The sequence below is a fragment of the Metaplanococcus flavidus genome (genome assembly GCF_042675885.1).
GTDB lineage: Bacteria > Bacillota > Bacilli > Bacillales_A > Planococcaceae > Planococcus > Planococcus flavidus.
Window position 1 is genome coordinate 1 of the sequence record NZ_JBHTKI010000002.1, and the last position, 115,343, is coordinate 115,343.

The following is a 115,343-nucleotide window of genomic DNA, read 5'->3' on the forward strand; positions in this document are numbered from 1 at the left end:
TGTTGTTGTGGTGACTACCATTATACAGGATTTGGGGAGGTGCTCTATTTTCATGCCGTTACACACCTAGAGCCGCAAGGTCTCGGAATTATGAAATTTACTCAAGTAAGTTGAATTAATTAATTGGCATAAATATAAACGCTTCGGCGCTTTGGACAAAGCTCCCGAAATAAGCCGAGAAGTGCACTCGTCTTATTTCTCCGCTCAGTCCTGAGGCGCGCCGGCGCTGAGAGAAGTCGCTAAAGATATGGAGCAAAACAGCGAAGAGTTGACCGAAGCCTGCGAGGGTAACTCTTTGCGACGAAGCAGTGCAGCGATGCAGGAGCACGGAGGTTTGAGTTAGTTCAGCGCGAGCCCCCAGGCAAGCAAGCTGTTTTGCGGAATATCGAGTCCTCCAGATTATTAGTTCGACTAAAATAAAGAATATTGAAAGGATGGGAAATATGATTAAAAAAAAATTTCCGATTGCAACAGGATTCCTATTGTCCTCTATTCTTATATTGGGTGCCTGCGGCGATGATGATCAGGTCACCAAACCGATTACGGAAGATGCCACCGAAACCAGTGACGGTACAGAAGGTGCCAATCCTGAAGGTGGTCTCGCCGAGGAAAATGTCGGCGGCGAAGTCTTTGGTTTCACAGATTTCGAACTGAATGTCGATTATGCTGACCAGGATGATGCATTAGAAATCTCCTATGAAGAAGACCGCGACTTGGTAAGGGCCGAATATGAAAACAAGTTGACCGATGAAAACCTTGAAGGCAATGAAGCCTTTGATAAAATCGAACAGTCGCTGGCTGAACTCGAGTTGACTGCAGATATGCCGGATGAGGAAGTCATCAGTAAAGTTACGGAAGTATTCAGCATCGAACCGGATTATGAGTCCATCGAGATTGAAGTGACCTATCCGGAGGGAACCGACAAAGATTATGAGGCTTCAGGAAATTGATCATCCAATTCGCCATCCGCTGCTGGATGGCTTTTTTATTTGAATTTTAATTGAGGTTTTTTCCAATACGCTACTGTATGCACCGGTTTAAAACCTGATTTCTGATAGACAGCCAAAGCATCATTTTCTGTTTCCACTTCCAGGACAACCCTTTTTTTCCCCTGCAGTGCAGCATAGTATCGGCACCATAACAGAAAAGCCTTACCGTAGCCCTGTCCCTGGTCAGCCGGATTTACGGCAAACGCAGTAATCCAAAGCTCTTTTCCCCCTTCATCCGCCAGCGCGGCGCTTGCCACCAGCTCCCCGTTTCGCTTCATCAGAAAAACGGCCCTGTCGCTGCTTTCTATATTATAATGGATAACCGGAATGATCTCCTCATCGAAAGCCGAAGACATAAGGCTTTCAAGCGCCTCCAGTTCCCCGTTATATGGAACAATAAGGGTTTCCTTCGGCAATGAAAAATCTTCCAGCGGTTCCGCTTCAAGCTCTATTTCCTTAAAATCCGGCTGATAGCCCAGACTCTCCATAAAACTTTTGGCGCTTTCTTCTTCAATAAAGGCTGCGACACCATTTACAGCCTGCCGCTGCTCAAAACCGTAATCCACACCACCAGCCAATGCTGAGCCGATAGTCAACCTCCTGAAACCGGGATGCACGAAAACAGACCATTCATAGGAATCCAGCCCGATGAGGTCCAGTGCCGCGGCAAAACCGAGCAGTTCATTTTCTTCCGTATATGCGAGCACGGCAAAACCTTTGGCGTCGAATTGGTCCCAACTGGAAGAGAATAAAGGCTTGCTGTAATCCTTATCGCCGAATTGCAAGAGTTCCTTCATATCCTGTATCGTGTCAGAATCCAGTGGAAACGACGCAATTGAAAGAGATATATCCATCTTTGCACCACCTGTCCTTTTTTTTATTTATCGTATCATACCCACAAAGGGAGTTGCCTGCTAATCAAAAAATTCCGAAGGATAATTGCCCATCCTTCGGAACCTCTGCTACAGTTTCGCGTCTGCCAGCATCGTGGCATATAAACCTTCTTTTTCCAATAGTTCCTGCTGCGTTCCGGATTCCACCAGTTTCCCCATTTCCATTACAAAAACCAGATCAGCCTGGCGCACTGTATTCAACCTGTGTGCGATGACGAAACTTGTTCTTCCGGCCATCAGCCGTTCGAGCGCTTCCTGAATTTTTAATTCGGTTACGGTATCGATGCTGCTGGTCGCTTCGTCAAGCAGCAGGATGACCGGGTCCGCAATCAACGCACGTGCAATTGACAGCAATTGTTTCTGCCCCTGGGAAATCATGGAGCCATCACCTTCAATTACCGTGTCATAGCCATTCGGCAACTTTTGGATAAAGTCATGTGCATTGGCTTTTTTCGCAGCTTCAATGACGTCTTCCTGCGTTGCATCGAGTTTGCCGTAGCGGATATTATCATATACCGAAGTTTCGAAAAGGAATGGATCCTGCAAAACAAAAGCGATCTGCTTGCGAAGCGTTTCCCGCGGCATCGAGGATATCGGGGTTCCATCAATCCGGATTTCGCCTTCATTGGCATCGTAGAATCTGGCCAGCAATTGCATGATTGTTGTCTTGCCTGCTCCCGTTGCACCAACTAACGCAGCGGTCTGCCCGATGCCTACGGAAAAGCTCAGGTCGCGGATGGTCCATTCCTCTTCAGCACCTTCATATTTAAAGGAAACATTTTCAAACTCAACTTCCCCGAAGAATTCCTTGTCAGCATTTTTCACAAGGTCATCTTTTTCTTCCGTTTCATCCATAATCGCAAAGACCCGCTCCGCTCCGGCGATAGCCGACAGGACTGTATTGAATTGATTGGCCAAATCGTTTAACGGCCGCGTGAATTGGCGGGAATACTCCGTAAAGATGACGATGACGCCGATCGAAACCGATCCGTTGAGTGCCAGTATACCCCCGACACCTGCGACAATGGCAAAACTGCCGTTATTCAGGAAGTTCATCACTTTCGGAATAAAACCTGCATATGTCCACGCCCAGAAACCGGCGCGGCGAAGTCGTTCACTTTTTACAAGAAATTCATCCATAACCCGTGGTTCCTGTGAGAATGCTTTGACAATCTTTTGACCCGAAATGGTTTCTTCAATCATGCCGTTCAAATCACCAACGGCCCTTTGCTGTTCTTTGTACAAACGCCCCGTCCGTTTTGTAATCCAACGAACCGACACATACATCAACGGAATGATGAAAAACGTCAGAAGGGTCAGCAACGGACTCAGGAGGAACATGACCACCGCTGTTCCTGTGAGCGTCAGTATACTCGAGAACACCTGGATGAATGAAGTGTTCAGCGTTGCCGAGACATTCTCCACATCATTTGTCATACGGCTCATCAATTCGCCGTGTTGACGCTTGTCGAAAAATGACACAGGAAGGTTCTGAAAGTGCTTGAACAACCCCGTGCGCATCCGGTAAATAACCTGCTGTGCGATTCCCACCATCCAGTAATTCTGCAAGTAAAGGGAAACGGAATGGCCGATATAAATCAGTACCAGCCACACGATGATGATTCCCATTCCCCCGAATTGTTCGGGAATGATGTATTGATCGATCAGCACTCTTCCGATCAGGTAGGGCCCGAGAAGAGCCAGGGCCGAACTGACGAACACGAGAGAGAGCACGACAATCAAAAGAAATCGTTGTTCATCCACCAGTTTCCAGATACGATGCAGCGTGGATTTCCAGTTTTGCGCACGTTCCGTTTTTTTGTCGGGATCTTTTTTCAGATCTTCTTTTTTGATGATCGGTTCATACCCGAAAGGGCGGCGAATGGCATCAAACATATTCGTCCACCTCCTCTTCCTGTTGCGACAACGCAATCTTTCTGTACAATTCGGAGCTCTCAAGAAGTTCTGCATGGGTGCCGTATGCCGAAATCTCCCCTTCTTCGAGCAGAAGGATATGGTCGGCCCGCATTGCTGTACGGATCTTTTGTGTAACAACTAACATCGTTGCTTGTTCCTGTTCCATTTCCTGCCACAGGGCAGCTTCCGTTTTCACATCCAACGCACTTGTGCTGTCATCCAAAATCAGAATCGAGGGTTTTCGGACGAGTGCCCGAGCGATGGAAAGCCGCTGCTTTTGCCCGCCCGACAAGTTGACCCCTTTTTGGCCGACACGCGTCAAATAGCCTTTCGGGAATCTCACTACTGTATCGTGAATCTGCGCTTTTATGGCTGCGTCGGAAAGTTCGTCCTGTTGCGCATGTTCTTTGCCCCAGGAGAGGTTATCTGTAATTGTTCCCGTAAATAACAGGGACTGCTGCGGCACTACACCGATTGTTTTGCGTAAAGCGCTCAGAGACCACTTTCTCACATCTCTTCCGTGAATCATCACTTTGCCGTCCGTAACATCATAAAATCTCGGGATCAATTGGAGCATTGAAGATTTGCCGGAACCTGTCGCTCCCATGATTGCCAGTTTTTCATCAGGCTTGATATGGAACGACAAATTTTTCAATACCGGGACAGAAGTCCCCGGATAAGTGAATGATACATTTTCAAAAACGACATCTCCCTGGCGCAAAACTTCCGCGTCCCCTTTGCCATCTTTTTCGCGAACATCTTCAGCAAGAAGAATTTCTTCTATCCTTTCAGATGACGCTTTCGAACGGGCAAAAGCCATTATGATGAATGAAAACATCGAGAATGCTCCGGTCATTCGCATGGCGTAATTGACAATCGCCACCAGCTCTCCAATTTGTGCATCCCCGCTTTGAATTTCAAACGCGCCGAACCACAAAACTGCCAGCAAAGATAAGTTCATGCCGAACAGCAGAATCGGCAGGATGATTTCCATGATCCTAAACGCTTTGACCGTGTCATTTTTCAGTGAGCCTGCTACTTCAGAAAAACGATTGGCTTCATACTTGCCGCGCAAATAAGCTTTGATCAAACGCACTGCCTGCAGATTTTCCTGCACCATCCGATTGACGCGATCAAGCCGCTGCTGCACAAAACTGAAATAGACGACGCCTTTTTTCACCATTATATAGAGGAAAGCCAATAGCACCGGAAAAACGATGACCAAATAAATCGCGAGTTTGGGATTGACCACAAATGCCATGATCATGCTCCCGATCACCAGTAAAGGCGCACGCAGCATTATGCGTAAACTCATGAACAGTATTTGCTGCACAAGCGTGACATCACTTGTCAATCTTGTGATCAGACCTGAAGCCGGGAATTTATTGAACATTGCCAGTGAAAATGACTGGATTTTCCCGTATACCGATTTCCGAAGATCAAATGAGAAGCTTTGGGATACGTGGGCGGCAAAATAGGAGTTGGCTACACCTGAAGCGAAAGCGACAATTGACAGACCCATCAGCAGCATACCGAGCTGGATGATTACATCTCTGTCCCCCGCCACAATTCCATCATCGATGATGCCTGCTATCACCAGAGGCTGGATCAATTCCACAAACAATTCCAGCAACATAAGGAATAATGCAATAGCGATATAAAATGTATATGGTTTAGCGTAGGAAAATACTGTCTTCAAAGAAATTGCCTCCTGAACATTTCGAAACTCGAATCATTATGTTGACTATTATTACACAATATTTTGTTAACGGGTAGTAATTTTATTTAATCTTCAAAACTGCTGTATATATATAATTCAATAATATATATTTCGTTTATCGCAATTCATAATTTATTTAGTTGCAATTTAGATTAGTCAGTATTAGAATACATCATTTCCTATTTTTTCATACAAGACGAATGTATGATAAATAAGTTGAACTAAAGCAATAGAATTTTATTTACCGATTCAATGCTAAGAGATATCTCCAGAGATATGGAGCAAAACAGCGAAGACGCCCAGGGGACCAAGCGAAGTGCTGAGATCCACTCGGACGAAGTGAAACGAGACCGAGTTAGCTCAGCGCGAGCCAAGAGTTGGCCGAAGGTAGTTCGGCCGAGTCTTTGCGACGAAGCTAGCGCAGCGATGCAGGAGCACGGGTTTTGGCAAGCGTAGCTGTTTTGCGGAATATCGGTTATTAAAAATCATTAGTTCAACTTATATTATTGACATTAAATGCATTTATTTTCTAAAATAAAACATGAATGTTTTGAAAAGGATGACGATATTCCATTTCTCCCCTATAATGAGAATAGACTTTGGAAAAGGAGCGTTATGGAATGAGTGAATTACAAGAATTGCTGGCTGATAATCTCGTTTTCAACCATATCCCTTTTCCCATAATCATTATGAACGAAAACGGCCAAACCGTTTGGTGCAGCCGCCACGCAGAAAGAGTTTTTCAAATCGACTCGGAATCCATCACAGGACAGAAATGTTCTTACATGAATCCCGAAAAAGCTGCTCTATATAAGTGTTCATGGGAAAAGATAGTAAACAGCAAAGATCCGGTACGTCTTGAGGATGTTGAAGTGGAACTTGGTGATGGCACTTTGGCTTATACTACCGTTGTCACGAAGGTCTTCCGTTCAGAAAAGGAAAAGTTTATACTTACAATTTTTGAAATGGATGAAGCCCAGATGGCTGATTCACCTGCTCGGGAACTCGAAAGTTTGCGAAGCGGTCTGGATGATTCGTTCATGATGCTTTATTTTGATGAGGAATTTTTAATTACATATGCCAATCCCTTATTTTTGAAATTAAGCAGATGGACGCCGAAACGCATCCTCGGCAAACCTATTTGGCAAATGTTCGTTGACTCCGAAGAAACCCATCAGATTATCGAAGATATGATGGCGACTTTGAAAAACGGCGTAGTGTGGAATGGTGAAGCCAAGAAAGTGAAGAAGGACGGCGAATTTTATTGGGTTGATCTGACAGCAATTCCAATGGAACTTGCCGGCGTTGAAACTTATTACATATTTTTGGAGAAAGATATCACAGAAGCAAAAGAAACCCAGCATCACTTGGAAGAAATCGCTTTTATCGATTCTGTCACAGGTTTGGAAAATCGCCACCGCCTCGAGCAGGTGGTCAATGAGTACATCGAAGAACGAAAGCATTTCTCTTTCGTGTTTTTTGATATCGATCATTTTTATACCTTGCGCGATGTATCCAATATCGATACAGAAAAAGAATTGCTGATTGAATTTACGAAGAGGCTCCGTATGTACTTTTCTGATTCTCTGATAACCAGAACTGGCCTGCATGAGTTCGCCTTGGTCACTCCTTTGAGCCAATGGTTTATAGAAGGTTTCCTTTCTTACCTTCAACAGCACCCTATTTATATCCAGGGCACTGCGATTCCATTGACTGTGAGTGGAGCTGTAACGCGATATCCGGAAGACCAGCAAACATTCGTTCATCTGATGAAAGCTTCAAATGCCACAATCAAAAAGATAAAAGAGCGTGGTGGCAGTGCCATATCGGCATTGACAGCAGATGATCATGGACGCCTCAACCGGAAAGCCCTTATCGAACGCCGCCTGATTCACGCACTGGACAAGAAAAATCTCGAGGTGCTTTATCAGCCTCAGGTCAATCTGAAGACGGGTAATATTGAACGCGTCGAGGCGCTGGTCCGCTGGCAGGATACAGAAGCTGGCATTGTCACACCTGATGAACTTATACCGATTGCCGAAGAAAATGGCATGATCCATGAAATAGGAAAGTTTGTCATCGAAACCGTCTGCCGCCAGTTGAACGACTGGAATTCGCGTGACATTTCGATGAATGTCAGCATTAATTCCTCGATACGGGAATTCCGTGACAAAGATATGGCGAGGCTGTTCATGGAACATTTAACCATTAATGGCTGCGATGCCAATCGACTGACTGTGGAAATAACGGAGAAATTTGCTTTGGAAGCGGAAGCCGAGCATTCGATTGTCCGCCAGATGAAGCAACTGCATCAAAAAGGGATTTCTTTCTCGCTCGACGATTTTGGAACGGGTTATGCTTCATTCCGTTATATGTTGTTATTGCCGATTTCCAGCTTAAAAATTGATAAGGATATCATCCAGTCGATTACCCAGCAGGAAAAGATGCAAAAGCTGATCAACGGCATGATTCAATTCGGCAAGTCCCTGGATCTGCAGGTAGTTGCAGAAGGCGTTGAAACGAAAGAGCAATTTGAATTGCTTAGAGCTATGGATTGCGACAGCATCCAAGGATATATAACTGGCCGTCCGATGACAGCAGCAGAACTCGAATCCTGGATGAAACAAACTTCCATAAATCAATAAAAAAATCGGTGTGCCGCGGATTCAACTCCGTGACATACCGATTTTCTTTTGCATTCTTTTCGCCTGCTGCTTGAAAACCATTTGCATCAGAACTTCCGCAAATACAAGCCCCATTGCAATGGCACCTGATATCATCAGGGCATCAGCAGCGAAAGAGATGGCTTCCAAATAATTATTTTCGACAATATTGCGCATCGAATTATAGGCGCGGCTTCCCGGAACAAGAGGAATGATGCCAGCGATACTGAAAACGATCATAGGCATCTTAAACTTTTTGGCAAGAATATGGGCAACCAATGCAACCACAAATGCTCCCGCAAAAGTTGCCTGAACCGAATCATCGAAAGCGAGGAAATACATCCGGTAAATGAGCCAGCCGCTCATCCCTACCAATCCACAACTGACCAGTGTCCTGCGTGGAGTATTGAAAACGACGCCAAAAGCGCCTGCAGCCATAAAACTAAGTAAGGCTTCCAATGGCAAGTTCATCCAATTCCCCCTCTAAAATGAAAGTACAAGTGCAATTCCCGCACCGATTGCGAAAGCTGTCAGAAACGCTTCCGCCCCTTTGGACAAACCTGATACGAAATGTCCAGCCATAAGGTCTCTTACTGCATTCGTTATCAATAAGCCCGGCACTAGCGGCATGACAGATCCAATAATAATCGTGTCCAAATCCTGCCCCAACCCTGCATAAATTACAAGGGAGGCAAGTGACCCAATTACCAGCGCTCCTACGAATTCCGCAAAAAACTTAACTCTGGTTGTTTCCAGGAGTTTTTCTATTATATAAAAAGCAGTTCCTCCGATCAGGAATGCAAAAGGCAAATCTTCCCAGCCTCCGCCAAGCAAAATCAGAAAACAGCCACTTGCCACTGCGGCTGCCAACACCTGAATTTGTATCGGAAAAAAATAATCTGTCTGGTCAATAATCTGCATTTCTTCATATGCCTGCTGCAGCGTCAGCTCTCCGGCTACCATTCTTCTTGATACCGCATTCACTAAAGCCACTTTCTCCAAATCCGTGCGCCGACTGTTGATCCGGACAAATCTTGTTGCCAGCTCATTGCTCGGAGAAAACATTATGCCAGCCGGCGTTATAAAACAATGGGAATCCATCATTTTCTGGGAAACGGCCATGCGGATCATCGTGTCTTCGATTCGATATGTTTCTGCTCCGCTTTCCATCATAATTTTTCCGGCCAAAAGAAAGCAATCCAATGCCAATTCTCTTCTAGTTTCACCAGCCTGATTCACACAGATTCCCACCTTTCACTTTACACATGCCATTAATGATACAACACGTGAGTAAATAAAGAAAAGCGAAAGCGCCCGTTTAGCTCTGACGGGCATAAGGCAGACCAGCGAAGTGGCGTTCTTTGCCACGCAGCTTGGTTGACTTATGACCCGAAGAGCTGGGCCGCTGGAGTCTGGACAGAGAAAAGCGAAAGCGCCCGTTTGGCATTGCCATCTCTTCGGCTTGTTGAAAAAGAAACATTAAAACCGATATTCCGCAAAACAGCTCCGCTTGCCTGGGGGCTCGTGCTGAGCTAACTCGGTCTCATTTCACTTCGTCCGAGTGGATCTCAGCACTTCGCTTGGTCCCCTGGGCGTCTTCGCTGTTTTGCTCCATATCTCAAGTCACTTTCAACCAAGGAATACATGTTTAAGTATGTTGTAAGTGGAAAAGAGAACACTTCCATTCTGTAAACAGAACAGAATAAAGCAGCAGGCGATGAAAATAAATGTCTCGAGCGGGTGCAGAGACAGAAGCAAAAGTGGTTTGAGAATCTGATGAACTGGCAGTCATTGTCACTTAGCTGAACTGGCTTATGAACCGCAGAGCTGGGCGCTGGAGTCTGGACAGAGAAAAGCGAAAGCGCCCGTTTAGCCCCGACAAGCGCTGGAAGCCTTGCCGGTAATGGCGTTCTTTGCCATTGACGGAAAGGCTGAAGCGACTCGAGGGGCTGGGCGCTGGAGTCTGGACAAAAATTAAAACGCTCCGCCAAAGCGGAGCGTTCAAATTACATCAAAGTCTCTTCGTTAAGGTTTTAATACTACTTTTGTGCAGTCATCTGTGTGATCATTGAAAATTTGATAAGCAGTGCTTGCCTGTTCCATCGGCATGACATGTGAAATGATTTCACGTGGATCCAATTCTCCGCTGTTGATCATTTCAAATATTCTCGGCATCAGATGGACAACCGGCGCCTGCCCCATTTTCATCGTCACGTTGCGTTCGAAGATATTACCAAGCGGGAACATGTTATAAGTCAGGCCGTAAACACCGGTCAATTGGATGACACCGAATTTACTGACCGCATCTTTTGCTATATCGATGGCACTCAATGTTCCACCCTGCAATTTCAGTTTTTGCTGAACTGCCTCCGCGGGGGATTTCTTGCCATCCATGCCAACGCAGTCGATGACCACACGTGCCCCTCCTTTGGTAAGATCGTGGATAAATGCTCCGGTATTGTCGTGTTGGCTGAAGTCGACAATTTCCACATTATTTATTCTTTTTGCCATTTCCATGCGGTAAGGAAGTTCATCAACCGCAATTACGCGTGCCGCTCCTTTCAGCCACGCGAATTTCTGTGCCATCAAACCTACAGGTCCACATCCGAGAACAACTACTGTATCCCCTTCTTTTACCCCTGAATGCTCTACGCTCCAATAAGCCGTGGGCAGCACATCTGAGAGGAACAGGACCGATTCATCTTCCAACTCTGAGGATTCCGGAATGAGGAATGGCAAGAAATTTCCATATGGCACTCGTAAATATTCCGCCTGGCCACCCGGATAATTTCCGTAACGTTCCGTAAATCCGAAATAACCACCTGTGTCGAAATGTGGATTACTGTTGGAGTTGTCACATTGACTTTCCATATCATGTTCGCAAAAGAAACATTGACCACAGCTGACATTGAAAGGAATGACGACACGGTCTCCTTTTTTCACCTTCGTTACATCCGAACCTACTTCTTCGACAATTCCCATTGGTTCGTGTCCGATGACATAGCCTTTATGCGTCGGCAATGCACCTTGATAAATATGCAAGTCTGAACCGCAAATGGCAGTAGAAGTGATTTTCACAATAATGTCGTCCTTTTTCTGGATCTCCGGGTCTTTAACATTTTTAACTTGAATATCTTTCACACCTTGAAAAGTAACACCTTTCATGCATTATCCCTCCAGTGAATTTTCAGAATACTTTAGTTCTTCCCTTTTCTGTCAATTTAAAAACGTGCCAGGATAAATTTCCTGGCACGTTTTTATTGTCTTCAATATTCAATACTGTCGAGAATTTCAAATGTCTCCAAATCATAGCTCTTTATCTCACTGTTGGCTATGGTATACAAGGAGTCTCCGATATAAATGATGCGCTGGATGCTGCTGTGCCAATCCTCATATTGGCCGGAACTTTCCTTAACAAGGTTCGCTCTCTCTTCAATACCTTCCGGAGTAATGGAATAAATCATTGCCCCTTCTCCTTCAAACTCGATATATTCACCATTCGTTTCCTGGTAGAGAGCGACAGGGAAACCGAACAGATTTTTCTCCTGATGTGTAAACAATGCTTTGTGATCATATTGTAAAGCTGAACTCGTTCCTTGCCCTCCGATTACTTCAATATCTTTTTCAACCGGATTTTCAAAATCACTGACATCAAATAATGAAATCTTCATCCCGCCGGTAACAACCCGGGCTTCGCCTTCTTTTCCAGCCACCAGCTTTGTATCAGAACCGAAGCCGATAAGATGGTCTTCACCTAAAGGATGCAAATAATTTGAAAATCCTGGTATCTTCAATTCTCCCAGCACTTCCGGGGAAGAAGGGGTGGAGACATCGATAACAAACAGCGGATCTGTTTCCTTGAATGTCACCATATACGCTTTGTCTCCTAAAAAGCGGGCTGAATAGATTCTCTCGCCTTGGGCTAAATCTTCAACAGAACCCACTTGTTCCATCCCGCCGTCAAGGATGAACAGATGGTTTTTTGATGGGGCAGCCTCATCCCATGCAAACCCTTCAGTGGTGGCTATACGGAAATAGCCATTGTACTCATCCATTGAAAATTGGTTCAGCAAGGCCCCCTTCACTTCATTTGAAGCCATGTAATTAATGTCTGTCCCTTCCAAAGCAAATTTGAATATTTCCGTATTCGCCGATTGGGGAATCCATATATCCATGGAGACATTTTCATCCACTTCCCTGTCATCCATCGGCACATAAGCGGCTGCAGTCAGGTAAAGATTTTCCTTTGTCATATAAAGCTGTTCGCTGCCACCGAGAAACCCTTCTGTCGACAAGTCATTTTCTTCCGGGTTGCTCAGGTCGATTGCAGATACAATGCTGTAGCTGCCTTCCATCGTTCCCGGAAGAATGGATATTCGGTCATACGGCAAGGTTGAAAATTCTTTTCCATCATTCGAATCAAATGTTCTTGGCCGAAGTTCGATGTCATCACTTTCTTCCATCATCCAGATGTTCGGATACACATTCGTTACGTAATAAAGAATGTTTTCAGTGAGCCTTGCCCCATTCAAGTCTCCTTCCGTTCCAAGTTTCCGAAGAAATTGAGGGGATGCCGGATCACTGATGTCGTAAAAGAATACACTGGTCATTGATATATGTTGAGTTTCTTCCATACCGACTTTCGCTTCCATTGGCGCCATGCTGTACTGGCTGCCCATCACCACTAATGTATCTCCGGACAGGAACAGTTGCCGCGCATACATTTCAGGTTCAAGCAGTATTTCCGCTCCCTCTTTTAAGTCACCGGGATTTCTGGCGTCTGTAATGAGCACTCGCGAATCACTGATGGAATAAATATAGGAGCCGTCTGTTTTCACCATATCCGCTTCATCGACCCCCTCCACCTGATTATTGGTGGAAGAATGGTTGCCGCTTTCCCCGGATGAGGCAGTATCACTCGACGCGGATTCTTCACCCGACATACCATCACCTTCACCAAAAGCTCCGTAGCGTTCGTTGCTCTTCTGCAATTCAAGCAATTGCTTGAAATAGGATTTTAAATCTTCTTCGCTTGAAAGTGCAGTAATTTCTTCCTGAACGGTAAAAGGCACTCGGTTGTTAGTAAGGCTTTTTAACATTTTGCCTTTGATGGCCGAATTTTCCACATGCAGGATGTATTCTCCTGTGGATATTTCTGGAATTTCTAACGTTTTGCCATTTTCGAGCAATGTCATTTCAACATCCACCGGTTCTTCTTCCGCATCCGTCAGATAGATATACCCTTTTTCGATCGCATCCGGATGAAGCTCAGAAGAAAAATTGGCTTTCCATCCTTGCTCCGCTAACGCAATGGAAGACGCACTTATAGATACTTTATCAATCATAAAGGCAAAGCCGATTCCAATAGCTGCAATAATCGCGGCCGCAACCAGCCATAAACTTCTTTTCTTCATGAGTTGCCCACATCCTTTCTGCCTGCTTTTACTTATTAGACAGCCATGTTACAGGAAAGTTACAGAATTTATGTAATTTCTTTAATTAATTCCTGAAAGGAAATTGTATAGATTTCCGAATTTCCGTTTCCAGAAACGCTGCCCTGTGAGATATTTTCTGTGCCTCCGACACTGCCCCCATCGCTTTTAAGGATTTTTTCTAATACCTGTTTCATATCTCCCGGTGAGTTTTTGCTTTTCGCACAGACAAAGCGCAGATGCAATTCTTCCGGAACCATGAACAGCACGTAAAGAGCAGGACATTTTTGAGTCTTCAATTGCGCTAATTGCTGAACTTCCTTAACCGGTCGACCCTCGAAACTTTTAATAAGCATATTATTTTCCGGCTGCAGACTGTCCGCTTCCAACTCGAGCAATCGAGCACCAACTTTTTTGAGCTGTTTCTCTTTATCTTTCCTGTCAATCAACATGGCAGTGGCCGCTTCCGGCAATTGGGCTGCCGGCGCATTTAAACTTTTTGTCAATTGGTCCGTGACGGATTGAAGCAGATCAAAATGATTCAACGCCCGATTTCCGCACAGAAAATAGATCCGAGTAGCACCTTTCGCTTTTTCCATACGAATGATTTTGACCAAGCCAAGTTCCGCTGTATTTCGAAGGTGAGTGCCCCCGCAGGCATTGATGTCTATATCCGCTATTTTCACAAGCCGGATATCTCCTTCCACTGCCGGTTTTTTTCGCAACGGCAGCCCTGCAGCCTGCTCTTGCGTCACCCATTCCGTTTCAATCGGAATTTGCCGCTGGACGAAGAAGTTCACCTGCTCCTCCACTCTTTTTATCTGGTCGGGTTGAATACCCGGAACATCCAGGTCGATGGAAACCCGCTCCGTGCCCAGGTGAAAACTTTTTGTCGTCATACCAAATTCTTTTTCAAAAACCGCACTTAATAAATGCTGGCCGGTATGTTGCTGCATATGGTCGAAGCGCCGCTCCCAATCGACAACTGCCAAATATTCCGCTTCTTCCAGCGGCCGTGATGTATAATGGCGGATTTCACCGTCAACTGTTTGTACATCCAGGACTTCCGCCTCTCCAATAACACCCCTGTCTGCCGGCTGCCCGCCGCCTTCAGGGTAAAAACAGCTGCGGTCGAGGACAACATAGTTCCCTTTGTCATCTGCACCATGTTCAATTACATTGGCAGTGGCTTCTTTGACTGCAGTATCGTTGTAATAAATTTTTTCTGTCATCGCTTCAATCTCCTCGCCTATTTTACATTAGTATCATTCACCTTAGTTTACGGGTAAGCTCTCAGTGGAATTGTAGTTATAAGATAAAACTTAGGAGGTAGCACCGTGCCAAAATTTTCACATTCTATATTATTGTATAACGGACAGGCAGGAGCGTCCACGGCAGACTCCGTTATTGCAATGGCAGCGCCAGTTATAGCTGCTGTTTCAAAAAAACTGGAGCTCATTCAGACAAACAGCCCGGAAGAATTGATGGAGGTGTGCAGAAATTTACCTGCCGATATCGATGCATTATTTGTGGCAGGTGGGGATGGTACGATCCACGACGCTGTTCAGGCATTATCCGATGTGGATTCCCCTCCCGCACTGGGTATAATTCCGAGCGGCACATGCAACGACTTCGCTCGAACGCTTGAAATTCCAATGGACTTGACGCTGGCGGCCGAAGCTCTTGCCAAAGGCACAATAACAGATATCGATGCTGCCAGTATAAACGGCAATTTTTACCTTAACTTTGCCGGCATTGGAATCATTACGGATGCATCAACAAATATTGACCCCTTATTGAAGGAACGATATGGGAAATTGAGCTATTTTATGAGCGGACTCCAATCACTGCGGCAAATTCAACCCTTTCCGATTCATCTCACAGTCGATGGAGTTGAGCATGAAGAAAGTGGCGTGCTGGCACTCGTCATGAATGGAAAATCAATCGGAACCCACGCTTTCCCAATGGATTCCATTGATCCGACAGACGGTCTTCTCGATGTTTTTATCGTTCAGACTTCTTCAATTGCAGCTATTTTAGAATGGTTTTCGTTATCCAAACCGGATTCCCCTGTAGAAGAGATGGCCCACATCCGCCATTACCAGGGCAATCGCATCAGCATAGCGACCGATTCTCCGATGGATATCGACACGGACGGGGAGATTTATCTAAAAACGCCGGCAGATATAGAAGTCCTGCCGAAAAAACTGAAAATGTTCATTCCAAGTCCAGCTGAATTTAAAGATTAATGACACTAAGAAAAACGGTAGTCTGAACAGAAGAAAAAGCCTTGAAGTAACTGTCTTCAAGGCTTTCTTATTTAATCGTTTGCCTGAGCAAAGGAGTTTCATTCTTCAAATGGCCATTGGGGGAGCATTTTGTTCAAGCTCTTGTCTTCCCTCAGTCCCAATACATACTCCGCCTGCATGATGGTGTGGATTTCACGGGTTCCTTCATATATAACCGGCGCCTTTGAATTCCGCAAAAAACGGGCAACCGGATAGTCATCCGAATAACCGTACGCACCGTGGATTTGCACAGCATCGTCCGCCGCCTGGTTTGCAAAATCACATGCCTGCCATTTCGCCAGAGAAGTCTCCCGAGTATTTCGGATACCCTGATTTTTTAATTCGCCTGCACGATATACCAATAACCGGCTCATCTGATATCCCGCTTCCATCTTGGCGATCATTTGCTGCACCAACTGATGTTCCCCGATAAATTTTCCAAATGTTGAACGTGTATGGCAATAGCGGACACTTTCCTCAATACAGGCGCTCATTAATCCGCACGCACCCGCGGCAACTGTAAATCGGCCATTATCGAGTGACGCCATCGCAATTTTAAAGCCTTCGCCTTCTTCTCCCAGCCTGTTTCCGACAGGAATGCGGACATCTTCAAAAAACAATTCCCCGGTATTGCCCGCGCGGATGCCATATTTTCCTTTGATCGCTTTGGATGAAAATCCTTCACGGTCGCGTTCAACGATAAAAGCGCTGATGCCCTGATGTTTTTTCGATTTATCGGTATAGGCAAATACGATAAAATGATCAGCCGAATCGCACAGGGATATCCAGGTTTTTTGGCCGTTTAATATATACTCTTCGCCTTCCCGGACCGCAGTACTTGCAAGCGCGGCTACATCAGAACCCGCTCCCGGTTCGGTCAATCCGAATGCTCCGATTTTTTCTCCCTTGGCCTGCGGCAATAAAAACTTCTGTTTCTGTTCTTCCGTGCCCCATTGAAGAATAGTCATCGAATTTAATCCGGTATGAACGGACACCGCTGTCCGAAAGGTTGTATCCCCCCTTTCCAACTCTTCACAGACGATGGCAAGAGAATTATAATCCATACCGCTTCCGCCATATTTCTCCGGAATGCAGACCCCCATCAAACCAATTTCTGCCAGCCGCTTCCATATTACAGGATCAAAACTGCCTTTGTTGTCCCATTCAGCAATGTGGGGAATGATTTCATTGTCCACAAATTGCCTTACCGTTTTTCTTAATAGCGTTTGCTCTTCGGAAAAGCTGAAATTCATCACAGTAACCTCCTGATACGGGATTTTTACTTAATGGATTACGATGCGCTCCATGGTTTCTTGTATGTTGACTCCCCGCCTCGCCATTTCCCTGATATAGTCATCGCCCGGCACAATGAGCTCTGGCGGATAAGATCCCCTTTTGTCTATGACGCCATTTCCGATCATCTGTGCCACCACGGAAATGGTGAATGCCGTAGCCCTTGCCATTGCGGTCACTCCCGACTGCGGATCTTTTTTTGTTACCATATTATAGGAAATAACAATTTCCTCTCCACCTTTTGTGCCCGTAACATGAATCCTTAGAACAACTGCATCTACTTTATTTTCAAGTTCCGTAATGGGTGTCAAAACTTCCCGCAGCACATCACGTGTTTTGATATTCCGCCCTTCGATATTGACTGTTTTGTCACGATCCGTAAATCCGAGATCGACGAGCAGTTGAAATTTGTCTGCATGACCTTTGTATCTGAGCGTTTTATACTCTAAATTATCAATATCGCTGAATGTTTCCGTCAATGTCGAAGTGCCGCCGGATGTGTGGAAAGCCTCCAGTTCCCCAAACTCTTCAAACTGCACGTGCTCAATCTCCGACAAAGAAGGAACTTCGAGCAGTTTTCCGTTTCGAAGGACATGTGACGGATCGGTATAATGATCAAAAACACCATCCAATGAAAATACGTGATTGTATTGGAGAGGTGGTTCAGGATGGACAGGAATACCGCCGACCAGGATTTTAATGTCATTGACGCGGTCCAGCTTTCCAGCACCATGGCCAGTCAGAATATTGATCATTCCGGGGGCGACGCCAAGATCCGGAATCAGTGTCACTCCTTTTTTTTCGGCTTTTTCATGAAGATCCAGCACCGCATCCGTTGCGCCACCGATGTGCCCGCCAAGATCTACAGCGTGGACGCCGCAATCGACCGCTATTTCTGCAACTTTTACATTAAAGGTATAAAACAGCGCGTTAATTACCACATCAGCTTTTGATATGACGGATCTCAAAGATCGATCGTCGTTTGCATCGAGATAGACCACTTTCAGCTTTTCGCTATTCAATTCCCGTTTGAAAGTTTCTGCTTTATCGATATTTACATCTGCCAAATAGACATATTCCACCGCGTCGTTTTGAATAAGGTCAGCTGCCGCCTGCTTGCCCATCAATCCCGCACCCAATACTGCAAATTTCATATTCGCCGTCCCCTTCCTCTTTAAATTTCATTATCGATCTGGGCGCGCTGCAATTTACCGCTGAAATCAACGTAAACCGATTTCCATTCTGTAAAGACATCGAGCGCCGCTACTCCGGAATCCCGGTGACCGTTGCCGGTACCTTTGGTGCCGCCAAAAGGCAAATGTATCTCTGCTCCGGTCGTTCCGGCATTAATATAGACGATTCCCGTATCCAGGTCCCGCTGCGCTGCAAAAGCCCGGTTTACATCACGCGTGTAAATCGAGCTCGACAATCCATAAATCACCCCGTTATTCACTTCAATCGCCGCATCAAAACTGTCGACTTCGATAATGGAAATTACGGGACCAAAAATTTCTTCCTGTGCAATCCGCATGGAAGCTTCCACATCCGTAAACAATGTCGGTGCGTAATAGTTACCTTTATCGTAAATGCCGCCGGTCAGGATTTCACCGCCTGCAAGAAGTGAAGCGCCTTCCTCTTTCCCAATTTCGATGTAACCGTGTATTTTCTCAAGCGCTTTCTTATTGATGACCGGGCCGATTTTGATGGATTCGTCAATTCCGTCGCCAATCGTCAAACCACGCATTTTTTCCAGCAGCCTGTTCTGTAGTTCTTCTTTCACATCTTTATGGACTATGACGCGGCTGCAGGCAGTGCAGCGTTGGCCGGCGGTTCCGAAGGCGCTCCATAATATGCCTTCCACAGCCAAATCCAAATCCGCATCTTCCATAACAATCACGGCGTTTTTTCCGCCCATTTCAAGTGAAACTTTTTTAAGGTTGCGGCCGCCTGCCTCTGCCACTTTCCTGCCGGTTTCTGTGGAACCGGTAAATGAAATCACTTTGATATCAGGATGTTCAATCATTGCCGTTCCCACTTCCGAACCTGCACCGAACACGATATTGGCCACCCCTTCCGGCAGACCGGCTTCCTCAAATATGCGACCCATTTCATAAGCCATCATCGGCGTCTCGGTTGCCGGCTTCCAGATAAATGTGTTGCCTGCCACGATAGCGGGAAACGACTTCCAGGTAGCAATTGCCACAGGAAAATTCCACGGAGTAATCAAACCGACAACGCCAATAGGCGACCGGATGCTCATGGCAAATTTATCCGCCAGCTCCGAGGGGGTCGTCTCACCGAACAGCCGCCGCCCTTCGCCCGCCATATAAAAAGCCATGTCGATGCCTTCCTGTACTTCGCCCCGCCCTTCTTCTATCACTTTGCCCATCTCTTTTGTCAAAACTTGTGCCAGCTGTTCTTTTCTTTCTTTCATGATCCGTCCGATTTCATATAAATAGGAAGCACGTTTCGGCGCCGGAACTTTCGCCCATAATTTCTGTGCCGCTTTAGCTGCCGCCGCAGCTTCGTCCACGTCCCCGGTAGACGACATTTGAACTCTCGCCAATTCTTCTCCGGTCGCGGGATTTATAACAGCAGTGAACTTCGCGCCATCCGATTGTTGCCATTTACCATTCACAAAATTCGTTAATTTCATATCTCTTTCCTCCTTCGTATGTGCCGCCCTATTAAAGAAAGCGCTTTCACATCCATTATTTCACATCTCCATTTAAAATAACAGACAAATCAGAAAATAACATGTTTCTATCTTCATTCGTCCCTATATTTCTTTGTTCTTAATAAACAAGAAATCCCCGTGCTGAAAGTAGCAATTTATTGAAGAAAGTTTAAAAGGTATTGACACTTACGGAACGTCATAGTCTAATCAAATGGAAGAGGTGATAAATTATGTACAAAGTACAGGAAGTAGCAACAATAGCAGGAGTCAGTGTCCGCACACTCCATCATTACGACAGCATCGGTTTGATGAAACCCTCGAATATAGGATCCAACCGGTACCGTTATTATAATGACGATGATTTGAAACTGCTCCAGCACATCTTATTTTTGAAGGAAGTCGGTTTTTCGCTCAAAAAGATCCAGGAATTGGTGGCGGAAGGCTTTGATGCCACATTTGCTCTGACTCAACACACAGCATTATTGCGCAAGAAAAAAGAACGCATTGAGAAATTGATCGAGAATGCTGAGCAGACTCAGCTGGAATATGCAGGCGTCAGGGAATTGTCAAATGAGGAACGCTTTGCTGCGTTCAGCATCAAGAAAAAAGACGACAATATTAAAATGTATTTGGACGCTCCAGTACAAGAGACTGCCGACAGCCCGGAAAATGTCACTGAAGAATTTATTGAAGAAGAAGAAATTCTTGAAGAAGTGAACTTCACAGAACCGGAACCTGTTGTTGAAGAGGAAGAGGTTGACAACTCGAACACTTCAACTGCCACGGCAACCGAAAAACCGGAGAAAGAAGAAGAGGACCTGGAGGAAATTAATCGGGAAGGAGACCGGATTTACAACGCCGTGTCCAGTCTGATGCATCTTCCACCGGAATCACCGGAAGTCCAAATCGAAATGAAAGCTTATTATAATTTGCTGGATCGCTTTTATAATTGCTCACCGAAGATGTTCCGCGGACTTGGGGATCTTTACGCCAATGATAGCCGATTCGCCAGAAACATTGACCGCCATGGAGCTGGCTTAGCCAAATATTTACGTGAAGCGATGTACATATTCGCTGACGGTCTTGCAGATGCTTGAACTCGTCGGCCCATGCGTGAATTGCGGGAAGGACATCTTTTGCCGTGACGGCTTTCTCGAAGGAGTCTACGTGGAAGGTGAAATTGTCTGTTTCAACTGCGCAGAGGAAGAATCATGAACATTTTGCAGAAATGAATAACATTAAAAAAGCTGCCCTATTGGGGCAGCTTTTTAAACTTTTTGAGTAAGAAATATGAAAACCGATATTGCGCAAAACAGCTTCGAAGGCAGTATCCGACGCCTGCGAGGATATTGCCTTTGCGACGAAGTGCGTAGCACTGCAGGAGCACAATTTTAAGGCTGCTCCTGTCTCTGCATCGCTACGCTAGCTTCGAGACATGAAAAACCGTTGCATCGCTGCGCTAGCTTCGTCGCAAAGACTCGGCCGAACTACCTTCGGCCAACCCTTGGCTCGCGTTGAGCTAACTCAGGACTTCGTCCGAGTGGATCTTGCACTTCGTCGGCATTCGCCTGCTCCCCTGGGCGTCTGCGCTGTTTTGCTCCATATCTCAGCTCTTTTTCTATAAAGGAATAGACGTTTAAATGTGTTGTATGTGAGAAGGTGAACACTTGCATTATCAGAACAGAATGAAGCGGCAGGCGGCGACTCCATCGGGAACCAGAGCTAGTCCTGAGACCCCGCAGGGAAGGTTTGACCGAACACCATTCGGTCGAACCTTTGCGACGAAGCGTGGAACGCTGCAGGAGCATCGGTTTTTCGAAGCGAGCGAGGAGGCTCAGGCAGCTCCCCGAGGAAAGCGTCCGCCTAGAGCGCAATGATTGGAGAAGTGGACAGTTTCTCGACAGCCTAAAAAAAGCTGCCTTATTGGGGCAGCTTTTTTCAACTTTCCAATTAAACTTCTGTAGTCTGTTTTAACGCATCGAGCCTCGCCTGCACTTCCGGGCCAGTCAAACCGTGTTCAAATGCGTAGCGGTTGCGCGGATGTTCGCGGCATTCATCAGAACATGAACGCATATATTTATGCTCATTTTCTTCCGTGCTGAGAATTTTCTTATTGCAGTCAGGGTTTGCACAGTTAACATAGCGTTCGCAAGGTTCACCTGTGAAATGATCTTTGCCGACAACGACGTGTTCGACCTGATTGACCGGCACCGCGATACGCTCATCAAAAACGTAAAGTTGGCCATCCCACAGCTCCCCCTTCACTTCAGGGTCTTTTCCGTAAGTGGCGATTCCGCCGTGCAATTGGGCAACGTCTTCGAACCCTTCTCTTTTCAGCCAGCCCGAGAATTTTTCACAGCGGATTCCCCCTGTGCAATAAGTCAAAATTTGCTTGCCTTCGAACATTTCTTTATTTTCCTGGACCCATTCCGGCAGATCTCGGAAGTTTTCAATATCCGGACGGACTGCTCCCCGGAAATGGCCAAGGTCATATTCATAGTCATTGCGTGCATCAAGCACGATTGTATTCTGGTCCTGCATACGTTTATAAAATTCAGCTGGCTCCAGATAGGTTCCAGTCAATTCATTCGGATTGATATCTTCTTCAAGTCCCAGATGGACAATTTCTTTTTTCGCGCGGACGTGCATCTTTTTGAACGCATGCCCTTCAGCTGCATCGATTTTAAAGACGATATCCGAAAAACGCTCATCGCTTTTCATCATCTCCATGTAAGCTTCTGTCTGTTCAAGTGTTCCTGAGCAAGTTCCATTGATTCCTTCATGGGAAACCAGAATGCGCCCTTTCAATTCGAGTTCCTTGCAGGCCGCCAAATGTTCAGCTGCAAACGTTTCCGGATCCTCGATCGGTGAATATAAATAATATAGTAAAACGTTGTGTGTATGATTTTGCATGAATCATACCCCCTATTCTTCAATTTGCCTTTGAGTCAAATAAACTTCAAAAACCTCAATCATTTTACAATAAATCACAGTAATATTCAACTTACGAAAAGCGACAGCGCCCGTTAAGCTCTGAAAGGCATAAGACGATTTGGCGAAGCGGCGTGTTTTCAGCCGCACAGCCAAAGTGGCTTATGACCCGAAGAGCTGGGCCGCTGGAGTCTGGACAGAGAAAAGCGACAGCGCCCGTTAAGCTCTGAAAGGCATAAGACGATTTGGCGAAGCGGCGTGTTTTCAGCCGCACAGCCAAAGTGGCTTATGACCCGAAGAGCTGGGCCGCTGGAGTCTGGACAGAGAAAAGCGACAGCGCCCGTTAAGCTCTGAAAGGCATAAGACGATTTGGCGAAGCGGCGTGTTTTCAGCCGCACAGCCAAAGTGGCTTATGACCCGAAGAGCTGGGCCGCTGGAGTCTGGACAGAGAAAAGCGACAGCGCCCGTTAAGCTCTGAAAGGCATAAGACGATTTGGCGAAGCGGCGTGTTTTCAGCCGCACAGCCAAAGTGGCTTATGACCCGAAGAGCTGGGCCGCTGGAGTCTGGACAGAGAAAAGCGACAGCGCCCGTTAAGCTCTGAAAGGCATAAGACGATTTGGCGAAGCGGCGTGTTTTCAGCCGCACAGCCAAAGTGGCTTATGACCCGAAGAGCTGGGCCGCTGGAGTCTGGACAGAGAAAAGCGACAGCGCCCGTTAAGCTCTGAAAGGCATAAGACGATTTGGCGAAGCGGCGTGTTTTCAGCCGCACAGCCAAAGTGGCTTATGACCCGAAGAGCTGGGCCGCTGGAGTCTGGACAGAGAAAAGCGACAGCGCCCGTTAAGCTCTGAAGTCTACGCAAAACCTAAAAACAGCCGCAGAGGCAGCTATTTTAGGCACGGCAGATTAAATAAATATCCACCTTAACATTTATTCCTCAGCAAACCCTATTTTTTACAGGTTTCCCAGAAAGACATGCAGAAATCGCTTCCGCATTCAATTTCATCATTTCCAGCCTTGTCCGGATACCGGCGCTTCCGATATGAGGCAGCACCGTCAGATTTTCGAGTTCAAGAAGTTTGTTGTCGAGAGGCAATGGCTCCTGTTCAAAAACATCCAAACCGGCAGCCCATATCTGATTTGTTTTCAACGCTTCATATAATGCTTCTTCATCAACTATGCCGCCCCTGGAGGCATTGATGAGACATGCTGTGTTTTTCATCAATCCCAGCTCACGCTTCCCGATCATTCCTCTGGTTTCTTCTGTCAAAGGCGTAAAAATCATTACAAAGTCGGACTGCGCCAGTAAGTCATCGAGTTCAGCATAATTTACATCCTCAAGGCTTCTGCGGGTCCGGTTATGGTATATGACGTTCATGTCAAAACCTTGCGCCCTTCTGCAGACGGCTTCGCCGATACGGCCCATGCCAATAATGCCCAGAGTTGCACCATAGACATCCTGGCCCGTCATGCCCATCGGCGTCCAGGATTTCCATTCACCTGATCGCACAGTTTTTTCGGCTTGTACCAGACGCCTCGCGGTTGCTAAAAGCAAAGCAAATGCAAGATCTGCAGTTGTTTGGGTCAGCACTTCCGGCGTATTGGTCACAGCGATTTTGTGTTTCCTTGCTGCATCCAGATCAATATTATTATAGCCCACCGCCAAATTGGAGATGATTTTCAAGTTCTCAGCCGTTTCAATTAATTCACTGTCAATCTGATCTGAAAGCATCGTCCACAATGCCGATGCACTTTTGGCTTCTTCAAGCAGTACTTCGCGAGGCACAGGCTGTTCTTCTTCCTGCCACATCCGCACCTCATAAGTATCTTCCAGGCTCTTGACCGCCTCATCGGGCAATTTCCGGGTAATGTAAATAATCGGCTTCATAAAACATCCTCCAATCCAATTGTCTAATTATTATAACAACTTATATTAAGCGCATCAATTTCCAGCTGTACAGCCCCTATTTCCCGTTCCTTTTATGGATGAAATACAAGATGCCCGCGACAGCGCCCAATCCCAATAAAATGTAAACGACATTTGAGTAGAGGTCCAGCTGATCCAAAATAATATCGCGGTTTTCGCCGACAGCCGCACCAGCAACGACGAGAAATGTGTTCCATATAACTGTTCCGGCAATCGTAAACAGTAAAAACGTTTTGACTTTCATGCCGGACATACCGGCGGGAATCGAAATAAGGCTTCGAACTACTGGAACCAGCCTTCCAAAAAACACCGCCCAAATGCCAAAGCGGTCGAACCAGGCATCCGCTTTGCGGATATCCTCTTTTTTAACGCGCATCCATTTGCCGTATTTCTCAACAAGACCTTCCAGCCGACTGTCGCTCAGCCATCTGCCGAGATAATACAGTATGATAGCTCCTGCAACAGAGCCGGCTGTTGCAGCTGCCACCACCCCGGCTATATTCAAATCTGCTGTAGCGGTCATAAAACCGCCCACTGTCAGGACAATTTCAGAAGGAATAGGCGGAAAAATGTTTTCGAGTAATATCAGCACAAATATTCCTGCATATCCGTAATCCTCCATTATTGCAGTTATCCAAGATTCCATCTAACCAACTCTCTCATTCAAGTATTTTGAAATTTTATCCGCACTGCCCATAATTCCGAGCGGCTGCCAATCCGGATCGGCGGCCCCCAGAAGCCGAAACCCGAAGATACAAGAAAATGGGTCGAATCTTTTAAGCGGTAACCATAATCGAGTTCAAATACTCTTTTGGTTATCAAGTGATTCGGCCACATTTGCCCTTTATGCGTATGGCCTGATATATGAAAATCAGCATTCAATTCAACCGGCGTCTTCAAATCAGAAGGAGTATGGTCCATCACGATCCACGGCAAGTTACCTGCCGGTTTTAAACTTTCGATCGGATGCCTGTTGCCATTAGTACGTTCCTCTCTGCCAGTCAGATAACATTTGCCTTCGATTTCCACTGTTTCGTCCCTCAATATCGTAACGCCCGACTCTTCCATGACACGCACCAGCAAAGGGATTTTCTTGCCATAATATTCGTGGTTCCCCAAAACGCCGAACACGCCATATTTTGATCTCAGCTCCTTCATAACTTCAGACATCCCATATCTTGTATACCAGATGGGATCGTCGTCCACCAGGTCCCCGGCCAATAAAACCAGATCCGGCTCCACCCCATTGCTCAACGTGACAAAACGCTTCAAATGGCGTTTACCTGACAAGACGCCGAGATGAAAATCAGACGCAATGACGATATTCATATCTTCACCGCTCCCCTTCACCGTAATTTCTTTTTGGCGAATGACGGGGCTGTAAGCGAGAAAAGTACCAACTAAAAAAATCAGCAGCAGAACGGTTGCGGCTACCGAGCCAATGATTTGTACTTCGCGGTGATGGTCAACAACAAGCACTGCAAAATGCGCAATCGGTACCAGCAGCAGAGTATATTGGAAAAACCCCAGCCAGTATGATCCGGCAATTGTAAAGCCCAGCCATTTATGCCCAATCATCCCGATAAAATAACTGAAAGCAAGCGCTGCCCAGAAAAATGCAAAGAGCCACCCATTCACCGGCACTGAAAAACTTAACAGCCATACAAACACAGCCCATCCTATGTATCCTGCAAGAGCACCATAAATTATCAAGACACTAACCCCAGCAGTAACTTGCTTCACGAATCGCCACCTCTTTTCGGTCTGCTTCCATTATACCCTTCCACCTCCTTCTGCTAACTACCCGGCATCGACTAAGCCTCAAGTCTGATAAAAAGATGCAGTAGCAGACCGTGTTGCCGTTTCCCAAGCCTTGATAAGATTAAGTTAGAAATTGAGAGGAGGAAACAACTTGAACAAATTTTGGATGACAGTCATCGGCGTGATCGCCGGCATTATCGCTCTGTCGAATTTGGGGCCCATCATCGGCCTGGCTTTTTCAGGAGTAATCATCTATATAGGTGTCCACTACTACTTGAGAAGCACATCGACAGCCGCAAAAATCCTTTGGGCAATCGTAGGAACAGTTGGAGCTTTATCAGCTGTTTCCAATGTACCGGCCATAATCGGCGTGCTGGCAATCGCAGTATTATGGTACATCTATAAAAACTGGAACGAAGAAACGATTGCTGCCCCGGTGAAAAATGATCCTTTTACAAATTTCGAAAAACAATGGGACAAGCTTACTAAATAAGGAGGAAAACAAATGACGACATTATGGCAACGTTTAAAATTTGCAGCAGCAACAGACATGGATGCAATTCTGGATAAAAAAGAAGAAAAAAATCCGCTCGGTTTATTGAACAAATACATTCAGGAAGCGGAAAAAGAAACCGAAAAGGCCGGGCAGTGGCTTGAACGTCAAACGACCCTTGGCAGCAAGCTGGAAAAAGAGCTTGAGGAAGCGCAAAGCTTTCTTGAAAAGCGTCAGGCACAAGCTGACTTGGCGCGCACAGCTGGTGAAAACGATTTATCCGCATTCGCCGACCAGGAAGTGGCCGCATATACTTTCCAGGTGGATGAACTTCACAGGGCTTTGGAGGAAAACAAAGAAGAAAGCGTCGTTCTCGAGCAGCGTTACGAGGAAATGAAGCATAAGGTCAAGGATATGAAAATCCGCCAGCTTCAATTGATGGGCAAAGAAAACTCGACGCGAGCCCATTACCAGATGGATAAAATCCTGAACCCTGAACTCGTGGCAGAACGCATTGGTTCTTATGACGACATGGCAAGCTATATTAAATCTCTTGGCAATAAAGTCGAAGAGCGGCATGAACGGTCCACCATGGAGCGCCGGCTGGAAGCGCTGGAAAAAAACAGCGCGCATTCAAAAGAAATTGTGTAAGCTGGAGTAAGGGGGATTTCTTCCCTCTTACTTTTCTGCTGCAAAGAAGGAGGCGAAAACAGCGATGAATCATTTCTCAACCAACAGACAGGCATTTTTTGCCTTGAGTGCTTTATTCCTCATATTCCTGGAGGCTGCTTTTCTCGGAAACGGCAGCGTGTTTTTGGTTCTTCTTGGCATCGGACTCATTTATTACAGCAATAAAAACAGCCCCAAATACCGGAAATCCTATTTTGGGACCGGTTTTGTCCTGATCGGCATTTCGATTCTTTCCATGTGGAGTCTTCGCCTGTTTATCCTGGCGGCTGCGATCTACTTATTGGTCCGTTTGTGGAAAGGTGAAGAATGGCAGCAGAAAGTGCCATTAGAAGGACAAGTTGATAAAGGGCTGATCCAAAATAAATTCTTCTCTGCACAGGCTACTCCGATTGAATCCTATGAATGGAAAGATATCCATATTCAGGGCTTTGTCGGCGATTTGCTGATTGATGCAACTCAAACTGTCCTGCCGAAAAAACCTTCACTCATTTCGATTCGCCAGGGATTCGGCCGGGTTCGGCTCATCATTCCATACGATGTGCCTGTGCGGGTTTATTATTCAACGGTTTTTGGTGATGCGCGATTTTTTAATGGCGATAAACAACGGTTGTGGTACGGGTCCGTTCACACACAGGACGGCTATGAACACGCAACAGACAGCAAGACGGAATTGATCGTCACCATCGCTACCTGGATGGGGGATGTCGAGGTGATTCGCCGATGAGACAGATTCTGCCCCGCAGTTTATTTTTCATGGCCTTATTCGCCACAATCATTTTCAGTATTTTGATCGCCCTTCTCGGCTTGCCGGCTGTAAATACCTGGTCTGTCCTGTGGCAAGATTTTGTTGCAGGGCTCCCCTTCGGCGTCTGGCTCTTCGTATTGATGGTGGCGCTGTCCGCGGGGATTGCCTGGTGGACCGAATCCCTTTCGCGTTCGAAAGTCCAGGATATCGAAGAGATATTCCAGGCTCTTCTGCGCAACGAAGACCAGACCGTCATTGAAGCGGCAAAAATGAAGACGTTGCCGCCAAAACTTTCGACATCGATCCTGAAAATCCAAAAGTTGCTGGAATCCCAGCGAAGAAGTTTAGCGCGGATTGCCAACGAACGAGCCGAAACACAGGATCAGCTTATTCAGGAACGTCTTGTCATGGAGCGCCAGCGGCTGGCGCGGGAATTGCACGATTCGGTGTCCCAGCAATTATTCGCAGCTTCGATGCTGTTGTCTTCCATGACCGAAGGAAAAGAAGCATCTCCGGGTTTATTGCAGACAGAAAAAATGGTCCAGCAGGCACAGCTTGAAATGCGTGCATTATTGCTGCATCTGCGGCCGGCTGCCCTTCATGATAAGAGTTTGCGCCAAGGCTTATTCGAACTGGTATCCGAGTTGAAAGAAAAAGTCCATTTTACGATTGAACATAAACTCGAAGAAGTGCCTCTCCAAAAAGGTGCCGAAGATCACTTATTCCGTATCGCCCAGGAAACCTTATCGAATACATTGCGCCACTCAAAAGCAACCGAAGTCCATATATTATTTATTGAACGGGATAATTTTGCCATTTTACGCATCCAGGACAACGGTGTCGGTTTTGAAAGTGAACAGTCGAAATCGACTTCCTACGGGTTGAAGCATATCGAAGAACGGGCTATAGAAATCGGCGCTACCAGTAAGATCGTGTCTGTTCCTTCTGAAGGAACCATCGTAGAAGTAAAAGTACCAATCGAAAGGAAGATTCCTGATGATACGAATTCTGTTAGTTGATGATCATGAAATGGTTCGCATCGGCGTTTCCGCATATTTGCAGGCTCAGGAAGATATGGAAGTGGCCGGTGAAGCGGTCAACGGGGAAGAAGCGGTGAAAATGGCGCTGGAACTTCGGCCGGATGTCATCCTGATGGATATGGTAATGCCGGTGATGAACGGCGCCGAGGCGACTGAAGCAATCATCAAAGAGTGGCCGGAAGCGAAAATTATGATTGTCACATCTTTCCTTGATGACGACAAAGTTTATCCGGCGTTGAAAGCCGGAGCCGTCAGTTACATTTTAAAAACTTCGAAAGCTTCGCGCATCGCTGACTCGATCCGCGAAACGATGAACGGCATGCCGGTTCTCGAACCTGAAGTGATGAGCAAAATGATGAAGCAGATGCGCCACGAACGTGTGCTGCACGAGGATTTGACCGAACGGGAAATGGAAATCCTACTGCTGCTCGCACATGGCTATACGAATCAGGAAATTGCTGATGAGCTGTACATAGCGTTAAAAACTGTAAAATCCCATGTCAGCAATCTGCTGAGCAAACTGGAAGTCCACGACCGGACCCGGGCTGTCATTTACGCTTTCCAGCATAAGTTGGTGGCTCCACCTGAATAAAGAAAAGCGGAAGCGCCCGTTAAGCTCTGAAAGGCATAAGCCGATTTGGCGAAGCGGCGTGTCTTCAGCCGCACAGTCGCGAAAAGCGGAAGTGCCTGTTCAGCTCTGACAGGTATAAGGCGACCCAGAGAAGTGGCGCTCTTTGCCACGCAGCTGGGTTGACTTATATCCCGATGAGCTAGGCACTGGAGTCTAGACATAAAGTGGCTTATGACCCGAAGAGCTGGGCCGCTGGAGTCTAGACAGAGAATAACGGCCCTAACCGTTCTGCTCTGGAGTCTGGTCAATAAATTAACCCATAATAAAAAAGGCGGCCGAGGCCGCCTTTTTTACGTGTGCTTATTTCCCTTTGAACGGGTCCTGCTTATTACGGTTTCGTCCTGCTCTTTTAGCACGTCCATCTTTATTGGAGTTCTTTGGCAAGTCAGTTGATATGCCTTTCTTGTCTTTAGTGTCATTTAATCCCTCGTTCGAACGACTTTCATCCGTGGAGGTTTTCTCTATGATTGGATCAGTTACTGTTTTCTCGTCTTTCTTGCTCTTTGTTCCATCGTATGGATATCTCTCATCCGGCGAGGTTTTTTCTACTATCGGGTCAGTCGCCGCTTTCGCTTCTTTGGCAAGGCCCACTTTTTTGGCTTCTGCTTCCCGCTTCTTCGTCTCCCATTCTTCGTGATCAACTTCGGTTTCTTTCAGGCTCGTTTCCATTCGGTCCAAATAACGCGACGCATGTTCTCTGCCCCCTAATCCGAAAGCGAGACCGAATGCCAATGCTGCTCCTCCCAAAATCAGGATGAAGGCCGCGTTGATGATGGAAGCTGCGATGCCCAATTGATCGAGTGCCATAAAGAATGCGAATGCAAGAATGGCATATTTTGCGACATACCGCAGTACATGCGGTCCGCCGGAAGATTTCTTGAAGACGCTGCCGATAAAATCTTCTGCCAAATTCGCTAGCCAGAACCCAACAGCAAGAATAATGAGGGCTGCGATGACTGCAGGAATATAAGCGAAAATCCCTGTTGCCAAAGTGACCATGAACGCAAGCCCCAATAACTGCAGCGCTTCAACAGTGAATAAAAGGACAATCAATATCTGGGCCACGATGCCGATGATGTTGGCAAGTGAATTTGCAGATGGAACTGCATCCGGGTCTGCTGTTTTATTCATTCCCATTTTTTCAGTCAGGGAATCGGCACCAAGATTCTTCATCAATTGGACAACAAAATCTTTGATCCAGCGTCCAATGATGATTCCGGCTAAAATCAGCAGGATTGCCACGATGATATTCGGAATCATGGCCATAATGTCATTCAGCATGGCGATTGCCGGTCCGGAAATTCCACGCAGGGCAAGAACTTCAAGTGCCGCAATCGTCACAGGAAGCATGATCAGTATAAACGCAATGATGCCGATGACATTCGAGACGCTGGTGCCGCTGAAAAACTGGGAAATTTTCAGCTTTGCAGCCAGTCGGTCTGTGCCGATCGATTCGAGGAATTTCGAAAGAATTTTCTTAACGATGGTCGCTGCAATCCAGCCAATCGCAAAGATGATTGCTGCTGCAATCAATTTCGGGATAAAATTCAGGACGCTGGCAAGCATATTTGAGAATGGCTCACTTACCCCGTCAATACTCAGCGCACTGAGGACTGCCGGGAGAAACAGCAACAGAATCAGATAGAAAGCGATGTTAGCTGCAGTTTCAGTCCACTTTACTGTATCGTCTTTTGATACACCAGTCTTTTTCTTGACTTTGCTGAAATCGAACTTTCTCCCCGCCATTAAAATCAGGCGTTTGACAACCGTGGCCAGAACCCAGGCCAAAAGAAGAATCAGCCCAGCTTTTAGAATGCTTAGGAACGCTCCCGACAAGTTATCAAAGATGCCCATGAACGGTGCTCCGATTGCTCCAAGGTTCAAAATATTGAAGAAAATCGCAACAGTGAAAAGTAAGATTAATACGAATATGACTTTACTGATGATTTTCGACAGGCTGTATTTCTGCTGGCTCATGCCCGCCTTTTCATCCAACTTTGATTTGTCCAATAATTTGTAAACTGCTTTCTCTACCATCTTGGCTACAATAAAACCGATAATAAGGACAAGAATCGCCAAGAGAATTTCAGGAAGCGCGTTCATAAAATTATTGAAGTAGCCGCTAGTATCCATTTTTTAACCTCCATTCAATTTTGTGTAGTCTCTATTGATATCCCCTAGCCTCTTTTTTTCAAAACATTCAAGCAATTTATGTACCACATAAAAACGGCTGCACCCTTTTGGGACAGCCGTCAAAACTCATTTATACACTTGGCAGTGAGACCGTCACTTTAAAAAGGTCGCCGTCCACTTCGATCTTCATCTTTCCGCTATGGAGATCGACTATCGACTGGGCAATAGCGAGTCCAAGGCCCGACCCTTCCGTTTGCCTTGCTACATCGCCGCGTTTAAAACGCTCAAATAATTCATCTGTATTTTCTCCCAATTCGAAACGGGTAACGTTTTTCATCACAAACTCGGCTTCGCCATTTGTTTCTTTCAAACTTGCAAAGACCCGGGTTCCCGGCAATGCATACTTGATGGCATTCAAAATCAGGTTATCCAATACGCGCCACCACTTTTGACCATCTGCCATTATATAAACCGGCTGCTCAGGGATCGAAATCCGGAAATCCAGGCCCGATGAAGAAATATCTTCCGCATGTTCGGCAAAAGCTTGTGTCTTCAGTTGTGTAAAGTCCACTCGCTGGCGGTGCAGCTCCATATTGCCGCTTGCCATCTTCGAAACTTCAAAGAGGTCTTCGATGAGCGTTTTTAACCGCTGTGATTTTCTGTCCAGAATTTCTGCATACATCAATCGATCCTCTGTCGACAGGTCCGGCGTCTTCATTAAATCCGTGTAAGTGATGATGGAAGTCAGCGGAGTCCGGAGATCGTGACTTACATTCGTAATCAATTCCGTTTTCAGCCTTTCGCTTTTCGCCTGTTCTGATACCGACAGGCGAACACCTTCTTTTAACCGGTTCAGATGGATTGCGTGCTGCGCAAGCGGCGATCTGCCGCGCACTGGAATTTGTTCATTCAAGCTGCCGTCCGCAATCGCACGGGTGCTGTCCATCAGAATGTTCAAGTAGCCGAAGCGCTTCATCATGAACAATAGTACCGGTAGTCCGATGAAGAGAGTGGCAGGTATCCAGACAATTATCGCAGCCTGTTGAATAATGACCAGCAAAGTCCCAAAGCCCCAGAAGAAGATTACAATTAACAGGATCAACATTTGAACACCGATCGATTTTTTCAGAAATGCGAAACGTGCCATCTGCATCGACCTGAAAAAATAACTGTTCTTAAACTCTTCCATTACCATTTCTGTGTTTTTGTAATGCGAAACAATCCAAACAATCTGCAGGATCGTCAGAACAAAGAACAACAGAGTCAGCAGCAAATACTTCAGCGTCTGCAGGATAAAATAACTGATGTCATTGTAATAGATATAGTCCAGCACGGACAATGTGCCGACCAGGCCAAATGGCAGAGCAAGCACCGCGCTTATCAGCAGCAGACCTGCTTTGACTTCAAACGGCCAGCTCTTCCACTTGGAATAAAACGGCATTTTCACAAAGTTATTTTGTTCGAAGCGCAGCTTAGTTAACAACAGTACAATTCCGGCAATCGCCAGTGCACCCATGATATAGAGCACATTTTTGACTGTCGAATGCTGAATGATGCTTGCACCATTATCACTGGCTGCAAGAAGCTCACGGTCAATCTGTATTGTCCCTGTAAATTCAGCATTTGAAGCAGGCAAGTACGTATCGGTATTATTGTAATTTGTATAGAACATCTCTTCATTATCTGCCTGAAGCGGCACAGCATCAGTGTATTCCTTCTCGTAATACGGACGGCTGTTCAAAACACCTTTCGTGAAGTTTTCGCCTGTCTCCGTATTGATCAGATCATATACATAATAGGAATAAAAAGAACTGAAGTTTGCCTCATCATTCATGATTTCATTGATGGCAACTCTTTCCGCCCGCAATTTTTCTTCCTGAATCTTTTCGCGAACGGTTTCATCATCCGAAAAGTTATTCCGGATTTCTTCGATTTTTCCGTCACGCTCTTCTGTCAGAATTTCCACCAGGCTGTCATTTTCATTTTCGAGTGCTTCTTCGATATCAGGATTGTATTGATCCTGAATACTTTGAATCTGCTGCGCCAAGGTGCCGTATCTGGTGCGGTATTCTTCAATTTCGTCTTCTGAAACCGTGAACTCCGTGTCAGATGTCGGCGGATCGAGTTCCAATACAATCAGCCGGTTGATAAAGTGATTGTATTCTTCCTTGAATTCAGTGGTCTCGAGATAAGATTTTCCAAAGTATTTCGGTCCCAGCTCCATTACGCTGAAAATTCCGATCAGCACGATGGATAAAGTTATAAGCCACAGCCATTTTTTCATCATTAAATATCTCCTTTGGACATCGTTCGAAGAGATGCCAGTAAATCAGTGGCAGGATTGCCAAAAAAGATTTCGACAAAGAATGCCAGACAATAAAGCAGAGTGAAACAGGCCAACGTCACAGCAATCACAGACCAGATATCATTTTTCAATTTTGTAGCCAATGCCCCACACCACCTTTAAGTATCTTGGATTCTTCGGATCCGTCTCAATCTTTTCCCTGATTTTCCGTATATGGACCGCCACGATATTTTCAGCGTTATAAGCCGGTTCGTTCCAGACTCGTTCATATATATCGCGTATCGAAAATACACGCCCCGCATTGACCATCAACAATTCAGTGATTTTAAATTCAATCGGAGTCAGTTTTACGGAATCCCCGTGAAGCAACACTTCTTTCGCATCCGAATCCATAACCAACCCATCGATTTCGATGCGCTGTGATTTGTCCTGATACGTCCCAAGACTAACGTAACGTCTCAGTTGTGATTTGACCCGCGCCACCAATTCCATCGGATGGAACGGTTTTGTCACATAATCGTCAGCCCCTACTGAAAGGCCATGGATCTTATCTGAGTCCTCGGCTTTTGCGCTGAGCATAATAATTGGGATATTTCGCTGTTCCCGAATTTTGAAGGTTGTCGAAATACCGTCAAGCATCGGCATCATTATATCCAAAACGATGACATGGACTTCATTGGCTTCAAGCAATTCAATTGCCTTTTGGCCATTTTCAGCCTTCAGCACACGATAGCCTTCATTTTTTAAATAGATTTCGATGCCGTCACGGATATCCTGATCATCATCCGTAACCAATACCGTAAATTGAGTCATCTCTTCGCCTTCTTTCTTCACTAAACTCATCATAAAGAATAAATCTTAAGCCCAGACCAGTATAAATATGAAGAAATTCTTAAGAAAGTTCCATGCCTTCTTCAGCTTTTCTCCTTTTGCCCAGTGTCAGGATTAAAATGCCGCCGAGCAATAAACAGATTCCTGCCCAGGATAAGCCGCTCAGGACTTCCCCCACTACCAATACTCCGAGAACTGAGGCGGTAAGCGGTTCAGCCAATGATAAGGTAACCGCAGAAGATGAGGGGATCCTCTTCAATCCTCTTGAAAATAAAATATAGGCAAGACTGGTCGTGGCAATCCCCAAATATAGAATAATTCCCGTATCTGCAGGAATAACAATATAAGAAATATCAAAGAAGAATAATGATGGCATCAAAAAAACAGCCGAAACGGAAAAAATGAGCGCCACTGCCGGAACTGGCTCCATCGATCCAAGAACATTTTTACTGGCAATTGCATAAAGTGCGAATGATAAACCTGCTCCCAGCGCCATAGCGACACCGAGTGAATTGACATCCGCTGCCCCCTTATTCGCGAACAGTAAAATGCAGCCGATGATCGCCATTGCAGTAGCCGAAATCCAAATGCGGTCCGGGCGCCTTTTCAAAAACAGCCATTCGATCACACCGGCAAGCACCGGTGCACTTCCGATGGCCACAACCGTGCCGATTGCGATTCCGGTCAGTTGCACCGATGAAAAGAACAGGGGCTGAAAAAGCGCCATGCTGACAGCGGCAACGACAGCAGCCGGCCACGGAATATTGTGAAAGCTGAAACCTTTTGTCATTAATACAAACAGCAGCAAGGAAAATCCGCCGATCATCAGGCGGAATGCGCCGATTGTCAGCGGATGCGCTTCCCCTGAAATGAAATTTTGCGCTGTGCCGGTTGTGCCCCAAAGCATCGCCGCCAGCAGCACCATGATATATGGCATTGCGTTCATCTATTACACCTCTGACTTCCAGTTATATCAATTACCATACCATTATTCCAATCGTTTGAGATACTGCTCACCAGCTATTATAATAAAAGAAAAAGAGGAGGCGATCTTATGTATATGACAGTCCCGGAAACTGCTACTTTTTTGTCCATGCCGCAAGAGCAAGTCAGAAGATATATATTGGAAGGACGCATCAAAGCAGTGCACGATGGAGAACAATACATGGTCAACACCTCTCAATTCGACACCCATTTCCAGCAGCTCGAGCTTGCCAAACAGCAATTGGAAGAATGGAAAGCGACGCCGATTCCAGATGATGTGGATATCAAAGATGAAGATTGAAAAGAAAAGCGGAAACGGCCGCTCAGCTCCGACAAGCGTAAGACGATCTGGCGAAGCGGCATGTTTTCAGCCGCACAGTCTCGAAAAGCGGAAGTGCCTGTTCAGCTCTGACAGGCATAAGGCAGACCAGCGAAGTGGCGCTCTTTGCCACATAGCTGGGTTGACTTATGCCTGTCAGAGCTAGGCACTGGAGACTAGACACCAGAGTGGCTTACGACTCGAGGAGTTGGCCGTTGGAGTCTGGACACCGAAAAGCGACGGTGCCCGTTAAGCTCTGAAAGGCAAGAGGTGGACCAAATGTAATTTGGTCCACCTCTTTGCGACGAAGCTAGCGAAGCGATGCAACGCCCTTTCATGTCTCGAAGCTAGCGCAGCGGTGCAGAGACAGGAGCAATAAGGCTTTTGACAGACCAGCGAAGTGGCGTTCTTTGCCGCGCAGCTGGGCTGACTTATGACCCGAAGAGCTGGGCCACCGGAGTCTGGACACCGAAAAGCGACGGTGCCCGTTAAGCTCTGAAAGGCATAAGTCAGACCAGCGAAGTGGCGTTCTTTGCCACGCAGCTGGGCTGACTTATGACCCGAAGAGCTGGGCCACCGGAGTCTGGACACCGAAAAGCTGCCGTTAGCGTCTGAACAGCATACAAAGAAAAAGCATCCCGCAAAAATTGCGGGATGCTTTTTTTATATTTGTTTCATCGAGTCGCCTTAACCTGTTCTTCTTTATATAGAAACTTCCCGACAAACCCGCTCCATTTTCCGAACTCCACCAGAAATCCATCGTGGCCGAAATCTGTTTCGATGATTTCCCAGGATGCATCTGCCTGCTCTGCCAGCCAGGGAATCATCAGTTCAGCCGGATACAAAAGATCATGCGTATACGAAATTGAAAGAATCGGACATGCCACCTTCCGTCCCTCCAGATCATGGCTGTTCATAGCTTTCAATAAAATCAGGTAGCTATTGGCATCAAAACGCTGAGCCAGTTTACTGCCCTGATAATCCAAATACGATTCTACCTCAAAATTGTTTCCACTTCCGGAACGCCCGAAGCGCTCGTTAAATAGTTTGCCGGTCCGGTAACTGATCATCCCTGCCATCCTTGCAAGATGAAACCCTTTGAAATCACAGGATCCTGTGTAGTGTCCATTTTGAAAATCAGGATCATTTTCAATCGCTTGAATGCCAATGTGATTAAAAGCCAGCGCATAACTGGAGAACGACGGGGTGACCGCAAGCGGCACGATTGTTTCTATATATTCCGGATAGAGCGCTCCCCATTCGAGTGTTTTCATGCCCCCGAGTGAACCGCCGATAACTGTCTTTAATTTCTCAATACCCAAAATTCTCAATGCTTGATATTCGGCACGCACCATATCTTTTATGGTCAACAATGGAAAATCCGAACGGTACGGTGCCCCAGTTTGCGGATTAATTGATAACGGACCCGTGGAACCATGGCAGCCGCCCAGCACATTAAAGGAGATTACCTGGAATTTATCTGTATCCAAAGTTTTGCCGGGACCTGCCATGCCGCTCCACCACCCCGGCTGTTCTTCGGTGCCGACAGCATACTGATCTCCCGTCAATGCATGGCAAATCAGTATTGTCGGGTTGTCGAAATTGCCGTTCCGCTCATATGCCAATTCCACTCCTTCGAGCACAACTCCTGATTCCAATGCCAGATCCCCGATGGCTACTGTCTTCATGCCATTCTCCTCCTATACTTGCTGAACTGCTGCGGCTTTGATGGCCTGCTCCAAGTCAGCGATCAGATCTTCCGGGTTTTCCAGTCCGACCGACAGACGAATCATTTCTTCTGTCACACCGGATTGTTCCAATCCTTCTGCGTTCAATTGCTGATGCGTTGTGGATGCCGGATGGATGATCAGCGATTTTGCATCTCCCACGTTTGCCACATGGGACCACAGGCTGACTCCATCAATCACTCTCCTGCCAGCATCCCTTCCGCCTTTGATGCCGAAATTGACGATTGAACCAAAAGTATCTTTTAGATATTTTTGGGCCAGTCCATGTGAGGGATGATCTTCGAATCCGATGTAATTGACCCATTCAACCTGCGGATGGCTGCGTAAATAGTCGGCGATAATTCCGGCATTGCTGCTGTGCCTCGGCAAGCGCAAATGCAGCGTTTCCAGGCCCTGCAAGAAAATATGTGCACTGTCTGGGCTCAATGAGGGTCCGAAATCACGCAATAGCTGAACACGCAATTTTGTCGCGAAAGACGCCCCTTCCGCGTCAATTCCATAACGGATACCGTGATAGCTGTCATCAGGCTCCGTATAATTCGGAAATCTTTCATGGTTCCAATTGAATTTCCCACCATCCACGGCAATTCCGCCGATTGCTGTACCGTGCCCGCCGATCCATTTGGTCGCTGAATGAATGACCACATCTGCACCGAACGCGATAGGATTGCTGCCAAAAGGCGAAGCGAATGTATTGTCGATTAACAACGGAATATTGTATTCATGGGCAATCTCTGCCACCCGCTCCACATCAAAAACATTGAGACTCGGATTGCCGATAGTTTCGCCAAAGAAAACTTTCGTTTTGTCGGTAACGGCTGATCGGAAGTTTTCGGGATCTGTGCCATCGACGAATTTCACGGTAATGCCGTAGCGCGGTATAGTTTTTGCGAATAAATTATAAGTGCCCCCATAAAGATTACTGTCCGCCACCACTTCATCTCCGGCTTCTGCGATGTTCATAACCGAAAAGGCGATTGCCGCCATTCCTGAAGACAATGCGACTGCAGCCGTCCCACCTTCAAGCAGCGCCACACGCTGTTCAAAGACATCCACTGTCGGATTCATAATACGTGAATAGATATTCCCGGTTTCTTTCAACCCGAATAAATTTTGTGCATGTTCTGTATCCCGGAATACATAGGAAGTTGTTTTATGGATCGGTACCGCTCGTGCGCCTGTTTCCGGATCGGGCTGCTGGCCGCCGTGAAGTAAAAGTGTCTCTGGTTTGAAATTCGTCATTTTTTATTCCTCCATAAATTTTATTAGATGGTCCTTAAAGTAGACGAGGGAATAGAAAAAAGGCCCCCTTCTAATTAGAAGAGGGCCGCTGTATACGGAGTTTCCTCCTCTCATCTGCCAAACTGTCGTTCCAGTCTGTAGGAATTAGCACCTTTCCAAGCTGGGTTGCTTGTTGGTTGCCGGGCATCGCAGGGCCTATTCCCTCCGCCACTCTGGATAAGAGTATTCAGATTCAGTTTTCCATCTTGTTGAGAAGTATAAATAATGATACGATATTTTGTCAAGGAGGTTGTCGGATAATTTTGAAACTTCCTTCTTATTCATACGTTTAATATTAAGAAAGGCAGGGGCAAACTATGATTTTATGGATTTTTTCCGCACTTATTTCAGGTTATTTAATTGGCTGCCTGCATGGCTCAGTTGTCGCACAACTTTTATCGGGCAAAAATATCAAATCAACAGGTGTGAAAAATTCGGGAGCAGCGAATGCCGCAATCGTTCTTGGCTGGAAATACGGGGCAATGGTGGCGTTTCTTGATATTGCCAAAGGTTTTGCCGCAGTCCTGGCCATGCGCTTTTTGCTTGGCGCGAGCAGCCTGCCCGCAGAAACGGTTTGGGCGATCCTCTTTTTCATCGCTGCCGGGGTAGTTCTCGGCCACAATTTTCCGTTTTATATGAAATTTAATGGCGGCAAAGGAACGGCAGCAGTCATTGGCGTGATGATTGCGCTGGACTGGAAACTCGGATTACTCGGACTGGCGCTCCTCATTGCCATTGCACTTGCCACAGATTATCTGGTAATCGGCGTGCTGGCCCTGTATGCAATGTTCATCATTATCGCGTTTTGGCCGGCAGAAGGCTTGTGGCCCTATGTTATCGCGCTTGCACTGATGGCAATGTCGCTATGGAAACATCTTGAAAATATCAACCGTATCAGGGATGGCTCTGAAAATAAAGTCTCTGCCGTACTGCGAAAAAAAGCTGCAGACTCCCATTGAGGGCTGCATTTTTTTCATTCCTTACAAGATTTACAGATTTCTTTTTATTCATGTTAAAATAAGGACAATACATATTTCAGGAGGCCTTTAATCATGATTGAAACTTTAATCGAGCGATTGATCCGTTATGCAAAAATCGATACACAATCCAATTTCGAGAACCTGGAAACCCCGTCCACACCCGGACAATGGGATCTTTTGCGGGAATTGGAGAAAGAAATGAAAGAAATCGGTTTGGAAGACGTAGATATGGATGCCCATGGTTATCTATTCGGCACACTGCCGGCCACTTCCGACAAAGAGCTTCCAGTTATCGGATTTCTTGCCCATGTTGATACAGCTACCGACTTTACCGGCAAGAACGTCAACCCGAAACGTGTAGACAATTATGATGGCAAAGATGTGCCGTTGAATGATTCGATTACAATGACCGTCCAGGATTTCCCGGATCTGCAAAATTACATCGGCCATACGCTGATTACAACGGACGGCACCACCCTGCTTGGAGCAGACAATAAAGCCGGTGTCGCTGAAATCATGACGGCGATGGAATATCTCATTCAGCATCCGGAAATTGAACATGGTAAAATCCGTGTCGCTTTCACTCCGGATGAAGAGATCGGGCGAGGCCCCCATAAATTCGATGTTGAGCGATTTGGTGCCGACTACGCCTACACAATGGACGGCGGCCCTCTTGGTGAACTTCAATATGAAAGCTTCAATGCAGCTATAGGAAAGTTGACTGTTCAGGGAAAAAGTGTCCATCCCGGGTCAGCTAAAGACAAAATGTTGAATGCATCGACCATCGCCATCAAGTTCCAGAACGCTATGCCTGAAAATGAAGTTCCTGAAAAGACGGAAGGCTATGAAGGATTCATTCATCTGAACAATTTTAAAGGTGATGTCGAGCAAGCTACTTTAATCTATATCATCAGGGATTTTGACAAAGACAAATTCGAAGCGAAAAAAGCGCATATGCAGCAAACAGCCCAAAAGCTTCAGGAACAATTCGGAGCAAACGTGCTCACTCTTGAACTTGAAGATCAATATTACAATATGAGAGAAAAAATCGAACCTGTCATGGAGATCGTGGACGCGGCAGAAAATGCCATGAAGACGCTCGGCATCGAACCCCACATTGTCCCTGTCCGCGGAGGAACTGATGGTTCACAGCTTTCCTACAAAGGAATGCCAACACCGAATATCTTTACAGGCGGCGAAAATTATCATGGCAAATACGAGTTCATCTCTGCAGAAAATATGGAAAAAGCTGCACAGCTGATCGTCGAAATGGTGAAAATCGAAAAATAAAAAATGAAAGCCGATATTCCACAAAACAGCTTCGCTTGCCTGGGGGCTCGCGCTGAGCTAACTCGAGGCTTCGCTCGAGTGGATCTCAGCACTTCGCTTGGTCCCCTGGGCGTCTTCGCTGTTTTGCTCCATATCTCAGCTCTTTTTCTATAAAGGAATAGACTTTTAAGTGTGTTGTATGTGAGAAGGTGAACACTTGCATTATCAGCACAGAACAGAATGAAGCGGCAGGCGGCGACTCCATCGGGAACCAGAGCTAGTCCTGAGACCCCGCAGTGAGCGAAGCGAGCGAGGAGGCTCAGGCAGCTCCCCGAGGAAAGCGTCCGCCTAGAGCGAAATGATTAAAAAAGTTGTCGGTTTCTCGACAGCCAGAAAAAATGCGCCCAAGTGGGCGCATTTTTTTGTTTACAGTATACTTCTTCCATTCTGTGCCAGCGCGTAATGAATGCCGTGTTGCAAGGTCTGAAAGCAATTGAATTTCAGGATGTCAATTCCGCTTTCACCGATCACCATGCTCATTTTCGGCGAAATTCCCACCAGAATCGTCTCAGTTCCGATAAGCCCGGCAGTGGCACCCAGTTTTTCAATCAAGGCAGCCGCCTGACGGTTGAAATTACTATTGAGGCCTGTCAGATCCAGCACCAAATATTTCGCTTTGTATGTCGGCAGATTCTGCAGTGTTTTGATCATCAATTCCTCTGACCGCTCTTCGTCGTATGTACCGAGCAGCGGAACCACTACGATGCCTTCCAGCACCGGGATGATCGGTGATGACAATTCCTTTATGAGCATCGTCAGCTCGGAAGTTTTTTCTTCCACCAATTTCTCAAGCTGTCGGATCTCACGCGCTTCACTCGCCCGGGCCAGCCGGTGAATGTTTTCTTCAATAGTTTTTTCTGAGGGGAAATAACGGATGATACTTTCATTGAATCCATCGATTTGGTAATGAACAACTTCATACCAGATATTCTTCTCAAAAAGTTCGGTGAAAATTCCTGCGTAATGTGCGGGAAGAAAATTTCCTCCGGTTGTTTTCTGCTGGGCGACATTGATTTTATGTTCCCAGCTGTTTTTCAAATGGACTTCCAGAGTACTATCATCGACATCCAGATTATGAATTTCCGCAACTCCCCATCCGGCTGATGCATATGTATTGGTGATTAATGCTGCGGCCTGTGCTACATCTACATCCTCCATCTCAGAGAAATAGCTGCCGACTACCATACCTTGCCGGTAGCCCGTCGTTTCCATAACCACACCAGCTGCATCTTCTCCTGCAATCTCTTCTATAGTATCAAAAAGCATTTTCATTGCAGTTGAAGTCCAGAAAAGGACAGATTCTTGTCCTTCAAACAGAAATTTCCCGTTCTCAAGATCCCATTCAAAGCTTAATCCACCTACATTAATAGAATGTTGTGTATTCATGTAATAACTCCTCTCGCACGATAATCATATTTTACCATATTTCTAAACAAGGTTCGGCAATTAATTCAAACCACCGGGACTCCAAGGTTTATGTCCACGCATGCGATTGAACTTCCATGTTTTAAATTTAACAGGAAAAGGAATATACAGATAAGACTAACCGAAAGAGGTGTTCCATTGATGTCAGATAAAAAGCATTTTACTGAAGACGACCGCGAAGAAAGAAAAGGCGCTCCTATGGACAATCCCGAACAATCCAAAACTGATAAAGAATCACTTTCTGAAATGCATGAAGAAGAGATGAACGTCGATACGATTCCACTCGAAGACCTGAAGCAGGAACAGCAGGAAGAAAAGAATCCACGTGATACCAAAAGTGATTCTTCAAGCGAAGAAAAGAATCCAGGTTCATAAAACAGCTTCAGGAAATAAAAGAATTTAAGGAGTGAGACGATGAATCAGGAAGAAGCAAAAAAAGCGGCGTTGGGGATTCTAGATGACAGCAAAGTCGGTGTCCTGGCGACGATCAAAGAAAACAAACCACATACACGGTATATGACATTTTTTCACGACGGCTTCACATTGTACACGGCCACCAGCCGGAAATCGCAGAAAGTTGATGAGTTGGAAGCCAATCCGCATGCCCATATATTGCTCGGCTACGAAGGTGAAGGCGTGGGAGATGCCTATCTTGAAATCGAAGGACGAATGGCTGCTCATGATGATGCCGAAATCATCAACAAAGTATGGAATGATCATCTCAAGGGCTGGTTCACCGGACCCGATGATCCGAACCTGATGATATTGCGAATCCATCCCGAACATGTACGACTTATGAATAAAAAAGGCCAGGAACCTGTAGACCTTCAACCGCAATAATAAAAACGGTCCGATTCTTCCATCGGGCCGTTTTTATGTGTTTAATATTTCGCGCAATCCCTGGCGATTCGCCAGCAGATCTTCCAGTGTATAACCGTCGAGTACCGCTAGATATGCATGAAGCGCCTGACCCAGCACCCCCCGCAATCCACAGACCGGGGTTATCGGGCAGCGATTGTGTTCGGGATCAAAACATTCAACAAGGTGAAAATCGTCTTCCATCTTTCTGACGACAGTCCCCACATTTATATTCTCCGGTTTGTCCGCCAATTGGATTCCACCATTTCTTCCTCTCACAGTGCGAATGAATCCGGCTTTTCCAAGTTCGAAGGTCACTTTCATCAAATGGTTCTTTGAAACATTATAAGCACTTGAAATTTCCTGGACAGTCGATAAAGTGCCTGGCTCCTTGGAACCAAGATAAATCAGAATCCGCAGTGAAAAATCCGTATACATCGTTAATCTCATATTTTTCACCTTCCTATCTCTTCATTATATAGGTTGATAGGGCTTCAATACAGCTAAAGCACCCGACAGCCATATGGCGTTTCTGTGACTGTAAATATGTCTGAAATATTAAAGTGGTATTTAATATATATCTTTAAAACTCAAAGCGGTATATAGTCAAAGTATAGAAAACAAAAGGAGAGATTGACAATGTTATCAAACGAAACAAGAGCAATCATTAAATCCACTGTACCTGTCCTGGAAGAACACGGAACTGCGATCACAACTGTATTTTACAAAAATATGTTTGAGGCACATCCTGAATTATTGAATATATTCAATCACGCCAACCAGAAACAAGGACGCCAGCAAGCCGCTTTGGCCAACACCGTTTATGCGGCTGCTGTCCATATCGATAACCTGGAAGCAATTCTCCCGGCAGTAGTCCAAATTGCAAATAAACACGTGAGTCTCGGCATTAAACCAGAACATTATCCGATTGTCGGCGAATACTTGCTGAAAGCGATCAAAGAAGTGTTGGGCGAAGCTGCAACGGATGACATCATCAATGCCTGGGCTGAAGCCTATGGCGTCATTGCCGATGCGTTTATCGGTGTGGAACAGGACATGTACGAAAAAATGGAGAACCAGACAAACGGCTGGAAATTCTTTAAGAACTTTACGGTTGCCAGAAAAGAAAAAGAAAGCGAAAATATCATTTCTTTCTATTTAACTCCGGCAGACGGCTCCAATGTGCCTGCCTACGAACCCGGGCAATACATTTCCGTACGCCTGACCATTCCAGGCGAAGAGTATTTATTCAACCGCCAATACAGCCTTTCCCAAGCGGCCCAACCGGATGAATTCCGCATTTCCGTTAAATCGGAAAGGGACAATGATCCGAACGGGCGGGTCTCTGTCTATCTCCATGATGAAGTAAACGTTGGAGATGTCATTGAAGTTAGCGCTCCTGCAGGTGAATTTGTTCTGGACGCAACGAAAGAATCCCCTGTCGCATTTGTCAGCGGAGGCGTCGGCATCACGCCGATGATGAGTATGTTCGAAACGGTTGCTACGATGACGCCTGAACGTCCGACCACTTTCCTTCACGCAGCACGCAATGAAAGCTTCCATGCGTTTGATAAAGATATCCGAAAATATGTGGAAAAAATGGATAACGCAAAATACAAAACGTTATACTCTGACCAACCGGAAGGGTTTATCACGCGTGAAGTGCTCGCGGAAATGGTCGATGTTACCGGTGAAGTTTACGTCTGCGGCCCGGTCCCATTCATGGAAAGCATGATCACTGAATTGCGTGCACTTGGCATGACGGACGAACAGATCCATTTCGAATTCTTCGGTCCTGCTGTTGCGCTTCAATAAGAAAAGTGACAGCGAAGCGATGCAGAGACAGAGACAGAAACGGAGTTGGCTTTCCAACTTCGTTTCGACGAAGGGCGAGATCCACTCGGTTGGTACACTAAGTTAACTGGGCGTAAAAACCGTGCTCCTGCATCGCTGCGCTGCTTCGTCGCAAAGACTTAGCCACGCAAGCATCGGCTAATGTCTTCGAAGCTGTTTTGCGGAATATCGGTTTTAATGTTTCTTTCTCAATAAGCTGTAAAAAGGCCTGCCAAGTTGGCAGGCCTTTTTACTATTTCATTTTCTTCAATAGATAAAGCAAATAAGGCGTGCCGATTAAGGCGACGATGAGTCCACTCGGAATATCATTCGGCGCAATCAGGATACGGCCGATGAAATCGGCTGTTACGAGCAGCAGTCCGCCGATCAGGCCGGATGACAGCATCAGCGGCAAATGACGGAAACCGACGAGACGCCTTGCGATATGCGGAGCTACCAGACCAATAAAGCCGATGGTGCCGACGATGGAAACGGCGGCAGTCGAAATCGCCACACCGACAACAAGCGCCCAAACGCGTGTCGAGCGTATATTCAGTCCGAGCCCTCCAGCAACATCATCTCCGAAAGTCAAAGTGTCAAGACTGCGGGTGATGTAAACGGCCGGCCAGATAAATAATGCAAACAGGATCAATGCCAGTTGGACATCGTCCCATCCTTTCGCGTACGTGCTGCCGGACAACCAGACGAGCGCGCTTGCCACAGCCAATTTCGCTTTGACGACCAGAATTTGTGTAGCAGCTGAACCGAAAGCGGAAATGGCGATTCCCATCAAAGCGACGAGCATCGGCTGAAAATTGTTTTTCCATGCGGTCAGCAGAATGATGCCGAGCGCAAGTGAAGCACCGAAAGTTGCACCCAGCGGCAGAAATGCTGGGGGAATCGCCGGGAATACAACTAACAGCAGCAGCGCGCCTGCGCCTCCCATCGAGGTCACACCCAGCACACTGGCATCAGCCAGTGGGTTTCTCAAGACCCCTTGCAGAATAACGCCGGTAATTGCCAGCATGACGCCGACAATGAATGCCGTCAAAACACGTGGTACACGGAAATCCCAGACAACTGCAGACAGCCAGTTAAAATTCCAGCTGAGGCCGTTGTAACTGAAAGCCAAAGTGCTCACAACGAGGATGGATCCCACTAAAATAGGGACAATCATCTTCAAACGGACCGGCTTTGGGGTGCCTCCCATTTGCCGTTCGCCGCGCTTCATTGATTTAGCCGTTTTCCATGCAAGATACAAGAGCCACGGGCCGCCGATCAGCGCTGTCATTGCGCCGGCCGGGACTTCCTGGCCAGGCTGCACCAATCGTCCAAGCACATCCGCTCCGATCAGCATGACGCTGCCCCACAAAAATGCATGGATCAGAATTTGAAGATGTCCGCGAATTCCCATCATGCGCACGATATGCGGCGCCATCAATCCGATAAAACCAATTGGTCCGACGACACTGACCGTTGTCGCAGCCAAAACGATTGCCGTTCCCCATGCCGCCAGTTTTACCAATCGGACATTCTGCCCCAGAGATGAAGCGATGTCTTCGCCGAGTGACAGGATATCCATCGGTTTAGCGAGTAATAACACCGCAGCAAAAGTGACAAAAATCACCGGAGCTGCAAATTGTACGCCCGTCCAATTCAATTGGACCAAAGTACCGGAGCCCCAAAGGAAAAGTCCGCTTGTTTCATTTTCAAAAAGCAATTGCATCGTGCCGGTCATCGACGAGAACAGCAGCGCGATGATCATGCCCGTAAGAGCGACGCGTACGGGGTCCATCTGCTTTCCTGCAAGCACTACGACAAGCAGAGATGAAACGACCGCACCCAATAAAGCTGTAGCAAAAGGAAAACCGCCGACAAAGCCCGGGAAAAAGATGGTGCTGAGCACAACGAAAAAGAACGCTCCGGCATTGATGCCGAGTGTCCCCGGCGAAGCTAAAGGATTATTTGTTAACGTCTGCAGAACCGCACCCGAAACCGCCAGTGCGCCACCAGCCAAAATACCGACGGCCAAGCGCGGCAAGCGCAAGCTGACGACAATATCCTGAATCCGGCCCTCTCCCCAAACACCGGAAAGCAATTCAGAAATGGAATAATCCGCCTGCCCTTGCGTGAGATGAATCAGTGATAGCGCAAAAAGCAGGAAAAAGCCCCCTGTCAAAGAGACAAAGGACTTGGCTTTCAGTTTGCCGTGCATTAGTTATTCACCATTACATCTGTAATTTGGTTCATCAACGTTTCAGCCGATAGAGGACCCCCGTACAGCCAAGTATCCGGCCCTAAATCATAGGTGCGGCCTTCCTGGACGAAATTCAGATTTTCCCAGACAGCATTTCCTGCAAGCTGGTTTTCGTAGATATTGTCTTCATCCGGAACGGTATACAAATAATTGGCATCTTCGTATTGCACCAGGCCTTCCACATTGAATGTGCTTGAACCGTATAATTCGAACTGGTCCGGTTCGTGGACATTATTCAAGCCAATACGATCAAGAATGATGGAAGCCATCGAGTTCGGTGTGAAAACCCGAATTTCAGGAGCTTGTGGACCGGAATACGCAAGAGTCAGGATCACATCATTCGTTTCAAGATCGGCAGCTTCGATTGCAGCCGCGCTTTCTTCATATTCTGCTTCCAAATCAGCAAGCACCTGATCGGCCTCTTCTGTTCTGTCTACAGCTTTGGCGATTTCCAGAAATGTCGTTTCCATCTCCTGATACAAATCGATGCTCTCATCTTCAGGATACGGATTGAAAATGACGGTTGGGGCAATGCGCTCCAAATCGGCCAGCATTGCTGTATGACGGAAATCGACGCCGATAATCAGATCCGGATCGATTTCTGCAATCTGTTCCAGATTCGGCTCCTGGCGCCCGCCGACATCAATGACTGTTTCATCCAATTGCGGTTCGATATTGACATAATCGTCGTAAGACTCAATATCAGCCATACCGGCAGGCTGGATCCCTACTGCCAATAAATCTTCGGCATAAGTCCATTCCAGCACGACGACTTTTTGAGCCGGCTGGTCCAATGTAACTTCCCCATTCGTTCCTTCTATTGTAACCGGGTCTCCCCCGTTTTCAGTTTCAGTTGTTGTATCTTCTTCTCCCGCCGAACATGCCGAAAGTAAGAGCATCATCGCAGCCGATAAGAATACTGTCCATTTTTTCATGTTGTGACCTCCAAAGTTATTTGATAATCGTTCTCAATACGTTTTTAGTTTAGGACTTTCTGTCACATTTGTAAAGGAAAAGTTGAAAAAATAATGAAAATCATTCTCACTTATCATTTATTTATGATATAGTATGTTTATTGAGAAATCCTATCAGTTAGATTTATGGCTAAGATGTGGAGGAATTGAACGATGACTATGGCTGTCAAAACCAATGACTTATCAATTGGATACAATGATAAACTTCTATTTGAAAATTTGAACCTTTCGATACCCAAAGGTGAGATTTCCGTTTTTGTGGGAAGCAACGGCTGCGGCAAATCGACGCTTTTACGCTCGATTGCCCGTCTGTTGAAACCGCAGGAAGGTTCAATTTTACTCGAAGGCAAGGAAGTTCATAAAATGTCTTCACGGGAAGTTGCCAAAAAGATGGGCATTCTTCCACAATCCCCGGTTTCTCCGGAAGGACTGACGGTTCACGATCTGGTCAAGCAAGGCCGGTATCCTCACCAGTCATGGCTGAAACGCTGGACGGAAGAAGACACTGAAAAAGTGGAAGCTGCGATGAAGGCTACCCGCGTCGATGAATTCCGCGACAAGCCTGTAGATGAACTTTCCGGCGGCCAGCGCCAGCGCGCATGGATCGCGATGACGCTTGCCCAGGACACAGAAGTCATCCTTCTTGACGAGCCAACCACATTCCTGGATATGACCCATCAAATCGAGATTTTGGATTTATTGTTCGAATTAAATGAAATGCATGGCCGCACCATCATCATGGTCCTCCATGACCTGAACCTTGCATCCCGCTATGCCCATAACATCATCGCCATAAAAGACGGCGAAGTGTTCGGCCAGGGGACTCCCGAAAATATCATCAGCTGCGATTTAGTCCGTTCTGTTTTCGGAATGGAATGCCAGGTTTCGAAAGATCCGCTTTTCGGCACACCACATTGCGTTCCTTTCGGCAGAGGCCGCTGCATCGTTCCCGAAATCCGTGAAGCGCTGGGATCCTGATATGGAAGAACTAGAGCTCTTCCAGGTAAAAGTCCGAAATGATGCTCACGGGTTCATGAATATGAAAGAAGCCATGACTACACGCTTTCCCGATCTAATGAAAGAAATTATGCTCGCATCCGGAGCACCAAATGAAGCCGTAGCAACGTCGATCTTCATGAGACGCTTTGGCTTTTTTGTGACTGCCCAGCTCTATTTGGTGGTCCATGGAAAAATGTGGGATGGTACGTTGGATGAAGTTTATTTGGAAAACACTGACGGCACTATCAGCTTCACGATTCATGAGCGTTTTATCCGCGACCGTCAAGATGGTGATCTGGAAGCTGTATTGAAAAATTATGCTCTTCCGGCGGTTGAAGCATTCCGCCAGGCAGGACATGTTTCCAAAATTATCCTATGGGAGAATCTATGGGGCTATATCATCTGGATGTACGGCATGCAGGCCAGTGAGCAAGCTCAAAAGGATACCGAATCCCTGCTGGTTGATGAGTTCTGGCAGCCTGAAATGAGGAAATCCTATTTCCTCCAGTTTTTGAAAGGCCGCAGCTTTGAAGAAGCAAAAGCTGACTACAAACGGGTCACGTGCTGCTTGTATAAAGAATTGCCGGAAACCGATAAATGCCCTTATTGTCCATTGGCAAAATGAAAAGCTCCGCAGAAGCGGAGCTTTTTTCTGTTTATGTATGGGTGTGATTTGATTATAGAATGCTTGTGAGTGTGATCATAGAAGACTTTTTTCACTCATAGTCCAGCAAAGATGTTTCTAAGGTTAATTATTCAGCAATTCCAGAGGGTGGCTCAATCTAAAGCAAACCTCATTTCGCACTTTGCAATTCTTCCTTCCTTTCAGTAGCATAGGAACAAAAAGGAGTACGGTTTCCCATGTCATTTCCCAATCAATTAAAAATCGCTTTGGCTTCACAGTCTGTGGCTGTCGACCGTCCGCTTGCGAACCCTTTATCTGTTGATGTCAGATCAAGGATTGAAGAATTGAAAAACTGGAGCGGTTCGCAGAATGATGGTGTAGCAGTATCTTATTTTTTCCGGCAATATGCTTTATTCGTAACTGCCCAGTTTCAATTGCTTACTCACCAAAACGGCTACTTCGAATGCCCTGTGGAGGACTTGAACTTTAATCGTGTACATAATTACGGATATAACTTACTGGAAACCCATATTTCCTCTGCCCATTTCAAAGAGATTGACGCGAATGAAAGGTTTTCAGCTTTCCATTATATTTTGCACACTCAGATTGCAGAGCTGATCGAAGCTTTCAAAGAACATGTGAAAATATCTCCTATTATTTTATGGGAGAATATTCTCGGTTCGTTGCTATGGTTTTACGCTAATCTGGAACAGCGTGATCCGAGGCGGACCGCCGAAGATTTGGAGTGGCTAATGGATGATGCCAATTGGGTTTCTATGAGAAAATCCGAGATGTCACGGCTGCTCGGAGAGACTTCGCTGCAAAGGGCCGTGGCAGGACCTTTGAGAAAAACTTGCTGCCTTTATAAAGAGCTGCCGCATTTTGACACGTGCACATTTTGTCCGCAACCTAATTAATGGTTGAATTCCAGATTCTTCTTTTTCAAATGATTTATCAGCGGTTTTCTTCAGTTTATCAGCGATTTTTCATGGTTTATCAGCGATTCTTTGTTTCAGACTCCATAAAAAAGCCTCAGCAAGGTGCTGAGGCTTTTTCGTTATTTCTCAAAGACTTCATGCAGAATATTGCCGGGAGCGCTGTTGATCAGGTTTTTGTAAACACAGCTTTCCGGTTTTTTCGGAAGAGATTTAGCAAAAGACTTCGCATGTTCAGGATCTCCGACAACATGGATTTCTTCCCATTTACGCTCTTTTTTTAATTTCTCGATTTTGCCACCCATGTCTTTATAGAAACGTTCGAGATTCTCCTTCAGTCGATGATCGAGTTCGTCTGTCGGACTTCCACCGCCACTGCCTCCAATTACGGGGCTGTTGCCACCGGCAGCACCGCCGCCCACTGAGCCTGCCCCCGGTGATGAAGAACGGCCCTGGACTCGTCCGGAACTTCGGACACCCTTTTGCTCAGTCCAAACTTCAAGGCCCGAATCGAATTCATAGAATTTTTCTTCGTTGATGATTCCCATCGATGTATCGAGGATGCGGATTCCCTTCAGGCTTGGTAAAACCACGCCTGCATAAGGATAAGCCTTGTACATATACCGCAACTGATCCAGTACCGGCTCAGTTTCCCAATGGAAATTTGTTTTAACTGGCACCTGTACATAATGCACCGACCATAGATCTTTATGCGGAGATGCAAAAATAACGACACCCTTTTGGAGGTCGTCCTTATTGTCATTTATTTCTCTTTCCACTTTTTTCTTTAGTTTTTTAAAGGCTTCGATTTCCTTTTCATCATGCGAAGCTTCCAGATATTCTTCCATTCTTTTAAGGCCGTTTTTCAGGTGAATCTGCCAAGCACCATTTTGCGCATTCAAATCTGCGGGATTCGTGTTCAGGTAGACACTTAAAACGCAGCGATCGTCACATTTGAAATTTTTTAACTCCTGAATTTCATCATATAATGTCATGCATTCATCATCCTCCCTATTTCCATGCTTGTTAACTGAATACCCCAACACTTTTGTTTTAAACTGGCATTTTTTTAAATTTAAAATTTTCCAAAAGTTTATCTTTCGGGCCAGGTGGTAAACAGAGATTAGTTACAAAAATTCAAAGGAGTGTGTTAAAGAATGGAAAACGTAAACAAAAAAGTTGATGAAAAACTGAAGAATTTCGACGATGAGAAGAAAGAGGATATACTGGCGAATTTCAATCAATTCAAACAATATTTAAACGATAAAGTTGAAATCGGTGAAAAAATGGGCCTAAGCGATGAGCGCCTGGCTCAAATCACTGAAAAAGTTGCAGACTACCTTTCAAAAAATGAAGAGCCTAAAAACCGTGAAGAGCATCTTCTTCAGGAGCTATGGAAAGTGGGCGAAAAAGAAGAGCGTCATATGTTGGCGCACATGTTATTGCGTATGGTGCAAAAAGAATAGGATAGTTTGTAGAAATAACAAAAAGGGCATCGTCAAAACCGATGCCCTTTTTGGTTTGTATTCTTCTTATATTAACACCCCAGAGCAATCCTTTTAGTCGTGCACCAACTCCAGCAATTTATAGCTGAGGCAAATGTCGATCATCAGATCTTTTCTTTCTTTTGCGAACTGGATTGAAATCCGCTCATGGTCCCGTTCCACTATTTCTCCGACGCCGAAAACCCGGTGACGCACTTTGGCCCCTTCGAACAGAACTTCCTGATCATTCACGGCATTCGGATTGATCGGTACTTTAACTTTTACCGGGGTACTCGCAATCGCCCGCTTTGGTGCCCGCTGGACCTTTTCCGGCAGGATAATATCATTCACTTCATCAATGAACCGCGAACCGCTGCCATAGCTGATCAATTCCAGATGACTTTTCGCTCTCGTCATGCCCACGTAAAAGAGTCGACGCGCTTCTTCCAATGTGTCCGGCTTTTCAGCATCTTCTTCTGTAGGAATGATGCCTTCCACCAGGTCGATCAGATAAACGCGTTCAAATTCGAGGCCTTTTGCGCTGTGAAATGTGGATAAAGTCAACATATCGTCCGTTTTTTCAGCTTTTGCCTGCTGGGTCACTGTCTCCAGTTCCTTCAGCCGTTTTGCAAATTCCATCATCGACGAAAGAGGCTCAGCAATCTGTTCAAGCGTCACCAGAATCTGAGAAAGGTATTGGAGGCGCATGCCAAATTTTTCTGCCCGGCTTGCCAACATTTGATCATAACCAAGATCTGCGCGGATGGTGCGGATAACCTTCAACGGTTTCATTGTACGCATGGCTTCAAACCATTTTTTCTGTTCGGCAATGATTTTCAATTGGTAATCTTTCATCGTAACGTTCCTCGGAATTTCATCCAATGCATGCGTGGTGCCCGGTTTCATGCGGCTGAGAAAACGCAATTGGCTGCCCGCCCAATAGGCATTCGTCTTGGAGGCAATTTTCGAATAGATATCCACCCGTTCCGGTTTTAAGCTGAAACGCATAAAATTCAGCATGTCCTCCACAATCCAGTGAGAGAAGAATCGGTTATCCGCATCTTTCATATAAAAAGGGATACCGAGACGGTCAAGCTCACTCATCAACAGTGTGGAAGACGAATTGTTGCGGTAAAGGATGGCCACGTTACCGAACTCGTCCAACTGCGTCAATTCCTTCATCAAGTATTTCAATTGCGCATCCTCTGAGGACAGGCGCTTCAGGATGATTGGTGCTCCCTCGTCCTGTTTGGTGAACATATTTTTGTCATGCCGTTTTTTATTGGCTTTGATGAACAGATTCGAAGCATTGACGATTGTTCCCGATGAGCGGTAATTCCGTTCCATTTTCATAATATAGGCGTCCGGGTAAACGTCTTTGAATTTCAATAAATAAGTCGGTTCAGCAGCCCGCCATGTGTAGATGGACTGGTCATCATCTGCTACTACACAAAGATTCTGATGCTGTTCCACCAGTTTTTCTACTATTGAGTGCTGAACCAGTGAAGTATCCTGGCTTTCGTCAGTCATGACGTAATCCCATTTGGTTTGATACTTCGCAAGCAGTACAGCATCCTTTTCCAGTGCTTCATTCGCCAGAGTCAGCATATCGTCAAAATCGACTAAACGGATATCGTGGTTTTCTTTGAATGCCTCGTACGTTTTCAGAATTTCTGCCGCTCCTGTAAACGGTTCTTTCAAACCGGACCAGCGTTCTCTTGGCAGCATCTTGTTTTTGACAAAGCTGATGAAGGACATCAATTCATCCAATTGATCTTCAGTCGCAGGTTCGTCGTTTTCTGTCTGATACATCTCTTTCAGCAATTTCTTTTTATGGTAACCATTTGTTTCACTGCCTTCGATCATCATATAGTTGGAATCCGCCAAATATTCTCTCGTAATACGGAAGGCCAGGCTATGGATTGTGGAAAAATCCACTGGCGGCAGTTCGGGGAAAAAGCGTTTGAAACGTTCACGCATATCATTGGCGGAGGCTTTACTGAAGGTAATCGCCTTGATCCGGTGGGGAGCCACTTTCAGCTCTTCAATCAGATAGCCTGTGCGCATGATCATCGTCGTGGTCTTTCCTGAACCCGGACATGCAAGAAGAAGCAACGGGCCTTCGGTGCGTTCCACTGCTTTTCGCTGGATCTTATTCAATTCCACACCCAACTGCTGTTTCTTCCGTTCAAAAAAATCAATCATGTCGTATTCCTCCGAATTTTTCAGTACTGTTATTCTAACACAAAGGAAAAGCGGAAGTGCCTGTCCAACTCTGAAAGGCATAAGGCAGACCAGCGAAGTGGCGCTCTTTGCTACGCAGTTGGGGTGACTTATGACCCGAAGAGTTAGGCACTGGAGTCTAGACAAAAAAAGGACCCCGCTTAATGGATCCTTTTACACGTTTTTGATTATATTTTTACTGTAACATTAACTACCAGCGTTGTTCCCGCGGCTTGAATTGCCATCTTCATAATGGCGGGGATCCAGTTCGACCGTTTCTTCCTGTTCGGCAGCATCTTGGAGTGAATTTTCCGATTGTTCCTTTCTGTTCTGCAGTTCGGTCTTTTCTTTTTCACCCAGTTTAAACGAATCTCCACCGACTTCATCAAAGCGTGCTTCATAGTCTTTATTGACATAAAGCAGCAAGCGGCCATTTTCGAGATCTTTGTAATAGTTATTTATTTGCTGCTGGGTAAGCTGCATATTTTCAAATGCAAATTCGATTTGTTTATTTCCAGTCAAAAATGCAGTGAAACTGTCCATCCAATTGCCCTGCTCGGCGTAAGAGTCAATATTCGTTTCACCCTGGATCATGGATAACTGATCGTCTTCCTGGGTCATTATATACATATCGCTTTCAGAATAGCCCTCGTCCTTCAACTTTTCAATTTGCTGCAATACTTCCTCTTGCGTTCTGTAAGTATCTATAAAGTGCTTCTCCACCTGTATCACTCCTAAAAGCTTTACTTTATCTTACCCTTGCTGAAAGCACATAAAACTTTGCACGAAGAGTCGGAAAGATTGCATGAACGAGCTATCCCTTCTCCGATATCGGATTTTCATTTCTGAATATTTTAGAAATCCAATCTGGTTCCCATATTTCTCTTACTCTTTTTTTCTGCTGGAATGTTTTCTGAGAGGCAAAGCATGGAATGGCGGAAAGGTATCGTAATGATTGCTGTCGATACTTATTTCATCTTCTTTACTGGATAGTTTTGAGGAAAAAGTCTTTTCAACAGGCAAAAACCCTATTGACTGCTCCTCCTTTTTGACTTCCTGCAAGAACGGTTCACCTTGATAACCTTTGTCCGTTTTATTGCAAAAAAGCAGAATCTTGCCTTCCAGGAGTTCAAGGTAATAAAAAGCAGATTCTCTTGTTTCGTCAGTCATTCCGCTGAAATTAAGAGGAAGCGGGCCGCCTTTAAAGAATGTGCCGATCCGCCCCATTCCTTTTCCTTCTGCTGTATGGTATTCAACGTCTGTTCGTGTCCGGATTTTAATCAATTGCTCATTGGAACGCGCGATTACATACATATCGTTATCCTTAAAGCCTTTTGTTTTCAGCACTTCGATTTTGCGGAGAACCTCCCGCTCGTCTTCGTAGCTCTCGATGAAATGACATTCCATCTTCTCCACTCCACTCTATTGGGCTACTCTTGTATTCCAAACCGGGATACCGCAAACTCGCTGTTATTTCGAATTCAAAATTTCACAGACACGGCCGACCTGGCCATCTTCCAGTCGGACTTTGATGCCGTGTGGATGTGTCGCTGAATTGGTCAGAAGATCCTTCACAATGCCAGAAGTTTTCTTGCCACTGCGCTGGTCCTGCTTCAAAATCACGTTCACTGCCATCCCCGGTTTAATATCGTTTCTCTTTTTTCCGTCCAAAAAAATCACGCCTTTCTTTTCTCTATCATACTCTTTTTTTGAAAATGAAAAAAGGCGGGAATCACCCCGCCTCAGAAAACATCATTTTTGTCCATTACTGTCTTTTCTGCGAGTCCGGTCTGCAGCGTTTTGCGCCAAATGCTCTGTTGAATCACTCATACTTCTGTCAGCATCCGGCACATCATTGATAGCGGGGTCTGCTGGCGGCACATCCGATTCCGCCTGATCGTTTGCCGGCAGCCCTTGTTCAGAAACATCGATGCTTGAAAGGTCATCCATGACTGAGTCGGTTGTGCGAACATTTTCTGTGTCTGCATCTCCTGTGCTCACGTTTCCATCGGAATCCATGCTGAAAGGAATGTCCTGTTTGTTTCTTTCAGCTGGTTTTTTCTGCTTCTCCCGGGTATTGTCTTTCGGATCACCATATGCAGCGCCCGAATTAAATCCTTTTTCCTGCGCGTTATTATTGTTGTTCTTTTTATCAGTCATACAATACTCCTCCAAACCCTTTACAGGCAGAAATAAAATCCGGTGGCCAAAAGAAAAAGACGGAAGGTCTCCGTCTTTTCTCGTGGTTATTTAGAAGCGGTCACGTTCATCACGTTTCCGTCTTCTTTCTTCATCCGTTAAATTAACATCTTCATCAATATCGGCCTCTTCGCGGCGCACCGTGTCACGCACTGTTTCAGTGTCCTCGACTTTCCGTTTGCCGACAACGATTTCCTCACTGACTACATCGTTTTTGGAAACATTGATGCGCTCCTCGGAGATAGGAACATTGATATTCTCATTTTCATTGAACCCTTTGTCACGTGTATCTGTCGAGTCTCCATCAACCGGACGGCGCTCTACATAGACTTCATCACGTTCCACTGGAACATCAACCGAACGCTCTTCTTCGACTACGTGCTTATCAACGTTGACTTCTCCTGTCTTAACTTGCTCTTTGTCGACATTCAGGCGTTCTTCGTGAAGACGCAATTTTTCTTCGTCCGTAGTATCTCTGCCCAATGTGGAATCAGTATAATCGTCTTTGTCGCGTCCACGATCATAGTCACGATCTTTCGTGTCAGGTGATCCAAGACCAAATCCTGTACCGCTGTCGCGTCCGACCCCTGCAGTTTCATTTCCTGTTAGACCTTGGTCCATGGCCTGGCCTTCACCGAGTGCGCCATCTCTTCTATTATAATGCTCATCATTTTCTTCATTTGTGTCCACAGTCAGTCCATCACGTGCCACTGTACCGGATTCCACATATCCCGGAGATGTCGGATCTGTGACGTCAGATTCTGTGCCCGTGCCTGTTCTGCCGTATGTCTGGTTGTCATATGGTGCTTTCCCTTCATAGGAAGCTCCAAATTCACGGTCTACGAACAAGAGGATCTTACCGTTTTGAACTTCGTTATAATATCGGTCTGATTCATCTTTATCAATATCCATCCCTGAGAATGCTTCACGAGTGGAATCATCGCCAGACAGGAAGCCCATGAATTTATCCATCCAATTGCCTTCTGAAGATTTGTAATCTACATCCGTTCTTCCGCGGACCATTGAAATCTGATCTTTGTCACGTGCCATAACATACATATCTTCTTCTCTGGAGCCTGTTGCTTTCAGTTCTTCAATCTTTGCCAGTACTTCTGATTCCGAGTCGAACGTTCCCATAAATTTATTGTTGGCCATTTTATATTCCTCCAATTTTTATGTTTCTGCTGATAAGATGTGTCTATGTTAAATTTACCCTCATGAATCATCCTGAAACCTAAATTGACTTCAATAGTTCTTTTGGCTTATTTTTGAATCTTCAACTTATTCCCCGTTTACAGTGTTCATCTGATTTGAGTGCCGTAAACTCATCACCAGTGAATTTTACATGTCTGTTGTTCTCTGGTTGAGGTTAGATGACAACAGCTGAAATTGAATTTCAAATATTTTACAAAATAAAAAATCACAGGCTCAAAGTGAACCTGTGGTTTCCATTAAAATATACTTAAATCCCATTCTTTTGATATTTGGCGCAGCATCATCGTGCCCGCCGCACTATTACCCTGAACATCTATAGCAGGGCCATAGACGCCGATTCCTGCGCCAGCGCGGAATTCATATGTCTGCGAATGGAGTTTTGGCGGAACGGCTGCCATAATGCCACCGGACACGCCACTTTTTGCTGGAATGCCTACATGGGCTGCGAAATTACCCGAAGAATTGTACATGCCGCAAGTCACCATGAGGACTTTTGCCACTTGGGCAATCTCTTCCGAGAAATGTTTTACTTTTGTAATCGGATTATAGCCATCGTAAGCAATGATCAATCCGATCAATGCCAGATCTTTGGTCGAAACTTTGATGGAGCATTGGCGTATGTATATATCCAATGCTTCTTCCACTTCAATTTCGAGGAATTTGGCTTCTTTCAAATAATACGCCAATGCCCGGTTACGGTGTGAGGCCTTCCATTCCGAGTCATAAACTTCCCGGTTCATTTCAAGCGGATGCCCAACAAGTTCTTCCAGGAAATGCAAAAGGTACTCGTATTTCTTCTGGCTCGTCTGTCCGGGCAGCAATGCGGATATTGTAATCGCTCCCGCATTAATGAAAGGATTGAATGGTTTGTTTGGCCGGTGGATTTCGAAGGGAATAATCGAGTTGAATGCTTCTCCGGTCGGTTCCACATCCACTCTTTCCAATACAAAATCCAAACCATAATGGCAACTTAAGGCGATAAATGTAAGAGCTTTTGAAATGCTTTGCAAAGTAAATTCGATATCCGTATCTCCTGCGCAATAATAATGCCCTTCTTCATCGAGCATGCAGATGCCCAATTTGCTCGGATCCGCTTTCCCGAGTTCAGGTATATACTGCGCTGTCGTGCCCAGAATAACGTGTCCTCTGTTTTCTTCAATCCATTTTTCGAGCTGCTGCTGAATCTTTGGATTTGTTTGCACAAGATCCCTCCTTTATTTTTCACTGTGTTTTTATTGTGCCTGAAAAGGGGCTGAAATGCCACGAAAAGCGACAGCGCCCGTTCAGCTCTGAAAGGCATAAGACGGATCAGCAGAGTGGCGTCTTTTGCCACGGCAGCTGAGCTGGCTTATGACCCGAAGAGCTGGGCCGCTGGAGTCTGGACAGAGAAAAGCGACAGCGCCCGTTCAGCTCTGAAAGGCATAAGACGGATCAGCAGAGTGGCGTCTTTTGCCACGGCAGCTGAGCTGGCTTATGACCCGAAGAGCTGGGCCGCTGGAGTCTGGACAAAAAATCCCCCCACAGGCTGCAGGAGGATAGTTTCCCTAAATTTTGCTGTACCAAACTTTGGCCGCTTCGACTTCAGGCATTGTCAGCTGATGCCCCTGGTTCTCCCAATGAAGTTCGACTTTGGCGCCCGCATCTGCCAGCAGCTTTTTAAGATCTTCTGATTCCTGAGCTGGACAAATTGGATCATTCGTCCCGGCTGCAATAAAAACTGGTGTGCCATTCAATGACGGTAAGTCGGCGTCGCGATCAGGCACCATTGGGTGATGGAGAATTGCTGCCTTCAATGAACCCTCGAAGCTGAACAGCAGATTGGCAGCAATATTCGCCCCGTTCGAATAACCTACTGCAACAACGTTTGACCGGTCAAAACCGTATTGTTGCGCTGAGTCAGCGATAAATTGATGCAACTCTTCCGTTCGCAGTTTCAGATCTGCCATGTCAAAAACACCTTCGGACAATCGTTTGAAAAATCTTGGCATGCCGTTTTCGGAAACATTTCCCCGGACACTCAAGACAGAAGCTTCCGGATCGATATGTGCCGCGAGCGGCATCAAATCATTCTCAGTTCCACCCGTTCCGTGCAGCAGAAGCAATACCGGTTTTTGAGGATTCGTTCCAGCTTTAAAAATGTGTTTCATAGAAATAGCCTCCTGTACTTTTTAATCTTTTATCCAATTCCTTTCTTAAGGGTAAATGAAACTTATCTCGAATTCAAGATATTTGTTTCCATTAAAATGCCACCCGCCATGTTTATTGACGGGCGGCTTTAAAATTACTTGGCCTGTTCCAGAAGATCTTCCAGGTTTTCTTTTGAGAAATGATATTTTTCATTGCAGAAATGGCATTCCGCTTCCGCCTGGCCATCGGTTTCGATCATATCCGTGATTTCCTCTGTCCCCAGACTGGCAATAACATTCGATAATCGATCGCGTGAACATTGGCAATTAAATGTCACCGGCATATCAGCCAGAATCTGCACATTTTCTTTTCCGAGCACTTCATGAAGAATGTCTTCGGGGGTCATGCCCTCGCTGATCATTTTGGAAATTGTCGGGATCGCCGACAATCGTTCTTCAATCGCAGTGATGATCGTTTCGGGAGTACCCGGCATCAATTGGATGATAAATCCACCCGAGGCCAGAATCGAATTATCCGGATTAACGATTACGCCAACTCCGACCGATGACGGGACCTGTTCGGAAGTAACGATATAATGTGTGAAATCTTCTCCGATTTCACCGGATACTATGGGTACCTGGCCCGTAAACGGCTGAAGCATTCCAATATCTTTGGACACGGAAAAAGTGCCGTCCGTACCCACTGCTCTCCGTACATCAAGTTTACCGATTTCATTCAGATCAAAATGGGTCTGCGGGTTGGAAACATAGCCCCTCACTTCGCCTTTGGCATTAGCGTCTACGAGAATATTGCCGATTGGCCCGCCGCCATTGATCCTGATGGTCAGTTTTTCTTCGCCTTTCATCATGGCGCCCATCATAACACTCGCTGTCATGGAACGGCCCAGTGCTGCTGAAGCGGTAGGCCATGTGTAATGCCGACGCTGGGCTTCACCTACTGTGTCAGTCGTTTTTGCTGCATATGCACGAACCTGGCCGTCAAAAGCCAGGGCTTTTATCAAATAATCTCCCATTGTTTCTCCCTCTCTTATAAAGCATTCTACCGGAAAATTCCAGCGGCTTTTTTGTATCCCAGTCAAATATTGCAACATTAAGGTTCAACTTTATTCAGATTAAAACCTCTGCAAATAAAAGTAAATAAATCTGCCTGCTGCAGATTAACGGCCAATTTAAAAGCCACCCGCTGAAGCGGATGGCTGGAATGTTAAAAGAACCCGGTAAGCGCTCCATATAGAAGAGCCATCAGAATTACATAGGCCGGATGCATTTTCCGGATTTCGAGCAGCCAATAGCTGATGACTATCAGCACAATTGTCTGGACGCTGCCTGAAGCCTCATAAGAAGTCATGAAGAATTGAAGAGCCATGACGCCAAGTAAAACAGCTATCACAGGCCGTATCATTTTGGTGATGTTCTTCACTTTCGGTGAATCCTTATATTTCAAAAGAGTGACCATCAGCCCGATCATTAAAATCAGCGAAGGTGCTACCGAAGCGAAAAGCGCTATAACTGACCCCAAAATGCCGCCTTCCGTGTAACCGATATAGCCGGCCATCTTCGTCGCAACCGGCCCAGGCAAAGCATTGCCAAGTGCCAGCACTTCACCGAATTCCTGTGTCGACATCCAGCCATAGCGGTCCACCACTTCTTTTTCCACCAAAGGTATAGAGGCTGGTCCGCCGCCGTAGCCCAGAATTCCCGGAATAAAGAAAGCCAGAAAAATTTGCCAATAAATCATTCGGCTTCCCCCTCTTTCTTAAAGGGCAGGAATACAAGCACCAGTATCACGATGATCAGGATTGCCGGATGTACCCCCAGTATTTCCATCAATACTACAGAAATCCCTGTATAAATTACAGCTCTCACCCACCCGAGGGAATCTCCGGATTTTTTCAGGAAATCCAGCGTCAGTATAGCAAGCATTACACCGACTACCGGGACGACAGCGTCCGACATGCCTTCTACCCAGGCGAGATCTTTGTATTGCTGCAGAATTCCAAGAAAAATAATCATCAGGACCACGGTCGGCACCACTGAAGCCAACAAAGCCACCAGACAGCCGACGATGCCGTTCACCCGATACCCGATATAGCCTGCCATTTTTGTCGCCAGCGGTCCTGGCATCGTATTGGCCATCGCCAGTGTGTCACCGAATTCGTCACTTGTCATCCATTTGTATTTTTTTACAGCTTCTTGCTCAAACAGCGGAATTGCTGAAGGGCCTCCGCCAAAACCCAACATGCCGATGCGAAAAAAAGCAGCAAACAAATCGGTATTCTCTTTCATAAACAGGACCCTCCTTCCCCTCTATTTATAATTTTTACCAAGCTGCAATGGTTCCGTCCGTTCGGGATTCAGTGCCGCCGGACAATACGCCGGTTTCAGGATTGCGCCAAATGACCTGGCCGCGTCCGAAACTGCCGCCGTCTGTCGCAGTTTGAATTGCATGCCCTTTTCGGGTTAACGCCTGAGCGAGATAATTCGGGAATTCCGGTTCCAGCAAAACGGTTTTCCCTTCCATCCATTGCCACCTTGGGGCATCCAATGCCGCCTGCGGATTAAGCAGGTAGTCGATGGTATTGGTCACAACCTGAAAATGTCCCTGTGGCTGCATATATCCGCCCATGACGCCAAAAGGTCCAACTGCCTTGCCGTCTTTTGTAAGGAAGCCCGGAATGATCGTGTGGAAAGTCTTTTTGCCTCCGCGCAGCACATTCGGATGGTTTTCATCCAATGAAAAATCCGCCCCGCGGTTCTGCATGCCGATGCCGGTTCCTGGAATAACGATGCCGGAACCGAAGCCCATATAATTGCTTTGGATATACGAAATCATATTGCCTTCCTCATCCGCGGCAGCCAAATAGACCGTTCCGCCTTTCGGCAAATCATATGGAGCAGGATCGGAAGCTGTTTCCCCAATAGTTCCAGCGCGCTTTTCAGCATATTCTTCAGACAGCAAATGTTCAGTCTTCACAGGCATCGCCTGTGGCTCGGTGATGAATTCCTTGCCGTCAGTAAATGCCAATTTCATCGCTTCGATCTGCTCGTGCAGCGTTTGGGCAGAATGCCATTTCGGCTCTTTCATTTTCTTAAAGATATTCAGGGCCATCAATGCCACCAAGCCCTGTCCGTTCGGCGGTATCTCCCATACATCGTAGCCTTTATAATGTGCAGAAATCGGTTCCACCCATTCAGGCTGATAGGCAGCAAGATCCTCTTTCGTGAGGAATCCGCCATGTTCCTTCATATATGTATCAATTTTCTCAGCAATTGCCCCTTCGTAAAACGAGCGGGCGTCGGTTTCGCCAATTTCCTTCAGAGTTGCTGCATGTCCAGGTGAAGACCACATTTCCCCGATTTCGGGTGCCTTGCCTTCAGGCGCGAATGTATCGAACCATGCCTGATATTCTGCAGTGGTGAAAGTTTTCTCAAACTTGGCGTAAGCTGATTTCCAATACTTCCCGAGAATAGGCGTCAGAGGATAGCCTTCTTCCGCATAACGGATTGCCGGCTTCAGCGTTTCAGCCAATGACAGCTTTCCGAATTTCTTCGATAATTCTGCCCATGCTGCAGGAACTCCCGGAACAGTAATCGGTATGACGCCATGAACCGGCATCTTTTCATGCCCCAAAGCTTTTACCGCTTCAACAGAAATGCTTTCCGGTGCCGGCCCTGAACTGTTCAAGCCATGAAGTTTGTCTTTAATCCATACGAGTGCGAATGCGTCCCCGCCAATGCCGTTGGATGTCGGCTCGACGACTGTCAATGCAGCTGCCGTTGCGATTGCCGCATCGATCGCATTGCCGCCTTTTTGCATAATTTCAAGTCCTGCCTGTGCTGCAAGCGGCTGCGAAGTCGCAACCATCCCTTTTTTCGAAAATACAGTATGTCTCTTAGAAGCAAACGGATGATTTAAGTAGTCCATAATTATTCCTCCAGTTCTGAATGTAATTCTGTTTTGAAAACCACCAATACCAGCTGGGTGATTAATTGTATGCAAAAATTTATTTCGTCTCTCTCAATAGTAGCATATTCCCCAAAAAAACAAGAGGACCGCCTTCCAGGCCCTCTTTCCGTTGTTATATTCCGGATAAATTCAACTTATTCTCCGGATGAGTTCGGGATTGTTATTTTTGGGTGAATTGACTTCATCAGATACTTGATACGCTTCCAGTTCGCCATCATCAAAAGGCTCCAATAAGCTTTGAAGCAAATCGATGTCCTGGACATTTGGATCCAACCAGATCTTTTCAGCTTCCTTCGATAAAATTACCGGCATGCGATCGTGGATTGATGCCATCAGTTTATTCGGCTTAGTGGTCAGTACGGTGCAACTGTGGATCGTTTCGCCCTCAGGCGATGTCCAGGATTCCCAGAGGCCTGCAAACGCGAAAGGCTCGCCTGATTTCATCCGGATCAGCATCGGTGTTTTACCGTTTTCCTCTTTTCTCCATTCATAAAAGGAATCGGCCACTACGAGGCAGCGCTTCTTTTTAAAGGCATTTCGGTAACTCGGTTTCTCAGCAGCTGTTTCGGCCCGGGCATTGATCATCTTATAGCCAATTTTCGCTTCTTTTGCCCACGGCGGGATCAATCCCCACTGCAGTTTTCCGAGACGGTTTTTTTGGCCGTCACTGACAATTGCAGCCACTTGCTGGGAGGGAGCTATATTATAGCTTGGTTCGTATTCATCTTCGCCAAACGAATCCTCCTCGATGTCGAAACGTTCCAATATCACTTTATAGTCGGCATACAATGCAAATCTTCCGCACATATCTACCACCCTTTCCCAGTAATTGTATCTTTCTTTCAAAAAATTAACAGACACCCTCTGCCTGACTGGATGCGAAATCCCTTCCGACTGCATTGAAAATTCCATAATTATTTATTCCCTATTCCACGGGTTTATGCACATTTCCAGCAAAATAACAGAAATACAATAAATAAATTCCAATAATTTTACATTAACTGTTAATTTTATGTTTATTATTTCTTGATTCCTTTTAATATGAAGTCTTCTAAACCCTTTCCTTAGGAAAGAGTGTTATAATAATAATACATTGATTTCTGTAAGGAGGAATAACATGGCTACTGCACGAGAAATGAGTTTGGTCAATAAAGATTTCCTGGTAGAAGAACTCGGGCTGAAGCAACAGGGCAATTCGGCTGTATTTACAAATGAGGATACATTTGTATTGTCACCGTCTGTTCAGCGATATGAAAAAGGATTTGATATCAGTGATTTCACTCTTGCGAAATACGATCCTGAAAAACATCAAGGATTTCTGATTGTCCGCTATATGGACACTTTCCTGATGGCCAAGCTTGAAAGTTTCATTGGCAAGATGATGCCTCCTGAGCTAAAGATCACGAAGAAAAACACGAAACCACATTGGAAATTCACTGTAGCCGAAAATCCGGCTTACCATATTGTCAACACGCAGAACAAAGAATTGCGCTACCGTTTACAGGAACCATCCAAAAAGCAGATTCTTTCATACTTCAATAAAATATAAACAAAACTCCCGCAATTTTTTAAGATTGCGGGAGTTTTTTGTCGAATGAAGCGAACACACAATTGTTTAATTTTTCCTGATAAATGATAGAATGAAATTCATCGATAGACGAACGGAAGTGAAGGTATGCAAACTTACAAATACACAACTAAAGATCGTGAGTTTTGGAAAATCATCATCAGTCTGCTCCTGGCTTCCCTTTTTATATTTGCAAACCTTTACGCCATTCAGCCGCTTCTTCCCGTTTTTGTTGAAGAATTTCAAATCTCGGTTTCTGTATCCAGCTTGGCAATGTCTTTGACCATAATCGGTCTGATCATCGGTTTAATCGTCCTCGGTTTTTTTTCAGACCGCAACGGCAGGAGATCGTACATCACCTATTCCCTCCTCGGATCGGCCATTCCTTTTTTCATCACCCCGTTGACTGAGTCGTTCACTGTTTTCTTAATACTACGATTCATCCAGGGATTCGCCCTTGCAGGAGTGCCAGCCGCCGCCCTGGCTTACATCAGCGAAGAGATAGACCGGAAAAACGTTGCCTATGCAACGGCTTTATATATATCCAGCAATGCACTGGGCGGCATGCTAGGACGCGTATTAAGCGGTTTTTTGACAGATACTTTTTCCTGGCAGACAACCTTTTATATTTTCGCCGGGATTGGCCTGATCCTTTTCGCCGGTGTTTGGAAACTCCTTCCCCGCTCCCGCCATTTTACAGCGAGCAACGTGAATTTTGCTAAGGACATTTCAGGATTTCTCATTCATTTGAAAAACCCGGTTCTGCAGGTAGTTTTCGGCCTCGGGGTTGTGCTGCAAATTTCGTTTACAGGGGTTTGGACTTACCTGCCTTTCTATTTGCAGGCGCACCCGTTCGATATGTCACTACAGTCTATTTCGTATCTGTTCTTTGCATATAGCATCGGCGTAATCGGTTCTCCGATTGCCGGCAAAGCGGCGGAGAGTTTCGGCTTGGAGAAAGTCAGGTTGCTCGGCGTCCTCTTCCTATCGCTCGGAACCTTTATGACGCTAAGCCCTTATTTATGGCTGATTGTTATTGGCCTGTGCCTGACATGTTTCGGTTTCTTCGCTGCCCACTCATTGACGGCCGCTTCAGTCGGCCAGGAAGCGACACATCACAAAGGCAGCGCCTCCAGCCTTTATCTGGTTTCTTATTACATCGGCGTCGCGCTCGGCAGCTCGTTCTTGAGCCCCCTCTGGATTTCTGGCGGGTGGAGCGGCCTGATCTTATTCACCGCTTTATTACCTATTATTTATTTCCTGATTCTTACCCTATTCAAAAAGAAAACCGGATCAGCCGCTTGAGGCTGATCCGGTTTTTCTGATTTTATTCGATAAACTGCTCAGGGATGGACATCAAGTCAATGCCCCAAACGAGCGGCAGGAAGTAGTAGACGGCCAACGCGACAAAGAAAATGCCGAAAATATTAAGCGCAAGTCCTGCTTTTGCCATATCGGCAATCCGCAGGTACCCGGATCCGAAGACCACCGCATTCGGTGGAGTCGCGACCGGAAGCATGAATGCGCAGGATGCTGCAACTGCCGCCGTTACCAACAGTGCATATGGATGGACACCAAGCGCCACAGCAAGTGATGCCATGATTGGGAACATCATCGACGCTGTTGCCGTGTTGGAAGTGATTTCTGTCAGGAACAGCACGAGTGCTGCAACAGCCAGAACAACTAGCAGTACAGAAACTCCTTGCAATCCTGTCAGCTGGCTGCCGATCCAATCAGACAAGCCGGAATTTGTAAATCCTGCCGCTATGGCGAGTCCTCCACCAAACAGCAACAGGATGCCCCATGGCAATTTCACAGCAGTCGCCCAGTCGAGCAAATTATCACCTTTTTTATTTTTCGATGGAATAATAAATAGAATCAGTGCTGCAATCAAGCCGACCATTGCATCTGTCACTTCAAGGTCCGGTGCAAAGGCGTCCAGTACGAACGAGCGGCTGATCCAAGCAAGAGCAACCAGAACAAAAACTGTAAACACAGCTTTTTCTTCATATGAAGGTGTGCCGAGCTTCGTTTTTTCTTCACGAATTACTGCACTTCCGCCAGGTAATTTTTTCAATTTCTGCGGGTATGCCACTTTTATCAAATAGAACCACGCTATAAAGATAAATGTCCAAGCCAACGGAACACCAAACAGCATCCACTGGGCAAACGTAATTTCAATGCCATAAATTTCATTGACAGCACCTGCAAGCAGTGTGTTCGGTGGTGTGCCGATCAATGTTGCGATTCCGCCAAGCGAAGCGGAATAGGCGATACCCAGCATCAGCGCTTTACCGAACCCGAAGTTTTCCTTCGACGTGTCGATGGATGGATCATCTTTCAGTGCATCGGACACCTGGTAGATGATTGCCAAACCAATCGGCACCATCATCATGGCGGTCGCCGTATTGGAAATCCACATCGACAAGAAGCCGGTGGCAACCATAAAGCCTAAAATGATTCGCTCCGTATTTGTTCCGATAAGCGAAATGATGGTTAAAGCGATCCGACGGTGCAAATTCCATTTTTCCATTGTCAAGGCAATCATGAAGCCGCCCATAAACAGGAAGATGGTATCGTTTCCGTAAGCTGAAGTGGTCGCTCCAATCTCCAGACCGTTTGTTATTGGAAATAGAATGATGGGCAAAAGTGAAGTGGCCGGAATTGGAATCGCTTCAGTGATCCACCATGTCGCAATCCAGATTGTGCTTGCCAAAATTCCTTTTGCTTCCGGAGGCAGACCGTCAGGATTAAAAAACAACAGCGTCAGCACAAACAGCAGCGGCCCCAAAAACAAACCGATCAATTGCGGGGTATTATAGCTTCTATTCTTATATCGTTCATCATATGTACCCGCATCTTCCGCGCGGTCCCGGTCATCTGGAATCTGAGAACCCGGCTTAGCAAAAAAGCGAAGCATGTCTTTTGCCTGGTCATGCTTGTCCCACATCCAGTTCCATGTTGAGTTAATCATTTTCTTCCTCCATTTCCAATTCAAATTCAACTTGCAGAATAGTCTAACGACTTCTATTATAACTTTATCCCTATTTTAAACAAGAAACAAGCTATTATCCTTTATTTTACAAAATCAAAAGCTCCCGCAATAATAAATGCGGAAGCTTTTGATTTATTCTTTTTCATTTTCACGGATAGGAGTCTTTTCATCTCCAATGCCGGTATTGCTGTGCGCTCCTTCTTTTCGGAGTTGTTCCCCGTCACGCTTTTCGGAATTTTTTCCGCCAAAACTTCCATGTTTCTGGCCGCCACGCCTTGTGCTTTTGTTCTCTTGCTCCCGGTCGGAAAATTCCTGTTTGCTCATGGATGTCCCTCCTAAAAGATTGTCTTGTACGTTCTATTCCCCAATCACTCCAAAGAAAACACCCGAATGGGCTGCCTCAAAGAAGTCCCTACTTCGTTGGACAATCTATCTATTTGGTCAATAAACGAAATCAAAAGCCGAATAGCCGAAATAGACGGAGAGCAGTGAAAGCAGCGCAAAAATCATATGCTCAGCTGTGCCACCCGTTTTTGTTGTAACCGGAAACCGGACTCTCATCTTAAAAGGGAACAATAATTTTATGCCGTTTTTAGTCGCCATATCCAATAATAGATGGCTGCCCATTCCTACCAGTAAACCGGCTGCAAGCGCCTCATTGGGCAGGAAGGTGAAAAAAAGAAATGCTGCCATCGCTAAAAAGAGCAGACTGTGCGTGAATGTCCGGTGGCCGAAAACTGCGTTGATGATTTTTGATAAGGATGGAAACGTCCGGCCGATTTTACTGCCGCCGTGGCAAATATCCGGTATCAATGCTCCGACTGCTCCTGCTCCGAGCAGGATGATCGGTTCGTAATTCGTAATTTGTGCGAATGCAAGACTTGCTGCTACGCCGCCAATGATGTGTGTTTTTCCAGTCATGCTGATTCCCCTTCTGCTGTGTCCTCTTTTATTATACGGAAAAAAGGGTATGGTGGAGATATAGAATTATAGAAAAAGGAGTTTTGGATATGGGAATTCATACATTTTTCACCTCATTAAACGATTTGGAGCGTATCATCCGGGCTCCCGGAAGATTTAAGTTCGAAGAACATAATGTAGCTGCCCATTCCTGGAAGGTCAGCCAATACGCCATGTTCTTTGCAACGATTGAAGAACGAGCCGGTCGTGATATCGATTGGAAATCACTTTATGAAAAAACAATCAACCACGATTTCGCGGAAGTCTTTATCGGCGATATCAAAACACCGGTCAAGCATTCCTCACCCGAACTGAAGGAAATGATCGCCAAGGTCGAAGAAGGTATGATGGAAAAATTCATCATCCGGGAAATCCCTCAAGAATTTCAGCAGGTCTTTTTCGACCGCATGAAAGAAGGTAAAGACGAAACAATTGAGGGTCGCCTGCTTGAACTCGCTGACAAGCTGGACCAATTCTATGAATCTTTCAATGAAATGAAGAGGGGCAATGCAGATCCGGAATTCGGAAAAATGTACCGCATCGCATTAACGAAACTGCTCAATATCCCGCTTGAAGCAAGTGTCGGCTATTTCAAGAATATTCTCCTCGAAGACGTGATTAATGAAGACAGTGTCATTGACGTCAAAGAGATTACCTTGCAGGTTCTCGAGCGCCATAAGCATTCGCCATATATTTCCTAATCACCTTGTGGTAAATTAGTTATTATATATGTTGAACTTATTATCCTAAAGAACCGATATTCCGCAAAACAGCTTCGAAGGCATTAGCCGACGCCTGCAAGGATAATGCCTTTGCGACGAAGTGCGTAGCACTGCAACGGTTTTCTTGTCTCGAAGCTAGCGAAGCGATGCAGAGACAGGAGCACGATTATTATTTTTGCTCCTGCATCGCTGCGCTGCTTCGTCGCAAAGAGTCGGCCGAACTACCTTCGGCCAACTCTTCGCTGTTTTGCTCCATATCTCAGATACTCTCACAGCTTAAGCCACTCTCCCAGCGCCGGCGCGGCTCAGGAGCAGGCGAATGCCGACGGAGCAATAAGACGAGTAGTCTTCTCGGCTTATTGCGGGAGGCAAGGTGCGCCAAACGAAGATGGCGCCTCCTTTGCGACGAGCTTGCGCAGGAGCATAATCTTTGCTCTGTCCATAGCGCCGAAGCGTTATATTTATGCTGATTCTTTAATTCAACTTATATCAAATCAACCCGGAGGTGAATCCCTTAGTCAAGGGAATTTATTGGACCCCATACTTTTAGTGAATGCAGCGTTATTCGTTTTATTAATTTTATTTACAGCTATTTTTGTCGGAGCGGAATTTGCATTAGTGAAAGTCCGCATGTCCCGCATCGATCAGTTGATCGAAGAAGGAAATAAGCGAGCCGGACTTGTCAAAAAGATCCTCAGCGACCTCGATTATTACCTGTCCGCCTGTCAGCTGGGCATCACAATGACTGCGCTTGGACTGGGCTGGCTCGGCAAACCGGCCGTTGAGCAGCTCATCCTTCCATTTTTCAGGGATTTCGGTTTGACGAATTCATCGGCTTTGGTGATTTCTTTCATTCTTGCATTTTCGCTGGTAACTTTCCTGCACGTTGTGATTGGTGAAATGACGCCAAAGTCTCTCGCCCTGCATTCGGCTGAACGTATGACACTTGCGCTTTCTCCTGTTCTGTACGTGTTTGGAAAACTTATGTCTCCTTTTATTTTCATCATGACGGGTACGTCGCGGTTGCTGCTGCGCGTTTTCGGCGTACAGCCTTCTCAGGCCGAACAGGGCCACTCGGAAGAAGAATTGAAAATCATCATGGCTCAAAGCTTTCAAAGCGGAGAAATCAATCAGGCGGAGTTATCCTATATGCAGAACATCTTCGCTTTTGACGAACGCAGCGCTAAAGATGTCATGGTGCCGCGGACACAAATGATCGCTTTTCCCGATTCCCTTACTTCGAAGGAATTGTTGGAGGAAATCCGGGAACACCGATTTACACGGTATCCGATCGCCCGTGATGGTGACAAAGACGATCTTGTCGGTTTCATCAATGCCAAGGAAATCCTTACCCATTATGCGGTGAATGGGTCAGTCCAAATGACGGATCTGATCCATAGTCTGCCTTATTTTCATGAGACCACCCCTCTTCAGACAGCCTTGGTAAAAATGCAGAAAGACCGTACCCATATTGCACTGGTGATTGATGAATATGGCGGTACGTCCGGGTTGATCACAATGGAAGATATTCTCGAAGAAATTGTCGGTGAGATCCGGGATGAATTTGATGAAGATGAAGAAGCGGATATTATTAAAGTAAACGAACAACGTTATTTATTGAACGGCAGGGTACTTTTAAAAGATCTGGAGGAGCGCTTTGGCCTGGAGTTCGATGACAGCGAAGATATCGATACGATTGCCGGTTGGATTCAGCATCAATTGATAGAAGCTGAAATCGGGAGCAAATTTAAAAATAATGGTATCCGCTGGTCCATTCTGGAAATGGAAAACCACCACATCCTGAAAATCTCTCTCGATATACTGGATGAACAGACAGCAGGAAAATAGTGAACAGAGGCAGAAAGGAGCCACTCTCCTTTCTGCCTCTGTTTATTTCCCGCTGCCAATACCTCCTTTTTTTCTTATAATAAACTGCTTTAGGGTTAATGTATGCCACGAGCGGGCATACAAAAATTAAGGAATTCAAAAAATTGGAGGTTGAAGATATGGGAAAAGCAAAATCCTATGGAAAAGAATTCGGAGCAAAGTTTAAAGAAGACAATGCCACTATTTTAGCAGCGGCACAGGCTTATTATTATCTTCTTGCAATCGTTCCATTATTGATCCTGCTGCTGGCCATCCTGCCTTATCTGCAAATCGAGCCGCAACGCGTTATGGACTTTCTGGGCACTATTCTTCCCGGCGAAGTTGCTTCGACATTTGAAGAACAAATTGTCAGCGTTGTCACGACACCATCCGGCGGTCTATTGACATTCGGTATCCTGGGGACATTGTGGTCCGCATCAAACGCGGTAAGCGCATTCATCAAAGCAACCAATGAAGCATATGATGTGGAAGAGACAAGATCTTTCTTCGCACAGAAAGGCATCGCAATCCTCTTGACATTGTTCATGCTGGTTGCAGTTATCGTAGCTCTTGTATTACCGATTTTTGGCGGGGCGATCATTGATATGATCAGTTCATTCATGAACCTGCCGTCACAGACAGAAATTATATTCCAGGTACTCCGTTGGGTTATTTCCATTGCAGTAATGAGTATTGTTCTGGCATTTATGTACAAAATTGCACCGAATAAACACTTCCCATTTAAAGAAGTTATTATTGGTGCTTTAATCGCCACCGTATTATGGCAGCTTGTGTCGCTTGCATTCTCATTCTACGTATCGAATTTCGGCAGTTATAGCGCCACATACGGCAGTCTTGGCGGTCTGATTGTCCTTATCCTGTGGTTCTTCCTGACTGGTCTCATCCTGGTGATCGGCGCTGAAATCAACGCCATCATCCACAGACACAAAAATACAAAGAATGAGCCGGCCAAAGTACATTAATAGTTTAAAAAACCTCTTCGCCACAAGCAAATGCTTACGGCGAAGAGGTTTTATTTTATCTCAAATTGGATCAGACCGGCAAGTGGTTCATAAAATTCCTGTGCGCAAACCCTTCGACCTGGTTTTCAGTATAATGTTTCTGCAGTTCATTGATCAGATTTGGATAATCTCCGGCATTTCGCAATTCATCCGTATGGATTTTGATGCCATCAAAATCGGAACCGAATCCGATGTGATTTACCCCGCCAAGTGAACAGAAATGATCGATATGCCGAATAAGATCCGCGATTGTCGCTGTCTTCCCTCCTGCATTAATGAATTCAGGAAAGAAAACCACATTGACCATGGCATTTTTACGGAACATGGCGAGTGCCTGTTCATCGCTTAAGTTCCTGACATGGTTGCACAGCTCGCGTGCATTCGAGTGGCTGGCAATCGGGAAGTCCGCTAATTCAAGTACATCCCAAAAACCTTTTTCTGCCAGATGGGAAACATCGGTGAAGACTCGGTGATGATTGTTTGCACTGACAACTTCTTTTCCGAATAACGTCAATCCGGCACCTCTTGGGTCATCGGCTCCGTCTGCGCAAAGATTGGCGTAATTCCATGTCAAACCGACGGAGAGGACGCCCAGCCGGAAGAGATGGCGCAGCTTGGCAAGGTCATTCCCGATCGGTTCTGCCCCCTCAAGCGTCAGCACCGCACCGATTTCACCAGCCTCTAATTTATCGATATCCTCCCACTTCCTGATATGGCGCATCTGTGGGGTTTTTTCAATTATTTCTGTATGGAATAAATCCACCTGTTCAAGAGCGTGCTGCCATTTCTCATCAGATGGCAGCTCCGGATGTAGAAAAACTGCAAAAAATTGCACGTTGATGCCACCTGCCTGCAGTCGCTGAAAATTCGTATCCAATTCTCCCGCGTTCTCAAAGTTTAATAGGGGCGCATGGTAAAGTGAATCTCTTTTCGCTACCTGCATTTTGAATAGAGCATCACAATGTGTATCAATAATTTTCAATCTATCATTCTCCTTCTATTTCAGCCTTCCCATGCAATTTCTGTCGAATAAACCAGACTGTCAGCAATAAAGATTCTGCATTTTGTATGGCAGCATCCCAGTCCCAATGAAACCTTTATGTCCTGAATTTCTCCGTCCATGCCTCTCAACTTCCCAAATAATCTGGAGCTGAGTGCAAAGCCGGGCTGGTCATCCTGAAGAACCCCATCAACCCATAATTTCTTTTGATTCCACGTGCTTTCCACCCGAATACGATGTGAAGAATGTGTTAATTCCCATAAATCTCTCATCGTAACGCCTCCGTTTCATCCTGATAGGGACAGTATAGCAAATGTTCTGAAATTATTCTTCATCAAACAGCCGGCCCATCAAATGAAGGGCCGGCTGTTTTAAAGTTTTTATGAGCTTGTGGCAAAATATTAGAGCATTACCGATCAATATATATCCTTCAAGCTAGTGTTTGATTTTGGTGGATCGAATCGTAGAGGAAATCTACGATGTGAACCGCTTTCATTTCTTTTTCCAATCCTTCACTTTGAATCCCCACCTGCATTTGCATGAGGCAGCCCGGGTTGGACGTAACCACGATGGCAGGCTGCATTTTCTTCACCCCTTTCATTTTCGCATCGAGTATGCGTTTTGCCATTTCCGGTTGCAGAATGTTATAGATGCCTGCTGACCCGCAGCAACTGCCGGCATCGATCAACTCTTTGTATTCAAAGCCCGGTGCATCCTGAAGGAGCGACCTTGGCTCTAAAAACACACCGTTAACATTGCGGAGGTGGCAGGAATCCTGATAGGTTACAAGCGATTCTTCTGCCCCACCCATTTGTTTTAACTTTGAGTTCAAGCCCAATTTGACGAATAATGAAGAGATGTCAATCGTCTTATCGGAAAAACTTGCCGCTTTTTCAGTGTATTGCGGATTCCCTTCCAAATGTTTACCGTATTCTGAAAGAAAAGCACCGCAGCCTCCGGCATTATTGACGATATAGTCGAAGTCATCCGAATCGAATGCTTCAACATTTGCTTTGGCGTTGCGCAGCCCTTTTTCCATTTCGCCGCTGTGGCCATGGAGTGCTCCGCAGCATTGTTGCTCTTTCGGAATGACCACTTCGGCACCAAGCCATTCAAGCATCTCAATCGTTTTTCGATTCGTCTCCTGAAAGAGAGTATCCATCAGACAGCCTGAGAAGAAAGCCACTTTTACACTGGTCGGCTTCAAAACCGGTTCCCGCTTCTTCTTCGATTCAACTTTTGGCAACACCGCTTCCATTTGTTTCATAAATGGTGGAAACAGGTTCAAAAAACCAATTTTCCTAGCTGCTGCCTGCAATCCTGATTTTTGATAAAACTGAACCAGCTTCACTCCGGACGCCATTTTTTTCTGGTCGGCAAAGACACCATCAAAAGTCGCTTTGCGGACCGTTTTTTCTTTCAGGTTTATCGGCTTCGCCTGCTGCACCGCCACTCTCGTTTCTTCAATCAGAACGCCGTATTGTACACCTGCCGGACAGGCCGGTTCGCATGCACGGCAACCGAGACACATGTCGAAAGCGTCTTCGACGGAACCATCCCAGACCACATCTCCGTCCCGCATGGCTTTCATCAATGCAATTCGGCCTCGGGGGGAATGCGTTTCATCCTGATTCGTTGCAAGATAAGTGGGACAGGCCGGAAGGCAAAATCCACAGCGCATACAATCCATCAGCAACTCTTCATCAACATGTTCCACAAACGAATCTTGCATGCGTTGCTGTAATTCGCTAACCATTATTGATCACCAGCCTCATCTTCGTTTCCTTGGCAAACATTTTCCCAGGATTCATGATGTTCTGCGGATCGATCGATTGTTTAATCCCTTTCATAACATTTATGCCGCTTGTTCCCAATTTCCATTCAAGGTAAGGAGCTTTCATTTCTCCGACGCCATGTTCGCCTGTAATCGTTCCACCAAGTTCAATTGCAATATGGAAAATTTCAGCCAGCGCCTGTTCGACCCTCAGCATTTCTTCCTCATCTCTTACATCCGTCAGGCAGGTCGGATGCAAATTCCCATCCCCCGCATGGCCGAATGTACTGATTTGCACATCATATTTCACTGCAATTTGCTGAATGGCTTTGACCATTTTGGCGATTTCCGACCTCGGCACGGTGGCATCTTCGAGAATTGTGGTGGGCCGTTTTCTCGCCAATGCGGATAATGCGGCACGGCGGCCAGTTTTCAGAATTTCGGCTTCTTCATTGGAAGAAGCAATCGCCGTTGAAGTTGCGCCGTTTTGTTCGGCTATCCTGATCATCTGCTGAATATCACTCGCAACTTGTTCCTCATTGCCATCCTGTTCCATCAACAGCATTGCTTCCGCATCCAGAGGCAATCCTATTTTCATAAAGTCCTCAACTGCACCTATGGTACCTTTATCCATAAACTCCAATGTAACCGGGATGATTTTATCTGCGATAATAGCAGAAACAGTTTCAGCTGCATCCTCCAATGAATTGAAATAGGCTATCCCTGTCTTTTTCGAAATTGGCAAAGGAATCAGCTTGAGCGTAATTTCTGTGATGATGCCGAGAGTACCTTCAGATCCCACAAACAATGACATCAGGTCGTAACCTGCAACATCTTTCGCCAGCTTGCCTCCGAGCTTTAATATTTCACCATCCGGCAGAACCACTGTCATCGCTTTTACATAATCCTTCGTCACCCCGTACTTCAAGCCCCGGAGACCTCCGGAATTTTCACTGACATTTCCTCCGATGGTCGAAATCTTCATGGAACTTGGATCCGGAGGATAAAATAAACCGTTGTCCTCGACAAAATCACAAATATTCTGGGTAATAACACCCGGCTGCACAGTAATCGTCAAATTTTCCATGTCCAACTCGAGTATTTCATCCATATTGTTGAATAGAACAATAAGACCGCCTTGATTCGGCACAGTTCCTGCGGCAAGATTCGTCCCCGAACCTCTCGAAATAATTGGAATTTGTTCACTTGCACAAATCTTCACAATTCCAGCAATTTCCTCTGTATCCCGTGGTGAAATGACCAAGTCAGGTTTCGACTGGAAATTAGCTGTTGCATCATATGAATAAGCAAGCAACTGCGCCTGTGAATCTTTTACATTTTCTTCTCCCACTATTGAAACAAAAAGGTCTTTTCTTTTTACCGACATTCTTACCACCGCCTCATTGATAACGCTCTCATATTATTATAATATGCATCCAGTCATTCAATCTATGTAGTAATCGTACAAATTTATTTAAAACTCCGATAATATTTTTGTATAAATAAACAAAGACCCTTAAAATATCAAGGGTCATTTCTTTCTGTATAGGCGGAGCGCTGTGTATATAGTTGCGATATCACTATTATCGGCTAAATTGATGGAAAGCAGATTTTCAATTTTATTGAGCCGGTAAAGCAAGGTATTCTTATGGATGTGCAACTCATCAGCCACCGCTTGAACAGAAGTTCTTTTCTGAAGAAACACTTCAAGGTTATGGAGCAGTTCCTCCTCTTCCAGAAGCGGAGCAATTGTACGAGCTACAAACTCTTCCTGAACCTCTTTTGGGATGGAATAATAAAGAAGTTCCAACTTCAGTTCTTCTTCAAAAACAACTTCCCCCTGCCTCGCTGAAACGGCATGAGCCATCTCCGCCTGCTTGAATGATTCTTTAAGGTGATGAAAATCACCGGCCTTGCCCACACCTACAGGCAGTTTCCCTTTATCTTTTCCGGCAATTTTCTGTGAAATCCTTTGCAAACCGATGGCCAGTTCCTGTTTCTGAACAATCGGCAATAAAAAAATAAGCCTTTCCAACCCCCACCTGATGATTTTCATCTCCGGGTGAATCGTCTGGATGCGCAACAGATTTTCCACGTCTTCAATTTCATATTGGCGATTCGTTTGCATCATGGCAACCCGCCGATACAGTGACGTATCGATATTCAGCATTTTTGCCCGTTCTTCTATGCTTTCAAAAGAACTGTCAGAAGTCACCAGGTCAAAAAAGAAAAATTCGATTTCACGGATCCCACGCTCTTTTTCCTGCCTGGAGATTAAATCGGTAATAAATAGCTCAGCTACCTTTTTAACAAGCTTTGCATACTTTTCCACTTCCACAGGTTTACCTGTAACGCCCAGCACACCGATCGGCAAATCGGAAATGATGATTGGCATGACGATTCCTGGCCGGACACCAACCAGATTTTCGCACATCTCCTTCGTCATATGAAGAGGCTGCTGATTCTTCATCGCCAATGTTGCACCTTCATGGAAAGAATTCAACCGGCTGGGATCCGTACTGGCGATAACGTAACCATTCTTATCCGTCACCAGCACATTCTTATCGATCAAGTTTGTCAGTTCTTCCACTATCTTTGATGCCAGCACCTGAAAATCAAACATCTTTCCATCCCCTTTAAGCATGTTTCCCGTGATTCTATATACAACAAATCTTGAACTACATATTACACGAATAGTATGCATCGCGGATAAAAAAACAGACCTTTTTGTATAAAAGGACTGTTTCTGTTATCTTCATTCACCTGAATCGACGTTGTGATAAACCTGCTGGACGTCTTCGAGATCTTCAATGGCTTCTATCATTTTTTCGAATTGCTCCTGTGCATCTTCCGGAAGTTCGACGTCGTTCTGCGCCATCATCGTCAGCTCAGCCACAGTGAACTCGGTAATTCCAGCTTCTTTGAAAGCTTCCTGAACGAGGTGGAATTGATCCGCTTCGGCGTATACGATGACGGCTTCATCCTCTTCTTCGACATCACGAACATCGATATCCGCTTCCATCATCATTTCAAGCACTTCATCCCCGGTTTTCTGCCCTTCGATGCCTATGACCGCAATGTGGTCGAACATATAAGCGACAGATCCGCTGACGCCCATATTGCCGCCATTCTTGCCAAAGGCTGCCCGGACATCCGATACGGTCCGGTTAACATTATTCGTCAAAGTATCGACAATGACCATCGAGCCATTCGGACCGAAACCTTCATAGCGGAGTTCATCATAACTTTCTTCGGAACCGCCTTTTGCTTTTTCAATCGCACGGTCAATAATCGCTTTTGGCACATTATATGTTTTCGCTCGTTCCAACACAACTTTCAATGCCTGGTTCGAATCGGGATCCGGCTCGCCCTGTTTGGCAGCCACGTAAATCTCGCGTCCGAACTTTGCATAGATACGGCTTGTATTGGCATCTTTGGATGCTTTTTTCTCTTTGATATTATTCCACTTGCGTCCCATTTTGTTTCCCACTTTCTCTCAACTTTGAGTGTAAAGAATGTCTACTCCTTCTATTATATATTAAACCTGAGGAGATATTCGAGCCATACTGCAGAAAAAGCACAAATAGAAAAAAGCTCTGCAACTGAGATGCAGAGCCTGTCACAGTTTTGTTTTATCAACCCTGTGGTATTCGGAAATTTGGGTGACCCTTACTTTTCCTGTTTGCAGTTCATGATAGATCCCTCTGCTGTCGGTAAATGAAATATACTGATCCCGCTCACTTTGAATAAGAGCTTCCGCTTTTTCCTGGGACTCCTCAAAAATGAATCTCCGGATATAATGTTCTTCATCAAAAAAATAAGTGACTTTAAATTCTTTCATGCATACCCTCCTCTTAAGATTGATAAGGCAGATTCTGATAAAAGAAGTTCGGTTTGATGATGTCATTGTTATATGGCTTGTGGAAAATATGCGTTGTTGCGGGTGACAACGGAGGAATCAGCCAAGCCCAATTACCTGTGACCGTGCGGCCGGCTGCCTCTTCCTTCCTTTCAAAGCTCTTGAACTGTTTGGCTGCAGTATGGTGGTCCACTATTGTAACTCCGGCATTAGCGAATGATTCCAATACAGCTATATTCAACTCAACTAGCGCTTTGTCCTTCCATAGCGAGCGGTTGGATTTCGTGTCGAGGCCCATTATTTCCGCTACTGCCGGCAAAAGGTCGTAGCGATCTTCATCGGCAAGGTTGCGTGCTCCGATTTCCGTTCCCATATACCAGCCATTAAAAGGTGCCATCGTGTAATGGATACCACCAATTTCCATTTTCATATCCGCAATGATCGGTACGGCATACCATTTTGCCGCAAGATCGGCAAAACCTTCAATCTCCGGATGGTTCAGTTCAACTTCCATTATCGCCTGCCCCGGCAACTCAAAATACCTCAGTCCTACTCCCGCTTCTTCGATGACGATCGGCAGGATATCAAAGGCAGTACCTTCTCCTCTCCATCCCAACTCCAGACATTGTTTTGTAAATTCAATGGAGGATGAGTCACCAATTATAGTTCCATCCCTTTCATAGCCCGCATAACGCAATAGCTGATGATTCCAGATACGCAGTTTGTCTTTCCCATCCTGTTGCGCCGGAAAGACCGTCAATGACGGCCGGATTTTGCCGTCGTTCGTGGCGAATTCAATATGATTCAGTAACTCGTCAAAAGCTCCGTCAGCTGTTTTCACATGCCGCGCATCGAAAACGGTCAGCGTATTCCAAAACAACCGGCCGATGCAGCGATTATTGTTTCGCCAAGCCATTCGGGCACCGTGTTCGAGTTCTTCAAAGCTATGTTGATAAGTACCAGTCTGATTAACTTCTTCTATAATTTCATTTAAACGATTTTCTATATCTGTTTCATTCATTCCAATTTCTGCGTAGCAATTTTGAATAAAATAACCCGCTTCTTCGATCAAAGGTCGATTGGACATGGCAATTTTCATGAACTTCACTCCTTCTCCCAACATGATAGCATTCCTAAATTATTTCATTCCATTCAAATGTGTCAACTCTATGATTTTCCGGATGGCTGCAGTACACTTGAAAAAAGCATTATAGGAGCTGACATAAAATGATTAAAACTATTCTGTTCGACTTGGATGACACCCTGTTATGGGATAAGAGGAGTGTCGCTGCCTCGTTGCGGATGACTTGCGAATATGCAGAAGCCGTCTGCGGCGTTGATGCCTCGCTGCTGGAACAATCGATTCGATCAGAAGCTGCTGCCAGTTATTCTGAAACCTCAGTTTATGAATTCACCCAATCCATCGGCATAAACCCTTTTGAAGGATTATGGGGTGTTTTTGATGATGCCGGCGAACAATTCCAGACCATGAAGAAGCTCATGCCCGAATACAGGCGAACGGCCTGGACACGCGCCTTAAAAAAATCGGGTATTGACGATGGAACACTCGGTCAAAAGCTCAGTGAGCATTTCCCCATGATGCGCGCACAAAACCCCCTTGTGTTTGATGAGACCTTCCAGGTGCTCGACCAATTGAAAGACCGCTTTCAGCTGATGTTGCTTACCAACGGCTCCCCCAGCCTGCAACAGACAAAACTCACCATGACGCCGGAAATCGCTCCTTATTTCGATGACATCATTGTGTCAGGTGCTTTTGGCATTGGCAAGCCGGATACATCCATTTTTGACTTCGCTGTAGCCAAAAGCGGACACCTTAAATCCGAAGCAATCATGGTGGGAGACAACCTCATGACCGACATACTTGGAGCAAACCGCTCGGGCATAAAGTCAGTCTGGCTGAACCGCGACAATCAGACGGCCAATGCATCCATTGTTCCCGATTTTGAAATCCATGGACTTGACGAATTAATTCCGCTGCTGGAGAATCTTTAATTTCTTATCTCAATTTCTCTATATATTCACTGCCTTAACTTTTTCAATTTCCGCAAGCTCTTCCAGTTGGCGGATGCTTTCGGCTTCAGCCGGTTTATCAATCGTCAGCATCATTATTGCATCGCCGCCTTCCGCCGTCCGTCCCACCTGCATCGTCGCAATATTAACGCCTTCCTGCCCGAGAAGTGTTCCGACGCGGCCAATTACACCCGGGCGGTCATGGTGACGGATAAATAAGAGATGCCCGGTCGGAATGACGTCTACGATATAATCATCAACTCTGACGATACGTGCGCCTTGCCCATTCAATAAAGTGCCCGCGGTTTTCCATTTGCCTGCCTGTGTCAGGATTTCCACGGAAATCAGACTGGTAAAGCCTCCCGCAGCAGCAGATTTCCTTTCATTTACCGTGATCCCTTTCTGGTGGGCGATAAACATAGCATTGACATCGTTTATCCGTGTTCCCAAATGCCGCTTCAGAATGCCCTTCAGGATATTCCGCGTCAGCGGACCGACTTCAGAATCAGCCAGTTCTCCTGAATAACTGATGTTCACTTCCGTTGCCGTACTGCCTGAAAGATCCGTCAGAAACGCCCCGAGCCGTTCGGAAAGATCGAAATACGGTTCAATTTTACTCATGATTTCTTCCGGCACAGAAGGAAGATTAACGGAATTTCGTACAACTCCTTTACTGAAATAACTGACCACATCCAGACTGACATCAATCGCTACATTCTCCTGCGCTTCATGCGTACTGGCACCAAGATGAGGAGTCGCAACCACTTCAGGCAAATCGAGCAGCCGGAAATCCACCATCGGTTCCTGTTCAAATACATCAAGCGCTGCGCCTGCAACTTTGCCGGATTTGATTGCATTGTATAAAGCTTTTTCGTCAATAATGCCGCCTCGTGCACAATTGATGATTTGCACGCCCTTCTTCATGAGGCCAAAAGCCTTTTCATTTATCAGATGCCGGGTTTCTTTCATTAAAGGAGTATGGACAGTAACGAAATTCGACGCCTTCAGCACTTCTTCCACTGTCCCAAAGCTGATTCCGAGTTCTTCTGCCTTCTCTTGCGTCAGGAACGGATCATAAGCGATGATGTTCATCCTTTGTCCTTTGGCACGCACAGCCACTTCTGCACCGATGCGCCCAAATCCGACAACTCCCAAAGTTTTCCCTTTCAACTCAACACCTACATATGATTTCCGGTCCCATTCCCCGTTTCGCATCGCGGTGAATGCCTGCGGAATTTTTCGGGCCATCGACATCAGCATTGCCATCGTATGTTCCGCAGCAGAATTCGTATTGCCGTCCGGTGCATTGACGACGATAATCCCTTTTTCAGTCGCTGCCTCCAAATCTATATTATCCACACCAACACCCGCACGGCCAATAATTTTCAGCTTGTCGGCCTTTTCAATCAATTCACGTGTCACCTGCGTTTTACTGCGCACGAGCAGCGCATCAAAGCCAGTAATTTTTTCCGCCAGCTCTTGCGGATTCAAATCTGTATCAAAAACCACCGTGATGCCCTCTGTATCCCGAAGAGGGAAAATACCTTCTTCGCTCATCGGATCGCTGATTAAAATCTTATAATTCGTCATCTGCTCATCCCTCCGTTCAAATATACCTGCTGAGCGGCACACACACCGCTGCCGAGTTCAATCTTTTTACCTGCTTTCACAATACCGATTTCAATAGCAGCTATCGCCTGCAACAGGTCTGCCGGAGAACAATAGCCCATATGGCCGATCCGGAAAATTTTCTTCGACAATTGCTGCTGACCCCCTGCCACTTCCATGGCAAATTCTTCTTTTAATATTTTACGCAGCTCTTCTGCATCAAAATCTTCGGGTCTTATTGCCGTTACAGTGGGTGAAGCATCTTCGTCACTTGTCAAAAGCGGAACTCCCAGTGCTTTAAAAGCGGACCTGGCCATCTTCATCATCACTTGATGCCTCGCGTAAACACCTTCCAGACCTTCTTCCTCCATCAACATCAGTGCCTGCTTCAGGCCAAATAGAATTGACAGAGCCGGTGTGTATGGAGTGGCATCTTTTAAAAGGTTATTCCGATGCTTTTTCAGATCCAGATAAAATCGGGGCTGCCGATTCGTTTCGATTATATGCCACGCCCGTTCGCTTGCTGCAATAAAAGCAAGCCCAGCCGGCAGCATAAACGCTTTTTGGGAGCCGCTGACCACGATATCCAGGCCCCAGTCATCCATTTTCGTTTCCACGCCGCCAATACAGGAAACGCCGTCCACAATAACCAGCGCTTCCGAATTCTTTCGAATCGCTTCAGCCAATTCTTTTACCGGGTTTAAAACACCCGTGGAAGTCTCGCAATAGGTCATGAATACCGCCTTTATTGCCGGATAAGCTTGAAGCATCTCCGTGATGTCCTCAGCAGCCGCCGCTTTTCCCCATTCTGTTTCGACAATATGAGGATGAATTCCGTAGGCTTTGCAAATATCCGCGAACCGTTCGCCAAATGCGCCGGTGACGACGACCAGCACTTCTTCTCCCGGTGACACCGTATTGACAACGGCTGCCTCCAGCGCTGCCGTCCCACTTGCAGTCAATATCAACACTTCCTGGCTGGTGCCAAAAACCTTCTTTAAACCTGGTCGTATATCTCCCAGCAGATCTGCTGTGCTTTGCCCCCGATGTCCAATCATTGGCTGGGCCATTGCCCGGCTTACACTTGGCGGGATTGGACTTGGTCCGGGTAGCCGTAAAATCTGTTGATCAGCTAACATGGAATCTCCCTCTTCCTTTTAAAATCAATTGTAATTCTGTAATTGGATGAACAGAAAAAGGCTCTCCACCCCTCACATATAAATGCAAGGGGCGAAGAGCCTTCGGTTCGCGGTACCACCCTAATTCACTGCAGAATTGCAGCCTCATTGGTCAGATGCATAACGCGCACGAAACGGAAGAACCTACTGTATTTCAGTCCATCTATTCAGGAGTGCTGATCCGGGTCGCAAGCGCTGATTCCCACCATCCATCAGCTCTCTGGAGCTTGCTGTGCCCGAATCTTATCTCCATCATTATAATTGACTATATTGGAATTTAATCAATCATATACAGTCAATAATAAATTGTCAATAAAATCTTATTATTCAGTTATTTCAGTAACCGTTTTCATTCCTCTCGAACACTTGCCACTGGCGGTTTCAATTGCTTTCAATTTCTTTTATTATACAAAGCAAAAAACCGTCCCTCCGAAGAGGAACGGTCATTATAATATTTATGCCAAACCGAAATCGTTGACCAATGCAGCAAGGCCGCCCTGGTAACCGCTGCCGATTGCATTGAATTTCCATTCAGCGCCGTGGCGGTATAATTCACCGACTACGAGTGCCGTTTCGATGGAGAAATCTTCCCCCAGGTCATAGCGCAGGATTTCTTCATTATTGCTTTCGTTCAGAATGCGGATAAATGCATTTGAAACCTGGCCAAAGTTTTGTCCACGGCTCTCCGCTTCATGAATCGTCACCGTAAACACGACTTTGTGAAGATCTGCTGGTACATTCGGCAAATCGACAATCACTTGCTCGTCGTCTCCTTCACCTTCACCCGTCAGGTTATCGCCTGTATGGGTGACAGAACCGTTGCCTCCGACGAGGTTATTGTAGAAGATAAAATCTTCCGGTCCGCGGGATTTGCCGTTTTCGCCTACCAGAAACACAGAAGCGTCAAGGTCGAAATCTCCTCCGCCGCTGTATTTATTTGTATCCCAGCCCAAGCCTACTGTTACTTTTGTTAATCCCGGATTTGTTTTTGTTAAGTCGATTTTTTGGCCTTTTGACAGGTTGATTGTTGACATTAATAATCTCCTCCGATAAGTTTATTTTCTTTGGGTATCTTCATATTTCTTCTGCAATTCTTCGATGCGCAAGCGTCCTTCTTCCCGCATCTTGCGGTTTTCATCTTCAATGGCACGTGTATCGTTCATGCCCTGCATAATAGTCTCCCATGTTTGCTCAATCGTTTCAATCTTGATGCTCGGCTGGCCGGACATCCGTGCGATATCAACCGATTGGCGGGATATATCATTGGCATTGTTCAATAGCATTTCATTGGTGCGGCGATCAAGTTCACTCATTGACTCAGCCACCAGATTCTGGCGCTTCGCCGCAATCGCGTTGATCAACCCGGTTTTAAAAATCGGAATCGTCGTTACAAATGCTGAGTTGATTTTTCCGATCAGTTTCGTATTACCGCGCTGCAGCATACGGATTTGCGGCGCAGCCTGATAAGAAACCTGTTTTGCCATTTCAAGGTCATAGACACGCTGTTCCAGAAGTTCAATGGCATTCTGCAGGGAATTCAATTCCATCAATGCCATCTGATCGCCGGACTCCGCTTTCTTTTTCACTTCAGGCTCCATCGCTTTCAATTCCTCGACTTTGATGTCACCTGCTGCAATATATTTCTCCAACTCCATGAAATACTGGAAATTCTGATCGTAAAGGTTTTCCAATGTCGTCGTCGATTTTTTCATTTCCGACTCGTATTTGGTAATCTCGACATACACTTTATCAATTTCCGTACCCATCGTCTGGTATTTATTGAAGAGCTGTTCGATCATCTTATTGCCTTTATTGAAGATTTTGTTCAGAAAGCCTTTTTTCTCCACAAAATCTTTTTTATCAAATTTATCCATGATTCTGCCGAGCTGTTTCAGTAGCTCACTGGATTCTTCCATGCTGTTGGCCTGGACAGAATTCAGGACCTTCCCTGTAAACGCGGAAATCTCGTTTGCGGGCTCGCGACCGAATTCCAGTAATTCAATCTGGTTTTTCGGATCGATTTTTGAAGCCAATTGCAACACTTGCGGATCTTTTTTCAATTGCACTTTCAATTGATTTTCGTCTTTCATGACCAATTCCTGCTGTTCGATCTGATCTGGCATCGTATTCATCATTACCCCTCCTTTTTTAGTTACATCCATCTTCCTAGGAATTTCCGAACAACTGACGGCTCCTGAAACGGTTCGTTGAAACTGCGCTCATCCAGCCAGTGCACATCAAAAGCTTCTGTATCGATCCAACGCTCGATATCCTGATGCCCTTGTGGATTGATGATGATATTATCAAGTCCAAAACTGTGCGCCAGTGCAATGGTATTGGCATCCGCACGGCTCAACTCTCCGTCCTTCTCTTCATTATAGAACAATAAAGTCGGTACAAACTGCGGATAATCAAATAATTGGATCAATTGGATGACTGCATCCGGCAGGGCCATCGACTGGGAGAAGGCGTAAAGCTGCAAATCTTCGAACGATTCGCCGCTTTGAGGCAAAAGGATCGGCTTTTCCACATGCCGCGCAATGGCCGCGCCAATAGCCGTCTGGACACCATCCGGCAATTTGCTGTATCGCCACCAATTGGCTGTTTTCATCTTTTCGGGATCCAATTTCCCTTTATTGTCCAGTGCGGCCCGGTAATGAAATTGCTGATTGCCTTTGCGTTCATCGATAAAAGGAAAACTTCGCACCAATTTTGTGTCTTCACGTTCCGTCAGTTTATGGACATTATCCCAGAACCGTTTCCGGTCCTTTTCGATGCCCATCACTTTGGCAAAGACGACTGGGATATGGACGACCCCTCGCTCCACTAAAAATGACGGTCTCACCATGGCACGTTCTTTCGCCAACATAAAAGCCTCATCAATCGTTGTTTTCAAGCGGATCGAATGGGTGACATATCCTTTAAACTGAAACGGCTTGTAAAGGCCCGAATCATCATGATGCAGCAACCGGTCCACTTCCTGCGTTGCGCGGTAAGCGACTGTTCCTACACGTTTCGGTTTTTCTTCCGGAAAGAGCGGCGGCTTGTCGGCCGTTACTTGAAAACTGTGGCTGTGAATATTTTCTTCACCAACCAATTTCCCTAACCATTTTTCTCCGGCCGGATCATAGACGACAATATGAAAGCCATAGGCAGCCGCCAGCTTCAGAAACCATTTTTCACTTTCTGAAGAATCGCCATACCACAGAAATCCGGGCAAGCCTTTTTCAAGATTCAATTTCAGCAGTTCCGGCTCGATGTGATTAAAATTCCATTTTACGAGATCTGTCGCTACTCTCCTGAAGGATGACTGAACCGTGCTGCCGCCGGATTGCTCCTGAAAGGCTTTCAGCACGTCGATCATCACAACACGGAGACGACGGTTCAAATCGGCGTCTTTCAAGCGGGGCAATAATCCTTTGCCATCCAGGAAAGCGACAATTCGGCTTGCCGATAATCCATTTTCTTTTTTATTCATTTCAAATAGATCCTGAAGCGCTTTCAGTCGGTCCTGTTCAATATGTTTGTTCATTTTGCCTGATAAACGAATCAGCCGGCCTTCTGCCTGTTCCATCGTTTCATAAATGGAAGCAAAATAATCATCCTCATCCAGCGGAATTCCGGTAAATTCACCGAGAAGCTGCGGATAGGTGATGGATTCTTCTTCCACTTTTGTTTCCGAATGTTTGATGAGCGGCTTATTCAGCCATTCACCAAGATTTTCCGGATCCCATGTTCTGACACGGACCGGATGCAATTGAACCATGGGTATCCCCCCTTGCTATTTGCTTTGCAGGGAAAGATCCGCGACTTTCGCCAATATTTCCTCGCCTGCTTTTATCCCTTGTTCTTCGGTTACAATAATATGGTCGGAAACTTCAGCATCGGCCCGAACAGCTTCGCCATGAGCCGCAAGCAATCCCGCATCTGCGCTTTCCAGCAAATCGAGGTCGAGCAAGGAATCTCCCGCGGCAATCACATAATCCGCCTTGATGCGATCCCGCACATATTCCATCGCTGCCGCTTTAGTGATGCTCTCAGGCATGAAATAAAGCTTTCTGCCCTGCAGCGACATCCCCCATCCAATTTTCCGGAAAATTTTTGTATAGAATCCGATTTTTTCTTCCGGGAACTTTTCCCGATCGACAATCAGGTAAACAAACCAATCTTCCGCCTGTCTGACACGCAACACCCAATCTTCATTGAAATACTGCTGAATGACAGGCAACAGCTCTTCGATGACCGTCTTTTCATCGACGCAGCGCCGGCGAATATCAGTCGACCATTCCTTGATGGGCTCGCCGTTTTCAAGGATGACGGCCCCGTTGGAAATTATGGCGAATTGAGGCGGCTCACTGCCTTCATAAATGCCTGTCACACGTTCATATTGCTCACGCGTTCTCGTCGTCACCGGCACAAAAACAGTATTCGGCTCCAACTCCCACAACGCAGATTGGCTTTGTTCGGTCATAAAGGATTGCGGTTTGCCTTCAAAACGTTCAACTTCGATCAATTCTTCCGCTTTCACTTCAATACCCATGGAATTTCGTGAATAGATCAATGTCTGGTCGAGGTCACTTGCAAATAGGACTGTCATATTTCTTTCCCCGATTTGATCAACCCGATTGACCGGTAGAATAAATCCGGCACCTCTTCGACCGGCACCCCTTTTTCTTCAGCGAGAATCAAAATGTGCTTCACATCCGGATGCTCCGCATCTCGCACCAGCACTTTCCAAGGATTTCTCCGAAGCAGCACACGCGTAGTTTCGCCCACTCCCGGTTTCACCAGATGGTAATCTGCTTCGCTGTACATGCTGTGGCCGATCTCCTCGACTTCTTTCATGCCTTCCCATGTGCGCTCAGCAGTAACCGGTGTGTTGTAAGCCTCCTCTTCTGAGGCTTTGCTTGTTTCGGCAAAACAGTCTGTTACCTGATCGACAAAATCATTGGAAAGATCTTCTTCTATTAAATCACCATAAAATTTCGCGCCGTGGTAATCGTCCTCTTTGATAAAACGGTCGTTCAGAATCGTGCGGCTCACAAGACCTGAAACGGTGGAGTTCAGGCAGGCACTGGGAATCAGAAAATCTTCCCGTGTACCGAAGAGGACTGCACATGCTCCCGGATCTGCAAGAACCGCCATATCATCGTTAAGATCCGTGGCATATTTGCGGTTGAAAAGCTCGAGCGATTTTGTCAGCTCTTTTTGGATCGCCCCTTTTCCGGTCCAGCCGTCGATAAATTGGATTCGGCTGTCCGGGTGGGCGTTGCGTATCGATTGAATCGCTTTTTCATCTATACCTTTATCACGCAGAATCGATACGCTGTAATGCGGCCAGTTCATCTTCAGCATTCTTTCGGCATAACGCTTGATCAGGATACCGATAGGACTGCCGGCACGAGCCAGCGATACCAATACGATATTGTCGGTTCCGGCATTCATTTGGATTCTTCTAGCCACAATTCCGACCAAATGGCTCAATTGCTCTTTTGTCTGCTCCACCGACTGGTGATAAAGTTTTGTGTATTCTTCAGATGGACGATATTCGACAGGAAGCCGCTCTGCGTAATGTCCGCCCGTCTGTACAGCTTTCTCACGTTCTTCAAGTGAACTTTCTTCAAATTCGTCTGTGACATCCTTCAATAAAAATGTGATGTCTTCTTCCGGATAGCTTGTTTTCACTAAACCTGCAGTAATCATAGGCCACCCCTTTTATAATTTATCTGTCAGCGAAAGCCATTCGACCGGAGCTTTTTGCTCCAGATAAGAGATCAAGGGCTGCCAACTCGCTTCATCGACAACCGACTCCGCTAAAAGGTATATACGATCAACATCCACTCTACTTATATTATACAGGAATTGATTGATCCCCTCAGCATCAGGCAATTCAAAGCGGACTTTATCTTTAATCGGATAGCCTTGTTCATCGGCTGCGAAAATGGGGCTTCTTGTGGTGGTCTGGACCAAAGCGTCACCGCCTAGTGCCAAAGCGAATCGAAGGGGTAGATACATATTTTCCCCAATCCCGATAACCAGCGGTTTCTGGCTGGAAGTTACACTTCCTGCCGCTTTTTCTGCCCATCCTTCTATTTCGGAATGCCTGCTGCTTGTCAGTCCAAATCGACCCGTAAACGGAAGGTAGCACTGGCCGGTAGCAGAACGCAATTCAATCGCTGCGATTTCCGATGACCGGGCAGGCAACTTATTTCCGGTTCCAAGCAAACTATGCATTTCTCCTTCTTCCGGAGATTCACTGTAGTTCAACTCAAATTCTCCGGCAAGCAATGCTAAAACATCGATGTTCAACTCTTTCGCCTGAGCCATTTCCTCGAGTTTCTGTTTTTGGCTTTCATTGCGCCAATCAAGAATGGAGAGCGATATGTAATTTTTGCCAGGGAATTGCGTGTTCAGCGCATTAATTAAGTTCAACAAAGTATTTCCTGTTGAAATTTCATCATCGATCAAAACAATCGTTTCCGCATCTTCCAGCATGCCGGCAGGAGCAAAAACTTTGTGGGAAGTAGCATGAGAATGCTCTTCTTCAAACACGAAAGCGGGAGAGGCCCCGACAATTTCTTCACGAGTTGTATGGATATAGGCCGCTTCATCGAAATGATGGAAAACTGCATGGCCGAGGCCCGTTGCGGTTTCCGCCATGCCAATAAAAACCGTGCGCTGCGGCAAAGTTGTTCTATGAGCCAGGGAGGCCCGGCTGGTTTGAAGACAGACATTCCCCGATTGGATCATCTCTGCAATTTGCTGATTTTGAGGAATTGGCGAAAGACCGGATTCCTCCATTAATAAGGAAGCAAGCAAGCTGCCTGTTCCGAGAGCGAGCGCCGGATGAACCGCCAAATGCTTGGCAATCAGCTTGCTGACAAACAAAAACTGCCTTTTTTTATTCACTCGAAGTGCCATGGAGAATAAAGACTCCATCGGCAAATTTCCATAACTGGCATTTACAGAAACTTCGATATCCATTTTATCCCAATATTTATACCTGGTTTGCAAGTTGCTTCGCTCGCAAATGATTGAGGACGTCGATCGGTTTGTAGTGTTCATTCAGCACCCCATATATTTCCGCTTGAGCAGCAACTTTTTTCGCCCAGCTCAGGTGCGGTTTTACTTCATTCATTTTATTGCGCTGCGGACTTTGCAGAATTCCGTTGAATGTATCACTCTTCGCCAAAATCAGCATGGCATCTTCATAGGTTTCATGTGAAATGATATGCCCCGCATTCACAATCGCTATTTGGGAAGGATGAATACAGGTCTTCCCTTTAAAGCCGTTCAGAACATCCAACTGCACTTCTTCCCATAGCACTTTTTCCGGTTTTGATGTCAGCCAGCCGTCCGTCTCGGATGAAAAATATTCATAAACAGGACCGGAAACAATAAACCCGTCTTCCGCTTTTGTAAATTTATTCAGAATCGAAATCAGGCAATCCCTGATCAAATGCACATCGTATATTGTCCGCTCCACCGGTCGTCTTAAGCCGTAAAGGCTGGAAAAATCAGTGGCTCCAACCCTTATCGTTAAAATCCTGTTTTTTTCCTCGCGTAATTTACTGTAAATTTCCGTGAGTGCCTGTTCACGCGTTTCAGCAAATAAGACTTCTTCTGTTTCAAGAAGCGGCAATGCATATAACATTCTTCCCGCACTTTCGCTGGCACGGTCAAGAGCTGAGAAAAAAGACTCCAAATCGCCAGCCTGCACCTTGGGCAGCACAATTCCAGTCAGCACACCGAGTGCACTGCCCGCCAATTGCGTCAGCTTATCCAATTGGACGGCGTTTCGGATGCGCAGGAACAGCAACGGACTTTCTTTGGCATCTGACCCAGAAGCCAATTCGAGTTCTTTGAGTTGAGAAACGACATTTGCTTCAGCGGACGCCAATTCGGTGTCAGCCACAGCGTCTTCCAGGCAAACCATTAGAGTCGCCAAGCCGGAAAATGTGTCCCGCCGATAACTTCCGGCTATAATCTTAGCTGCGAAATCAGGCCTTGAGCCAGGTGTATAGAGTGCGGCACCCAACGCCAACCCAAGCATTTCCCGTTCCGTATCTCGATTAAATTCTGCCGGGGGACGTTTAAAAAGTGTTTTTAACTCAGACTTACTCAAGGCGTTGAAATGTCTCAATATGAATTCCTCCCGGCACAATTAAATTAAAGCTTCTTGGTTGAGTAAATGAAATAGTATTCATAAGTCGCTTCGGCGCTTTGGACAGTGCGAAGATTATGCTCCTGCGCACTGCTCGTCGCAAAGGAGGCGCCACAAGTTCATGGCGCACCTTAGCTCCCGCAATAAGCCGAGAATACCACTCGTCTTTGCTTCGTCGGCATTCGCCTGCTCCTTGAGCCGCGCCATCGCTGGGTAATTAACTTTATTGAAGAAAAATCTCCAAGATATGGAGCAAAACAGCGAAGACGCCCAGGGGGCCAAGCGAAGTGCTGAGATCCACTCGGGCGAAGTGCTGAGATCCACTCGGGCGAAGTGGAACGAGCCCGAGTTAGCTCAGTACGAGCCCCCAGGCAAGCGTAGCTGTTTTGCGGAATATCGGTTAGTATAGACTAAAATTAAATTCATTTATACTTATTTATTTCCCATCTTAATGGAGAAAAAAGCAAGGAGCCCAGCCCCTTGCTTTTTCAACTTGCCAGATTAGCTGTCGAGTCCAAAATCCTTGACCAGTGAACCGAGGCCGCCTTGATAGCCGCTGCCGATTGCATTGAATTTCCATTCGCTGCCGTGTCGATATAACTCCCCCACAACGATTGCTGTTTCAATAGAGAAGTCTTCTCCCAAGTCATAGCGGATCAATTCTTCATTCGTATCTTCATTAAGGATGCGAACATATGAATTGTTAACCTGCCCGAAATTTTGCGATCTCGTTTCACCATCGTGGATGGTTATCGCAAAACTCACTTTTTCAATTGAAGAAGGAATGGCAGAAAGATCAACTTTCACCTGCTCATCATCCCCTTCTCCTTCGCCTGTGCGGTTATCGCCTGTATGTTCCACAGCCCCGCCAGCGCCTTTTGTATTATTATAGAAGACAAAGTCAGCTTCTGATGCGGCTTTGCCATTTGCATCCAGAAGGAATACCGATGAATCGAGGTCGAAGTCCTGTCCACCGTCATATTTATTCGTATCCCAGCCCAGTCCAACGACTACTTTGGACAAGCCCGGATTGCTTTTTGTCAAATCGACTTTTTGTCCTTTAGATAAATTGATCGCCATTTACAAACACTCCTTAAGCATATTTATTGGCAATTGAACCAATATCAGAATCTGTCGTGCTTTCCCCTACTGCCGAGAATTTCCATTCACTGCCCTGGCGGTATAATTCGCCAGGAATAAGAGAAGTTTTACCGGAGTAATTTTCTGTCAGGTTATAATGAACGAGTTCTTCTTTGGACTGATTGTCCACCAAACGGATAAAGGCATTTTCAATCATCCCGAAATCCTGTTTTTTCTGCTTGGCGTTATAGATGTTCACTACAAAAATCAAACGATGAATCGATGGTGAAATGCGCTTCAGATCGATATTGATGGTTTCATCATCGCCTTCTCCTTCACCGGTAAGGTTGTCACCGGAATGAACAACACTGCCATCACGGCTTTGTTTGTTTCCAAAATAAATCAGGTTTTCTTTGCCGGCGAGTTTTCCGTTTTCATCAAGCATGATGACAGATGCGTCACAGTCAATGTCGGAACCGCCTCCACCGCCGCCAAGAAGCGCACTTAGGAAGCCGCCGCTTTTCTTCGTTTCTATAGGATCCCATCCAAGTCCGACCATGATGCTTGATAGAGATGAACGTCCTTTTGTCAAATCAATCTTCTGACCTTTTACTAAATTGATACCCACTCTTAACACTCTCCATTCATCTTTATGTATTCTATAGTTAATACTATTTGTATATGCGGAAAATTTCAATTCTAAGGGTCGGGTGGCCTGTAAAGATGCGCACTCTTTCCAAGCTTAAACCTAGCATCTTCCAAATTCTGTGTCAATCAATTTAAGCGGAATTTTCTGAAAAAAGAATTTGGCTCACCATTTTCCAGCATCTCTTATTGTATACGCGCCAATGTTGATAAAGTTTCAAAGAAGGTTTATATTTTATAGTTCAAAAGACGCCAAATCTTCAAAACCCCATTCTATTTTGCACATATTTTTTCTGCGTTCCGGGTATATATCGCAAGGGGATATTTTTCATCCATTATTACAGAGGAGAGTTCAAACATGAAGTTGATATCAATTATGGTTCCAGCTTACAACGAACAAGAAAATATCTCTTCCATCCATGAAGAATTAGTACAGGAACTCGAAGCAGTTCCTTATAGATACGAAATATTATTTATCAACGACGGCAGCCGTGACGGCACATTAAAAGAAATATTAAAACTTGCTGAACAATATAATTACGTGAAGTATATTTCCTTCACCAGAAATTTCGGAAAGGAAGCTGCGATTCTTGCAGGACTGAAAAGAGTGAGGGGAGATGCCGCTATCCTGATGGACAGTGATCTCCAGCATCCGCCGATACTCATTTCAAAAATGCTGCAAGGTTTCGAAGAAGGGTATCACCAGGTTGTTGCCAAACGAACTCGGACAGGCGATCCTAAAGTGCGCACATTCTTGTCTGGTTTCTATTATAAATTGATCAATTCGATTACGGATGTCGATCTTGCTGATGGCGAAGGCGATTTCCGGTTGATAAGCAGAAAGGCGATTGACTCTCTGCTGCTGCTCAGCGAAAACAACCGATTTTCCAAAGGTTTGTTTTCGTGGATCGGGCTGAGCAAGATGACCATTTGCTATGACAATGTTCTCCGAGAAGGCGGCTCTTCCAAATGGTCGTTCGCAAGCCTTATCAATTACGGCATCGATGGCATCATTTCGTTTAACACAAAACCATTGCGGATTTGTTTCTACACGGGCTTTATCGTTTTGTTCCTTTCGCTCGCCTACATCGCCTACACCTTTTACGAGATTTCACAACGGGGCGTCACCGCACCAGGTTACTTCACGACAATTACGGCCATATTGGTGCTCGGCGGCATTCAGCTGATCAGCCTCGGTGTACTCGGGGAATACATCGGCCGCATATATAATGAAACAAAACGCCGGCCAAATTTTCTGGTCGATATCAGCAATGTGGATGAATATGATGAGTCTTAAATCGCTGAATACCGAGTTTACACGCTTCCTTTTTGTCGGTGTCATCAATACCCTGAGCTATTATTCGATCTACTTGATCCTTCACAACCTGTTTTCACTGCCCTATATGATTGCTCATATTATCGGCTTTCTCATCAGCCTCAATGTGTCGTTTTTCCTGAACACTTACGTAACTTACAGAGTAAAACCCACTTTAAAAAAGTACTTATATTTCCCTCTTACCCAAGTTGTCAACATGACGGTTTCGACTATCCTGATTTTCATATTTGTCGAGTACCTGAAGTTAAACAGTAACATTGCGCCATTTGCCGCGGTGATTTTCACAGTTCCCATCACTTTCGTCGTTTCCAGTAAAATTATGAAAGATCCCGTAAGACAGAAATAAGAAAAAGTCGGTGAATTCATGGTAAAAAAATATCCATCCTGGGTGCTGTTGGCTTTCAGCTTTGCGCTGGCCATCCTTGCACACGGGGTGTTCCTCTATCAATGGACACAAGGGCAGTATATGGCTGGCATCAACGATGGCTTGTCACAAATGATGCCATTCAAACATCTTCTGTATGAACAATATACAAACGGGGAATTTTTCTATTCCTTCGATTTCGGGTTGGGGGCCGGCACTTTCAGCGAACTGGCTTATTATTTTTCAACTTCCATCGTATTTCTGTTGACTATTCCTTTTGTCTGGTTTTTGGAAATGACCGGGCTGATCGATGCGCCTGATGTCCTGTTCTGGGCCAACGCCGCAGTGTTTATCAGCGCCCTACGCATGAGCCTTGTACTGTTCATCACCGCCCGCGTTTTCATCTACACGAAAATCCCTTACTGGCCATCATTGATTGGAGCTTCTGTGTATGCGATATCCGGAATGTATTTCCGTCATACCGTATACTGGGAATTTTTTGCCGATGCATTTTTATGGCTTCCATTGCTTGTGCTAGGCACCGAGAAAATTCTGAGGGAACAAAAACCGGGCTGGTTTCTGCTCGCTGTGTCCATTTCGTTTTTCGATAATTTCTATTTTGCCTATATCAATTTCCTGCTGGTCGGCATCTATATTCTGTTCCGGCTTTTCATTCCGCTGACTGACGCGGAAAAGGACAGAAAGAAAAAAATCATTACTTTCCTGACAGCCGGAGTTATCGGTTTCGGAATCGGCGCTGTAAGTTTCATACCGGCAGTTTATGCCTACCTGAATAACCATCGCCCCCCTTTTCAGCAGGATATCCCAATTTTCGAGCCTATTGACAATATTCTTTACTCAAGCCGTTACATCATTTTGCCGGCGCTGTTTGTGCTGTTCCTGTTCACTTTCCGTTTTTACCGCAATAAAACATTCCGCTTATTTGCATTAATAGGAATTGCCGGAGTGCTCATGCATTTGAGTCCACTTGTCAGCAGCATCTTTAACGGCTTTTCCGCTCCGCAATACCGCTGGGAATATTTTATTTCATTTGCAGCAGGAGGAGCGATAGCCAGTGGATTGGGCATGCTGTCCAAAATGTCACAGCGCGGCTTTTTCATTACGGCAGCGCTGACCGGTTTCATCTACGCCATCTATGCGCTATTGGATCCGGCTTTCGAATTCGACTGGGTCGAAACAGGCTTGGTCATTGTCAGCCTGTTGGCTACAACCACTGCTGTTTGGGCAGCCCTCCATTTCAGCGAAAACATGGGCCCAAAAATCATTGGCGGCGTTCTCATTGTGTGGCTGATCGTCTTCGCAAATTTTTACCAGTCCGAAAAAATTCTGGAGATGGGAGATGTTTGGGAGGTCAATAAAGAATTGATTACGGGTGAAGACTATGACGATCCTGAAATCAATCGCTTGCTGGAAGAAATCCATGCCCGAGAAAACGATGGGATGTACCGGATTGAATGGATGCAGGGTGTCCGCAATAATACACCGATTGTCCAGGATTTTCAGGGGCTTAGTGCATATTCGAGTATATTGAATCAAAATCTTCTCTATTTTTATTTATACGATCTGGAAATTGATATGCAGCGCGAAAGTGTCAGCCGCTACGCGACGCTCGGCAACCGTGCGAATCTCTTCAGCCTGGTGCGCGGTAAATATATTATCCGCTCCACCGATGATACGAATATTCCTTATGGCTTCACTGAAATTCTTGCTTCTGAAAACTATCTGGTATATGAAAATGAAAATGTGCTTCCATTCGCCAGAGGGGCAACGGAGGTATATCAGGAAGACAAATTGACCATGCACCCTCCCCTTGCACGTGAACACGCCATGCTGAATGGCATTGTGCTTGATACAGAAGAAGAAGGAAGTCCGATTCAAGTGACGGGAGATATTACGTCAAAGTTCACCATCGAAGAAAAGATGGCACGTTATGAGGATGGGGTTTTGGAAGTCACTGGTGAAACAGGCGGCATTGATCTCGTGTGGGCAGATCCAACAGACGGTCCCGGCGACCTCTACGTTTCTTTCAAACTTGTAAATACAGCAGCTGACGAAGGTTTCGATCTGTCAGTCAATGACTATGTCACTTCACGAAAATCAAACGATTCCGTTTATAAAACTTATGTGGATGACCTGACGCTGCGTGTACCTTCCCAGGAAAAAGTGCGTATCCGCTTGCCTGAAGGGCGTTATTTTTTGACGGAACTTCAATTGTTTGAAGAGGATTACGAGGCACTCAACCGGGAAGCAGCAGAAACTTCCGGTGTGCAAGATTTAAAAATCGATGGCAGCAAAGTGGAGATTCTTTACGATAATGATCAAAGGGATGAATATTTATCCGCCGTCATTCCTTACGAACTCGGCTGGAGCGCTACTGTAAATGGCGTTAAAACAGACGTCTTAAAAGCAAACTATGCTTTTGTCGGTGTCCCGATTGAAGAAGGTGAAAATCGTATTATCTTTTCCTATCGTCCCCCGTTTTTTGTCCCTTCCTTAATCACAAGTATCCTCGCAATCTTTATTGGGATATTCTGGGTTTTCAGAAGGAAATCAGCAAGACAATGACGGCTTCTCCCACGTTTAGCTGAGACACTATCGGGAATAGGAAAGTTATGGAATTATCTATTACTCAGGAGGAGATATTATGGCTGAAGACAAATACGAGAAAATTGACGAAGCAATTGACCCCCAGGAGCAGGAACGCCAGCCGGGATTCGAAAAAAACATGGATCCCGAACCGATTTACGACGACAAAGATTATAAAGGTGCAGAAAAGCTGAAAGGTAAGACTGCATTAATCACAGGCGGCGACAGCGGCATCGGACGGGCTGTGGCTGTAGCATTCGCGAAGGAAGGTGCCAATGTTGCGATCGCCTATCTGGATGAACATGAAGATGCCGAGGAAACCATGAAAGTCGTTGAGTCATACGGCAGCAATTGTGTGAAATTCGCCACTGACCTTAGTAAAGTCGAAAACTGCAATCAGCTGATTGTGGATGTCATTGGGGAATTTGGTCAATTGAATGTGCTGGTCAATAATGCCGGCAAACAATTTCCACAGGATGATTTCCTGAATATTTCTCAGGAGCAATTAATGGAAACATTCGAAACGAATATTTTCTCCATGTTTTATTTGACTCAGGCTGCAATTCCGCATATGAAAAAAGGTGACTCAATTATCAACACTTCATCGGTCACTGCTTATCGCGGCTCTTCTTCCCTGATTGATTATTCGGCGACAAAAGGCGCCATTACAGCGTTCACCCGTTCGTTGTCTGAAAATCTGATCGACTCTGGCATCCGGGTCAATTCGGTTGCCCCAGGCCCAATCTGGACACCGCTGATCCCTTCAACTTTCGGTTCGGAAAAAGTGGGTGAGCACGGCGGAGACACGCCGATGGAACGCCGCGGGCAACCTGCTGAACTTGCGCCAGCTTATGTATATTTGGCGTCCAAAGATTCCACTTATGTTACCGGCCAGGCTATTCACGTAAATGGCGGAGATTATATCAGCTCTTAATGGATAAAAACCCTCGTGATGAGGGTTTTTATTCAGCTTGTTGAGAAAGTAAAAATGAAAACCGATATTCCGCAAAACAGCTTCGCTTGCCTGGGGGCTTGCGCTGAGCTAACTCGGTCTCGTTTCACTTCGCCCGAGTGGATCTCAGCACTTCGCTTGGTCCCCTGGGCGTCTTCGCTGTTTTGCTCCATATCTCAGATTGCTTTTTCTAAAAACATCCACTTTTAAGCCAGTTTCAAGAAACAAGTATTCCGATTTTACCTTGAACCCGAGTGAAGTGTCCGTCTAAAGCGAAATAATTTGAGAACTGGACAGTTTCTCGACAGCCTGGATAAAAACCCTCGTGATGAGGTTTTTATTTTTTCATTTCCTCTCAATTCCAGGCTTCTGCTGAATAAAATCGGGTATACAGCAAATAACTATAAATATAATCCGGGAGGTAATTCAGATGAAATATATTGAGGCTTTTCTGATGAAGTTTGCCATGGTTTTTTCGGTTATTTTCGTTATTCTGGGACTGGTTTACGGAGTTGGACTTTTTGACATGTTCATCTTGAGTATCGTTATTACAGTGCTTGGATTCGGCGGGGATTTGATCATCTATCCGAAGACTTCCAATAAAGTGGCGACAGGCGGAGACTTTGTTCTCGTTTTCCTGCTGGTTTGGCTGTTGGGAATGTGGCTCATTGAAAATCCTGGTTTCTCTCTGATTATGCCTGCTCTTTACACTGCAATTGTTGTTGCGGCAGGCGAGTGGTTCTTTCATATTTACTTGACGAAGCGTGTCTGGGGACAAAAAGAAACGTCTCATACCACACAGCATGATGAACCAAGACAATCTTAAGAAAAGCGATATCCCTGGAACTCAAGCTCCAGGGATTATTTTTCGATTATGGGCGGATAAAAACTGACATTTTTCATATCTGCATAATGAGCCATCGGACTTTTATTGGAAAAGTTAATACCGAGATATGGCGCCATTGTATTTTCAATGATTCTTCCTTTAATGTATTTCAGCTTCCACGAATCATGTTCTATATCCAGCCGCAGTAAATGCTGGCCAGGCTTTGTCCAGAGACAATAGCGTTCGGTCAGCCATTGTTCCAAATTGGTCGATACCGCTTGTTCTTCTGAGATACTGTATTTCAGAGAGATTTTTTCTGATGGCATCGCTTTTTCAACCGTCCGGCTCTTAAACAAAATTTTGTTCGGTTTCTTTCTTAATGCCATCTTCGCTTTCCGATAAGGCAAAAAATTTGCGAAAGACGCAATTTCAACTGCCATTTTGCTGTCTGCATCCAAACTGAAGAAATAGACGCCGCTCCTATTTTTATATTTGACATAAGTCCTGACATTCACTTCAAGGAAATTAGCGGATCCCGGTATCGGAGGTAAAAATCGTGGTCTGGTTCCCTTGGCTTTAAAAAGGACAATACCGACCCATGCCTGATTATCGTAAAGATCCAACTCCAGTTCTGCCGGAACATAATACCGGATTTTTGCCGGGTCAACCGGCCAATGGAGAAACAAAAGATCACGCCATGTCTGTGTCATCATCCACATTCCGTTCACCTTCCTTTTCATCCCCCATTAAAAGAAGCCTCTTCCGCAAAAGAGGCTCCGTCATTTATTTCTTATCTTCTCCTGGCAAAGAGTCATGAGCTTGAGGCGGTGCCGGTTTCAGTATCGGCCGCTCACCAAATGCTTTTGGCTGCTCATATTTGAATTGATGTCCATCAGGAGCTGTTTGGCCCACCCATGGCAATTGCGAACTTTCTTCGCCTTCTGAATTATTGTAAAGGGTATGTGAAAACTCTGTAGCTTCCCATTCAGGCGGGACAGTTGAAGGAACGATTACTCCTTCTTTGGATTCCAAATCTCTGATGGAAGCAATCCACTGGTTCTGGTGCATCGTATCGCGGGCAATCAGGAAGGACAGCATGTCTTTAACGCCTTTATCATCAGTCAGGCTATAAAGACGTGCTACTTGCAAACGGCCTTGAGATTCAGCATTTAAGTTTGCCCGGAAGTCAGCGAGTAAATTTCCGCTCGCAATGATATAGTTGCCGTTCCAAGGGAACCCCATGCTGTCTTTAGGCGCCGCTCCAAGTCCGGTAACAATAGCATGCTGAGGGTTCATTCCCCCTAAAATTGCTCCAATAACCGGATCGCTCGCCGCTTTTTCCTGTTCATACACTGGTGCACCTTCAAGTAGACGTGCGATCATAGTAGCAAGCATTTCTACATGTCCTATTTCTTCGGTACCAATATCCAGCAGAAGATCTTTATATTTTTCATTTCCTCGTGTATTCCATCCCTGGAATAAATATTGCAGGAAAATCGACATCTCACCATACTGGCCACCTAATACTTCCTGGAGTTTTTTCGCGAAGACCGGATCCGGAGCATCCGGTTTAGCATGGTACTGAAGCTCTTTTTTGTGGAAAAACATATTAGCACTCTCCCATCAGTTTTTAGTTTTTGTCGGAATTAATTTTTCCTCCACTATCACTGGAACTATCTTTAGGATGTCCGCCATCATAATCTGAGGCATTTCCGCCTTCATTAAAAGAATTGTCTTCAATTTCATCCTTGCCTTCCTGACGCCTTGCATATTCTTCTCCATTTTTTATGCGGCCATCGCTGTCGTGTTTACTGTCTTGCGGCTGTCCGCCATCGTAGTCCGAGGGGTTTCCCCCTTCATTAAAATCTTTTTTGTCCGATGAATCATCGTCTTCGTTTTGTTCCATTCTTTCCGGATCGAGATTACGCTCGTTCTGTTTATCAGTCATCACGGCCTCCTCCTTCAAAAATTTTACATACATTGTTTGAATACCCCGATAAGAGTGAATAAAACATAGTTATTTGATATTAGGATATAAAAATGACTGGAATATATTTTCCCCTCTCCATTTTTAATCCAATTGGTATAAGTGGGACTTCTTGAAGAAGTGTTTCAGTATTGCGTTGAAGGGTAAATGAACAAATAGATAATCCAATTCGCAAGGAGGAAAACAGCATGGCAAAAGTTTTAGCCGTTCTTTCAGGTGGATACACAGATGAAGAGAATAATTACGTAACAGGATGGTGGGCGGAAGAATTATTCTCTCCAGTCATGGAGTTGGAAAAGGAAGGGCATACGGTCGGTTTGGCAACATTGCTCGGCGGCAAACCGGTTGTCGATCCAATCAGCCTTTCAGAAGATTATGATCCTGACGGAGAATATAAAAAATTATATGAATCGGGAATCGCCGATAAAACCACGCCGCTTGTCGATGTCAAAGCGAGTGATTATGACGCTATTTTCATCGTAGGCGGACACGGAGCAATGTTCGATTTGGCACATAGTGAAGAACTTCATAACATGATCAATATCGTTTATGAACTCGGCGGCATCGTTTCCGCAGTTTGCCACGGCCCCGCTCCGCTTGTCTATACGAAAACCAGGGAAGGGCGCCCTTTGCTGGAAGGCCTTGATGTGACCGGCTACCCGAATGACAAGGAACCGGAAGAGGTCCAGGGCTTGCTTCCTTTCAGCCTGGAAGACGAATTGAGCAGAATTGCCAATTACTCAAAAGCCGAAGACCAGGATCAATACGCTGTTTGGGCAAATGATCGTATACTGACAGGGCGCGATCCCCATTCATCCGAGCTCTTTGGCAGAGAACTGGCGAAAGCCCTAACCCGTCGCGAGCTCGAGCAGGAAGAGAAGTATTTTGATTAAACCCTTCCTTCCTCGGGTATATAGAAAATAACCATTAAGAACGAGGAGGCATAAATTGTGAATGATAAAAATCAGAATGATCCACAAAATCAAAATGATATAAACCAGAATGAACCACAGGAACGCGAAGAATATATGAGAGACAGCACAGACAACCTGGACCGTCCACCTGAAAAAAAAGAAGGATTGGAAGCACCAAAAGTAAAAGAAATGAATAAAATCAAAGTCGGGGTAGCCATCTTCGTCGTTATTGTACTGATCATCCTTGGTTTAGGAATCGGTTTTGATTTATTCGGTTTGATGGACTGACAACTTTTTCGACAATAATATTTATAGACCAAAAAAAGCTCTCCTTTGAAAAGGAGAGCTTTTTTGATAAATATAATATTTGTTTACATTCCTTCTGTTAACTTAACTTCTGCTTCCATTAATTCTGCTCCGCGATAAAATTGGACTTTCAAAGTATCGCCCACTTCCGCTTTTGTATACAGATATTGGCGCAGGTCAAGCATCGAATCGATTGCATCTCCGTCTATTTCGACAATGACGTCACTTTGCTGCAGGCCGGCAGCTTCTGCACCCGACTCTTTGGCAACTGATTCGACTACAACACCTTTTTCCAATTCAGCCGGTAAGTTCAATTCACTTTGCCGAATTGGAGCCGGTACACTTTGCAGGTCCAAAATGGATACGCCAAGTGCAGGTCTTTCAACTTCACCTTCTGTTTCCAAATCTTCGATGATTGGAATAGCTGAATTGATTGGAATCGCCAAGCCGATGCCTTCGACTGCATCCTGAGCAATCTTCATCGAGTTAATCCCGATTAATTGACCTTGGCTGTTGATCAAAGCTCCTCCGCTGTTTCCTGGATTGATGGCAGCATCAGTCTGCAGTACTTCTGCCTCCCAGTCTGCTGTTCCATCTTTGTTAATGTCTACCGGGATCGAACGTTCAGTCCCTGAAATTACTCCGGTAGTTACGGATCCTGAAAATTGAAGTCCCAGTGGGTTACCGATAGCGATGACTGGTTCTCCCGCTTGCAAGACCGAAGAATCTCCGAATTCAATGACATCTTTGATGTCGGCAGAAGCTGTTTTCAATACTGCCAAGTCTGTCAGCGCGTCTGTGCCAAGAACTTCTGCATCAATTTCAGTTCCATCAGACAATGTGACTTTTACTTGTTCAGCGCCTTCAACAACATGGTTGTTTGTGACGATGTAAGCAAAATCACCTGTTTTTTTATAGATGACGCCTGATCCGGCACCTGCAGGCTGAAGGTCATTGGTATTATTCTGGCTGAATGAACTTTGCTGCCCACTTTGTAAGTTCGATACTCCGACAACTGATTCAGAAGTGGCATCCACAACTTCCGTCACGTCTGAAGTGAAGACTGACGAAGCGTTTTCCAGTCCACTGACGTTCTCCGTTTGCTGCGTTTGCTCAACCATTCCCTGCTCAGTGTCTGTGAAGCCCGGCAGTACTACGCCGACAAGGACCGCCCCTGCCAAAATCCCCGTGAAGCCTGACGCAAAATTGCTTTTATTCTTTTTCTTCGGTTCTGTTGAATTATAATAACCCATTTTAATTGCCTCCTGATTTTTGAGTTTTCTTCTATTTTCGAGCAACCGGCTCCCATAAAGGCAATCCGTTTTGCTGTTAAATAAAGAATATCAGGGAATTATGAATAAACTATGACCGAAGAATTAAATATCATAGAAACTTTAAATCTTTAAAGAAAGCAAAAAAAAAACACAAAAGCGGCAATCGCTTCTGTGTCATTTTTCATCAGGGAGCCGGATAACGAATTTTGTTCCTTTGCCCTTTTCACTCTCCACGCGGATTTCGCCGCCATGAAGTTCCACTAATTGTTTGACGATCGACAGCCCTAGCCCGAATTGGCCGCTGCCACGCGAGACATCGGATTTGAAGAAACGGCGCCAGATCAAATCTATTTCCTCCACGTCGATGCCTGTGCCCGTGTCTTCCACTTCAATGAGGGTGTAGCCGGGTTCTGAGAATGCACTCAGACGGATTTCCCCGTTCTCTGTAAACTGGATACTGTTTTTCACGATATTCGTTAGGACTTGTATGATTCGGTCCATATCCACAAAAACTTTTTGGCCTTCGGGCGCATTAATCAGAATCGTATTGCCTTTTTCCGCAGCCAGAAATTCCATTTGCTCCTGAATGATTTCCAGCAATTCCTGCGTTTCCACTGTTTCCTTCAGCAAAGTCACCTGATTGGATCGGATTTTTTCATAATCCAAATTTTCATTGACCAGCCGCATCAGCCTTTTTGTTTCCTCACTGACAAGGCGAATACCCCGTTCCCGCTGTTCTTCTTCGATCATATCGCTGCGCAGACCTTCAATTACCCCGGCAATTGTTGTCAAAGGCGTTCTCATTTCATGAGAAACATCAGCCATGAATTGGCGTCGCCGATTTTCGAGGCGATCGATTTCTTCATTGGATTCCTGCAGTTTGGCAGTCATTGCATTAAAATCTTTCGCAAGATCACCAAATTCATCATACCCGGCTTCAGGAAGCTCCACATTATAATTTCCTTCGCTGACCATTGCTGTCGCTTTCCGCATTTTCTGCAGCCGGCTGACATGCCTTTTGGACAACAGATAACTCAGCAGAAGCGCAATCGCCAGAGCTGCCAGCATGGCTGTCAGCAAGGTCCGGTTCAATTCAGAGATCATCTCGCTTGTGCCGCTGACGGGGGAAGCCAGCAGCACGCCTCCCGCCAGCTGATTGCCTTCAACATACGGCAGGGCAACAAATGTTACCGTATTTTCAAAACGTTCTACGTCCCGGTTGACGACCACTGTTTCGCCCCGTTCAATCAGATTCCATTCTTCCGCAGTCAATTCAACAGGCGGGAAAGCTTCCGATATCGGATATAGGATGCGGCTTTGCTGGTCAAAGACGATAAAGTTTATATTCTGTGCCTGCAGTATAGAGACATATTGCTCAAGATTGGCTGCCGGACGCGGCCCTTCCAGATCCCTTAAGATTTGCTGCCCAAAACTCTCCAGCTCATCCGCTTTATCCTGATACGCGAAATCTTCGACATAACGAACAAAAAGGAGACTGAGGATCAGAAAAGATATCAGCAGAATGCTGAGATGACTGCCCATCAATTGATAAAAATAATTAATCCGCCTGTTCTTCAAATTTATAGCCAACTCCCCAAACGGTGTGGAAATACTGGTCACCGCCGGTTATTTTTTTTCGAATCCGTTTGATGTGGACATCAACGGTTCGCTCATCCCCATAAAACTGATAGCCCCAAACTCTTTCCAGCAACTGTTCCCGGCTGAATACCTGTTTCGGGTGCTGCAGCAGGAACACCAGCAGATCATATTCCTTCGGCGTTAGATTATCGACAACGGAACCGTCCTTCATCACTTCACGGGTTGTTTTATCCACCCGGAAATGTCTTGTTTGAATTCTGTCATCCGCAACCTCCGCTGTATGGGACCTTCTTGTAACCGCTTTTATCCGCGCCATCAGCGTCAGCGGGCTGAAAGGTTTCGTCACGTAATCGTCCGCGCCCATTTCAAAACCGATGACCTGATCCGATTCACTGTCTTTTGCCGTCAGCATAATTATCGGAATCTGGTCGCCCAGTTCCCGGATCTTTCTGCAGACGGTTATGCCGTCCATTCCCGGCAGCATCCAGTCCAGGATCAGCAAATCATAGTCATTCTGCTTATATTTATTGAACCCCTCGATTCCATCCGAAGCAAAATCACCAATAATCCCTTCTTTCGAAAAGAACAATTCCAGCATCGTACTGACGCTCGGATTATCTTCTACAACCAAAATACGCATCCCAGACCTCCTCCACCTTTATGTAATAAAGTTAAAACACTGTCGTGCGTTAAGCAAGTAAAAAAAAGCCGCTCCTATTTGAGCGGCTCTGTTTTCAAGCTTTTTTTGCCTTCATCTTATATTTTTCAAATAATTCACCGATAAAGTCATAATCAATGGCAATATTATTTTCGTATGCATATTTCACTCCATAGCCCAATGCGACGGTCATGGCTGTGGCCACTGTGCCGCCAATGACCGAGCCCGCTCCGGGAATGAACTTCAGCGCCTGCCTGTAAATCGTGTGGCCGACTGTCTGAGTTGCCGTGATGACAATCATATCCTTCGCAGCTTTTTTGGTTAATGGCTTATCGTATAATTTCGAAAGCTTGATGATCAGACCTACTTGAAGGGATGTCAGCGGCACAACGTCCGATCCCGGAATCGGTGATGCACCGATAATTCCGGCGGAAACACCGGCACCGACAATCCACCTTGTAGCTGCGGAGGACTTTTCTTTCATGCTTTTGGCAAAAAGCAGGTCTTTACCTTTTTTTTCAAGGATCACAAGAATTTCCCGTTTCAAATCTTCCAGGTTTTCACCTGTCTTTGAGGAGATTGGAATCACTTTGTATTTGTTATTCGTATGATTTTTTACGAATTGGATAAGTGAAGGGATATTTTCAGCTGCATCGATTTTGTTCAGGACAATCAGGATGTCCTTGTTGTTCTTTTCGATGGCGGTGAATTTCTCCTTTTCACTATCGGAAAATACGGTTCCCGCAGCGTTCAGGAAAAACAGTACAACATCCGATTTCTGAACGAATTCGAGTGTCTTTTTCGGATTTTCATCATTTGGATCATTCAGCCCCGGTGTGTCCATGAATTTAATATTCTCAAGGCCATGCATATTGTATGGATCGACACTGACCGTTTCGCCGGGCATAGGGTTTGTGCTCGCTATGTCTTCCCCGATGATTTTATTCACCGTTGAGGATTTTCCTGCGTTGACTTCCCCGATCAACGAAATCAGCAAATCCTGTTCCAGCATATCGTTAACTTTCTTCATCTCATCTTCAAACATCTTATTCATTGTTTGCATTACTTCATCTTCAAACTTTTTCACCAAATCCAGCCGCCCCCTTAAAGATATCTATCCTTATTATAATCGTTCTATCCATTACAAACTATTTTAACACTAGGAGTAAAAATTGGTGTACAGGGAATAACAAGTATTATCAGTAAAAAAGGAGTGTTCGAATGCAGAACTTAAAAGCTTTATTTCTCAATACTTCATTAAAAAGCACGACAGAACCTTCCCATACGGAAGGCTTCATGGAAGATGTGAAAGTACACTTTAATCAGCTCGGAGTGGAATCGGAAATTGTCAGACTGGCGGATTATAATATTGCCTATGGTGTCCAGGCAGATATGGGGGACGGCGATGAATGGCCGAAAGTGTACGAAAAAGTAATGGCAGCCGACATCCTGATTATCGGCACTCCCATTTGGCTCGGCGAAAAGAGCTCGCTATGCACACAGGCGATTGAACGTCTATACGGCAGCAGCAGTGAAACCAATGACAAAGGACAGGCTGTTTTCTACAATAAGGTCGGGGGAGCTATCGTAACCGGCAATGAAGACGGAGCCAAGCATTCAGCCGCTTCCATTCTTTACGGACTTTCCCATATCGGTTTCACTATTCCGCCGAATGTTGATGCCTATTGGGTCGGCGAAGCGGGACCTGGTGATTCCTATATGGATGCCGGCAGAGACAATGATTTTACCAAGTCAACAATCGAGCGTCTTGCCTATAATACGTATCATTTTGCGGGTATGTTGAAAAACAACCCGATTCCCGCAGAAGGCAACACATTAGAATAGCTAAAAGCCCGGAATCTGGATTCCGGGCTTTTTTTAGATTAAATTCAGTTACAGTTTTTTCATCAGATTTGCCATTTCAATTGCACCTGCTGCAGATTCCCAACCTTTGTTGCCAGCTTTTGTTCCGGCACGCTCAATGGCTTGCTCGATGGAATCCGTTGTCAGCACACCGAAAATTACCGGAATCTCGGATTGATCACTCGCACGGGAAACGCCTTTTGCCACTTCGCTGCACACAAAATCAAAATGCGGAGTTGCTCCGCGAATTACTGTTCCAAGTGTAATGACGGCGTCATATTTCCCGCTGACAGCCATTTTTTTTGCGACCAACGGGATTTCGAATGCACCGGGAACCCAGGCGATTGAAACGTCTTCCTCATTGACGCCGTGGCGCTTCAAAGCATCTTCTGCTCCGCTTAATAATTTTCCTGTAATAAATTCATTGAACCGGCCGACAACTATGCCGATTCGTAAGCCTTCTCCATTTAAATAACCTTCATAATGTACCGTCATTTTCATTCTCCTTTTTGGCTGTGGTTTGAAACAGCTTCCTGAATTTTTTGCTGATATGAAACAAGATCTTTTATTGTTAGAATGCCCAGCTTCAGTCTTTCGGCCACTGTAATCAGGTCAGGAACTCTCGCCATTGTGCCATCCGCATTCATGATTTCACAGATAACCCCCGCCGGAGCCGATCCCGCCAGTTTTGCCAAGTCGACAGCAGCTTCTGTATGCCCTGTTCGCTCAAGGACGCCTCCGTCTTTTGCAATTAACGGGAAAATGTGGCCTGGGCGCTTGAAGTCCGAGGGTTTTGCACCTTCCTGCACCATACTCAGAATCGTATGCGAACGTTCAAACGCGCTGATCCCTGTTGTGGAATCTTTATGATCTATGCTGATGGTGAAAGCAGTACCATAATCATCCGTATTGTTATCGGTCATTAAGCCGACTCCAATTTTTTTTGCAAGCTCTTCAGTAACAGGCACACAAATTAAGCCGCGGCCTTCGGTAGCCATAAAGTTGATGATTTCTGGTGTAGCGTGTTCACCCAGAGCGATGAAATCACCTTCATTTTCACGGTCTTCATCATCGATGACGATGATGGCTTTTCCCTCTTTCAAGTCCTTCAGCGCTTCCTCTACTGTATAAAACAAAATTATGCCTCCTTCTAGAATCCTTGTTCAGCCAGCCAGTTTCTGGACATGCCGGGTTTTTCGGCCTGTTGGATTCTTTCTGTATACTTCGCCAAAAGATCACATTCGATATTTACGCGTTCACCGATTCCTTTTTCACCAAGCAATGAATCTTCCCTAGTAGTGGGAATCAATGAAATTGTGATTGTATTCTTGTCTACCGAAAATACTGTGAGGGAAGTGCCGTCTACGCATACGGAACCTTTATGCATCATAAATTTCATAAGAGACGGATCCAGCTCAATAATTTTTGTCACGGCATTCGACTCTTTTTTTACTGAGCGAATAATTCCCACTCCATCAACATGGCCACTGACAAAATGGCCGCCGAAACGTCCTGTTGCAGGCATTGCCCGTTCGAGATTGACGCGGGAGCCGGTTCGCAGCTCCGACATCGTCGATGATTGGACGGTTTCCGGAATGACGTCGACTGTAAAGGATTTTTGATCATATACGGAAACAGTCAGACAGACGCCGTTGATCGATATGCTGTCTCCTCTTTTGATATCATCCAAGATAAGAGAGCAGGCAATCGTCAATTCCATAGCCTGGGGTTTTGCGCGAAGCGCTGTAACATGTCCCATTTCTTCCACAATTCCTGTGAACATTCAGGCACACTCCTCTATTTGGTTCTGGACTCCGTACTTTACTGCTGGTGTTTCATAAAATGGGTTTTTTTCCACCATGGGGCGAATGGGTGGTGGGGAATGAAATGCAGAGTAGCTTGAAGATGTTTTTGAAATTACCGATGTGCCGGTCTTCTTTTCACGAAATATGGACAGACAGATTCCAGGCATGCCCAAATATCCCCCTATTTTGAGGGAGTGAGGCTGCTCCTTTGTGTTTCGAGAGTCAGAAATGAAAAACCGCTGGTGTATTTTGTTTAAATTCATAAAATTGCTCCTTCCGATTCGGTAATCGAAAAGAAGTGGCACATAACAAATCAGAGTGAATTCTTCTCCCATCCAGACTTTAACTGTCGGTGCCGGATTCTCACCAGCTCCACCGTCAGCGGAACGGGCAACTGCGTTGCCTTTTCCGCTGACGGGTCACGGACTTACAGCAGGGCGCTGTTCACCGCCGGTAGGGAGTTTCACCCCGCCCCGAAGAATTCAATTCGATTATTTGTCTATTACATAGTAGCATAGGAATTAATAAGAAAACATCTATTCATATTCTCGAACCCGGGAGGTTTACTATGGCTCATACCATGACAGTTAAAGGGTTGGACGTCGATCCGGAAACCCGCTGCAGGCATTATCATTCAGCAATTGACAGGATTGCCATTAAATTTTATTGCTGTGGAGAATATTTTCCATGCTTTGAATGCCACGCGGCTGTTGGTTGTGGACACCCGCAAGTTTGGCCGAAAGATAAGTTTGCTGAAACAGCAGTACTTTGCGGCTCCTGCGGAAATACGCTTTCAGTCGAAGAGTATCTTCAATGCTCTTCTACATGTCCCCATTGCTCGGCATTGTTTAACCCTGGATGCAGTCTACATAAACATTTATACTTTGCATAGAAAAAAAGCAGGAACAGACAACTTATGTCTGCTCCTGCTCTTCAATTCTCATTGACATCACGATCTGTTCACCGCTTGTGCGCATGTAGCGTCTGCCTGTATCTTCGAAACCCGCTTTTTCAAAAAGCCTTTTCGCAGGCTTGTTTCTGGCGTTCACACCGAGTACGACTTCGGTGAAAGACGGGAATTCACTGCGCAGAAATTCCGGCAGTGCATAAATTGAACCGGTCGCAATTCCGCGTCCCTGGTATTTCGGATTGACTGAAAACCCCCGGAGCAATAAAGCATTGGGGTTGTTGGAGTATTTTTTCCGATCTTCTGATTCATCGAGTTCCAGAAAACCTGCCGCCTCGTTTCTTACCTGAATTATTACAAGGTGTTTTAACGGATTCTCTTTATCCCGTTCAATGATATCCTGCGGCATTCCTGAAAATTGCAGCTGATCTGAAGGCAGTTCATAATCTACTGACATTTTTGTATCATATAAGCTGAGGGAAATTTCATTTTTACTTATCATGTTTACTCCCCTTTCCGAAACCTCGATGTGTCTGCCGTCATATTCTACTCCTGTTTCAATGTAACTGACACCACTTCCGGCCGATTCAGAATGCGAAATGGAAATCCACTGTTTCCGAGCCCGCGGCTTAGGACCAATTGTGTATCATTTTGTTGAAAAACGCCTTCGGTCATTCTCGGAAACCAGCCCTGTCCTGGTGCAAATACTCCACCAATTCCGGGAATCTGTACTTGGCCTCCATGTGCATGACCCGAAAATACAACATCAATTCCATTTTCCGCATAGACGTCCAACAGCTCAGGGCGATGCGCAAGCAACAAAGTAAAATTATTTGAAAGCCCGGCTTCCGTGATCGCCATATCCGTATAGTCGTAATCATGATAATAAGGGTTTATCAACGCATCGTGGACACCGGCTATCTGCACGGTTTCACCATCGACTTCCCAATCAACTGTTTCGTTTTCAAGATAGCTCACTCCGCGTTCAACCAATGCCTCTCCAATTTCATCAATCTTATTTGAAGCCACTTCATGGTTGCCCGTTACATAATACACTTCGCTCATTTCCACCAGCGCATCTATTAGAATAAGGGCAGCATCCAAATCATATCTGTTGCTGTCAATCAGATCTCCTGTGATGAAAATGGCATCGGGCTTAGCATCTTCCACTTTCTTTATCAACGACTCCTGGTTTTCGCCGAATGTGGCATTGTGCAAATCGGAAACCTGGACAATCCTTTTGCCATCAAACGCGGCAGGCAGCTCTGCTGATGAAACTGTATAATCTGTAGTTTGAATCCAATTATTGCTCCCCCATAAAAAAACCATGACCGCTGCTGCAAATATAAATATTACAATTAACTTTTTCATTTAATCTACCTTCTATTCTGTTTGAATCAGGTCTATCGGTGTGATGATTCCTGTCAGTGCCTCATCTTCCTTACCATTGCGCGTAATTAATATGGCCTCAAGCTTGTGTCCGGATACTACCGAATTCTTGAAAATTTCTTCTGCTTCATAGACTGGTGTATTTGACGCGATGAAACGAAAATTGTTCCCGTTTTTCTCATATTTCAGTATGTCGTCCATCGTTGTAATTTCCCTGGAAATAACTTCCTCTTCCACTGTCGCCGCCAGCCATCTCATAATGCCATTGGCCGTAAGAAGTCCTGAAAATTCACCGTCTTTATAAACAGGAATGTGTTTAAAATTCTTATCCCTAACCATACGTAATACTTTTCTCAATGTGTCGTCCGAATTGAAGATATGAACTTGTCTGGCGAAACTAGTCCCAACTGTAATGGGGCGGGACAGGAGGTTTTCAATATGCTCAATCAATTCGACAATTTCTGTATGGGGTTTGGCAATCACAAATTCCGTTGCTGTTCTGTGATGAACGATGGCATTCCGTAAATCACCAAATTCGCGCAAATCATCTTCATACTTCCTGATTGCAGCATGTTCTTTTTTGGACAGCTCTATGGCCGTGAAAAAACTGACATGATCATTTCTGTCGATCATGCCTTTCATTATTTTTTCGATTTTATTGAACGCTATCAAGAACCGTTCAGAATTTTGTTTCCCCATCCGATCCCCCTCTTTCAGATACTGTAATTTCAATTTTCAACCGGTCTGGATCTTCCATGAAAAGCGCATAGGTTCCATTGCCTCCAGCGTATGGATGGCGATCCTGATATAGAATCTTTCTACCTGATTGTCGCATTTTTTCTGTAATTGCGTCCACTTCAGAACTGGACGATGCGTGAAAAGCGATGTGATTCAGCCCTGCGGATTTTCTATGATAGCCGAACTCAAGAAATTCCGGCTCAGTCT

General features: G+C 45.7%; 110 protein-coding genes, 2 riboswitches and 1 other annotated feature (1 of these 113 running past the window's edge). Of the genes, 34 read left to right on the plus strand and 76 right to left on the minus strand.

Annotated features, from left to right (window positions below):
* The first annotated feature begins 443 nt into the window (after positions 1-443).
* Positions 444-950, plus strand: a complete 507-nt coding sequence (locus ACFQ1X_RS00420) for a YusW family protein (protein ID WP_144840663.1) — start codon at positions 444-446, stop codon at positions 948-950.
* A 35-nt stretch (positions 951-985) separates the two neighbouring features.
* Here the strand turns inward: ACFQ1X_RS00420 and ACFQ1X_RS00425 are convergent, their stop codons facing one another.
* The 3 genes from ACFQ1X_RS00425 to ACFQ1X_RS00435 all read right to left on the minus strand — a co-directional run bounded on the left by ACFQ1X_RS00425 (position 986) and on the right by ACFQ1X_RS00435 (position 5,498).
* Positions 986-1,843, minus strand: coding sequence for a GNAT family N-acetyltransferase (locus tag ACFQ1X_RS00425; RefSeq protein ID WP_144840662.1), 858 nt, complete (start codon positions 1,841-1,843; stop codon positions 986-988).
* Positions 1,844-1,951: 108 nt separating this feature from the next.
* Positions 1,952-3,778, minus strand: a complete 1,827-nt coding sequence (locus tag ACFQ1X_RS00430) for an ABC transporter ATP-binding protein (protein WP_379080882.1) — start codon at positions 3,776-3,778, stop codon at positions 1,952-1,954.
* On the minus strand, positions 3,771-5,498 hold the full coding sequence (locus ACFQ1X_RS00435) for an ABC transporter ATP-binding protein (RefSeq protein WP_144840660.1): 1,728 nt from the start codon (positions 5,496-5,498) through the stop codon (positions 3,771-3,773). Before ACFQ1X_RS00435 ends, ACFQ1X_RS00430 begins: the two co-directional genes overlap by 8 nt.
* Before the next feature lie 641 nt (positions 5,499-6,139).
* On the opposite strand from ACFQ1X_RS00435, the gene ACFQ1X_RS00440 reads away from it, so the two are divergent.
* The gene (locus ACFQ1X_RS00440; protein WP_144840659.1) at positions 6,140-8,164 is read left to right on the plus strand and encodes a sensor domain-containing protein; all 2,025 of its coding nucleotides are present in this window, start codon (positions 6,140-6,142) and stop codon (positions 8,162-8,164) included.
* A 21-nt stretch (positions 8,165-8,185) separates the two neighbouring features.
* Here ACFQ1X_RS00440 and ACFQ1X_RS00445 read toward each other — a convergent pair whose 3' ends face one another.
* The 5 genes from ACFQ1X_RS00445 to ACFQ1X_RS00465 form a co-directional block, all read right to left on the minus strand.
* The gene (locus tag ACFQ1X_RS00445; protein WP_144840658.1) at positions 8,186-8,653 is read right to left on the minus strand and encodes a threonine/serine exporter family protein; all 468 of its coding nucleotides are present in this window, start codon (positions 8,651-8,653) and stop codon (positions 8,186-8,188) included.
* Positions 8,654-8,665: 12 nt separating this feature from the next.
* On the minus strand, positions 8,666-9,421 hold the full coding sequence (locus ACFQ1X_RS00450; RefSeq protein ID WP_144840657.1) for a threonine/serine exporter family protein: 756 nt from the start codon (positions 9,419-9,421) through the stop codon (positions 8,666-8,668).
* Positions 9,422-10,207: 786 nt separating this feature from the next.
* The gene (locus ACFQ1X_RS00455) at positions 10,208-11,347 is read right to left on the minus strand and encodes a zinc-dependent alcohol dehydrogenase (RefSeq protein WP_144840656.1); all 1,140 of its coding nucleotides are present in this window, start codon (positions 11,345-11,347) and stop codon (positions 10,208-10,210) included.
* Between the two features lie 101 nt (positions 11,348-11,448).
* Entirely contained in the window at positions 11,449-13,596 is a 2,148-nt protein-coding gene (locus ACFQ1X_RS00460) for a beta-propeller domain-containing protein (protein WP_144840655.1), read from the minus strand.
* Positions 13,597-13,664: 68 nt separating this feature from the next.
* Positions 13,665-14,846 (minus strand): alanyl-tRNA editing protein, encoded by a 1,182-nt coding sequence (locus ACFQ1X_RS00465; RefSeq protein ID WP_144840654.1) that lies wholly within the window; start codon positions 14,844-14,846, stop codon positions 13,665-13,667.
* 105 nt (positions 14,847-14,951) lie between these two features.
* Here ACFQ1X_RS00465 and ACFQ1X_RS00470 point away from each other — a divergent pair, with 105 nt between their 5' ends.
* Positions 14,952-15,863, plus strand: coding sequence for a diacylglycerol/lipid kinase family protein (locus ACFQ1X_RS00470; RefSeq protein WP_144840653.1), 912 nt, complete (start codon positions 14,952-14,954; stop codon positions 15,861-15,863).
* Between the two features lie 98 nt (positions 15,864-15,961).
* On the opposite strand, the gene ACFQ1X_RS00475 is transcribed toward ACFQ1X_RS00470, so the two are convergent.
* From ACFQ1X_RS00475 to ACFQ1X_RS00485, 3 genes are read right to left on the minus strand one after another with little or no spacing between them, the layout of a single operon-like run.
* Positions 15,962-17,155, minus strand: a complete 1,194-nt coding sequence (locus tag ACFQ1X_RS00475) for an acyl-CoA dehydrogenase family protein (protein ID WP_144840652.1) — start codon at positions 17,153-17,155, stop codon at positions 15,962-15,964.
* A gap of 30 nt (positions 17,156-17,185) precedes the next feature.
* A complete protein-coding gene (locus ACFQ1X_RS00480; RefSeq protein WP_144840651.1) occupies positions 17,186-18,349 on the minus strand; it encodes a saccharopine dehydrogenase family protein in 1,164 nt (387 codons plus the stop codon).
* A 20-nt stretch (positions 18,350-18,369) separates the two neighbouring features.
* Positions 18,370-19,851: an aldehyde dehydrogenase family protein gene (locus ACFQ1X_RS00485; protein ID WP_144840650.1), complete on the minus strand. Its 1,482-nt coding sequence runs from the start codon at positions 19,849-19,851 to the stop codon at positions 18,370-18,372.
* Between the two features lie 251 nt (positions 19,852-20,102).
* Between ACFQ1X_RS00485 and ACFQ1X_RS00490 the strand changes: the two genes are divergently transcribed.
* Positions 20,103-20,969 (plus strand): MerR family transcriptional regulator, encoded by an 867-nt coding sequence (locus tag ACFQ1X_RS00490; protein ID WP_144840649.1) that lies wholly within the window; start codon positions 20,103-20,105, stop codon positions 20,967-20,969.
* Between the two features lie 853 nt (positions 20,970-21,822).
* On the opposite strand, the gene trhO is transcribed toward ACFQ1X_RS00490, so the two are convergent.
* The 4 genes from trhO to ACFQ1X_RS00510 form a co-directional block, all read right to left on the minus strand.
* Positions 21,823-22,785: an oxygen-dependent tRNA uridine(34) hydroxylase TrhO gene (trhO, locus tag ACFQ1X_RS00495; RefSeq protein ID WP_144840648.1), complete on the minus strand. Its 963-nt coding sequence runs from the start codon at positions 22,783-22,785 to the stop codon at positions 21,823-21,825.
* Between the two features lie 954 nt (positions 22,786-23,739).
* On the minus strand, positions 23,740-24,690 hold the full coding sequence (locus tag ACFQ1X_RS00500) for a 2-hydroxyacid dehydrogenase (protein WP_144840647.1): 951 nt from the start codon (positions 24,688-24,690) through the stop codon (positions 23,740-23,742).
* 76 nt (positions 24,691-24,766) lie between these two features.
* Entirely contained in the window at positions 24,767-25,375 is a 609-nt protein-coding gene (locus tag ACFQ1X_RS00505; protein ID WP_144840646.1) for a DedA family protein, read from the minus strand.
* Positions 25,376-25,392: 17 nt separating this feature from the next.
* Positions 25,393-26,472 (minus strand): metallophosphoesterase, encoded by a 1,080-nt coding sequence (locus tag ACFQ1X_RS00510; RefSeq protein ID WP_144840645.1) that lies wholly within the window; start codon positions 26,470-26,472, stop codon positions 25,393-25,395.
* A 169-nt stretch (positions 26,473-26,641) separates the two neighbouring features.
* On the opposite strand from ACFQ1X_RS00510, the gene ACFQ1X_RS00515 reads away from it, so the two are divergent.
* The 5 genes from ACFQ1X_RS00515 to ACFQ1X_RS00535 all read left to right on the plus strand — a co-directional run bounded on the left by ACFQ1X_RS00515 (position 26,642) and on the right by ACFQ1X_RS00535 (position 30,050).
* Entirely contained in the window at positions 26,642-26,983 is a 342-nt protein-coding gene (locus ACFQ1X_RS00515) for a lmo0954 family membrane protein (RefSeq protein ID WP_379080897.1), read from the plus strand.
* Positions 26,984-26,995: 12 nt separating this feature from the next.
* Entirely contained in the window at positions 26,996-27,634 is a 639-nt protein-coding gene (locus tag ACFQ1X_RS00520) for a PspA/IM30 family protein (RefSeq protein ID WP_144840644.1), read from the plus strand.
* 64 nt (positions 27,635-27,698) lie between these two features.
* On the plus strand, positions 27,699-28,397 hold the full coding sequence (gene liaF, locus ACFQ1X_RS00525) for a cell wall-active antibiotics response protein LiaF (RefSeq protein ID WP_144840643.1): 699 nt from the start codon (positions 27,699-27,701) through the stop codon (positions 28,395-28,397).
* Positions 28,394-29,437, plus strand: a complete 1,044-nt coding sequence (locus ACFQ1X_RS00530) for a sensor histidine kinase (protein WP_144840642.1) — start codon at positions 28,394-28,396, stop codon at positions 29,435-29,437. The genes liaF and ACFQ1X_RS00530 overlap by 4 nt, the downstream gene beginning before the upstream one ends.
* On the plus strand, positions 29,415-30,050 hold the full coding sequence (locus tag ACFQ1X_RS00535; RefSeq protein ID WP_144840641.1) for a response regulator: 636 nt from the start codon (positions 29,415-29,417) through the stop codon (positions 30,048-30,050). Before ACFQ1X_RS00530 ends, ACFQ1X_RS00535 begins: the two co-directional genes overlap by 23 nt.
* A gap of 339 nt (positions 30,051-30,389) precedes the next feature.
* Here the strand turns inward: ACFQ1X_RS00535 and ACFQ1X_RS00540 are convergent, their stop codons facing one another.
* From ACFQ1X_RS00540 to ACFQ1X_RS00560, 5 genes are all read right to left on the minus strand, one after another.
* Positions 30,390-32,222, minus strand: a complete 1,833-nt coding sequence (locus tag ACFQ1X_RS00540) for a mechanosensitive ion channel (protein WP_144840640.1) — start codon at positions 32,220-32,222, stop codon at positions 30,390-30,392.
* Between the two features lie 130 nt (positions 32,223-32,352).
* Positions 32,353-34,509: a HAMP domain-containing sensor histidine kinase gene (locus tag ACFQ1X_RS00545; protein WP_144840639.1), complete on the minus strand. Its 2,157-nt coding sequence runs from the start codon at positions 34,507-34,509 to the stop codon at positions 32,353-32,355.
* A complete protein-coding gene (locus ACFQ1X_RS00550; RefSeq protein ID WP_379080904.1) occupies positions 34,509-34,670 on the minus strand; it encodes a hypothetical protein in 162 nt (53 codons plus the stop codon). The genes ACFQ1X_RS00545 and ACFQ1X_RS00550 overlap by 1 nt, the downstream gene beginning before the upstream one ends.
* Positions 34,648-35,340: a response regulator transcription factor gene (locus tag ACFQ1X_RS00555; protein ID WP_144840665.1), complete on the minus strand. Its 693-nt coding sequence runs from the start codon at positions 35,338-35,340 to the stop codon at positions 34,648-34,650. The genes ACFQ1X_RS00550 and ACFQ1X_RS00555 overlap by 23 nt, the downstream gene beginning before the upstream one ends.
* Positions 35,341-35,419: 79 nt before the next feature.
* Positions 35,420-36,304, minus strand: a complete 885-nt coding sequence (locus ACFQ1X_RS00560) for a DMT family transporter (protein WP_144840638.1) — start codon at positions 36,302-36,304, stop codon at positions 35,420-35,422.
* A gap of 108 nt (positions 36,305-36,412) precedes the next feature.
* Here ACFQ1X_RS00560 and ACFQ1X_RS00565 point away from each other — a divergent pair, with 108 nt between their 5' ends.
* Complete coding sequence (locus tag ACFQ1X_RS00565) at positions 36,413-36,643, plus strand: helix-turn-helix domain-containing protein (RefSeq protein WP_144840637.1); 231 nt, start codon at positions 36,413-36,415, stop codon at positions 36,641-36,643.
* Positions 36,644-37,335: 692 nt separating this feature from the next.
* Here ACFQ1X_RS00565 and metX read toward each other — a convergent pair.
* Together metX and ACFQ1X_RS00575 are read right to left on the minus strand one after the other, a co-directional pair.
* Positions 37,336-38,349, minus strand: coding sequence for a homoserine O-acetyltransferase MetX (metX, locus tag ACFQ1X_RS00570; RefSeq protein ID WP_144840636.1), 1,014 nt, complete (start codon positions 38,347-38,349; stop codon positions 37,336-37,338).
* Between the two features lie 12 nt (positions 38,350-38,361).
* Positions 38,362-39,651, minus strand: coding sequence for an O-acetylhomoserine aminocarboxypropyltransferase/cysteine synthase family protein (locus ACFQ1X_RS00575; RefSeq protein WP_144840635.1), 1,290 nt, complete (start codon positions 39,649-39,651; stop codon positions 38,362-38,364).
* Positions 39,652-39,758: 107 nt separating this feature from the next.
* Positions 39,759-39,874: riboswitch (SAM riboswitch) on the minus strand.
* A 133-nt stretch (positions 39,875-40,007) separates the two neighbouring features.
* On the opposite strand from ACFQ1X_RS00575, the gene ACFQ1X_RS00580 reads away from it, so the two are divergent.
* Both ACFQ1X_RS00580 and pepT read left to right on the plus strand, forming a co-directional pair.
* On the plus strand, positions 40,008-40,649 hold the full coding sequence (locus tag ACFQ1X_RS00580; RefSeq protein ID WP_144840634.1) for a glycerol-3-phosphate acyltransferase: 642 nt from the start codon (positions 40,008-40,010) through the stop codon (positions 40,647-40,649).
* A gap of 93 nt (positions 40,650-40,742) precedes the next feature.
* Complete coding sequence (pepT, locus tag ACFQ1X_RS00585) at positions 40,743-41,960, plus strand: peptidase T (protein WP_144840633.1); 1,218 nt, start codon at positions 40,743-40,745, stop codon at positions 41,958-41,960.
* 405 nt (positions 41,961-42,365) lie between these two features.
* On the opposite strand, the gene ACFQ1X_RS00590 is transcribed toward pepT, so the two are convergent.
* A complete protein-coding gene (locus ACFQ1X_RS00590) occupies positions 42,366-43,385 on the minus strand; it encodes an STAS domain-containing protein (RefSeq protein WP_144840632.1) in 1,020 nt (339 codons plus the stop codon).
* A 180-nt stretch (positions 43,386-43,565) separates the two neighbouring features.
* Between ACFQ1X_RS00590 and ACFQ1X_RS00595 the strand changes: the two genes are divergently transcribed.
* A complete protein-coding gene (locus tag ACFQ1X_RS00595) occupies positions 43,566-43,799 on the plus strand; it encodes a hypothetical protein (protein WP_144840631.1) in 234 nt (77 codons plus the stop codon).
* Positions 43,800-43,838: 39 nt separating this feature from the next.
* Positions 43,839-44,264, plus strand: a complete 426-nt coding sequence (locus ACFQ1X_RS00600) for a pyridoxamine 5'-phosphate oxidase family protein (RefSeq protein WP_144840630.1) — start codon at positions 43,839-43,841, stop codon at positions 44,262-44,264.
* Positions 44,265-44,297: 33 nt separating this feature from the next.
* Here ACFQ1X_RS00600 and ACFQ1X_RS00605 read toward each other — a convergent pair whose 3' ends face one another.
* Positions 44,298-44,732, minus strand: coding sequence for an RrF2 family transcriptional regulator (locus ACFQ1X_RS00605; RefSeq protein ID WP_144840629.1), 435 nt, complete (start codon positions 44,730-44,732; stop codon positions 44,298-44,300).
* Positions 44,733-44,921: 189 nt separating this feature from the next.
* On the opposite strand from ACFQ1X_RS00605, the gene hmpA reads away from it, so the two are divergent.
* Positions 44,922-46,097, plus strand: coding sequence for an NO-inducible flavohemoprotein (hmpA, locus tag ACFQ1X_RS00610; RefSeq protein ID WP_144840628.1), 1,176 nt, complete (start codon positions 44,922-44,924; stop codon positions 46,095-46,097).
* A 271-nt stretch (positions 46,098-46,368) separates the two neighbouring features.
* Here hmpA and ACFQ1X_RS00615 read toward each other — a convergent pair whose 3' ends face one another.
* Together ACFQ1X_RS00615 and ACFQ1X_RS00620 are read right to left on the minus strand one after the other, a co-directional pair.
* Positions 46,369-48,330 carry an iron ABC transporter permease gene (locus ACFQ1X_RS00615; RefSeq protein WP_144840627.1) on the minus strand — a complete coding sequence of 654 codons (1,962 nt, stop codon included), beginning with the start codon at positions 48,328-48,330 and terminating at the stop codon, positions 46,369-46,371.
* Positions 48,330-49,307 (minus strand): ABC transporter substrate-binding protein, encoded by a 978-nt coding sequence (locus tag ACFQ1X_RS00620; protein WP_144840626.1) that lies wholly within the window; start codon positions 49,305-49,307, stop codon positions 48,330-48,332. The genes ACFQ1X_RS00615 and ACFQ1X_RS00620 overlap by 1 nt, the downstream gene beginning before the upstream one ends.
* Before the next feature lie 192 nt (positions 49,308-49,499).
* Here ACFQ1X_RS00620 and ACFQ1X_RS00625 point away from each other — a divergent pair, with 192 nt between their 5' ends.
* The 3 genes from ACFQ1X_RS00625 to ACFQ1X_RS00635 all read left to right on the plus strand — a co-directional run bounded on the left by ACFQ1X_RS00625 (position 49,500) and on the right by ACFQ1X_RS00635 (position 51,887).
* A complete protein-coding gene (locus ACFQ1X_RS00625; RefSeq protein ID WP_144840625.1) occupies positions 49,500-50,324 on the plus strand; it encodes an ABC transporter ATP-binding protein in 825 nt (274 codons plus the stop codon).
* Position 50,325: 1 nt separating this feature from the next.
* The gene (locus ACFQ1X_RS00630; protein ID WP_144840624.1) at positions 50,326-50,970 is read left to right on the plus strand and encodes a hypothetical protein; all 645 of its coding nucleotides are present in this window, start codon (positions 50,326-50,328) and stop codon (positions 50,968-50,970) included.
* A 236-nt stretch (positions 50,971-51,206) separates the two neighbouring features.
* Positions 51,207-51,887 carry an IucA/IucC family C-terminal-domain containing protein gene (locus ACFQ1X_RS00635; RefSeq protein ID WP_144840623.1) on the plus strand — a complete coding sequence of 227 codons (681 nt, stop codon included), beginning with the start codon at positions 51,207-51,209 and terminating at the stop codon, positions 51,885-51,887.
* A 140-nt stretch (positions 51,888-52,027) separates the two neighbouring features.
* On the opposite strand, the gene ACFQ1X_RS00640 is transcribed toward ACFQ1X_RS00635, so the two are convergent.
* A complete protein-coding gene (locus ACFQ1X_RS00640; RefSeq protein ID WP_144840622.1) occupies positions 52,028-52,900 on the minus strand; it encodes a VLRF1 family aeRF1-type release factor in 873 nt (290 codons plus the stop codon).
* 162 nt (positions 52,901-53,062) lie between these two features.
* On the opposite strand from ACFQ1X_RS00640, the gene ACFQ1X_RS00645 reads away from it, so the two are divergent.
* Positions 53,063-53,371, plus strand: a complete 309-nt coding sequence (locus ACFQ1X_RS00645; protein ID WP_144840621.1) for a DUF3243 domain-containing protein — start codon at positions 53,063-53,065, stop codon at positions 53,369-53,371.
* A gap of 93 nt (positions 53,372-53,464) precedes the next feature.
* Here ACFQ1X_RS00645 and ACFQ1X_RS00650 read toward each other — a convergent pair whose 3' ends face one another.
* From ACFQ1X_RS00650 to ACFQ1X_RS00710, 13 genes are all read right to left on the minus strand, one after another.
* Positions 53,465-55,594: an ATP-dependent helicase gene (locus tag ACFQ1X_RS00650; RefSeq protein WP_144840620.1), complete on the minus strand. Its 2,130-nt coding sequence runs from the start codon at positions 55,592-55,594 to the stop codon at positions 53,465-53,467.
* 225 nt (positions 55,595-55,819) lie between these two features.
* Positions 55,820-56,335 carry a general stress protein gene (locus ACFQ1X_RS00655; protein WP_379080918.1) on the minus strand — a complete coding sequence of 172 codons (516 nt, stop codon included), beginning with the start codon at positions 56,333-56,335 and terminating at the stop codon, positions 55,820-55,822.
* 162 nt (positions 56,336-56,497) lie between these two features.
* On the minus strand, positions 56,498-57,019 hold the full coding sequence (locus ACFQ1X_RS00660) for a general stress protein (RefSeq protein ID WP_144840618.1): 522 nt from the start codon (positions 57,017-57,019) through the stop codon (positions 56,498-56,500).
* Between the two features lie 63 nt (positions 57,020-57,082).
* Positions 57,083-57,283, minus strand: coding sequence for a YwbE family protein (locus ACFQ1X_RS00665; RefSeq protein WP_144840617.1), 201 nt, complete (start codon positions 57,281-57,283; stop codon positions 57,083-57,085).
* Positions 57,284-57,364: 81 nt separating this feature from the next.
* On the minus strand, positions 57,365-57,772 hold the full coding sequence (locus ACFQ1X_RS00670; RefSeq protein ID WP_144840616.1) for a hypothetical protein: 408 nt from the start codon (positions 57,770-57,772) through the stop codon (positions 57,365-57,367).
* Between the two features lie 90 nt (positions 57,773-57,862).
* Positions 57,863-58,966, minus strand: coding sequence for a YsnF/AvaK domain-containing protein (locus ACFQ1X_RS00675; protein ID WP_144840615.1), 1,104 nt, complete (start codon positions 58,964-58,966; stop codon positions 57,863-57,865).
* A 296-nt stretch (positions 58,967-59,262) separates the two neighbouring features.
* Positions 59,263-60,228 carry a glutaminase gene (locus ACFQ1X_RS00680; protein WP_144840614.1) on the minus strand — a complete coding sequence of 322 codons (966 nt, stop codon included), beginning with the start codon at positions 60,226-60,228 and terminating at the stop codon, positions 59,263-59,265.
* A 342-nt stretch (positions 60,229-60,570) separates the two neighbouring features.
* Entirely contained in the window at positions 60,571-61,173 is a 603-nt protein-coding gene (locus ACFQ1X_RS00685; protein WP_144840613.1) for an alpha/beta hydrolase, read from the minus strand.
* A 134-nt stretch (positions 61,174-61,307) separates the two neighbouring features.
* On the minus strand, positions 61,308-62,186 hold the full coding sequence (hslO, locus tag ACFQ1X_RS00690; protein ID WP_144840612.1) for an Hsp33 family molecular chaperone HslO: 879 nt from the start codon (positions 62,184-62,186) through the stop codon (positions 61,308-61,310).
* A gap of 191 nt (positions 62,187-62,377) precedes the next feature.
* Positions 62,378-62,911, minus strand: a complete 534-nt coding sequence (locus tag ACFQ1X_RS00695; protein WP_144840611.1) for a chromate transporter — start codon at positions 62,909-62,911, stop codon at positions 62,378-62,380.
* On the minus strand, positions 62,908-63,459 hold the full coding sequence (locus tag ACFQ1X_RS00700) for a chromate transporter (protein ID WP_144840610.1): 552 nt from the start codon (positions 63,457-63,459) through the stop codon (positions 62,908-62,910). Before ACFQ1X_RS00700 ends, ACFQ1X_RS00695 begins: the two co-directional genes overlap by 4 nt.
* Before the next feature lie 34 nt (positions 63,460-63,493).
* Positions 63,494-65,098: a gamma-glutamyltransferase family protein gene (locus ACFQ1X_RS00705; RefSeq protein WP_144840609.1), complete on the minus strand. Its 1,605-nt coding sequence runs from the start codon at positions 65,096-65,098 to the stop codon at positions 63,494-63,496.
* A gap of 171 nt (positions 65,099-65,269) precedes the next feature.
* Positions 65,270-65,947, minus strand: a complete 678-nt coding sequence (locus ACFQ1X_RS00710; protein ID WP_144840608.1) for an SOS response-associated peptidase — start codon at positions 65,945-65,947, stop codon at positions 65,270-65,272.
* 310 nt (positions 65,948-66,257) lie between these two features.
* Here ACFQ1X_RS00710 and ACFQ1X_RS00715 point away from each other — a divergent pair, with 310 nt between their 5' ends.
* The gene (locus ACFQ1X_RS00715; protein ID WP_144840607.1) at positions 66,258-66,689 is read left to right on the plus strand and encodes a hypothetical protein; all 432 of its coding nucleotides are present in this window, start codon (positions 66,258-66,260) and stop codon (positions 66,687-66,689) included.
* A gap of 126 nt (positions 66,690-66,815) precedes the next feature.
* A complete protein-coding gene (locus tag ACFQ1X_RS00720; RefSeq protein ID WP_144840606.1) occupies positions 66,816-68,012 on the plus strand; it encodes an MFS transporter in 1,197 nt (398 codons plus the stop codon).
* Between the two features lie 22 nt (positions 68,013-68,034).
* Here ACFQ1X_RS00720 and ACFQ1X_RS00725 read toward each other — a convergent pair whose 3' ends face one another.
* The 3 genes from ACFQ1X_RS00725 to ACFQ1X_RS00735 form a co-directional block, all read right to left on the minus strand.
* Positions 68,035-69,681, minus strand: coding sequence for an SLC13 family permease (locus ACFQ1X_RS00725; RefSeq protein ID WP_144840605.1), 1,647 nt, complete (start codon positions 69,679-69,681; stop codon positions 68,035-68,037).
* Positions 69,682-69,834: 153 nt separating this feature from the next.
* The gene (locus ACFQ1X_RS00730) at positions 69,835-70,026 is read right to left on the minus strand and encodes a hypothetical protein (protein WP_144840604.1); all 192 of its coding nucleotides are present in this window, start codon (positions 70,024-70,026) and stop codon (positions 69,835-69,837) included.
* A gap of 117 nt (positions 70,027-70,143) precedes the next feature.
* Positions 70,144-70,623, minus strand: a complete 480-nt coding sequence (locus ACFQ1X_RS00735; RefSeq protein ID WP_144840603.1) for a metal-dependent hydrolase — start codon at positions 70,621-70,623, stop codon at positions 70,144-70,146.
* 89 nt (positions 70,624-70,712) lie between these two features.
* Between ACFQ1X_RS00735 and ACFQ1X_RS00740 the strand changes: the two genes are divergently transcribed.
* The 3 genes from ACFQ1X_RS00740 (at position 70,713) to ACFQ1X_RS00750 (ending at position 74,233) form a co-directional block, all read left to right on the plus strand.
* Positions 70,713-71,363 (plus strand): YfbR-like 5'-deoxynucleotidase, encoded by a 651-nt coding sequence (locus ACFQ1X_RS00740; protein WP_144840602.1) that lies wholly within the window; start codon positions 70,713-70,715, stop codon positions 71,361-71,363.
* Positions 71,364-71,915: 552 nt separating this feature from the next.
* Positions 71,916-73,232, plus strand: coding sequence for a hemolysin family protein (locus ACFQ1X_RS00745; protein ID WP_379080932.1), 1,317 nt, complete (start codon positions 71,916-71,918; stop codon positions 73,230-73,232).
* Between the two features lie 158 nt (positions 73,233-73,390).
* Positions 73,391-74,233: a YihY/virulence factor BrkB family protein gene (locus ACFQ1X_RS00750; protein ID WP_144840601.1), complete on the plus strand. Its 843-nt coding sequence runs from the start codon at positions 73,391-73,393 to the stop codon at positions 74,231-74,233.
* A 70-nt stretch (positions 74,234-74,303) separates the two neighbouring features.
* Here the strand turns inward: ACFQ1X_RS00750 and ACFQ1X_RS00755 are convergent, their stop codons facing one another.
* The 8 genes from ACFQ1X_RS00755 to ACFQ1X_RS00790 form a co-directional block, all read right to left on the minus strand.
* Positions 74,304-75,254, minus strand: a complete 951-nt coding sequence (locus ACFQ1X_RS00755) for a dipeptidase (RefSeq protein WP_144840600.1) — start codon at positions 75,252-75,254, stop codon at positions 74,304-74,306.
* A 20-nt stretch (positions 75,255-75,274) separates the two neighbouring features.
* Positions 75,275-75,544: a hypothetical protein gene (locus tag ACFQ1X_RS00760; protein ID WP_144840599.1), complete on the minus strand. Its 270-nt coding sequence runs from the start codon at positions 75,542-75,544 to the stop codon at positions 75,275-75,277.
* A 158-nt stretch (positions 75,545-75,702) separates the two neighbouring features.
* Positions 75,703-77,028 carry a (Fe-S)-binding protein gene (locus ACFQ1X_RS00765; RefSeq protein ID WP_144840598.1) on the minus strand — a complete coding sequence of 442 codons (1,326 nt, stop codon included), beginning with the start codon at positions 77,026-77,028 and terminating at the stop codon, positions 75,703-75,705.
* Entirely contained in the window at positions 77,021-78,433 is a 1,413-nt protein-coding gene (locus tag ACFQ1X_RS00770) for an FAD-binding oxidoreductase (protein WP_379080936.1), read from the minus strand. Before ACFQ1X_RS00770 ends, ACFQ1X_RS00765 begins: the two co-directional genes overlap by 8 nt.
* Positions 78,434-78,577: 144 nt before the next feature.
* Entirely contained in the window at positions 78,578-79,669 is a 1,092-nt protein-coding gene (locus tag ACFQ1X_RS00775) for a CdaR family transcriptional regulator (RefSeq protein WP_144840596.1), read from the minus strand.
* A gap of 132 nt (positions 79,670-79,801) precedes the next feature.
* On the minus strand, positions 79,802-80,524 hold the full coding sequence (locus tag ACFQ1X_RS00780; protein WP_144840595.1) for a YebC/PmpR family DNA-binding transcriptional regulator: 723 nt from the start codon (positions 80,522-80,524) through the stop codon (positions 79,802-79,804).
* 141 nt (positions 80,525-80,665) lie between these two features.
* On the minus strand, positions 80,666-80,887 hold the full coding sequence (locus ACFQ1X_RS00785; RefSeq protein ID WP_144840594.1) for a hypothetical protein: 222 nt from the start codon (positions 80,885-80,887) through the stop codon (positions 80,666-80,668).
* A gap of 13 nt (positions 80,888-80,900) precedes the next feature.
* On the minus strand, positions 80,901-82,004 hold the full coding sequence (locus ACFQ1X_RS00790; RefSeq protein ID WP_144840593.1) for a nitric oxide synthase oxygenase: 1,104 nt from the start codon (positions 82,002-82,004) through the stop codon (positions 80,901-80,903).
* Positions 82,005-82,132: 128 nt separating this feature from the next.
* Between ACFQ1X_RS00790 and ACFQ1X_RS00795 the strand changes: the two genes are divergently transcribed.
* On the plus strand, positions 82,133-82,918 hold the full coding sequence (locus ACFQ1X_RS00795; RefSeq protein WP_144840592.1) for an HAD family hydrolase: 786 nt from the start codon (positions 82,133-82,135) through the stop codon (positions 82,916-82,918).
* 18 nt (positions 82,919-82,936) lie between these two features.
* Here the strand turns inward: ACFQ1X_RS00795 and serA are convergent, their stop codons facing one another.
* The 11 genes from serA to ACFQ1X_RS00850 all read right to left on the minus strand — a co-directional run bounded on the left by serA (position 82,937) and on the right by ACFQ1X_RS00850 (position 95,594).
* Positions 82,937-84,526 carry a phosphoglycerate dehydrogenase gene (gene serA / locus ACFQ1X_RS00800; RefSeq protein WP_144840591.1) on the minus strand — a complete coding sequence of 530 codons (1,590 nt, stop codon included), beginning with the start codon at positions 84,524-84,526 and terminating at the stop codon, positions 82,937-82,939.
* Positions 84,523-85,683, minus strand: coding sequence for a pyridoxal-phosphate-dependent aminotransferase family protein (locus tag ACFQ1X_RS00805; protein WP_144840590.1), 1,161 nt, complete (start codon positions 85,681-85,683; stop codon positions 84,523-84,525). The genes serA and ACFQ1X_RS00805 overlap by 4 nt, the downstream gene beginning before the upstream one ends.
* Positions 85,684-85,767: 84 nt before the next feature.
* Positions 85,768-85,987 (minus strand) — a binding site (T-box leader).
* A 190-nt stretch (positions 85,988-86,177) separates the two neighbouring features.
* On the minus strand, positions 86,178-86,756 hold the full coding sequence (locus ACFQ1X_RS00810) for a TerD family protein (RefSeq protein WP_144840589.1): 579 nt from the start codon (positions 86,754-86,756) through the stop codon (positions 86,178-86,180).
* Positions 86,757-86,777: 21 nt separating this feature from the next.
* On the minus strand, positions 86,778-87,854 hold the full coding sequence (locus ACFQ1X_RS00815) for a toxic anion resistance protein (RefSeq protein WP_144840588.1): 1,077 nt from the start codon (positions 87,852-87,854) through the stop codon (positions 86,778-86,780).
* Between the two features lie 20 nt (positions 87,855-87,874).
* On the minus strand, positions 87,875-89,488 hold the full coding sequence (locus ACFQ1X_RS00820; protein ID WP_144840587.1) for a YceG family protein: 1,614 nt from the start codon (positions 89,486-89,488) through the stop codon (positions 87,875-87,877).
* Positions 89,489-89,503: 15 nt separating this feature from the next.
* On the minus strand, positions 89,504-90,319 hold the full coding sequence (locus ACFQ1X_RS00825) for an HAD hydrolase family protein (RefSeq protein WP_144840586.1): 816 nt from the start codon (positions 90,317-90,319) through the stop codon (positions 89,504-89,506).
* Positions 90,316-91,425: a cysteine protease StiP family protein gene (locus tag ACFQ1X_RS00830; RefSeq protein WP_144840585.1), complete on the minus strand. Its 1,110-nt coding sequence runs from the start codon at positions 91,423-91,425 to the stop codon at positions 90,316-90,318. Before ACFQ1X_RS00830 ends, ACFQ1X_RS00825 begins: the two co-directional genes overlap by 4 nt.
* Before the next feature lie 12 nt (positions 91,426-91,437).
* Positions 91,438-92,787 (minus strand): phosphoribosyltransferase family protein, encoded by a 1,350-nt coding sequence (locus ACFQ1X_RS00835; protein ID WP_144840584.1) that lies wholly within the window; start codon positions 92,785-92,787, stop codon positions 91,438-91,440.
* The gene (locus ACFQ1X_RS00840; protein ID WP_144840583.1) at positions 92,720-93,865 is read right to left on the minus strand and encodes an HpcH/HpaI aldolase/citrate lyase family protein; all 1,146 of its coding nucleotides are present in this window, start codon (positions 93,863-93,865) and stop codon (positions 92,720-92,722) included. Before ACFQ1X_RS00840 ends, ACFQ1X_RS00835 begins: the two co-directional genes overlap by 68 nt.
* Positions 93,866-94,387: 522 nt before the next feature.
* Positions 94,388-94,966: a TerD family protein gene (locus ACFQ1X_RS00845; protein ID WP_144840576.1), complete on the minus strand. Its 579-nt coding sequence runs from the start codon at positions 94,964-94,966 to the stop codon at positions 94,388-94,390.
* Between the two features lie 13 nt (positions 94,967-94,979).
* On the minus strand, positions 94,980-95,594 hold the full coding sequence (locus tag ACFQ1X_RS00850) for a TerD family protein (protein WP_144840575.1): 615 nt from the start codon (positions 95,592-95,594) through the stop codon (positions 94,980-94,982).
* Positions 95,595-95,969: 375 nt separating this feature from the next.
* On the opposite strand from ACFQ1X_RS00850, the gene ACFQ1X_RS00855 reads away from it, so the two are divergent.
* The 5 genes from ACFQ1X_RS00855 (at position 95,970) to ACFQ1X_RS00875 (ending at position 101,696) form a co-directional block, all read left to right on the plus strand.
* On the plus strand, positions 95,970-96,908 hold the full coding sequence (locus ACFQ1X_RS00855) for a glycosyltransferase family 2 protein (protein WP_144840574.1): 939 nt from the start codon (positions 95,970-95,972) through the stop codon (positions 96,906-96,908).
* A complete protein-coding gene (locus ACFQ1X_RS00860; RefSeq protein ID WP_144840582.1) occupies positions 96,898-97,293 on the plus strand; it encodes a GtrA family protein in 396 nt (131 codons plus the stop codon). Before ACFQ1X_RS00855 ends, ACFQ1X_RS00860 begins: the two co-directional genes overlap by 11 nt.
* Positions 97,294-97,311: 18 nt before the next feature.
* Positions 97,312-99,897 carry a YfhO family protein gene (locus ACFQ1X_RS00865; RefSeq protein ID WP_144840573.1) on the plus strand — a complete coding sequence of 862 codons (2,586 nt, stop codon included), beginning with the start codon at positions 97,312-97,314 and terminating at the stop codon, positions 99,895-99,897.
* A 79-nt stretch (positions 99,898-99,976) separates the two neighbouring features.
* Positions 99,977-100,852, plus strand: coding sequence for an SDR family oxidoreductase (locus ACFQ1X_RS00870; RefSeq protein ID WP_144840572.1), 876 nt, complete (start codon positions 99,977-99,979; stop codon positions 100,850-100,852).
* A 448-nt stretch (positions 100,853-101,300) separates the two neighbouring features.
* Positions 101,301-101,696 (plus strand): DUF2512 family protein, encoded by a 396-nt coding sequence (locus tag ACFQ1X_RS00875; protein WP_144840571.1) that lies wholly within the window; start codon positions 101,301-101,303, stop codon positions 101,694-101,696.
* Between the two features lie 35 nt (positions 101,697-101,731).
* Here ACFQ1X_RS00875 and ACFQ1X_RS00880 read toward each other — a convergent pair whose 3' ends face one another.
* The 3 genes from ACFQ1X_RS00880 to ACFQ1X_RS00890 form a co-directional block, all read right to left on the minus strand.
* Entirely contained in the window at positions 101,732-102,415 is a 684-nt protein-coding gene (locus ACFQ1X_RS00880; protein ID WP_379080950.1) for a YqjF family protein, read from the minus strand.
* Positions 102,416-102,479: 64 nt separating this feature from the next.
* Complete coding sequence (locus tag ACFQ1X_RS00885) at positions 102,480-103,304, minus strand: manganese catalase family protein (protein WP_144840569.1); 825 nt, start codon at positions 103,302-103,304, stop codon at positions 102,480-102,482.
* 22 nt (positions 103,305-103,326) lie between these two features.
* Positions 103,327-103,644 (minus strand): hypothetical protein, encoded by a 318-nt coding sequence (locus tag ACFQ1X_RS00890; RefSeq protein WP_144840568.1) that lies wholly within the window; start codon positions 103,642-103,644, stop codon positions 103,327-103,329.
* 227 nt (positions 103,645-103,871) lie between these two features.
* Between ACFQ1X_RS00890 and ACFQ1X_RS00895 the strand changes: the two genes are divergently transcribed.
* Together ACFQ1X_RS00895 and ACFQ1X_RS00900 are read left to right on the plus strand one after the other, a co-directional pair.
* Positions 103,872-104,576, plus strand: a complete 705-nt coding sequence (locus ACFQ1X_RS00895; protein ID WP_144840567.1) for a type 1 glutamine amidotransferase domain-containing protein — start codon at positions 103,872-103,874, stop codon at positions 104,574-104,576.
* A gap of 57 nt (positions 104,577-104,633) precedes the next feature.
* The gene (locus ACFQ1X_RS00900; RefSeq protein WP_144840566.1) at positions 104,634-104,885 is read left to right on the plus strand and encodes a hypothetical protein; all 252 of its coding nucleotides are present in this window, start codon (positions 104,634-104,636) and stop codon (positions 104,883-104,885) included.
* 83 nt (positions 104,886-104,968) lie between these two features.
* On the opposite strand, the gene ACFQ1X_RS00905 is transcribed toward ACFQ1X_RS00900, so the two are convergent.
* The 4 genes from ACFQ1X_RS00905 to ACFQ1X_RS00920 form a co-directional block, all read right to left on the minus strand.
* Positions 104,969-106,156, minus strand: a complete 1,188-nt coding sequence (locus ACFQ1X_RS00905) for a S1C family serine protease (protein WP_144840565.1) — start codon at positions 106,154-106,156, stop codon at positions 104,969-104,971.
* A 195-nt stretch (positions 106,157-106,351) separates the two neighbouring features.
* On the minus strand, positions 106,352-107,755 hold the full coding sequence (locus ACFQ1X_RS00910) for an ATP-binding protein (protein ID WP_379080955.1): 1,404 nt from the start codon (positions 107,753-107,755) through the stop codon (positions 106,352-106,354).
* Complete coding sequence (locus tag ACFQ1X_RS00915) at positions 107,736-108,416, minus strand: response regulator transcription factor (RefSeq protein ID WP_144840564.1); 681 nt, start codon at positions 108,414-108,416, stop codon at positions 107,736-107,738. Before ACFQ1X_RS00915 ends, ACFQ1X_RS00910 begins: the two co-directional genes overlap by 20 nt.
* A gap of 94 nt (positions 108,417-108,510) precedes the next feature.
* Entirely contained in the window at positions 108,511-109,524 is a 1,014-nt protein-coding gene (locus ACFQ1X_RS00920; RefSeq protein WP_379080958.1) for a GTPase, read from the minus strand.
* A 131-nt stretch (positions 109,525-109,655) separates the two neighbouring features.
* Between ACFQ1X_RS00920 and ACFQ1X_RS00925 the strand changes: the two genes are divergently transcribed.
* Positions 109,656-110,279, plus strand: a complete 624-nt coding sequence (locus ACFQ1X_RS00925) for a flavodoxin family protein (protein WP_144840563.1) — start codon at positions 109,656-109,658, stop codon at positions 110,277-110,279.
* Between the two features lie 48 nt (positions 110,280-110,327).
* Here the strand turns inward: ACFQ1X_RS00925 and ribH are convergent, their stop codons facing one another.
* The 3 genes from ribH to ribE are packed head-to-tail and all read right to left on the minus strand — an operon-like array spanning position 110,328 to position 112,080.
* Positions 110,328-110,792 carry a 6,7-dimethyl-8-ribityllumazine synthase gene (ribH, locus tag ACFQ1X_RS00930; protein ID WP_379080961.1) on the minus strand — a complete coding sequence of 155 codons (465 nt, stop codon included), beginning with the start codon at positions 110,790-110,792 and terminating at the stop codon, positions 110,328-110,330.
* Positions 110,793-110,794: 2 nt separating this feature from the next.
* On the minus strand, positions 110,795-111,433 hold the full coding sequence (ribB, locus tag ACFQ1X_RS00935; protein WP_144840562.1) for a 3,4-dihydroxy-2-butanone-4-phosphate synthase: 639 nt from the start codon (positions 111,431-111,433) through the stop codon (positions 110,795-110,797).
* Between the two features lie 14 nt (positions 111,434-111,447).
* Positions 111,448-112,080, minus strand: a complete 633-nt coding sequence (ribE, locus tag ACFQ1X_RS00940) for a riboflavin synthase (protein ID WP_144840561.1) — start codon at positions 112,078-112,080, stop codon at positions 111,448-111,450.
* A gap of 341 nt (positions 112,081-112,421) precedes the next feature.
* A riboswitch (FMN riboswitch) is annotated at positions 112,422-112,587 on the minus strand.
* Positions 112,588-112,670: 83 nt separating this feature from the next.
* On the opposite strand from ribE, the gene ACFQ1X_RS00945 reads away from it, so the two are divergent.
* The gene (locus tag ACFQ1X_RS00945; RefSeq protein WP_379080965.1) at positions 112,671-112,994 is read left to right on the plus strand and encodes a CHY zinc finger protein; all 324 of its coding nucleotides are present in this window, start codon (positions 112,671-112,673) and stop codon (positions 112,992-112,994) included.
* A gap of 22 nt (positions 112,995-113,016) precedes the next feature.
* Here ACFQ1X_RS00945 and ACFQ1X_RS00950 read toward each other — a convergent pair whose 3' ends face one another.
* The 4 genes in view from ACFQ1X_RS00950 to ACFQ1X_RS00965 are tightly spaced (at most 44 nt apart) and all read right to left on the minus strand, a layout consistent with a single transcriptional unit that may run on beyond the window.
* Positions 113,017-113,511 (minus strand): GNAT family N-acetyltransferase, encoded by a 495-nt coding sequence (locus ACFQ1X_RS00950; protein WP_144840559.1) that lies wholly within the window; start codon positions 113,509-113,511, stop codon positions 113,017-113,019.
* A gap of 44 nt (positions 113,512-113,555) precedes the next feature.
* Complete coding sequence (locus tag ACFQ1X_RS00955) at positions 113,556-114,380, minus strand: metallophosphoesterase (protein WP_144840558.1); 825 nt, start codon at positions 114,378-114,380, stop codon at positions 113,556-113,558.
* Positions 114,381-114,392: 12 nt separating this feature from the next.
* The gene (locus ACFQ1X_RS00960; RefSeq protein WP_144840557.1) at positions 114,393-115,097 is read right to left on the minus strand and encodes a CBS domain-containing protein; all 705 of its coding nucleotides are present in this window, start codon (positions 115,095-115,097) and stop codon (positions 114,393-114,395) included.
* Positions 115,078-115,343 carry the 3' portion of a VOC family protein gene (locus ACFQ1X_RS00965; RefSeq protein ID WP_144840556.1) on the minus strand. The gene runs 151 nt beyond the window's last position, so 266 of the gene's 417 nt are visible here — the last part of the coding sequence; its start codon lies off the right edge, out of view — the gene reads right to left on this strand; it ends in the stop codon at positions 115,078-115,080. Before ACFQ1X_RS00965 ends, ACFQ1X_RS00960 begins: the two co-directional genes overlap by 20 nt.

Coding starts and splice junctions, on each gene's coding strand:
- ACFQ1X_RS00855 (WP_144840574.1), top strand. CDS start 95,970: ATGAAGTTGATATCAATTATGGTTCCAGCTTACAACGAACAAGAAAAT.
- ACFQ1X_RS00750 (WP_144840601.1), top strand. CDS start 73,391: ATGGGAAAAGCAAAATCCTATGGAAAAGAATTCGGAGCAAAGTTTAAA.
- ACFQ1X_RS00485 (WP_144840650.1), bottom strand. CDS start 19,851: ATGAAATTAACGAATTTTGTGAATGGTAAATGGCAACAATCGGATGGC.
- ACFQ1X_RS00460 (WP_144840655.1), bottom strand. CDS start 13,596: ATGAAGAAAAGAAGTTTATGGCTGGTTGCGGCCGCGATTATTGCAGCT.
- ACFQ1X_RS00875 (WP_144840571.1), top strand. CDS start 101,301: ATGAAATATATTGAGGCTTTTCTGATGAAGTTTGCCATGGTTTTTTCG.
- ACFQ1X_RS00720 (WP_144840606.1), top strand. CDS start 66,816: ATGCAAACTTACAAATACACAACTAAAGATCGTGAGTTTTGGAAAATC.
- ACFQ1X_RS00615 (WP_144840627.1), bottom strand. CDS start 48,330: ATGCACGGCAAACTGAAAGCCAAGTCCTTTGTCTCTTTGACAGGGGGC.
- ACFQ1X_RS00845 (WP_144840576.1), bottom strand. CDS start 94,966: ATGGCGATCAATTTATCTAAAGGACAAAAAGTCGATTTGACAAAAAGC.
- ACFQ1X_RS00555 (WP_144840665.1), bottom strand. CDS start 35,340: ATGACTCAATTTACGGTATTGGTTACGGATGATGATCAGGATATCCGT.
- ACFQ1X_RS00760 (WP_144840599.1), bottom strand. CDS start 75,544: ATGAGAGATTTATGGGAATTAACACATTCTTCACATCGTATTCGGGTG.
- ribH (WP_379080961.1), bottom strand. CDS start 110,792: ATGACGGTACATTATGAAGGTTATTTAAATGGAGAAGGCTTACGAATC.
- ACFQ1X_RS00590 (WP_144840632.1), bottom strand. CDS start 43,385: ATGAATACACAACATTCTATTAATGTAGGTGGATTAAGCTTTGAATGG.
- ACFQ1X_RS00520 (WP_144840644.1), top strand. CDS start 26,996: ATGACGACATTATGGCAACGTTTAAAATTTGCAGCAGCAACAGACATG.
- ACFQ1X_RS00560 (WP_144840638.1), bottom strand. CDS start 36,304: ATGAACGCAATGCCATATATCATGGTGCTGCTGGCGGCGATGCTTTGG.
- ACFQ1X_RS00505 (WP_144840646.1), bottom strand. CDS start 25,375: ATGGAATCTTGGATAACTGCAATAATGGAGGATTACGGATATGCAGGA.
- ACFQ1X_RS00650 (WP_144840620.1), bottom strand. CDS start 55,594: ATGATTGATTTTTTTGAACGGAAGAAACAGCAGTTGGGTGTGGAATTG.
- ACFQ1X_RS00905 (WP_144840565.1), bottom strand. CDS start 106,156: ATGGGTTATTATAATTCAACAGAACCGAAGAAAAAGAATAAAAGCAAT.
- ACFQ1X_RS00890 (WP_144840568.1), bottom strand. CDS start 103,644: ATGACTGATAAACAGAACGAGCGTAATCTCGATCCGGAAAGAATGGAA.
- ACFQ1X_RS00780 (WP_144840595.1), bottom strand. CDS start 80,524: ATGGGACGCAAGTGGAATAATATCAAAGAGAAAAAAGCATCCAAAGAT.
- ACFQ1X_RS00895 (WP_144840567.1), top strand. CDS start 103,872: ATGGCAAAAGTTTTAGCCGTTCTTTCAGGTGGATACACAGATGAAGAG.
- ACFQ1X_RS00605 (WP_144840629.1), bottom strand. CDS start 44,732: ATGAGATTAACGATGTATACGGATTTTTCACTGCGGATTCTGATTTAT.
- ACFQ1X_RS00455 (WP_144840656.1), bottom strand. CDS start 11,347: ATGAAAGGTGTTACTTTTCAAGGTGTGAAAGATATTCAAGTTAAAAAT.
- liaF (WP_144840643.1), top strand. CDS start 27,699: ATGAATCATTTCTCAACCAACAGACAGGCATTTTTTGCCTTGAGTGCT.
- trhO (WP_144840648.1), bottom strand. CDS start 22,785: ATGCAAAATCATACACACAACGTTTTACTATATTATTTATATTCACCG.
- ACFQ1X_RS00715 (WP_144840607.1), top strand. CDS start 66,258: ATGGCTACTGCACGAGAAATGAGTTTGGTCAATAAAGATTTCCTGGTA.
- ACFQ1X_RS00945 (WP_379080965.1), top strand. CDS start 112,671: ATGGCTCATACCATGACAGTTAAAGGGTTGGACGTCGATCCGGAAACC.
- ACFQ1X_RS00430 (WP_379080882.1), bottom strand. CDS start 3,778: ATGTTTGATGCCATTCGCCGCCCTTTCGGGTATGAACCGATCATCAAA.
- ACFQ1X_RS00500 (WP_144840647.1), bottom strand. CDS start 24,690: ATGAAGCCGATTATTTACATTACCCGGAAATTGCCCGATGAGGCGGTC.
- ACFQ1X_RS00710 (WP_144840608.1), bottom strand. CDS start 65,947: ATGTGCGGAAGATTTGCATTGTATGCCGACTATAAAGTGATATTGGAA.
- ACFQ1X_RS00675 (WP_144840615.1), bottom strand. CDS start 58,966: ATGGCCAACAATAAATTTATGGGAACGTTCGACTCGGAATCAGAAGTA.
- ACFQ1X_RS00535 (WP_144840641.1), top strand. CDS start 29,415: ATGATACGAATTCTGTTAGTTGATGATCATGAAATGGTTCGCATCGGC.
- ACFQ1X_RS00670 (WP_144840616.1), bottom strand. CDS start 57,772: ATGACTGATAAAAAGAACAACAATAATAACGCGCAGGAAAAAGGATTT.
- ACFQ1X_RS00575 (WP_144840635.1), bottom strand. CDS start 39,651: ATGACGAATTTCAAACCAGAGACACTTTTACTTCACGGCGGCCAGCAG.
- ACFQ1X_RS00885 (WP_144840569.1), bottom strand. CDS start 103,304: ATGTTTTTCCACAAAAAAGAGCTTCAGTACCATGCTAAACCGGATGCT.
- ACFQ1X_RS00950 (WP_144840559.1), bottom strand. CDS start 113,511: ATGATAAGTAAAAATGAAATTTCCCTCAGCTTATATGATACAAAAATG.
- ACFQ1X_RS00775 (WP_144840596.1), bottom strand. CDS start 79,669: ATGTTTGATTTTCAGGTGCTGGCATCAAAGATAGTGGAAGAACTGACA.
- ACFQ1X_RS00825 (WP_144840586.1), bottom strand. CDS start 90,319: ATGACAGTCCTATTTGCAAGTGACCTCGACCAGACATTGATCTATTCA.
- ACFQ1X_RS00955 (WP_144840558.1), bottom strand. CDS start 114,380: ATGAAAAAGTTAATTGTAATATTTATATTTGCAGCAGCGGTCATGGTT.
- ACFQ1X_RS00595 (WP_144840631.1), top strand. CDS start 43,566: ATGTCAGATAAAAAGCATTTTACTGAAGACGACCGCGAAGAAAGAAAA.
- ACFQ1X_RS00660 (WP_144840618.1), bottom strand. CDS start 57,019: ATGGAATGTCATTTCATCGAGAGCTACGAAGACGAGCGGGAGGTTCTC.
- ACFQ1X_RS00635 (WP_144840623.1), top strand. CDS start 51,207: ATGTCATTTCCCAATCAATTAAAAATCGCTTTGGCTTCACAGTCTGTG.
- ACFQ1X_RS00805 (WP_144840590.1), bottom strand. CDS start 85,683: ATGTTAGCTGATCAACAGATTTTACGGCTACCCGGACCAAGTCCAATC.
- ACFQ1X_RS00530 (WP_144840642.1), top strand. CDS start 28,394: ATGAGACAGATTCTGCCCCGCAGTTTATTTTTCATGGCCTTATTCGCC.
- ACFQ1X_RS00695 (WP_144840611.1), bottom strand. CDS start 62,911: ATGATTTATTGGCAAATTTTTCTGGCTTTCTTTATTCCGGGAATTCTG.
- serA (WP_144840591.1), bottom strand. CDS start 84,526: ATGACGAATTATAAGATTTTAATCAGCGATCCGATGAGCGAAGAAGGT.
- ACFQ1X_RS00620 (WP_144840626.1), bottom strand. CDS start 49,307: ATGAAAAAATGGACAGTATTCTTATCGGCTGCGATGATGCTCTTACTT.
- ACFQ1X_RS00960 (WP_144840557.1), bottom strand. CDS start 115,097: ATGGGGAAACAAAATTCTGAACGGTTCTTGATAGCGTTCAATAAAATC.
- ACFQ1X_RS00645 (WP_144840621.1), top strand. CDS start 53,063: ATGGAAAACGTAAACAAAAAAGTTGATGAAAAACTGAAGAATTTCGAC.
- ACFQ1X_RS00725 (WP_144840605.1), bottom strand. CDS start 69,681: ATGATTAACTCAACATGGAACTGGATGTGGGACAAGCATGACCAGGCA.
- ACFQ1X_RS00870 (WP_144840572.1), top strand. CDS start 99,977: ATGGCTGAAGACAAATACGAGAAAATTGACGAAGCAATTGACCCCCAG.
- ACFQ1X_RS00770 (WP_379080936.1), bottom strand. CDS start 78,433: ATGTCGGTAAAAAGAAAAGACCTTTTTGTTTCAATAGTGGGAGAAGAA.
- ACFQ1X_RS00830 (WP_144840585.1), bottom strand. CDS start 91,425: ATGATTACTGCAGGTTTAGTGAAAACAAGCTATCCGGAAGAAGACATC.
- ACFQ1X_RS00540 (WP_144840640.1), bottom strand. CDS start 32,222: ATGGATACTAGCGGCTACTTCAATAATTTTATGAACGCGCTTCCTGAA.
- ACFQ1X_RS00880 (WP_379080950.1), bottom strand. CDS start 102,415: ATGTGGATGATGACACAGACATGGCGTGATCTTTTGTTTCTCCATTGG.
- pepT (WP_144840633.1), top strand. CDS start 40,743: ATGATTGAAACTTTAATCGAGCGATTGATCCGTTATGCAAAAATCGAT.
- ribE (WP_144840561.1), bottom strand. CDS start 112,080: ATGTTCACAGGAATTGTGGAAGAAATGGGACATGTTACAGCGCTTCGC.
- ACFQ1X_RS00545 (WP_144840639.1), bottom strand. CDS start 34,509: ATGATGAAAAAATGGCTGTGGCTTATAACTTTATCCATCGTGCTGATC.
- ACFQ1X_RS00740 (WP_144840602.1), top strand. CDS start 70,713: ATGGGAATTCATACATTTTTCACCTCATTAAACGATTTGGAGCGTATC.
- ACFQ1X_RS00640 (WP_144840622.1), bottom strand. CDS start 52,900: ATGACATTATATGATGAAATTCAGGAGTTAAAAAATTTCAAATGTGAC.
- ACFQ1X_RS00480 (WP_144840651.1), bottom strand. CDS start 18,349: ATGAAATTTGCAGTATTGGGTGCGGGATTGATGGGCAAGCAGGCGGCA.
- ACFQ1X_RS00730 (WP_144840604.1), bottom strand. CDS start 70,026: ATGAGCAAACAGGAATTTTCCGACCGGGAGCAAGAGAACAAAAGCACA.
- ACFQ1X_RS00700 (WP_144840610.1), bottom strand. CDS start 63,459: ATGAAAGAGAATACCGATTTGTTTGCTGCTTTTTTTCGCATCGGCATG.
- ACFQ1X_RS00475 (WP_144840652.1), bottom strand. CDS start 17,155: ATGAATTTCAGCTTTTCCGAAGAGCAAACGCTATTAAGAAAAACGGTA.
- ACFQ1X_RS00835 (WP_144840584.1), bottom strand. CDS start 92,787: ATGAACACTACAAACCGATCGACGTCCTCAATCATTTGCGAGCGAAGC.
- ACFQ1X_RS00465 (WP_144840654.1), bottom strand. CDS start 14,846: ATGACAGAAAAAATTTATTACAACGATACTGCAGTCAAAGAAGCCACT.
- hmpA (WP_144840628.1), top strand. CDS start 44,922: ATGTTATCAAACGAAACAAGAGCAATCATTAAATCCACTGTACCTGTC.
- ACFQ1X_RS00625 (WP_144840625.1), top strand. CDS start 49,500: ATGACTATGGCTGTCAAAACCAATGACTTATCAATTGGATACAATGAT.
- ACFQ1X_RS00785 (WP_144840594.1), bottom strand. CDS start 80,887: ATGAAAGAATTTAAAGTCACTTATTTTTTTGATGAAGAACATTATATC.
- ACFQ1X_RS00810 (WP_144840589.1), bottom strand. CDS start 86,756: ATGTCAACAATCAACCTGTCAAAAGGCCAAAAAATCGACTTAACAAAA.
- ACFQ1X_RS00565 (WP_144840637.1), top strand. CDS start 36,413: ATGTATATGACAGTCCCGGAAACTGCTACTTTTTTGTCCATGCCGCAA.
- ACFQ1X_RS00630 (WP_144840624.1), top strand. CDS start 50,326: ATGGAAGAACTAGAGCTCTTCCAGGTAAAAGTCCGAAATGATGCTCAC.
- ACFQ1X_RS00815 (WP_144840588.1), bottom strand. CDS start 87,854: ATGAATACGATGCCAGATCAGATCGAACAGCAGGAATTGGTCATGAAA.
- metX (WP_144840636.1), bottom strand. CDS start 38,349: ATGAAGACAGTAGCCATCGGGGATCTGGCATTGGAATCAGGAGTTGTG.
- ACFQ1X_RS00705 (WP_144840609.1), bottom strand. CDS start 65,098: ATGGACTACTTAAATCATCCGTTTGCTTCTAAGAGACATACTGTATTT.
- ACFQ1X_RS00685 (WP_144840613.1), bottom strand. CDS start 61,173: ATGAAACACATTTTTAAAGCTGGAACGAATCCTCAAAAACCGGTATTG.
- ACFQ1X_RS00865 (WP_144840573.1), top strand. CDS start 97,312: ATGGTAAAAAAATATCCATCCTGGGTGCTGTTGGCTTTCAGCTTTGCG.
- ACFQ1X_RS00790 (WP_144840593.1), bottom strand. CDS start 82,004: ATGAAAATTGCCATGTCCAATCGACCTTTGATCGAAGAAGCGGGTTAT.
- ACFQ1X_RS00860 (WP_144840582.1), top strand. CDS start 96,898: ATGAGTCTTAAATCGCTGAATACCGAGTTTACACGCTTCCTTTTTGTC.
- ACFQ1X_RS00580 (WP_144840634.1), top strand. CDS start 40,008: ATGATTTTATGGATTTTTTCCGCACTTATTTCAGGTTATTTAATTGGC.
- hslO (WP_144840612.1), bottom strand. CDS start 62,186: ATGGGAGATTATTTGATAAAAGCCCTGGCTTTTGACGGCCAGGTTCGT.
- ACFQ1X_RS00600 (WP_144840630.1), top strand. CDS start 43,839: ATGAATCAGGAAGAAGCAAAAAAAGCGGCGTTGGGGATTCTAGATGAC.
- ACFQ1X_RS00445 (WP_144840658.1), bottom strand. CDS start 8,653: ATGAACTTGCCATTGGAAGCCTTACTTAGTTTTATGGCTGCAGGCGCT.
- ACFQ1X_RS00420 (WP_144840663.1), top strand. CDS start 444: ATGATTAAAAAAAAATTTCCGATTGCAACAGGATTCCTATTGTCCTCT.
- ACFQ1X_RS00915 (WP_144840564.1), bottom strand. CDS start 108,416: ATGCGTATTTTGGTTGTAGAAGATAATCCGAGCGTCAGTACGATGCTG.
- ACFQ1X_RS00795 (WP_144840592.1), top strand. CDS start 82,133: ATGATTAAAACTATTCTGTTCGACTTGGATGACACCCTGTTATGGGAT.
- ACFQ1X_RS00490 (WP_144840649.1), top strand. CDS start 20,103: ATGTACAAAGTACAGGAAGTAGCAACAATAGCAGGAGTCAGTGTCCGC.
- ACFQ1X_RS00440 (WP_144840659.1), top strand. CDS start 6,140: ATGAGTGAATTACAAGAATTGCTGGCTGATAATCTCGTTTTCAACCAT.
- ACFQ1X_RS00735 (WP_144840603.1), bottom strand. CDS start 70,623: ATGACTGGAAAAACACACATCATTGGCGGCGTAGCAGCAAGTCTTGCA.
- ACFQ1X_RS00925 (WP_144840563.1), top strand. CDS start 109,656: ATGCAGAACTTAAAAGCTTTATTTCTCAATACTTCATTAAAAAGCACG.
- ACFQ1X_RS00765 (WP_144840598.1), bottom strand. CDS start 77,028: ATGGTTAGCGAATTACAGCAACGCATGCAAGATTCGTTTGTGGAACAT.
- ACFQ1X_RS00820 (WP_144840587.1), bottom strand. CDS start 89,488: ATGGTTCAATTGCATCCGGTCCGTGTCAGAACATGGGATCCGGAAAAT.
- ACFQ1X_RS00425 (WP_144840662.1), bottom strand. CDS start 1,843: ATGGATATATCTCTTTCAATTGCGTCGTTTCCACTGGATTCTGACACG.